At 62.4% G+C, this 101,031-nt stretch carries 98 protein-coding genes and 1 pseudogene; 31 read left to right on the forward strand and 68 right to left on the reverse strand.

Translation table 11 applies throughout. The features are described 5' to 3' along the window. Positions 1 to 294: 294 nt before the first annotated feature. The 7 genes from C5L14_RS29115 to C5L14_RS29145 all read right to left on the reverse strand — a co-directional run bounded on the left by C5L14_RS29115 (position 295) and on the right by C5L14_RS29145 (position 8,685). A complete protein-coding gene (locus C5L14_RS29115; protein WP_105865568.1) occupies positions 295 to 1,926 on the reverse strand; it encodes a molecular chaperone GroEL in 1,632 nt (543 codons plus the stop codon). Positions 1,927 to 1,985: 59 nt separating this feature from the next. Continuing rightward, entirely contained in the window at positions 1,986 to 2,795 is an 810-nt protein-coding gene (locus C5L14_RS29120) for an iron-sulfur cluster assembly protein (RefSeq protein ID WP_210203306.1), read from the reverse strand. Between the two features lie 5 nt (positions 2,796 to 2,800). Then, complete coding sequence (locus C5L14_RS29125; protein ID WP_105865657.1) at positions 2,801 to 3,823, reverse strand: amidohydrolase family protein; 1,023 nt, start codon at positions 3,821 to 3,823, stop codon at positions 2,801 to 2,803. A 401-nt stretch (positions 3,824 to 4,224) separates the two neighbouring features. Then, the gene (locus tag C5L14_RS29130) at positions 4,225 to 4,593 is read right to left on the reverse strand and encodes an MmoB/DmpM family protein (protein WP_068297706.1); all 369 of its coding nucleotides are present in this window, start codon (positions 4,591 to 4,593) and stop codon (positions 4,225 to 4,227) included. Positions 4,594 to 4,626: 33 nt separating this feature from the next. After that, entirely contained in the window at positions 4,627 to 5,685 is a 1,059-nt protein-coding gene (locus C5L14_RS29135; protein ID WP_105865569.1) for an aromatic/alkene monooxygenase hydroxylase subunit beta, read from the reverse strand. Positions 5,686 to 5,844: 159 nt separating this feature from the next. Next, on the reverse strand, positions 5,845 to 6,909 hold the full coding sequence (locus tag C5L14_RS29140) for an NADH:ubiquinone reductase (Na(+)-transporting) subunit F (RefSeq protein WP_105865570.1): 1,065 nt from the start codon (positions 6,907 to 6,909) through the stop codon (positions 5,845 to 5,847). Positions 6,910 to 7,011: 102 nt separating this feature from the next. Continuing rightward, entirely contained in the window at positions 7,012 to 8,685 is a 1,674-nt protein-coding gene (locus C5L14_RS29145; RefSeq protein WP_209433898.1) for an aromatic/alkene/methane monooxygenase hydroxylase/oxygenase subunit alpha, read from the reverse strand. 610 nt (positions 8,686 to 9,295) lie between these two features. Here C5L14_RS29145 and C5L14_RS29150 point away from each other — a divergent pair. From C5L14_RS29150 to C5L14_RS30520, 4 genes are read left to right on the forward strand one after another with little or no spacing between them, the layout of a single operon-like run. Continuing rightward, positions 9,296 to 9,688 (forward strand): hypothetical protein, encoded by a 393-nt coding sequence (locus tag C5L14_RS29150; protein WP_146127049.1) that lies wholly within the window; start codon positions 9,296 to 9,298, stop codon positions 9,686 to 9,688. Continuing rightward, the gene (locus tag C5L14_RS29155) at positions 9,685 to 10,023 is read left to right on the forward strand and encodes a hypothetical protein (protein WP_105865573.1); all 339 of its coding nucleotides are present in this window, start codon (positions 9,685 to 9,687) and stop codon (positions 10,021 to 10,023) included. The genes C5L14_RS29150 and C5L14_RS29155 overlap by 4 nt, the downstream gene beginning before the upstream one ends. Beyond that, complete coding sequence (locus C5L14_RS29160; RefSeq protein WP_105865574.1) at positions 10,020 to 11,132, forward strand: WD40 repeat domain-containing protein; 1,113 nt, start codon at positions 10,020 to 10,022, stop codon at positions 11,130 to 11,132. Before C5L14_RS29155 ends, C5L14_RS29160 begins: the two co-directional genes overlap by 4 nt. 30 nt (positions 11,133 to 11,162) lie before the next feature. After that, the gene (locus C5L14_RS30520; RefSeq protein ID WP_181161379.1) at positions 11,163 to 11,339 is read left to right on the forward strand and encodes a hypothetical protein; all 177 of its coding nucleotides are present in this window, start codon (positions 11,163 to 11,165) and stop codon (positions 11,337 to 11,339) included. 43 nt (positions 11,340 to 11,382) lie between these two features. Here C5L14_RS30520 and C5L14_RS29165 read toward each other — a convergent pair whose 3' ends face one another. Together C5L14_RS29165 and C5L14_RS29170 are read right to left on the reverse strand one after the other, a co-directional pair. Further along, complete coding sequence (locus tag C5L14_RS29165) at positions 11,383 to 11,598, reverse strand: ribbon-helix-helix domain-containing protein (protein WP_342588443.1); 216 nt, start codon at positions 11,596 to 11,598, stop codon at positions 11,383 to 11,385. Between the two features lie 163 nt (positions 11,599 to 11,761). Further along, positions 11,762 to 12,814, reverse strand: coding sequence for an NAD(P)-dependent alcohol dehydrogenase (locus C5L14_RS29170; RefSeq protein WP_105865576.1), 1,053 nt, complete (start codon positions 12,812 to 12,814; stop codon positions 11,762 to 11,764). Positions 12,815 to 13,036: 222 nt separating this feature from the next. On the opposite strand from C5L14_RS29170, the gene C5L14_RS29175 reads away from it, so the two are divergent. Then, positions 13,037 to 14,905, forward strand: a complete 1,869-nt coding sequence (locus tag C5L14_RS29175) for a sigma-54-dependent Fis family transcriptional regulator (RefSeq protein WP_105865577.1) — start codon at positions 13,037 to 13,039, stop codon at positions 14,903 to 14,905. A gap of 90 nt (positions 14,906 to 14,995) precedes the next feature. Here the strand turns inward: C5L14_RS29175 and C5L14_RS29180 are convergent, their stop codons facing one another. The 9 genes from C5L14_RS29180 to C5L14_RS29220 form a co-directional block, all read right to left on the reverse strand. Beyond that, the gene (locus C5L14_RS29180) at positions 14,996 to 15,763 is read right to left on the reverse strand and encodes a Pnap_2097 family protein (RefSeq protein WP_181161380.1); all 768 of its coding nucleotides are present in this window, start codon (positions 15,761 to 15,763) and stop codon (positions 14,996 to 14,998) included. A 96-nt stretch (positions 15,764 to 15,859) separates the two neighbouring features. Beyond that, positions 15,860 to 17,134, reverse strand: a complete 1,275-nt coding sequence (locus tag C5L14_RS29185) for an MSMEG_0569 family flavin-dependent oxidoreductase (protein WP_105865579.1) — start codon at positions 17,132 to 17,134, stop codon at positions 15,860 to 15,862. 11 nt (positions 17,135 to 17,145) lie between these two features. Beyond that, positions 17,146 to 17,433, reverse strand: a complete 288-nt coding sequence (locus C5L14_RS29190) for an MSMEG_0570 family nitrogen starvation response protein (protein WP_105865580.1) — start codon at positions 17,431 to 17,433, stop codon at positions 17,146 to 17,148. Further along, the gene (locus C5L14_RS29195; RefSeq protein ID WP_105865581.1) at positions 17,426 to 18,589 is read right to left on the reverse strand and encodes an MSMEG_0565 family glycosyltransferase; all 1,164 of its coding nucleotides are present in this window, start codon (positions 18,587 to 18,589) and stop codon (positions 17,426 to 17,428) included. The genes C5L14_RS29190 and C5L14_RS29195 overlap by 8 nt, the downstream gene beginning before the upstream one ends. Beyond that, positions 18,586 to 19,560, reverse strand: a complete 975-nt coding sequence (locus C5L14_RS29200) for a sll0787 family AIR synthase-like protein (protein ID WP_105865582.1) — start codon at positions 19,558 to 19,560, stop codon at positions 18,586 to 18,588. The genes C5L14_RS29195 and C5L14_RS29200 overlap by 4 nt, the downstream gene beginning before the upstream one ends. Before the next feature lie 10 nt (positions 19,561 to 19,570). Next, entirely contained in the window at positions 19,571 to 20,113 is a 543-nt protein-coding gene (locus tag C5L14_RS29205; protein WP_105865583.1) for an MSMEG_0567/Sll0786 family nitrogen starvation N-acetyltransferase, read from the reverse strand. Next, entirely contained in the window at positions 20,110 to 21,228 is a 1,119-nt protein-coding gene (locus C5L14_RS29210) for an MSMEG_0568 family radical SAM protein (RefSeq protein WP_105865584.1), read from the reverse strand. The genes C5L14_RS29205 and C5L14_RS29210 overlap by 4 nt, the downstream gene beginning before the upstream one ends. After that, the gene (locus tag C5L14_RS29215) at positions 21,155 to 22,198 is read right to left on the reverse strand and encodes a Nit6803 family nitrilase (RefSeq protein ID WP_105865585.1); all 1,044 of its coding nucleotides are present in this window, start codon (positions 22,196 to 22,198) and stop codon (positions 21,155 to 21,157) included. The genes C5L14_RS29210 and C5L14_RS29215 overlap by 74 nt, the downstream gene beginning before the upstream one ends. 57 nt (positions 22,199 to 22,255) lie before the next feature. Further along, positions 22,256 to 22,738 (reverse strand): MSMEG_0572/Sll0783 family nitrogen starvation response protein, encoded by a 483-nt coding sequence (locus C5L14_RS29220; protein WP_105865586.1) that lies wholly within the window; start codon positions 22,736 to 22,738, stop codon positions 22,256 to 22,258. A gap of 305 nt (positions 22,739 to 23,043) precedes the next feature. On the opposite strand from C5L14_RS29220, the gene C5L14_RS29225 reads away from it, so the two are divergent. Next, entirely contained in the window at positions 23,044 to 24,426 is a 1,383-nt protein-coding gene (locus C5L14_RS29225) for a PLP-dependent aminotransferase family protein (RefSeq protein WP_105865587.1), read from the forward strand. A gap of 90 nt (positions 24,427 to 24,516) precedes the next feature. On the opposite strand, the gene C5L14_RS29230 is transcribed toward C5L14_RS29225, so the two are convergent. From C5L14_RS29230 to C5L14_RS29280, 11 genes are all read right to left on the reverse strand, one after another. Further along, entirely contained in the window at positions 24,517 to 25,740 is a 1,224-nt protein-coding gene (locus C5L14_RS29230; protein WP_105865588.1) for an ABC transporter substrate-binding protein, read from the reverse strand. 49 nt (positions 25,741 to 25,789) lie between these two features. Next, the gene (locus C5L14_RS29235) at positions 25,790 to 26,875 is read right to left on the reverse strand and encodes a CobW family GTP-binding protein (protein WP_105865589.1); all 1,086 of its coding nucleotides are present in this window, start codon (positions 26,873 to 26,875) and stop codon (positions 25,790 to 25,792) included. Then, positions 26,865 to 27,197 (reverse strand): hypothetical protein, encoded by a 333-nt coding sequence (locus C5L14_RS29240; RefSeq protein ID WP_105865658.1) that lies wholly within the window; start codon positions 27,195 to 27,197, stop codon positions 26,865 to 26,867. The genes C5L14_RS29235 and C5L14_RS29240 overlap by 11 nt, the downstream gene beginning before the upstream one ends. Before the next feature lie 99 nt (positions 27,198 to 27,296). Next, entirely contained in the window at positions 27,297 to 28,178 is an 882-nt protein-coding gene (locus C5L14_RS29245) for a polysaccharide deacetylase family protein (protein ID WP_105865590.1), read from the reverse strand. A 56-nt stretch (positions 28,179 to 28,234) separates the two neighbouring features. Next, positions 28,235 to 29,329, reverse strand: coding sequence for an ABC transporter ATP-binding protein (locus C5L14_RS29250; protein ID WP_105865591.1), 1,095 nt, complete (start codon positions 29,327 to 29,329; stop codon positions 28,235 to 28,237). Positions 29,330 to 29,498: 169 nt separating this feature from the next. Next, the gene (locus C5L14_RS29255; RefSeq protein WP_105865592.1) at positions 29,499 to 30,734 is read right to left on the reverse strand and encodes an ABC transporter substrate-binding protein; all 1,236 of its coding nucleotides are present in this window, start codon (positions 30,732 to 30,734) and stop codon (positions 29,499 to 29,501) included. 36 nt (positions 30,735 to 30,770) lie between these two features. Further along, the gene (locus C5L14_RS29260) at positions 30,771 to 31,532 is read right to left on the reverse strand and encodes an SDR family NAD(P)-dependent oxidoreductase (RefSeq protein WP_105865593.1); all 762 of its coding nucleotides are present in this window, start codon (positions 31,530 to 31,532) and stop codon (positions 30,771 to 30,773) included. A 25-nt stretch (positions 31,533 to 31,557) separates the two neighbouring features. Then, positions 31,558 to 32,298, reverse strand: coding sequence for an SDR family NAD(P)-dependent oxidoreductase (locus tag C5L14_RS29265; protein WP_105865659.1), 741 nt, complete (start codon positions 32,296 to 32,298; stop codon positions 31,558 to 31,560). Continuing rightward, complete coding sequence (locus C5L14_RS29270; RefSeq protein WP_105865594.1) at positions 32,298 to 33,143, reverse strand: ABC transporter permease; 846 nt, start codon at positions 33,141 to 33,143, stop codon at positions 32,298 to 32,300. Before C5L14_RS29270 ends, C5L14_RS29265 begins: the two co-directional genes overlap by 1 nt. A 3-nt stretch (positions 33,144 to 33,146) precedes the next feature. Next, complete coding sequence (locus tag C5L14_RS29275) at positions 33,147 to 34,046, reverse strand: ABC transporter permease (RefSeq protein WP_105865595.1); 900 nt, start codon at positions 34,044 to 34,046, stop codon at positions 33,147 to 33,149. Positions 34,047 to 34,097: 51 nt separating this feature from the next. After that, positions 34,098 to 35,174 carry an ABC transporter ATP-binding protein gene (locus tag C5L14_RS29280; RefSeq protein WP_105865596.1) on the reverse strand — a complete coding sequence of 359 codons (1,077 nt, stop codon included), beginning with the start codon at positions 35,172 to 35,174 and terminating at the stop codon, positions 34,098 to 34,100. Positions 35,175 to 35,772: 598 nt separating this feature from the next. Here C5L14_RS29280 and C5L14_RS29285 point away from each other — a divergent pair. Then, positions 35,773 to 36,783: a GntR family transcriptional regulator gene (locus tag C5L14_RS29285; protein WP_105865597.1), complete on the forward strand. Its 1,011-nt coding sequence runs from the start codon at positions 35,773 to 35,775 to the stop codon at positions 36,781 to 36,783. Positions 36,784 to 36,949: 166 nt separating this feature from the next. On the opposite strand, the gene C5L14_RS29290 is transcribed toward C5L14_RS29285, so the two are convergent. After that, on the reverse strand, positions 36,950 to 38,050 hold the full coding sequence (locus tag C5L14_RS29290) for a DJ-1/PfpI family protein (RefSeq protein WP_105865598.1): 1,101 nt from the start codon (positions 38,048 to 38,050) through the stop codon (positions 36,950 to 36,952). A gap of 123 nt (positions 38,051 to 38,173) precedes the next feature. Between C5L14_RS29290 and C5L14_RS29295 the strand changes: the two genes are divergently transcribed. Next, positions 38,174 to 39,133 carry a GlxA family transcriptional regulator gene (locus tag C5L14_RS29295; RefSeq protein ID WP_245443648.1) on the forward strand — a complete coding sequence of 320 codons (960 nt, stop codon included), beginning with the start codon at positions 38,174 to 38,176 and terminating at the stop codon, positions 39,131 to 39,133. A 96-nt stretch (positions 39,134 to 39,229) separates the two neighbouring features. Here the strand turns inward: C5L14_RS29295 and C5L14_RS29300 are convergent, their stop codons facing one another. The 10 genes from C5L14_RS29300 to C5L14_RS29345 all read right to left on the reverse strand — a co-directional run bounded on the left by C5L14_RS29300 (position 39,230) and on the right by C5L14_RS29345 (position 50,223). Next, positions 39,230 to 40,324 (reverse strand): ABC transporter ATP-binding protein, encoded by a 1,095-nt coding sequence (locus C5L14_RS29300; protein ID WP_105865600.1) that lies wholly within the window; start codon positions 40,322 to 40,324, stop codon positions 39,230 to 39,232. A 3-nt stretch (positions 40,325 to 40,327) separates the two neighbouring features. Then, complete coding sequence (locus tag C5L14_RS29305; RefSeq protein WP_105865601.1) at positions 40,328 to 41,170, reverse strand: carbohydrate ABC transporter permease; 843 nt, start codon at positions 41,168 to 41,170, stop codon at positions 40,328 to 40,330. Between the two features lie 4 nt (positions 41,171 to 41,174). Next, positions 41,175 to 42,113, reverse strand: coding sequence for a carbohydrate ABC transporter permease (locus C5L14_RS29310; RefSeq protein ID WP_245443650.1), 939 nt, complete (start codon positions 42,111 to 42,113; stop codon positions 41,175 to 41,177). Positions 42,114 to 42,210: 97 nt separating this feature from the next. Next, positions 42,211 to 43,455 (reverse strand): ABC transporter substrate-binding protein, encoded by a 1,245-nt coding sequence (locus C5L14_RS29315; protein WP_105865602.1) that lies wholly within the window; start codon positions 43,453 to 43,455, stop codon positions 42,211 to 42,213. Between the two features lie 23 nt (positions 43,456 to 43,478). Continuing rightward, positions 43,479 to 44,606 carry an enolase C-terminal domain-like protein gene (locus tag C5L14_RS29320; RefSeq protein ID WP_105865603.1) on the reverse strand — a complete coding sequence of 376 codons (1,128 nt, stop codon included), beginning with the start codon at positions 44,604 to 44,606 and terminating at the stop codon, positions 43,479 to 43,481. Between the two features lie 153 nt (positions 44,607 to 44,759). Beyond that, a complete protein-coding gene (locus C5L14_RS29325; protein WP_105865604.1) occupies positions 44,760 to 45,821 on the reverse strand; it encodes an ABC transporter ATP-binding protein in 1,062 nt (353 codons plus the stop codon). Positions 45,822 to 45,838: 17 nt separating this feature from the next. Further along, entirely contained in the window at positions 45,839 to 46,672 is an 834-nt protein-coding gene (locus C5L14_RS29330) for a carbohydrate ABC transporter permease (protein ID WP_105865605.1), read from the reverse strand. A gap of 7 nt (positions 46,673 to 46,679) precedes the next feature. Continuing rightward, complete coding sequence (locus C5L14_RS29335) at positions 46,680 to 47,588, reverse strand: carbohydrate ABC transporter permease (RefSeq protein WP_105865661.1); 909 nt, start codon at positions 47,586 to 47,588, stop codon at positions 46,680 to 46,682. 162 nt (positions 47,589 to 47,750) lie between these two features. Then, complete coding sequence (locus C5L14_RS29340; protein WP_105865606.1) at positions 47,751 to 49,016, reverse strand: ABC transporter substrate-binding protein; 1,266 nt, start codon at positions 49,014 to 49,016, stop codon at positions 47,751 to 47,753. Positions 49,017 to 49,047: 31 nt separating this feature from the next. After that, positions 49,048 to 50,223, reverse strand: coding sequence for a mandelate racemase/muconate lactonizing enzyme family protein (locus C5L14_RS29345; RefSeq protein WP_105865607.1), 1,176 nt, complete (start codon positions 50,221 to 50,223; stop codon positions 49,048 to 49,050). A 75-nt stretch (positions 50,224 to 50,298) separates the two neighbouring features. On the opposite strand from C5L14_RS29345, the gene C5L14_RS29350 reads away from it, so the two are divergent. After that, on the forward strand, positions 50,299 to 50,991 hold the full coding sequence (locus C5L14_RS29350) for a GntR family transcriptional regulator (RefSeq protein ID WP_245443651.1): 693 nt from the start codon (positions 50,299 to 50,301) through the stop codon (positions 50,989 to 50,991). 78 nt (positions 50,992 to 51,069) lie between these two features. Here C5L14_RS29350 and C5L14_RS29355 read toward each other — a convergent pair whose 3' ends face one another. The 3 genes from C5L14_RS29355 to C5L14_RS29365 all read right to left on the reverse strand — a co-directional run bounded on the left by C5L14_RS29355 (position 51,070) and on the right by C5L14_RS29365 (position 54,398). After that, positions 51,070 to 52,203, reverse strand: a complete 1,134-nt coding sequence (locus C5L14_RS29355) for an extracellular solute-binding protein (RefSeq protein ID WP_181161381.1) — start codon at positions 52,201 to 52,203, stop codon at positions 51,070 to 51,072. After that, positions 52,200 to 53,390: a CaiB/BaiF CoA transferase family protein gene (locus C5L14_RS29360; RefSeq protein ID WP_105865610.1), complete on the reverse strand. Its 1,191-nt coding sequence runs from the start codon at positions 53,388 to 53,390 to the stop codon at positions 52,200 to 52,202. Before C5L14_RS29360 ends, C5L14_RS29355 begins: the two co-directional genes overlap by 4 nt. A 237-nt stretch (positions 53,391 to 53,627) precedes the next feature. Continuing rightward, positions 53,628 to 54,398: an IclR family transcriptional regulator gene (locus C5L14_RS29365; RefSeq protein ID WP_245443652.1), complete on the reverse strand. Its 771-nt coding sequence runs from the start codon at positions 54,396 to 54,398 to the stop codon at positions 53,628 to 53,630. 229 nt (positions 54,399 to 54,627) lie between these two features. On the opposite strand from C5L14_RS29365, the gene C5L14_RS29370 reads away from it, so the two are divergent. The 3 genes from C5L14_RS29370 (at position 54,628) to C5L14_RS29380 (ending at position 57,187) form a co-directional block, all read left to right on the forward strand. Then, entirely contained in the window at positions 54,628 to 55,101 is a 474-nt protein-coding gene (locus C5L14_RS29370; protein ID WP_105865612.1) for a MaoC/PaaZ C-terminal domain-containing protein, read from the forward strand. Between the two features lie 14 nt (positions 55,102 to 55,115). Continuing rightward, positions 55,116 to 56,438, forward strand: a complete 1,323-nt coding sequence (locus C5L14_RS29375; RefSeq protein ID WP_245443653.1) for an MFS transporter — start codon at positions 55,116 to 55,118, stop codon at positions 56,436 to 56,438. A gap of 86 nt (positions 56,439 to 56,524) precedes the next feature. Continuing rightward, positions 56,525 to 57,187 (forward strand): hypothetical protein, encoded by a 663-nt coding sequence (locus C5L14_RS29380; RefSeq protein WP_105865614.1) that lies wholly within the window; start codon positions 56,525 to 56,527, stop codon positions 57,185 to 57,187. Between the two features lie 119 nt (positions 57,188 to 57,306). Here the strand turns inward: C5L14_RS29380 and C5L14_RS29385 are convergent, their stop codons facing one another. From C5L14_RS29385 to C5L14_RS29415, 7 genes are all read right to left on the reverse strand, one after another. Beyond that, complete coding sequence (locus C5L14_RS29385; RefSeq protein ID WP_105865615.1) at positions 57,307 to 58,260, reverse strand: SIS domain-containing protein; 954 nt, start codon at positions 58,258 to 58,260, stop codon at positions 57,307 to 57,309. Positions 58,261 to 58,297: 37 nt separating this feature from the next. Beyond that, entirely contained in the window at positions 58,298 to 59,155 is an 858-nt protein-coding gene (locus tag C5L14_RS29390; RefSeq protein WP_105865616.1) for a carbohydrate ABC transporter permease, read from the reverse strand. A 3-nt stretch (positions 59,156 to 59,158) separates the two neighbouring features. Beyond that, positions 59,159 to 60,070, reverse strand: a complete 912-nt coding sequence (locus C5L14_RS29395) for an ABC transporter permease subunit (RefSeq protein ID WP_181161385.1) — start codon at positions 60,068 to 60,070, stop codon at positions 59,159 to 59,161. A gap of 2 nt (positions 60,071 to 60,072) precedes the next feature. Next, positions 60,073 to 61,332 (reverse strand): ABC transporter substrate-binding protein, encoded by a 1,260-nt coding sequence (locus C5L14_RS29400; RefSeq protein ID WP_105865618.1) that lies wholly within the window; start codon positions 61,330 to 61,332, stop codon positions 60,073 to 60,075. A gap of 23 nt (positions 61,333 to 61,355) precedes the next feature. Beyond that, on the reverse strand, positions 61,356 to 62,327 hold the full coding sequence (locus tag C5L14_RS29405; protein ID WP_105865619.1) for an N-acetylglucosamine kinase: 972 nt from the start codon (positions 62,325 to 62,327) through the stop codon (positions 61,356 to 61,358). Further along, complete coding sequence (locus tag C5L14_RS29410; RefSeq protein WP_105865620.1) at positions 62,327 to 63,124, reverse strand: DeoR/GlpR family DNA-binding transcription regulator; 798 nt, start codon at positions 63,122 to 63,124, stop codon at positions 62,327 to 62,329. Before C5L14_RS29410 ends, C5L14_RS29405 begins: the two co-directional genes overlap by 1 nt. A 263-nt stretch (positions 63,125 to 63,387) precedes the next feature. Continuing rightward, entirely contained in the window at positions 63,388 to 64,269 is an 882-nt protein-coding gene (locus tag C5L14_RS29415; protein WP_105865621.1) for a helix-turn-helix domain-containing protein, read from the reverse strand. A gap of 160 nt (positions 64,270 to 64,429) precedes the next feature. Here C5L14_RS29415 and C5L14_RS29420 point away from each other — a divergent pair, with 160 nt between their 5' ends. After that, entirely contained in the window at positions 64,430 to 65,746 is a 1,317-nt protein-coding gene (locus tag C5L14_RS29420; protein WP_105865622.1) for an alpha-glucosidase/alpha-galactosidase, read from the forward strand. A gap of 113 nt (positions 65,747 to 65,859) precedes the next feature. On the opposite strand, the gene C5L14_RS29425 is transcribed toward C5L14_RS29420, so the two are convergent. The 5 genes from C5L14_RS29425 to C5L14_RS29450 all read right to left on the reverse strand — a co-directional run bounded on the left by C5L14_RS29425 (position 65,860) and on the right by C5L14_RS29450 (position 70,451). Continuing rightward, positions 65,860 to 66,642, reverse strand: coding sequence for an alpha/beta hydrolase family protein (locus tag C5L14_RS29425; RefSeq protein ID WP_245443654.1), 783 nt, complete (start codon positions 66,640 to 66,642; stop codon positions 65,860 to 65,862). Continuing rightward, the gene (locus C5L14_RS29430) at positions 66,584 to 67,711 is read right to left on the reverse strand and encodes a DUF3182 family protein (RefSeq protein ID WP_210203307.1); all 1,128 of its coding nucleotides are present in this window, start codon (positions 67,709 to 67,711) and stop codon (positions 66,584 to 66,586) included. Before C5L14_RS29430 ends, C5L14_RS29425 begins: the two co-directional genes overlap by 59 nt. A 97-nt stretch (positions 67,712 to 67,808) precedes the next feature. Continuing rightward, positions 67,809 to 68,135 carry a hypothetical protein gene (locus C5L14_RS29435; protein ID WP_105865625.1) on the reverse strand — a complete coding sequence of 109 codons (327 nt, stop codon included), beginning with the start codon at positions 68,133 to 68,135 and terminating at the stop codon, positions 67,809 to 67,811. Positions 68,136 to 68,425: 290 nt separating this feature from the next. After that, the gene (locus C5L14_RS29440) at positions 68,426 to 68,923 is read right to left on the reverse strand and encodes a DUF305 domain-containing protein (protein ID WP_105865626.1); all 498 of its coding nucleotides are present in this window, start codon (positions 68,921 to 68,923) and stop codon (positions 68,426 to 68,428) included. A 526-nt stretch (positions 68,924 to 69,449) separates the two neighbouring features. Then, a complete protein-coding gene (locus tag C5L14_RS29450; RefSeq protein WP_245443655.1) occupies positions 69,450 to 70,451 on the reverse strand; it encodes a complex I NDUFA9 subunit family protein in 1,002 nt (333 codons plus the stop codon). Between the two features lie 298 nt (positions 70,452 to 70,749). Between C5L14_RS29450 and C5L14_RS29455 the strand changes: the two genes are divergently transcribed. From C5L14_RS29455 to C5L14_RS29480, 5 genes are all read left to right on the forward strand, one after another. Beyond that, the gene (locus C5L14_RS29455; RefSeq protein ID WP_181161382.1) at positions 70,750 to 71,892 is read left to right on the forward strand and encodes a DUF1236 domain-containing protein; all 1,143 of its coding nucleotides are present in this window, start codon (positions 70,750 to 70,752) and stop codon (positions 71,890 to 71,892) included. A 584-nt stretch (positions 71,893 to 72,476) separates the two neighbouring features. Then, positions 72,477 to 73,487: a cation diffusion facilitator family transporter gene (locus tag C5L14_RS29460; protein WP_342588444.1), complete on the forward strand. Its 1,011-nt coding sequence runs from the start codon at positions 72,477 to 72,479 to the stop codon at positions 73,485 to 73,487. 78 nt (positions 73,488 to 73,565) lie between these two features. Then, a complete protein-coding gene (locus tag C5L14_RS29465) occupies positions 73,566 to 74,129 on the forward strand; it encodes an NADPH-dependent FMN reductase (protein ID WP_105865663.1) in 564 nt (187 codons plus the stop codon). 235 nt (positions 74,130 to 74,364) lie between these two features. Next, positions 74,365 to 74,829 carry a DUF3775 domain-containing protein gene (locus tag C5L14_RS29475; RefSeq protein ID WP_105865631.1) on the forward strand — a complete coding sequence of 155 codons (465 nt, stop codon included), beginning with the start codon at positions 74,365 to 74,367 and terminating at the stop codon, positions 74,827 to 74,829. Positions 74,830 to 74,959: 130 nt separating this feature from the next. Beyond that, the gene (locus C5L14_RS29480) at positions 74,960 to 75,502 is read left to right on the forward strand and encodes a diguanylate cyclase (protein WP_245443656.1); all 543 of its coding nucleotides are present in this window, start codon (positions 74,960 to 74,962) and stop codon (positions 75,500 to 75,502) included. Positions 75,503 to 75,541: 39 nt separating this feature from the next. Here C5L14_RS29480 and C5L14_RS29485 read toward each other — a convergent pair whose 3' ends face one another. Together C5L14_RS29485 and C5L14_RS29490 are read right to left on the reverse strand one after the other, a co-directional pair. Further along, a complete protein-coding gene (locus C5L14_RS29485) occupies positions 75,542 to 76,510 on the reverse strand; it encodes an NAD(P)H-dependent oxidoreductase (protein ID WP_245443657.1) in 969 nt (322 codons plus the stop codon). Then, positions 76,511 to 76,786 carry a DUF2934 domain-containing protein gene (locus C5L14_RS29490; protein ID WP_105865633.1) on the reverse strand — a complete coding sequence of 92 codons (276 nt, stop codon included), beginning with the start codon at positions 76,784 to 76,786 and terminating at the stop codon, positions 76,511 to 76,513. It abuts the gene before it with no gap. Between the two features lie 373 nt (positions 76,787 to 77,159). On the opposite strand from C5L14_RS29490, the gene C5L14_RS29495 reads away from it, so the two are divergent. Together C5L14_RS29495 and C5L14_RS29500 are read left to right on the forward strand one after the other, a co-directional pair. Beyond that, positions 77,160 to 77,474 (forward strand): general stress protein, encoded by a 315-nt coding sequence (locus C5L14_RS29495; RefSeq protein WP_105865634.1) that lies wholly within the window; start codon positions 77,160 to 77,162, stop codon positions 77,472 to 77,474. 46 nt (positions 77,475 to 77,520) lie between these two features. Next, the gene (locus C5L14_RS29500; protein ID WP_105865635.1) at positions 77,521 to 77,706 is read left to right on the forward strand and encodes a hypothetical protein; all 186 of its coding nucleotides are present in this window, start codon (positions 77,521 to 77,523) and stop codon (positions 77,704 to 77,706) included. Between the two features lie 114 nt (positions 77,707 to 77,820). On the opposite strand, the gene C5L14_RS29505 is transcribed toward C5L14_RS29500, so the two are convergent. From C5L14_RS29505 to C5L14_RS29525, 5 genes are all read right to left on the reverse strand, one after another. Next, entirely contained in the window at positions 77,821 to 79,170 is a 1,350-nt protein-coding gene (locus tag C5L14_RS29505) for a PQQ-dependent sugar dehydrogenase (protein ID WP_105865636.1), read from the reverse strand. Further along, positions 79,167 to 79,601, reverse strand: a complete 435-nt coding sequence (locus C5L14_RS29510; RefSeq protein WP_105865637.1) for a DUF2231 domain-containing protein — start codon at positions 79,599 to 79,601, stop codon at positions 79,167 to 79,169. Before C5L14_RS29510 ends, C5L14_RS29505 begins: the two co-directional genes overlap by 4 nt. Positions 79,602 to 79,722: 121 nt before the next feature. Next, positions 79,723 to 80,166 (reverse strand): PPC domain-containing DNA-binding protein, encoded by a 444-nt coding sequence (locus tag C5L14_RS29515; RefSeq protein WP_105865638.1) that lies wholly within the window; start codon positions 80,164 to 80,166, stop codon positions 79,723 to 79,725. A gap of 248 nt (positions 80,167 to 80,414) precedes the next feature. Continuing rightward, complete coding sequence (locus tag C5L14_RS29520) at positions 80,415 to 80,810, reverse strand: PRC-barrel domain-containing protein (RefSeq protein ID WP_105865639.1); 396 nt, start codon at positions 80,808 to 80,810, stop codon at positions 80,415 to 80,417. 140 nt (positions 80,811 to 80,950) lie between these two features. Beyond that, positions 80,951 to 82,219 carry a cation:proton antiporter gene (locus tag C5L14_RS29525; protein ID WP_105865665.1) on the reverse strand — a complete coding sequence of 423 codons (1,269 nt, stop codon included), beginning with the start codon at positions 82,217 to 82,219 and terminating at the stop codon, positions 80,951 to 80,953. An 850-nt stretch (positions 82,220 to 83,069) separates the two neighbouring features. Here C5L14_RS29525 and C5L14_RS29530 point away from each other — a divergent pair. The 9 genes from C5L14_RS29530 (at position 83,070) to C5L14_RS29565 (ending at position 92,226) form a co-directional block, all read left to right on the forward strand. Beyond that, a complete protein-coding gene (locus C5L14_RS29530; protein WP_105865640.1) occupies positions 83,070 to 83,468 on the forward strand; it encodes a PRC-barrel domain-containing protein in 399 nt (132 codons plus the stop codon). Positions 83,469 to 83,641: 173 nt separating this feature from the next. Continuing rightward, complete coding sequence (locus C5L14_RS29535; protein ID WP_105865641.1) at positions 83,642 to 85,744, forward strand: catalase; 2,103 nt, start codon at positions 83,642 to 83,644, stop codon at positions 85,742 to 85,744. Between the two features lie 13 nt (positions 85,745 to 85,757). Next, complete coding sequence (locus C5L14_RS29540) at positions 85,758 to 86,366, forward strand: cysteine hydrolase family protein (protein WP_105865642.1); 609 nt, start codon at positions 85,758 to 85,760, stop codon at positions 86,364 to 86,366. A gap of 334 nt (positions 86,367 to 86,700) precedes the next feature. Next, on the forward strand, positions 86,701 to 86,865 hold the full coding sequence (locus C5L14_RS30525) for a hypothetical protein (protein WP_181161383.1): 165 nt from the start codon (positions 86,701 to 86,703) through the stop codon (positions 86,863 to 86,865). A gap of 43 nt (positions 86,866 to 86,908) precedes the next feature. Then, the gene (locus C5L14_RS30530; protein WP_181161384.1) at positions 86,909 to 87,148 is read left to right on the forward strand and encodes a DUF4167 domain-containing protein; all 240 of its coding nucleotides are present in this window, start codon (positions 86,909 to 86,911) and stop codon (positions 87,146 to 87,148) included. Positions 87,149 to 87,390: 242 nt separating this feature from the next. Further along, positions 87,391 to 88,053, forward strand: coding sequence for an aldehyde dehydrogenase iron-sulfur subunit PaoA (gene paoA, locus C5L14_RS29550; protein ID WP_428832671.1), 663 nt, complete (start codon positions 87,391 to 87,393; stop codon positions 88,051 to 88,053). Beyond that, positions 88,050 to 89,000: an FAD binding domain-containing protein gene (locus tag C5L14_RS29555; RefSeq protein ID WP_105865645.1), complete on the forward strand. Its 951-nt coding sequence runs from the start codon at positions 88,050 to 88,052 to the stop codon at positions 88,998 to 89,000. The genes paoA and C5L14_RS29555 overlap by 4 nt, the downstream gene beginning before the upstream one ends. 3 nt (positions 89,001 to 89,003) lie before the next feature. Continuing rightward, positions 89,004 to 91,211, forward strand: coding sequence for an aldehyde oxidoreductase molybdenum-binding subunit PaoC (paoC, locus tag C5L14_RS29560; protein ID WP_105865646.1), 2,208 nt, complete (start codon positions 89,004 to 89,006; stop codon positions 91,209 to 91,211). Positions 91,212 to 91,497: 286 nt separating this feature from the next. Further along, positions 91,498 to 92,226, forward strand: a complete 729-nt coding sequence (locus C5L14_RS29565) for a class I SAM-dependent methyltransferase (RefSeq protein ID WP_105865647.1) — start codon at positions 91,498 to 91,500, stop codon at positions 92,224 to 92,226. A gap of 96 nt (positions 92,227 to 92,322) precedes the next feature. On the opposite strand, the gene C5L14_RS29570 is transcribed toward C5L14_RS29565, so the two are convergent. The 6 genes from C5L14_RS29570 to C5L14_RS29600 form a co-directional block, all read right to left on the reverse strand. Next, positions 92,323 to 93,393 carry a transporter substrate-binding domain-containing protein gene (locus tag C5L14_RS29570; RefSeq protein ID WP_210203308.1) on the reverse strand — a complete coding sequence of 357 codons (1,071 nt, stop codon included), beginning with the start codon at positions 93,391 to 93,393 and terminating at the stop codon, positions 92,323 to 92,325. Positions 93,394 to 93,621: 228 nt separating this feature from the next. Then, positions 93,622 to 94,074 (reverse strand): hypothetical protein, encoded by a 453-nt coding sequence (locus tag C5L14_RS29575; RefSeq protein WP_105865648.1) that lies wholly within the window; start codon positions 94,072 to 94,074, stop codon positions 93,622 to 93,624. Positions 94,075 to 94,195: 121 nt separating this feature from the next. Then, entirely contained in the window at positions 94,196 to 94,399 is a 204-nt protein-coding gene (locus tag C5L14_RS29580) for a CoA-transferase (protein WP_105865649.1), read from the reverse strand. A 45-nt stretch (positions 94,400 to 94,444) separates the two neighbouring features. After that, positions 94,445 to 95,227, reverse strand: a complete 783-nt coding sequence (locus C5L14_RS29585) for a 3-hydroxybutyrate dehydrogenase (RefSeq protein ID WP_105865650.1) — start codon at positions 95,225 to 95,227, stop codon at positions 94,445 to 94,447. Between the two features lie 35 nt (positions 95,228 to 95,262). Continuing rightward, on the reverse strand, positions 95,263 to 96,654 hold the full coding sequence (locus C5L14_RS29590; RefSeq protein ID WP_105865651.1) for a GntP family permease: 1,392 nt from the start codon (positions 96,652 to 96,654) through the stop codon (positions 95,263 to 95,265). A 522-nt stretch (positions 96,655 to 97,176) separates the two neighbouring features. Next, positions 97,177 to 98,589 carry a sigma-54 interaction domain-containing protein gene (locus tag C5L14_RS29600; protein WP_105865653.1) on the reverse strand — a complete coding sequence of 471 codons (1,413 nt, stop codon included), beginning with the start codon at positions 98,587 to 98,589 and terminating at the stop codon, positions 97,177 to 97,179. Positions 98,590 to 99,275: 686 nt separating this feature from the next. Here C5L14_RS29600 and C5L14_RS30185 point away from each other — a divergent pair. Both C5L14_RS30185 and C5L14_RS30190 read left to right on the forward strand, forming a co-directional pair. Further along, complete coding sequence (locus C5L14_RS30185; RefSeq protein WP_146127050.1) at positions 99,276 to 100,064, forward strand: helix-turn-helix transcriptional regulator; 789 nt, start codon at positions 99,276 to 99,278, stop codon at positions 100,062 to 100,064. Between the two features lie 261 nt (positions 100,065 to 100,325). After that, a pseudogene (locus tag C5L14_RS30190) lies at positions 100,326 to 101,031 on the forward strand (hypothetical protein); the annotation flags it as partial.

The following is a 101,031-nucleotide window of genomic DNA, read 5'->3' on the forward strand; positions in this document are numbered from 1 at the left end:
GGCCCATCGGATTGGACAGGCTCGAATGCTGGTGCAGGATCTTCAGGTTCAGCTGGTTCGGCCACCAGTCACGGTTCGAGCGAACCTCAAAACCGGGACGCGCTCCATGCGCTACCGGGCACTTGCCGATATTGGGGGCTTCGTTTCCATCCATGATTGTCTCCGTACCTGTCATCGTTCGAATTGGAATGAGTCCGCGCAAGGCCGAACCCGACCTGTCCGGACGAGACGGCCGCCTCGTCCGGGTTCTCGATCCGAAAGGTCCTTGCGTATTCCGGCCGGATGGCCGCGCGCTCAGGCGCGGCCGAGTTTTTCGGCGCCGCCTCCGAGGGCCGGGCCGGCGGTTGGATCCTCGTCCTCGGCGAGATCGCCCACCAGGGTCTCCGTGGTGAGGATCAGCTTGGCGACCGAGGCGGCATTGGTCAGCGCGGTGCAGGTGACGCGAACGGGATCGATGATACCGGCCTCGTACATGTTCTGATATTCGCCGAGCGCGGCATTGTAGCCGAAGCCGCCATTGACGCTCGACACCTTCGCCACCACCGCCTCGGGATCGCCGCCGGCATTGGCGACGATGCGCCAGAGCGGGCGCGTCAGCACCGATTTCACCAGGCGTATGCCCGCCGCGACATCTCCTTCGAGACCGGCAAGCAGGGGGTCGAGCACCGGTCCGATCTGGGCCAGGGCGGAGCCGCCGCCGGCGACCACCCCTTCGTCGAGCGCGGCCCGCACGGCCGAAAGGGAATCCTCGATCAATTGGATGGTGCGCTTCTGCTCGACCGGTGTGACGCCGCCGGCATAGAGCACCGCCGTTCCGCCGGAAAGCTTGGCGAGGCGTTCGCGCAACTTGTCCTGCTCGATATTGGGCGGTGCGTTCTCGAACTGATGCTGGACCTGGGTGCGGCGCGCTGCAATCGCCGCCTTGTCGCCGCCGCCATGGATGATCGCCGTATGGGTGGCGCTCGTGCGCACCCGTTCCGCGCTGCCGAGATCGGCCGCCTCGATCTGTTCGAGCTGGCCGCCAAGGTCACGGGCGACGACGCGCCCGCCGGTGATGATGGCGAGATCCTCCAGCAGCGCCTTGCGCCAATGGCCGTATTCCGGCGGATGCACGATCAGATATTTGCCGGCGCCGCTGCGCCCGAGCAGCGTTACGACCACCTCGGGCGAAACTTCCTCGGCCACGATCAGCAGCGGCCTGCCGGCCTTGTCGGCGATCGCCCTGACCGCATCGAGCGAGGCCGGGTCTTTGATCTTGAGGTCGGTCAGCAGGATCAGAGGGCGCTCCAGCACCGCCTGCATCTTCTCCACATCGGTGACCATGTGATGGGAGATATAGCCGCGGTCGAAGGACATGCCCTCGACGACATCGAGCGTGGTTTCGGTGGTGATGCTGAAATCGGTGGTGATGATGCCGTCGGCACCCACCTTCTCGAAGGCTTCGGCCACGAGGCCGCCGAGGCGGGGATCGGTGGCCGCGATGTTGGCGACGGCCGCCAGGGCGCCGTTCTCGCGGGCTGGGCGCGCGCTCCTTTTCAAGGACGACACCACGGCATCGACGGCGAGGTCGATGCCCTTTACGAGGTCGACGGCCTTGGCGCCCTGCTCGTTGGCCTCGACGCCTTTCTGGACCAGGGCATTGGCGAGCACAATGGCGGTGGTGGTGCCGTCGCCGGCGATCTCGTTGGTCTGCATCGAGACTTCGCGCACCACCTGCGCGCCCATATTCTCGAAACGATCGTGCAGTTCGATCTCCGAGGCGATGGAAACGCCATCGCGCGTCACCATCGGCGTGCCGATCGGCCGGTCGATCATGGCATTCATGCCCTTGGGACCGAGTGTCGGCTCGACGGCTGCCGCGAGCTGGTGAACGCCGCGGGCAAGGGCGCGGCGGGCGTGCGAATTGTGAAGCATCAATTTGGGCATGGCTCCTCCTTCCGCCCTCGCGGGCGGTTGTTATTGGCCTCGCGCGGCGAGGCGTCGATTCAGCTGTTGACGGCGGGGACGTTCCCGGCGGCAGGCGGCACGCGGTCAAGAATGAAGTCGACCAGTGTCGGCTCGCCGTCCGCGAAGTCGGCCTGCTTGTATCGGGTCTGCTTGAGCCCACGGCACAAGGCGCCGTTGAACTCCATGTTGATCCGCAAGCTGCGCAGGTCTCGCAAATAGGAGGCCAGCGAGGCGGCGGTGAGGGGCTCGCCTTCCCAGGTCAGGAAAACGCCATCTCCTCGGCCGATATGAGGATGACGTTCGAGCAGGGCCTGGCGGTAGCGAGGCTTCTGAGCCACCGCGTCCGGTCCCACCAGCTGCGCGGCATCGAAGGCCGCAAGGTCCATGGCGAGGACAGCGTCGTCACCAAGGCCGGCCTTCCGCAATCCCAGCAGCACGGCTTCCTGACGCCGTTTATAGGCCTTGGCACGAAAGGTCTCGCGCAAGGCCGTGAGATCGAGATCCCCCGTCATCTCTCCGAAGATCTGGCCGAAGCTCTTGCCCGCCGCGATGCCGCGATTGACCTCGTCGGCGAACATGTGGTCCTGCAGCTGGATGCGGTAGGCGGGTTTCCAGGACAGTGCTTCGAGCGCCTCGCGCACGCCATCGAGCATCAGGAAGGCGAAGTTGGGCGAGCACCAATAGGTGGGCAGCCTGAATTCGATTTCCACGCCGGCATCGTCCAGGATCTCGGCGCGCTCGACGAAGCCCATATTGGTGACAGGCTCGTCGAGTTCGGGATCGTTGACCTCGGACAGCCGCCGCCGGAGTTCGGCCTGACGGTGGCCGCGGAGCGAAGCGCTCATCATGCCGCTCACTCCGCCGCGATCGACAGCGGCGCCTTGGCCAGGGCCGCTTTCTTGGCCGCGATGTCGATGTCGTAGAGCCGTGCCGCATTGAGGCCCAGGATCCTCTCCTTGATCTCGGGGGTGAGATCGACCCCGCGTTCGCGCTTGATGTCCTCGGGCAGCTCGAAGGCCCAGAATTTCTCCACCAGCCAGCGCGGGGTCCAGATCGCATAGTCGGAGCCGAACAGGATCTTGTCCGGGCCGAGCCAGAACAGCAGTTCGGCGATAACCTCGGCGAAATAGCGCGGGCGCGAATGGATGAAGGGCAGGGCGACGGCAAGGCCGCCATAGACATTGGTCTCCTGCACGGCGATCCAGCAGAAATCGTCCAGGCGGGGCAGGCCGCAATGCTCGACGATCCAGTTCAGGTTCTGGAAGTCGGTGGCCGCGTCGTCGACGTCGCCCACATTGAAGGCGTCCTTGCTGAGCGGGATGATCGTCGGACCCTTATGGACATGGATGTTGCGGATGCCGAGCTTCTCGCACAGCTCGAAGCAGCGATAGGCGTTGGGGTCGGTCAGCTTCCAGCCCCTGGAATCCCCGTGCCACTCGGCCGTGTACATCTTCACGCCCGTGATGTCGTAGGTCTCCTTCATGAAATGGATGTATTCGAGCGCCGCCTCGCCGTCGCGCGGGTCGAAGGAGCCGTTGACGATGAAGCGCTCGGGATAGCGCTTGGCCATCTCGGCATTGCGTTCGAGGGTGTTGAAGCCCTGCTTGTAGAAATCCTTCAGATAGGTCGACTGCACGATGGCGACATCATCCGGCCCGTCGACGAACAGGTCGCGATAGAGATCGTCGGCACTGTATTTCTCGAACTTGTCCTTCGGCCACAGCTGCTCCTTGGGGCTGAGCGCGGTGTGATAGGCATAGAAGCATTCCACGAACTGCTTGCCGTGGATGTTGCGCTGGTTCTCCGGGCTGCCGTCCCAGAAATGGGTGTGACCGTCCACGACGAAAATTTCCTTGCCTTCAGGCGTGATATACATGGCTTCCTCCATCGATCAGCTTTGCTAGGCTTTTGATTGAATGGGTATTCTTGCGAACGGGCTCACGGTTTGGTCATGTCGCGGCTGCCGGATCGGGCGGCGCGAAGCGGGCAGTCGGCGCACCCGCAGCAGGCCCGATGGTCAGCGCCGGTCTGCGGGCTCGAACCGTTCCGTGTTCCGGTCTTCGCCCCGGCATGGCCCGGGCTCGGTTCAAGCGCCCGCCAGTCGTTTGGCGCGCGCAGGATTCCCGTGGCAGGAGATGGGCATGATGCGTCCAGCACTGTTTGTCCTTCCTTCCTCGGTATGACGGCTGTTCGTTTCCGGCCGGTCCGCCTGGGGGAGGCTTGGTCGTAGGGGCAGGCGATACGCCGCTGCGCATCGCCCAAGACTTGCCGTCGTGCTCAGATGTATTCGAAGACCTCGTCCATATTGCCGAACAGGATCACCGTGTTGTCGTCGATCCTGACCATGCGGCCATAATGGGTGGAGGTGTTGACTTCGAAGATCTCGGCCGTCATCTCGCGGCCGAGATACTCACTGATCTCGTCCATCTTGAAGATGAGCTTGCCGTCGCCGTCGATGCGGATCAGCGCGGGCTGGTAGGTGACGATCACTCCCTCCTTCTTGCCCATGAATTCCGCGATGGCGCGTGCCTCCACCGAGTCGTTCATGGTGACCCCGCACTGGTGCGAGATGGTTTGCTCGAAGGTGATGTCCTTCATCGACTTGAAGATATTGGCGTGCGAGGAATCGCGTGCTGCCGTGGACATGGTCGTTTCTCCCTTTGGATGGTTGCCGGCCGGTCAGTCGTCGAGGCCGAGTTCGCGCAGGATCTGGCCGATCCGCTCCTGCGAGACGGCACGGACATCCTCGAACGAGACAGGCTTGGAATGCGGCATCGACCAGATCGGCTGCAGCCCCAGTGCCGCTTTGTCGGCGAGGGCGCGGTGCTTCTTCAGCCAAGCCTTGAACAGCTGGCGGTTGCCTGCAGCGTGTTTCTCGTCATGGGCGAGCAGGTAGATCAGGTCGATGGTATTGGCGAGATTGCGCTCATAGTCGGCTTCGGCAGCCGAGATCACCGGCGGGGTGATGAAGTCGTGATTGGCGGCCGCCACCTGCATCAGGAAGCCCGAGCGGAAGAGTTCGCCGACCAGGGGCTCGAAGACGATGTTGATGGCAAAATACTGCTCCAGATAGTCGGTCGCGCCCATGATGGTCTCGACGGCTTCGCGGGTGCCCTGCCAGATGCCGTCTTCCAGCCAGGTCTTCTTGCCGAGCTCGTCGTTCCAGCCGGGAATATCCATGCCGATCTCGGCCAGATAGAGCGTGATGTCTTGAGCCAGGCGGAGCTTGTAGGAAGAGTTGGTCAGCGTGGCGTTGTTGATCATCTGGGTGTAGCCGTAGCGCTGGGCCTGCATCAGCGATGTGCCGAGCCCGAATTCGGCGTGTTTCCAGGCCCCCAGATGGTGCTGCAGGATGCTGATCCAGACCTTGTCGAAGCTCCTGGGCGCGCCGGACTTGCGGCCATTGGCGATCACGCTCTGCACCATGGTCTCGATCTTGGACTGGCGCTGGTAGTGGGTGCGCTCCCATTCCTGGTCAGGGGCGCGGAAGGCATGCCAGTTCGAGCTCTGGGCCAGCGTGTTGCCCTTGACATAGGCGCCGTTGCCGTCGGCGAAATTGATGATCCAGTTCTGGATCAGGTAGCGCTCGGGATCGGGCTGCACATCGACGGTGACGTCCTCGTAATGCGTGGCGCGCTGTCCCCTCGGATCGAAATAGCGGTATTTGCGGCTGTCGGAATCGGCGAAGATCGCCGCGCCGGCTGCGCCGGATCCAACCGAACTCGAAATGGCAGGCATGGTATTCACTCCCTGGTTGTGGTGCGTTTCGACGATCCGCCTCTGGTGAGGGCGGGCCTTGGAGCGTTTTCCAGAAAAGTTGATAGACTTTTCGGTTAAGAAAACGCGTTAAAACAAAGGCTTAGAGAGGAGGTGCGATTTAGAGAAATCGCACCTCCTCTAGTGGCCGGGCGAGGTCGCGCCCGACGAAGTGGTGAATCTGTCGAAGAAGACGTGCTCGCTTTCGAAGCCGTTCATGAAGAGAACGGGCTGCAGGGCGTCGATCATCGGGGGCGGACCGCAGGCATAGACGTCGCCCTGTCCGTCGATGGCGAGTTCCTTCAGCGTGGCGCCCACGCTTTCATGCACGAAGCCGCGTTCGCCCTGCCAGTCGCCGTCTTCCCCGGCATGCGAGAGAACGGGGATGAAGCGCACCTCCGGATGGCGCTCCACCAGGGCCGAGATCCGGTCGAGGTGGAACAGGTCCTCGCGCGTGCGGGCGCCATAGAAGAAATAGACCGGCCGCTGTTCGCCGCTGGCCAGATGGTCGTTGAGGATCGACCAGACCGGCGACATGCCCGATCCGGCGCCGACCAGGATCAGGGGTCCTTCGCGTTCTTCCCGCCGGAAGCAGGTTCCGAAGGGTCCGACGATGGAGACCTCGGCTCCGACCTGGATTCCGCCGGCGTCGAGCTCGCCGGAGAATTTCCCTTCGGGGTATTTCTTGATGATGAAGGACAGGGTCTGGGTTTGGTCCGGCGTATTTGCCATGGAGAACGAGCGCGTAAGCGTCTCCCCCTTTTGCGTGGTGACCGTGATGTCGACATATTGGCCGGCCCAGAATTTCATCGGCGAATTGAGGCTGATCTCGATGCCACGGATGTCGTGGGTCAGCCGCTCGATGCGTGTGATGCGGCCCTGATAGGTTTTCACCGCGATCGATTTCGCCAGCACCTCCTCGTCATAGTTGAGGAGCTCCACCTCCATGTCGGAATAGGCGATCGTCCGGCACAACAGGACGTGGCCGCTGTCCTTCTCCATGTCGTTGAGCGCGAAGGTCGAATATTTGAGCATGTCGACTTCGCCATCCAGCAGGACGCATTTACAGGCCGAGCATTGTCCCTCCTTGCAGCCATGCGGCAGCGCTATGCCTTGACGGAATGCCGCATTCAGCACCGTCTCGCCGTGTTCCACTTCGAATTCGACGCCGACCGGCTCCAGACGCACAGTGTGGGCACCGCTCATCGGTCTTCTCCTCCCAATACTCTCCCGTTCCCCTTCCCGAGCCGGGAAGGGGTCGCCGGGACCGGACGGAAGCCGGGTCGCGGCTTCCGCGGTTTTCGTCCCTCAGTTGAACGGGGTGATGGTGAAGCCGGCGCGATATTCGGCCAGGTGCTTCTCGCGATCGGCCGGGCTCATCTCGCGCAGCAGGGTGAGCGGCGACTGCAGGGTGTGGCCGCGCACGTCGTCGAGCGTCCACATGTCCTTGCTGTCGAAGCGTAGATGCGGCTGTGGCACCAGGGTCTTACCGTCGGAGCGCACGAAGTTGAGGTCCTTGATGGCATCGGCCAGATCCCAGCCGTGATAGAGCGTTTCCCATTCGCGCTTGCCGCTGAAGCGGCCCATCGCCGGGGTCGGGCGGCCCTGATACTCGTCGGAGAAAGCCTCGACGGCGGTCCAGCGGTCGAGTTCATGGGCGAAGGTGTGCAATTGCCCGTCGATCTCGTCCACCACCATGTCCTCGCGGATCAGGCAGGGTACCAGGCAGCTCCAGCAGCGGTGGGGGTAGACGTAGCCGACCTCCTCGTTGAACACGAGAACCTTCTCGCCGCGGTGGCTGAGCTTGTCGTACCACTTCCAGAAATCGCCGAACTGGGCGTACCAGCCGGGATATTTGTGCTCGAACCACTCGAAGTCCTGCTCGCGCTGGGCCTCGATACGCCAGAAGTTCACCGGCCAGCCCACGGCGAAGAATTGCGCCACCTTGTGGACATAGAACTTCTCGGTAATGCGCTTCCAGGCCGTCTGCACGTCGTCGTGGTGGATCTTGATGCCGTATTTTTCCAGCGGCAGCATATAGGTGCGGTAATAGTCCTCGAAGATCCAGCGATGCCACATCTCCGCATAGGATTCCTTGTTCTTGTCGCGGTTGGTGGTGCCGTATTCGATGAAGGTGCCGATGGCGGCATCGACGATGGCGTGGTTCTGCCAGAAGGCGTAGCGCAGGTCGCGCTCGAGCAGCAGGTGATTTTCCGGTTCCTTGAGAGCGGCCATCAGCAGCGAGTGGCCATTGCCGATATGGCGGCTCTCGTCTGACTGCACCGAAAGGAACACCGTCGGCAGGGCATAGTCGCCATTGCGCGCGGCCTCCGAGGGCATGGCGACGAACAGCGTGTTGGTGAAGGCGGTCTCGGCGACCACGGTCAGATACATACAGGCCGCAGTCATGGTATCGCCGGTGATGAAACCTTCACCGAACTGGCGGCCGATCGTGGTGGCGTAGCACTTGCCGAAGGCCTCTTCGGTGATGTCGAAGCCGGCCGGATCGATATAGTTTTCCATGTACCACTTCTTCAGATTCATCTGAATGGTGGAATGGCGGAACTCGTCGACCATCTGCATGGTGAAGCCGGTACGCAGATCCTCGCCGGGCGCCAGCCTGGCCACCATCGCCATCGAGCGGGCGGCCGAGATTTCCGGGAAGGGGATGATGGCGAGGAAGAGCTTCATCCACTCCACCCAGCGCGGCTCGACATTGCGGAACATGTCGCCGCGCAAGGCGGCGTCCAGCGCGCCATAGACGCGATTGTCCTTTTCCTCCTGCATCGGGAAATAGGAACGCAGTACCTGCTTCATCGGGTCGCGCGGCGCCTTGCTGATCTTGTAGTCCGTCGGGAAGGTCATCGCTTCCTGGACATAGGTCGGGTTCCAGCCGAGATCGGATATCTTCTTGGTCGCCTCGCCGACGGAAATGCCGCGCTGCGAGGTTATCTTGTTGAGCGTCAAAGACGTCATAGCCATGAGCCTCCACCAGATTGCGCCACGAACCCCCATGGTCCGGGCGGGGAGCGGCAGGTATCGCCGCCGATGAGTGCGGGCGGCCGGTCCAGGGCATGCATGCCTCCATCCGGTCGCTCGAGTGGATCACGGCAAAGGTATCTGGAGTGGTGCTGAAAGCCTGGCTCGCCTGATGCGTGAGCACGCGGCGCCATGGCATTCCGACCTTGGGTTCCCCATTCCTTCGTTCTTTTGGCATCGCGCCGGAACGCGATGGGCTTCTTATGGAGAACGATACAGCAAGGACCGTGCCAACTCGCGATAAGCTCTAAATTGTGCAGCTTCAGGCGCCCTGAAGGAATCGGATGTCCGCATGCTCGCCGGAGGTGTAACAGAATGTTACAGATGTAATTTACAAATGTAACGCTATTTATCTATTTAAATGACAGGCGTATTTATTAATGAAATGGCTTGTAGATCTTGTAGACAACTTATTTTCACGGAGTATCCTGTCGGCGTTAAGACAATCCAGCCATTCGGGATCGTGCCGATGTCTTCTTCCGACAATCCTCGATCGCCCTCGGCTTTCCAGGGGCCCGGCGAGAGCGAGGTCATCACGGATCTGCTTCGGCTGATGCCGCGCGACCTGATCTTCTCCATGCGCTTTCTGGGGGAAAGCCAGTTGCGCCTGCAGCGCCATTTTCACGAATTCATGATTGCCGAGCTGACAGAAGCGGGGGTGACGGAGGAGACCCACCCCCTGCTCCATGCCTTCGTGGAGCGGCATGCCATCACGCTGCGCGACTTCGTCTTCTCGGGGGTTTCCCTTTCGCGGCAGTTTCGGGTGGACGATATCGAACGTCTCACCGGCGATACCACCGGCCTGCTGCGCGTCGACATCTGGGACCAGCTCAGAAGCCATTTAGAGGCGGCGCAACGCCAGTTCAAAGCGCAGCTGCCGGAGCTGCCGAACCTGTTGTCGGGCTGGGAAAGGCCGGAGGCAGCGGAGGAGAAGAAGCGGCAATGACACAGCCAATATCCAGTCAGGACCTGCTGACACGCCGCCTCAGGCTGGTTGCCGGCCTGTCCGCTCTCAACGAGCAAGCGCTGAAGCTCACCCAGGTCATTGCAGGTGTCGACATGGAGGTGCTGCGCCTCGAGCTGGCCCTGAAGCAGGCGCCGGCGGAGGGAGAGTTGGCGCGGGAATTGCGGTGCGATCTCCAGGCGATGCGCGAGAGCGCCGACGTGACCGCCGGCCGGCAGCGTGAATGCGCCGGGCGCATCGAAACAGCCGAGCAGGAAATCGAGGAACTCGACCGCCTGCTCCGGCAGGCCGTGGAGCGTGAGGGGAGGGCACCATGAACCAGCAAAGCAGACAGAACCCGACGCTCTTCGACCTGCTGGGCCGTTGTTGGCAGCGGCCCGCGCCCATTGCGGGCGTGAGCTTCGATCGGCAGGGAAGTTCCGTCGCCTTCACGGCCCTCGACGGGACGCTCGCTCTTGCTCCCGTGGCGGAAGCCGAGGGACCGGAAAGCCGTATCCGGGTCAGCGGCGACCTCGGACAGATGAGAATCTTGCCGCGCGCCAGGCCGCCGGCGCCCCTGACCGCAGTTTCCGTGCAGGAGGGCCGCGCCCCCCTTGTCGTTGCCTTCCGAGAAAGCGGTTTCCTGGTCGGGACCGATGATGGGACCGTCCGGCGGATTTCGGCACAGGGAGAACGGGGCGAGGATTTCTTTCGTCTTGGCCGCTCCGTCCGGGCGCTCGACCACGCGGCGCAATCGGGAATGACAGCCCTGTCGGATGGCGATGATCTCTGCGTCCTGGACCAGAAGGCAAACCTCGTCGGGCGCTTGCCGACGGCGCTTCCCGACACCACAGCCCTCAAATTCTCTCCCGATGGCCGATATCTGGCGGGGGTGAGCGGAGAAAGCCTGGTCATACTGGCGTTGCACGAAGAACTCTCGGTCCAACGGGTGGTAACGCTGCCCTCGCCGGCGGCGGGCCTGCATTGGAATGGGCAAAGCGACCGCATCGCGTGCGGCCTTGAAATTGGCGGCTTGAGCATTGTCGATGTCCCGCGTGGCCGGACCGACACGATCCTCGATTTTCCCGCGCCGGTAAGGGGAGTGGCCTGGGGCGCGGCAGGGCAACTGGTGGCTTCCGGGGCCTATCGCATCGCAGCCTGGGGGACGAGCGGCGATGCCGGCAGCCAGGCCCTGCTGACCGGTCATACCGGCCTGATCCTGGTCGAGGCGGTTGCCTCCCATCCCACGCGCAACCTGGTGGCGGCCGGTTATGCCGATGGCCGCATCGTGGTGGCACGGATCGGCGGACGCGACGAATTGTTCGTGCGGCCGTTTGGCGGCACGGTCACCGCGCTGGCCTGGTCGGCGGACGGGCGTCATCTGGCCATGGGCGATGCCGATGGCCATGCCGCGCTCGTCACCTTCCCGCCTCAGCTCTTCAAATAGGCCGCAAGGCGTCAATCACAGGAGGACGACATGCCCACTGAGCAGACCCGCGAGGAAGAGAGCAAGGACCGGTTCTTCCAGAAGCTGGAGGATCTCGCCCGTGAGATGATTGACACCCATGACAAGGACTTCGCCATGGGTGCGCTGATCCTGACGGCGCGCTGGATCGCCGAGGAACGGATCGCCAAGATCGCCCAGGCGAGTTGACGGCAGGAGGAGAGGCCGGTGCGGTCCGGCCTCACCCGGCTTGTCAGCCCTCGGGCGGGATCATCCCGCGATAGAGCAGGCACACGGTGCGCAGGAGCGAAGCGAAGTTTGGCGCGGCGCCATGGCGTTCGAGTGCTTCCTCATACAGCACCGAAATCAGCCGGGAGGTCGAGAGCCCTTCCCGCAGCGCCATTTCGTCGAGGACCTGCCAGAACGCCTCCTCCAGCCTCACCGTCGTCGAGTGCCCGGCGATACGCATCGATCGGCTCGCCTTGCGAAAGTGGAGCGGGCTCTGACTTGTGAGGACCTTGCACATGGCTCGCCCTTTCAGCCTTGCCGCGCCCCTGCCGTCCCGGTCGCCCGGGTGCGGCAATGGGAGTGCCCGGCCCCCGCCGATCGGGGGGAGGCCTGGGCTTTTCTCGTCACGGAATGAGGACAGCGCGACCATGGATCCTGCCGGCGTTGAGATCCTGGAGAGCCTTGTTGGCATCGGCCAACCGGTATTCCACCGTGGTCAACTCGACCAGGCCGCGATCGGCCAGGGCCATGAGTTCGACGAGCTCGGCCCAGGTTCCGACCAGGTTGCCGATGATGTTCTTTTCCGTGATGACCATGTCGACCGTGGGGACCCGGATATCCTCACCATAGCCGACGACGTAATAGCTGCCGGCCGATCGGGTCATGGCAAGGCCCTTGGCCGTGGTGCCCTTCTCGCCGACGAAGTCGATCACGGCTTCGGCGCCGGCCCCGCCGGTGAGCGCCAGCACGGCCTCTACTTCGTTGCCGTCGGCCTTCACCAGCTTGTCCGCCCCGATTTTGCCGGCCAGGGCCAGGGAGGCGTCGGACTTGTCGACGACGATGACGTCGGCGGCGCACATGGCCTTGAGGCATTGGATGCCGATATGGCCGAGGCCGCCGGCGCCGATCACCACGCAGCTCTCCCCCGGCAGCAGATGGCGCGTCGCCTTCTTGGCGGCGCGATAGGCGGTCAGGCCCGCATCGGCATAGGGTGCCACTTCCTTGGGTGCGAGCGTCTTGGGGAGCGGGACGATGTTGCGCTCGGAGGTGCACAGGAATTCCGCATAGCCGCCGTTGCAGTCGAGCCCCGGAAAACGCCCCGGGCCGTGCATGTCCATGCCGCGGCGGCAGGCCAGGCAGGTCCCGCCCGAGATCTTGGGGTGCACGATCACGGGATCGCCGACCTTGATGCCCTCGACTTCCTTGCCGACCGCTTCGACCCAGCCGGCATTCTCATGCCCCATGATCAGCGGCAGCAACCGGTCGCCAGTGGGATCCATATGCGGGCGCCAGACGCCCTCGATGATGTGGAGATCGGTGCGGCAAACCCCGGCTCCGCCGATCCGCACGATGACGTCGTTCGACTTCTCGATCCTGGGATCGGGAACCTCCTGGAGGTCGACCCACTGGCCGGCCATCAGGTCGTCGTCGTAGCGGGTGAGTACTTGCGCCTTCATTGTGATTTCCTCCGCGAGCCCGGTCTTGTCCGCGCTTCGCCGGAATGGCAGCAATCTCCGTGCCACAATGAATACATTATATATTTCAAACATTTGAGGCTGTTTCATCAAGCTGGCATTGCTGGCGGGCTGAACAGTTGCGCGGGCGGTGTGTCCAATCCGCGTACAGCGCTCGCAGGCCTTGGTGTTGCTGGCCAGGTTGCCGAGAGCGGGGAGTAGGTCATGCAGATCCTGTCGGGAATGGACCGGGCGCGAAACGCCCTCGAGCGCGGCGAACGCCTGCCTGGCGGTACCTTGCCGCTGCCGATCGCCGAGAGTTGGCAGCGCTGCCGGGAGCTCGGCCTGGACCCACATCGCCGGCCCCGCGGCGAAGTGGTGCCGTTCGCCACGGTGACACGCCGGCGCCAGAAGATGGAGGGCCTGCGCCGGCTGGCTCTCGCCGAGATGCAGGTGCTCTACGCGCAGATCGCCGGTTCCAATCTGATGATCGCGCTGGCGGATGCGGGTGGCATGGTGCTCGACACCATCAGCGATCAGGCCTTCACGGAAAGCACGGCCGGGCGTGCCATCATTCCCGGCAGCCTGTGGGATGAGGCCCGGCGGGGCACCAATGCCCTCGGGCTGGCCAGTGACGCCAGCCAACCCGTCGGTGTCTTTGGCCGAGAACACTATTTCACGTGCCACGCCCATCTCAGCTGCATGGCGGCGCCCATCCTTGACGCGCACGGCCAGGTTTTGGGATTGCTCGACGCATCCTGCGCCAATGAGGCACGGCAGCAGCACACGCATGCGCTGGTGCGCATGGCCGCCGCGCAGATCGAGAACGGGCTGATCTTCCAGGAATGCGCCGACAATTTCATCCTGGCCTTCCACCCGCGCGCCGAATATCTCGATACGCTGTCGGCGGGGTTGCTGGCGCTCTCACGGGATGGGGTCGTCACGGCGCTGAACCGTCCCGGCTCCGCCTTGCTGTCCGGCCTGCCGGCCGGGGCGGACGCCCGTTTCGACACCCTGTTCGAGATGCCTTTCGCCAGGGCGCTGGATGGTCTTCTCCGGGGAGGCGTCTTCCCGATACGCGATGCCGCGGGCAGCCAGGTCCTGATGGTTTGCCGCCAGATCGCGCCCGGGCTTGCCGTGCGCAACCTGCACCAGGAGCCGCAGGCAAGGCCGCATGACAAGGGGGGATCCGCGCCGAGGTTCGTCTGCGCGGACGCGGCGGTGAAGGCCGCGATGGCCGATATCGGGCAGGCCGTCGCCATGGGCATGCCCATCCATCTCACCGGGGAGACGGGCACCGGCAAGGAACTGATGGCGCGCCATATTCATGAAGTGAGCGGCCGGCGCGGGGAATTCGTCGCCGTCAATTGCGGCGCGCTGGCCGAACAGCTTTTCGTCGCCGAAATCTTCGGCCATGAGCAGGGCGCCTTCACCAATGCCCGCACGGAAGGATCCATCGGCCTGGCGCGACAGGCAGATGGGGGCACCCTGTTCCTCGATGAGATCGCCGATATTCCGCTCTCTGCCCAGACGGCCTTGCTGCGTTTTCTCGACGCCCGGGAAGTGCGGCCGGTAGGCGGGCTGAAGATCCACAAGGTCGACGTCCAGATCGTATCCGCCACCAACCGAAACCTGGAGGCGATGGTGGCGGAGCGGGCTTTCCGGGCCGATCTGCTCTACCGGCTCAACGGTCTCGTCCTGCATCTGCCGCCTTTGTCGGCCCGCAGCGACTTTGCGCTCGTGGTCAAACACCTGTTGCAGGAGCTGGCCCCGGGCGTGGCGATCACGGATGCCGCCATTGCCAGCCTGGCTCAGCGCGAATGGCCAGGTAATATCCGCGAACTTCGCAGCCTGCTCCAGCGCCTTCTCCTGCGTCGACAGGGAGCGTTCATCGACGAAACCTGCCTCGTCGAGGGCGCGGGGGATTCTGGCGATACCTGCCCGGCATGCCGGGACCGTGGCCTGGCCAGCCGGATCTGCCGCGAGATCCGGGCAACATATCGTGTCCATCGTAGCGTCACGCATACGGCACGCGCGCTCGGATTGTCTCGGACCACGGTATACAAGCATTTGTGCGGCGAGCCGCTCAATTAGAGCTGCGCTGCTTGAGTTTGCGTGCCGGTTCGGCAGTTCGGTTTTGGAGCTTCGTGCTGCCGCCGGAACCCTTGCTAACCAGGACTAGATTCAACAAACAACATTGGTGTTGGAAAAGCGTCTGGATGTTCTGATCAAGGCCAGCAATACAGCATCGTTGCTTCTTTCGATTCGGCAGCTGCAGCAGACGGTGCCGTCCTGGATCTTCGGCTGGCTGAGCGTCACGTCAATGCTTTCTCCCGGGTCGATATTGCCGCAATAGTCTATCCTGCGATCCTGCAGCAGGCTGCTCCTCGCGAGGTCGGGAGTCAGGGCCCATTCTGTCCTGTCGGCGAAGGTTTGGAAGCTGGTAAAATAAAGGAAACCGGCCCCGTTGAAATCCTGGCTTGGGCAGGGCGTGAACTTCAAACGACCGTAACTTGCACCCGTATCACTGCAAGAGACAGGCGAGGCGCGGACCGGCCGTATCGCCGGATCGAACGGCGGAAGATCGGCAACCTCGATGCGGGCAATCGAATGGTTGGAGGATCCGGATCTGCGGTGCACGAAGACGGAGGTCAGCGTCACCGAGCCGATGATCTCGCCCCCGATCGCGAGTTCGTGGCGGCTGAGTGTCTGCGTGCGCGAGATCCGCGACAGCGCGCTGCGGATATGCAGGACGTCGTTCTCCCGAGCCCTTTCGAAGGCCGCCTCGCAGACTTCCACCGAACGGAAGGCGGCGTAGACCGGCGCGCCGGCCGCGTCCCTGAAGTCGGGTACCGACCGGCCGGCCATCTGCGCCAGCATCAGCCAGTGCCTGTGCCCCAGTTCCTTGAGCAGCCAGGTCTCCGACAGGCCATTCAGGGCCAGGTGCGGCATGCCGAGGAGCACCGGGCCAAGGCCGGCCTGTGCCTTTTGTGGTTCGCGTGCGAGCGACCGGTCGATCAGAAATGGAACGTTCATCGTGAGGCGCCTTCAGACGGCCATTCTGACGGGTGGGCGGCGTCTGCCGGTGATCTGCCGGTCCGCAAGGTGATCGACGACAAAGCCGGCGTCGCGGCCGACGCTCAGGAAACGCCCCGATCCCCAGGTCCAGAGCCAGGGCATGCCGACCACATAGAGGCCATCCTCATTCGTCACGCCGCGCCGGTGGGCGGGATAGCCGGTCTCGTCGAGGAAGGGTAAGTCGACCCAGGACCAGTCGGAACGAAAGCCGGTGCTCCACACGATGCTGGCGATGCCGGCAGCAGCGAGGTCGAGGCTGTGGACCGCAGCGCCCGGTTGCCAGACGGGGCTGTAATGCACCCCTTCGGGCGCGGAAATGCCCTTGTCGGCGATGTGCCGGTCGATCAGGCCGCAGATGCCGTTGTACACCGCGTCGGCGGCGTCGAGATTGCGGGCGAGATCGTCGCCGAATTCGAGACGACCGTTCTCGATGCCGGTCAGCCGGCCATGCAGCACCATCCCCTCGCTTGCAAAGCGGCGCAGGTCGATATCGCGGCCGCCGCCCCGCCCGGTGAGATAGTGGTTGGCGTTTCGGCGGACCTTCTCTCCAAGCGGATGCTCCTCCACCGTGATTTCGTACTGGCCGAGATCGTCGAGCCATTCTACCGCATCGCGCCCGCGATAGAAACGCGGGCAGCGGGGAGCGCTGCCGACGACGAGGTGCACGGGGCGGTCCGCCAGGTGCAAGTCCTCCGCGATCTGACAGCCGGACTGACCCGAGCCGACGACCAGCACTTTGCCGGGCGGCAGCTGCGCGGGATTCTTGTAGGCGGAGGAATGAATCTGGACGATGCCCTCGGGAACGTTCGCGGTCATCGCGGGGATATTCGGGACATGATAGGCGCTGACCGCGAGGATGACGGCGTCGGCGGTCACGCCGCCTTCACTCGTCTCGACAAGAAAGCCTTCCTCCCCTCGGGCGATGCGCGTGACCGCGACGCCTTCCCGGATCGGCGCGTCGATGCTGCGGGCGAAGGCCTCGACATAGGCGACGATCTCGTCGCGAGGCATGAAGCCTCGCGGTTCGGGGCCGGTATACGGAAAATCCGGAAGCAGGCATTGCCAGTTGGGGGTAACCAGGCAGAAGGCATCCCATCGCTGGCTGCGCCAGGTATGGGCGATGCGGTTCTTCTCGAAGACGACATGGTCGATGCCGTGCCGCCTGAGATGGTAGCTCGCGGACAGGCCGGCCTGTCCGCCGCCGACTACGACGACGTTGTGGTGAGTGGGAAGAGGGGCACGCATGGGCAGCTCCTTCATTCGATAAAGGCGATACAGGTGACGGTGGAGGCGGGGCTGTCGGCGAAACGGCGGGCGCTGACCTCGATGGCGTGCAGCTGCCCGAGCGCCCGCGAGCAGGGCACGCCGTATCTGGCTTCCACGCGGTCGCTGGCGATGTTGAGGGCAATGCGGCTGCGTTCGAGAAAGTCGGCGAGCGAATAGCAGCCGCCCGGTGCGAAATAGTCCTTGATGACGAGGGAGGGGGAGTAGCAACTCTCTTCCCCGCCATCGGGCCAGCGTATGACAAAGCGCATCTCAGGCATGCTGGCGGGCTCCGAGGGTTCGATAGACCGGCAGATGGGCGCGTGCGGTATCGGCCCAATTGTGCCGCGCGGCGACCACCGGGCCGCGCTTGGCCAGCCTTTCGCGCTGAGGAGAACGGATGGCCGCGATCATCGCGTCCGCGATCGAGCCCGTCGACATCGGATCGCACCAGACCACGTCGCCATCCGTCAGGTAATCGGTGAATGGCGGGATGTGCGAGGCGATCACCGGGATCCCGCACGCCATGGCCTCGATGACGGCAAGGCCGAAGCCCTCCTTGAGCGAGGGAAAAGCCAGTGCGGAGGAGATCCTGTAGAGAGCGGCCATCTCCGCCTGGGGTATTGGTCCCGTCAGGACCACGGATCCGGGCAGCATGCGGGACTGGTCGAGAGCCAGCCTGAATTCGGCCTGGTAGGCGGCGTGGTCGAGAACCGAAGCGCCGCCCGCCAGCACGAGTTGGGAATCCGACAAAATGGTCTGCACCTGGCTGAACGCCTGCAGGATGCGGAGCGTGTTCTTGCGTTCCTCCACCCCGCCGACGCTCAGGAAGACGGGCTCTCGTCCCAGGCCGAGACGCCGCGCCAGCCCCGATTCCGTGCCATCCTTCTCGGGCTGGAAGAAGGTGGTGTCGACACCATTCCCCACCATGGTCGCGGCGATTCCCATGTCGCGGTCGAGCTTCCGGCGCCAGTGCTCGCTGACGGCAAAATGGCGGTCCGCACCATGGATGGAGCGGGCCTGCAGCGCCGCGACGCGGGGATCCTCGAAACTGTCGACGTGGTGCACGGTGCGGGCGAAGGAGGCGATCAGGCGTTCCCTGCGCAGTGTCGCCAGGGCGTTGCCCGAAATGCCGTCATGGGCGTGGAACACATCGAAGCGCCGGCGGGCATGGTCGCCGAAATAGCGCAGGTAATCGGCAATGCGCGTTTCCACCATTCCGAAAATATCTCCCTCGAAGGGAGAGGCGGGGACACAGGCGGTCTCACAGCGCGCCTTCCGGAAGAAGCCCGCCGCTTTCGCGTCCGGCGCATGCACGACCGCATCATGACCGAGTGCCGTCAGGGCTTCTCCCAGGGCCAGGGCGTGCACGACTCCTCCACGCGGATTGGTCGAGTGGGTCAGGATCGCTATGCGGAGCGGGCCGGTGATGTTCATGCCGCCGCCTCCTGCCGTGACAGGCCGAGCAGCGGCTGGGCCGCGTGGTTGCGGATGACTTCGCGGCGCCCCTTCAGCGAGATAGCGACTTCGCGGGAGGCGTTGAAGGAACCGACCGCAGCCGCGGCGATGTCGCGCTCGGCGAAGCGGTCGACGACGGCCTGCGCGTCCGCCGGCGTGGCGGCGATCAGATAGCCGAAGCTCGGAAAGGTTGTGAGCCAGCGCTCCATCGGCACATGGGGCGGCAAGGGAACGGCGCCGAGATCGATGTCGATGCCCACGCCCGAACATTCGGCCAGCATGATCGTCGTGCCCACGATGCCACCCTGGCTGATGTCCTTCGCAGCATGAGCAAGACCGGCTTCGGCGAGGGCCGGCAGGATTTCAAGGTCGGCCCGCAACCGGGCGGGCGGCGCGTCCGTCGCCGCCTCCCAGTTGGAGAAGGGCTCACGATAGCGTCCCCTCAGATCGATGGCGGCAATGAGAATGTCGCCCGGCCGGGCGTCGAAGCTCGTCAGGAGCTTGTCGGCGCAGCCGAGTATGGCGACGGAGAGCTGGCCGCGATCCGTCCTCACATTGGTATGCCCGCCGACGATCGGCACGCCATAGGCCCGGGCCGCCGCCCTCAGACCAGCAAGGACCGGAGCCGCGCCCTCCTCGCCATCGGCCCACACGGCATCGACCACGGCGACGGGGCGCCCCCCCATGGCAGCCACGTCGGAGACGTTGACCATCACCCCGCACCAGCCGGCGAACCAGGGATCGCGCGCGACGAACTCGTTCATGAAGCCCTCGATGGCGAAGAGGAGATGGCCGTCATCTGCCGCGATGACGGCACAATCGTCGCCGACGGGGACGGGCATGTCGGGAGAGAGGCCGAGGCTGGCCGCCACTGCGGCGATGTCCTGCTTGCCATTGATCCCCCGGTTGTTGCGGAGGGATGCGGCAAGGCTGGTGAGATCGATCGTCATCGCAATTTCCTCAGGCAGCCTTGCGCGCGAGGGCGCGGAAACCCTGTTCGGCATTTTCGAAAGGGTGATAATGGTCGAGATCGGCCGTCATCAGGTGGTGCCGCCGGCCGAGAAGTTCGATCTCCTCGATGCTGCGCCAGTGCAGCCGGCGGAAAAGCAGCACGTTCTGCTCCTGTACCCGGGCGAGGAAACGCCGGCACCCTCTCGCATGGGCCGAGCAGACCGCGAGGCGGATGAGGGAAGCACCGAGCGCGCCGACCTTGCGATAGTCGGCGGCAACGGCAAGGCGCGAACCCCACCAGACGCCATCCGTTTCCTCGTGGATGCGGACCGTGCCGACGACCCGGTCGGCTGCGACGGCCAGCATGGAGAGCGCCACGATGGGGATGGCATATGCGTCGACGGCGTCGGCGTCATCCTCCTGGAACAGGCCCTGTTCCTCGCAGAACACGGCCCGCCGCAGCGCCCTGGCCCCCGCCCGTTCCCACGGCTGCGTGGCGAACTTGACCTGGAATTCACAGGCGAGGAAGGGCTTGAATGGTTCGAGGATCATGTCGCCATTCCCCTCTCATAGGCCGAAAGCGCCGAGCAGGCCCCGCAGCGACCGCATCCGGCCTTGATGTCGGCGGCCTTCAGGCCCGCCTTCACGAGCATCGCCGAGAGGGGGGCGAGGATGGCGTGCATGAAGCCGGGCGTCGGGGTGGGGTGGCTTTCGAGCGGTGTGCCGGAAATCGGCACGAAGGGCACCACGAATGGGTAGACGCCGATCGCCACCAGCTTCTCGCAGGTCGAGAGGATAGCCTCCGGCGTGTCGCCGAGCCCCGCCAGGATGTAGGTCGAAACCTGACCACGGCCGAAGACCGGAACGGCGGCGGCGAAGGACGACATGTATTTCTCGACCGGCACCTGCGCCTTGCCCGGCATGATGCGCCCGCGGATTTCTGGGGTGACCGCTTCCAGGTGCATGCCGAGCGCGTCGACGCCCGCCTCGCGCAGGCGGCCAAACCAGGCGTCGTCCTCCGGCGGTTCGCATTGGGCCTGTATCGCCAGGTCGACGGCCGCCTTGATGGCTCTGGCGCTGTCGGCGAGGACGGCGGCGCCGCGATCCTCGCCGCGCGGAGTGCCCGTCGTCATCACCATGTGTCTGACGCCGTCGAGCTCGACGGCGGCCTTCGCCACTTCCGCCAGCTGGGCCGGCGTCTTGTGCGCGATGGTGCGGCCGGCCGCGAGGGACTGGCCGATGGCGCAGAACTGGCAGGTCTTGCTGCGGCTCTGGTAGCGGATGCAGGTCTGCAGCACGGTCGTAGCCAGCACGTCGCGGCCGTGGAGCACCGCGATCTTGGAGTAGGGGATGCCGTCGGCCGTGGTCAGGTCGTAAAAGCGCGGCCGCAGCGGGAAGGTGACTTCGCCGACCGGCCGCCCCTCCCGGCTGATACGGCTTCGGCCGAGGGAATCGGGCTTCTCGACCAGATAAGGGCTTTCGAAGGCCGGCGCGGTATGGACGGGCACCATCACCGTCATGCCGTCGATGGTCATCGCCTTGTGGTCGGATGGTCCGGCGCCACCCCTGCGGCTCTCATGCCCGGCCTTCGGGTCAACCAGCCGCGCTCCGAAGGATTGCAACTCGTTGATCAGCTGCGTCGCCGGCAGGGTTGCTGTGTTGTCCATCGGACAGGCTCCTTGGATCGGGTTGTTCGGCAAGGGGATGGGTGAATTCGAGGGGACTTGCGGCACGGCCGTCGAGCGCCAGATGCAGCAGTTCGGGGCGGGCATAGTGACCGACCGAGTCCATCATGCGCTTGCGCTTGAGGATCAGGCTCATGTCGAGATCGGCCAGGAGAATGCCCTCGCCCTCGGTGAGGGGCGGTACGACATGCCGGCCTTCGGGCGAGATGATCGCCGTCATGCAGCCGCCGCGCAGGCCGCGCTGCAGTCCCTCGTCCGGCGTGATCGAGGCGATCTGAGCCTCCGTCAGCCAGCCCGTGGCATTGACGACGAAGCAGCCGCTTTCGAGCGCGTGGTGGCGGATGGTGACTTCGATCTGCTCGGCGAAGATCGGTCCCACCAGCGAACCGGGGAACTGCGCGATATGGATTTCCTCGTGCTGGGCCATCAGCGTGTAGCGGGCGAGAGGATTGTAGTGTTCCCAGCAGGCGAGGGCGCCGATGCGCCCGGCGGCAGTGTCGACCACCGCCAGGCCCGATCCATCGCCCTGACCCCAGATCATGCGCTCGTGGAATGTCGGCGTGATCTTGCGTCGCTTGAGGCGCAGCGTGCCGTCGGCATCGAAGACCAGTTGAGCATTGTAGAGCGAGCCGTGATCGCGCTCGTTGATGCCGAGAACCACCACGAGGCCGTGCTGCCGGGCAGAGGCCGCCACGGCCTCGGTAGCCGGGCTGGGAACGGAGACGGCATGTTCGTAGAGGCGCAGATGCTCCTTGCCGCTCAGCACTGGGGGCAGCACGAAGGAGAAATAGGGATACCAGGGCACGAAAGTCTCGGGAAACACCACGAGCTCCGCGCCCTTGCCGGCCGCCTCCGCGATGGCATCGAGTACCTTTGCGAGAGTGCCTTCTCGCGAGGTGAGGTCAGGCGCGATCTGCACGGCGGCAGCCCGGACCGATGCCTTTGCGCTCATTGCGAATCCTCCGCTCCATGGGTCGGGCGGCGGGGCCGGACCCCGCCGATGCGGGCCTCAGACGGTCCAGGTGTCGAGAATGAAGGCGTTGTCCTTGCGGTGAAGCAGGATGAGGTCGAGCACATCGAGCGGGCTGATCGGCTGGATGCCGGGGATGAGGGAGGGCTCGCCATGGCCGTAGAGCGCCTGCAGGGCAAAGCGGCAGGCATAGACCTTGCCGCCCTCCGCCAGGAACTTCTCGATCTGGTTGTTGAAATTGAGATGGCCAGGAAAAGCCTCGTCCCCCAGCTTGGGAAAGCCGCGTTGGACACCCAGCGTCACGCCGGGACCGTAGAGGAGGACCGAGGTCTCGAAGCCCTTGCGCTTGAGGCGCGTGGCCTGCAGCAGGTTGACGAAGCCGATGGACCCTTCGAAGGCGACGGTATGGAAGGTCACGAGGGCCTTCTCTCCCGGCTCGGCTTTGACGTCGTCGAAAAGCTTCTGCTCGTAGTCGACGAAATAGTCGCCCTTCTGATGCGCGGGCTTGGTGACGGCTGGCATGCTGAACCTCCTCTATGGGCAGGACACGCCGCTCGGCGTGTCGCATCCATTAAAGCAATCATCATGCCAACGTTGCGGCAGTCAATTTATCGTCAAAAAAGCCATTTATACATTCAATATGGCAGTCAATTTATGACTGAGGCGAGCAAAAGTATCAAAATCCATGCGTATTCTGCGTTCGAATTGCCTCGAAATCCAACATCGCCCTGTCCTGCTAAGATGCAGTCAATTTTCTTTAAAATGATGGATGACAGGTGTCATAGCTATCAATATACAGTCAATTTGTGAGGCGGCTGGAGACCATCATGAAAGACTGGCGACCTGATCTGGCCCGAAACGATGGCCCTCTTTATCTCGCCATCGCCGACGCCATCGCGCAGGACATTGCACAGGGCGTCCTCGCAGTGGGCGCACGCCTCCCGCCGCAGCGCAAGCTCGCCGCTATGCTGGGTGTCGACTTCACGACGGTGGCGCGGGGCTATGTCGAGGCCGGCAAACGCGGCCTGATCGAGTCGGTCGTGGGGCGTGGGAGCTTCGTGCGCAGCAACGCCACTCTGCGGGAAGACGGCGACCCGCGGCGCCAGCAGCTTGCGGACTTCTCGATGAACATGCCGCCCGAACCTGACGATCCCGAACTGGTCGCCCGCATGCAGGACGGCTTCGTCAGCGTAGCCCGGGATCTGTTGCCGTTGCTGCGGTATCAGGGCTTCGGAGGGGCGCCGATGGACAAGGATGCCGCGTCCGCCTGGCTCGGCCGTCGTGCGCTGGTGCCTGCCCAAGAGCGGATCTTCGTCACGCCCGGCGCACATCCCGCCCTTGTCGGGATCTTCAGCCTGCTCGCGAGAACGGGCGAGACGGTGCTGTCCGAGGCGATCACCTATCCTGGCGTGCGCTCCATCACCGCACAGCTTGGCCTCAACCTCGTCGGCCTCGAAACCGATGGAGACGGCATCCTGCCCGAGGCCCTCGAGGAGGCCGTGCAGCGTCATCGCCCGAAGGCGCTCTATCTCAATCCGACACTGCAGAATCCCACCACGGTCACCATTCCCGAAAGGCGGCGTTCCGAGATCTGCGCGGTGGCGCGCCGGCATCGGCTGTCGATCGTCGAAGATGACGCCTATGGTTTCATTCCGACGCATGGGCCGCCGCCCTTGGCGGCGATAGCACCCGATATCTGCTGGCACATAGCGGGCCTGGCCAAATGCATCGGTGCAGGTCTGCGCCTTGCTTACGTGGTGGCGCCCGATGCGCGCGCAGGCTGGTCGTTCAGTGCGGCGCTGCGAGCCCTCTCGGTCATGGCTTCGCCGGTGACGGTCGCCGTGGCCACGCGCTGGATCGAGGACGGCACCGCCGACACCATCCTGCGCTTCATCCGCGCGGAAGCCGCCGCCCGCGAGAAGCTGGCATCACAATTCTTCGAACCGGGCACCTATCTGTCCGATCCCCTGAGCTTCAATATTTGGCTGCCGCTCGGCAATGGCTGGACGCGATCGGCCTTTGCCAGCTATGTCCGCCGCACGGGTATCGGCGTGGTGGTAAGCGATGTCTTCACTGTCGCAGGCGAGCCGAGCGAGATCGTGCGCGTTGGTCTGGGCGGACCGATAAGCCGCGAGCGGCTGCGTGCTGGATTGGAGTTCATGGCTCATGCGCTCGAGGGATCGCCGCAAACTGCCGCCGCGTTCTTCTAACATGGCCTTGCCGCAGGCTCTATGCGCTGTCGGGGCCAGCTGGCACTTTCGGCTTTCCGAAGCCGGTCTGTCTCCGACGGCAGGGTTGGATCAGCTGGCGTTCACCAGTCGCGACCACCGCCGAACCAGATAATTGTGCTCGTCCATCGTCGTGTTCCAGACGGCGATCGAGTTGGCGCGCTGGCGGTAGGACCCGCCATCGCGCACGGATCCGGCCTTGATGGTGATGGTGCCGTCCGGTCCAGGCAAATCGGCCTGCGTCGGCAGGCCTTCGTACCAGTAGGCCCATTCGTCCGGCGTCAGGAAAGCCCGAACCCGGGCCGGGATGGACATGTAGTAGCCCTGGCGGGCCATCACCGCGCCCGGCCAGCCGGACAGCCACCAGTTCAGATACTCATAGGCGATGTCGAGCATGCGCCCCGACAGGTTGCTCGAAAGGCACAAGCCGCCATGCCAGGCGCGATAGCCTTCGCGGGGTACCGCCTCCATCACGGGCACGTTGCAATGGCGCAGGGCGGTGATGCCGGGCGACCACATGCTCTGGATCACGACCCCGCCGTCGCGCATCAGGCCGGCCGCCTCCGCCGCGGTCTTCCAGAAACCGGCGAAGAAACCGGCCTTGCGCCGCTCGATCAGAATGCCGAGCAGGGTGTCGATCTCCTCGGTCGACATGTTGCCGATGTCCTCGAAGCTCATCAATCCCAGCGACTGGGCGGCGAGGGCCGCGTCGAAGACACCGATCGCCGGCTCATCGACCAGGGCCGCCCTGCCATGCCAGTGCTCGTCGAGCAGGGCCCCCCAGGAGACGATCTGCTCGGCATCGCCATTGGCGAGATCCGGCCGGAAGGCGAAGGAATCGAAATTATGGGTGGTCGGCAGCATCGAAAGCCAGCGCGAAGGCGTCGGGCCCAAGGCGCGGTTCGGCTGGACGAAGAGTTTGGTCACGGGAGCGTCCCCGAACCCGATGCGGGCGCCCGGATCGAGCCGTCCCGTCTTGGTCAGATCGGTGATTTCGTTCCAGAGCGGGATGCGCGTGAGATCGATGGGCTGGATGGCGCGCCAATACCAGACGATATCGAGGTTGTGGAAACACTGGTCGTAGACGTCATAGCTGCCGGGCTCGGCCGCCGCCTTGTGCTGGGCGGTGATGAAGTCCTGGGTGTCGAAGACGACATTGATGCCGAGGTCGGCTTCGGCCTTGAGGCGCAGTTCCTCGAGGTGTGAAATCTCGGTTCCCAACACCCGCAGGGTCGGTCGTTCCGTACTGCGAACGGCAGGTGCGGGGAGCTTTTCTTCCAATGCATCTCCCTTCATGGGGAACTCGAACGGCGGGGCAGAGACAATGGCATTCGAAATCACTTGATCATGATCGCTGCGGCAGGGGGACCGCCAATCTGTTGAAGGCCGCGAGGGAGCGCCTGATCAAGCTGGAATCGAGGTCATCCACGATGAAAACGATGCGCGAGCGTCGGTCGTCATCGGGCCAGGCCTGCATATGCACGGGCGGGTGCACCAGATGCTGCACGCCGTGGATTGCCACCGGGGCAATCTCTCCGGCAAGGTTGAGCATGCCCTTCACCCGCAGGATACGGTCGCCATGACGGTTGAGGAGCATGGTCAGCCAGATGCCGAAGGCCGTCCAGTCGATCGGTTCATCGACCGTGACCACGAAGGAGCGGATGCGTTCGCCATGCCGCGTACGGTCGCCCGACCCATGCTCATGGCCGGGCTGGCTGGCTGTCTCGGGGGCGACCGGATCGTCGCTTTGAAAGGTCTGGCGGAACCATGCGCGGGTCGAGCGCTCGGGCTGGCCTGCAGAAGCGAGGTCATCCTGATGAAACAGTGCCGGGGCATCGAGGTCACCGTCGGCGGCCCGCAGGATCGGCGCATCCGGATTGAAGCGCCGCAGCCGATCGAGGAGCCGGGCGACCGTCACCTCGTCGGCGATGTCGGTCTTGGTGAGCACGAGCCGATCGGCGATCGCGGCCTGGCGTGTCGACTCGACATGGGTCTCGAGCTGGAACCGGCCGTTCACCGCATCCACGGTTGCAATCACCGTGCCCGGCCGGAAATGATGCCGCAGGACGGGATCGGCCTTGATGGTCGACAGGATCGGGAAAGGATCGGCCAGGCCGGTGCTTTCGATCACCAGCCGATCGAAGGAGGGGATGTCGCCGCGCTCCCGCCTGGCATGGATATCGCGGATCGCCTGGGCCAGTTCGCCGCGGATCGTGCAGCACAGGCACCCGGACGGCAGCAGCACCATGGTCTCGTCAATGGGCTCGAGCAGGTGGTGGTCGAGCCCGATTTCGCCGAATTCATTGATCAGCACGGCGGTGCGCGCCATGGCCGGATCCGACAGGAGCCGCCGCAGCAAGGTCGTCTTGCCCGAACCGAGGAAGCCGGTAAGGAGGTGGACCGGGGTGAAGGCCGGGACGTTATCGGCCATGGCGCTTCTCCATCGCTTCGATCACCGGCAGGGAGAGCGGATCGCAGTCGCGCCTGGCCAGCCTTTCGGCTGCCGGCCACAGATGGCCGAGATCGTCGATGATCTCGGTCTTGCCGGTTTTGGTCGACAGGAGGAAGGAAGCGCCCTGCCAGTCGGAGAGGCTCATGCCGAAGGGTTCCAGAACCTGGCAGGCAATGCGTACGCGGTTCATCCGCTCGCGGCGGCGATCGATCCTGTCGCCATTGCGCGTGAAGACGCCCGGTCGGGCCACGGCGTCGGCCCAGTGCTCATTGCCACCCAGAATGCCGCAGAGCGAACACATGCAGATCTTCCTCGGCGCATCGTCGTGCTCGAAAGGCTCGTCGGCCTCTCCCGAATGCATTCAAGGCCGGGCCCAGGATAGGGGGCCCGGCCTCCGCCGTCACTTCTTGCGCGGGAAGCGCCGGGCAAAATCGTCGGCCATTTCGTTCATGGTGACGAACTTGACGCCGGGATGCTTGGCCATGTGCGCATAGAGGCGCTCCAGCATCATCAGGACCTGCGGGCGGCCCGAGACGTCGGGATGGATCGTGATCGGGAAGACGGCATAGTCCATCTCGCGATAGACCCAGTCGAACTGGTCGCGCCAGAGTTGCTCGATGTCGTGCGGATTGACGAAGCCGTGGCTGTTGGGCGCCTTCTTGATGAACATCATCGGCGGCAGGTCGTCGAGATACCAGGAGGCCGGGATTTCGATGAGGTCGGTCTCATGCCCCCGCTTCAGCGGCACCATCCAGTCCTTCGGTTTGCCGGAATAATCGATCTTGGTCCAGGAATCGCCGACGCGCACATAATAGGGCGTGAAGTCGTTATGCATCAGCGAATGGTCGTATTTGATGCCGCGTTCGAGCAGCAGCTCATTGGTGACGTTGGAAAACTCCCACCAGGGCGCGACATAGCCGGTAGGGCGCTTGCCGGAAAGCTTGGTGACGAGATCGATGCATTTGTCGAGGATCTCGATCTCCTGCTCGCGCGTCATCGCGATCGGGTTTTCATGGGTGTAGCCATGGATGCCGATCTCGTGGCCGGCGTCCGCCACGGCTTGCATCTGCTCGGGAAAGGTTTCGATCGAATGGCCGGGGATGAACCAGGTCGTCTTGATGCCGAAGCGCTCGAACAGCTTCACCAGGCGGGGCGAGCCGACCTCGCCGGCGAAAAGGCCGCGCGAGATGTCGTCCGGCGAGTCCTCGCCGCCATAGGAACCGAGCCAGCCGGCGACCGCATCGACGTCGACGCCGAAGCCGCAGAGAATTTCCTTTGCCATGGGTGAGGTCTCCTCATTTCATGTTGAAATCGATGTCTTCTTGAATAGGTGGTCGGTCAGGCGGCCGGAATGACGGTTGCCTCGGCGGCATTCCACGCCAATACGACCTCTCCTCCCGGGGCGAAGAGGCCCGGAGGGTATTTCTCGACATGCGCTTCCAGGGACACCGCCCGGCCTCCCGGCAGCTCGACGGACAGATGCGAGATGTGCCCGACGACGTCGAGACGCCGGACGGTGGCGGCGATGGCATTGCCCATCCCGGTAGCGCGCGCCTCAGAGGCCGAGCGGACTTCTATGGCTTCGGCCGGGACGACGATCTTGGCGGCACTGCCCTCGGCCAGGGCGCCGTTTGCCGTGCCGCGCAGGATACCGAGCGGGGTGTCGACCACCGCACGCCCATCCTCGACACCGCCGACGGAGCCGTCGAGAATGGTGTTGCGGCCGATGAACTGCGCCACGAAGGGCGTGTTCGGCCGGGTGTAGAGCTGGTGCGGCGGGCTGATCTGCTCGACGCGTCCCTGGTTCATCACCACGATGCGGTCGGATAGGGCGAGGGCCTCGGACTGGGCATGCGTCACGAATACGAAGGTGACGCCCAGTCTCTTCTGCAACAGCTTCAATTCGTTCTGGATCGCCTTGCGCAGATTGGCATCGAGCGCGCCCAACGGCTCGTCCAGCAGGAGGATATCGGGCTCCACGATGAGGCCGCGCGCCAGGGCGATGCGTTGGCGCTGGCCGCCGGAGAGCTTGTCGGGACGCTTGTCGGCGACATCTTCGAGGCCGAGCGTGGCCAGGATACGGTCGACCTTCGCCTCCCGCTCGGCTTTGGCCAGTCCCTTGACCTCGAGGCCATAGCCGACATTGCGGCGGACGGTCATATGGGGAAAGAGCGCATAGTTCTGGAAGATCATCGAGGTCGGGCGCCGTTCGGGCGGCACGTCGTTGATGCGCGTTCCCTTGATCAGCATGTCGCCGGAGGAGATGGCTTCGAAGCCGGCGATCATACGCAACGTCGTCGTCTTGCCGCAGCCGGAAGGCCCCAGAAAGGCGATGAATTCCCCCTTGGCCACGGCAAGGTCGAAGCCGGCGACGGCAGGTGTGCCGTTGTCATAGACCTTGCCGACCTTGATGAGTTCGAGATCGTGGACCATCGCGTCAGGCTCCGCGGCAGTGGCTAAAGCGTTTTCCAGAAAAGCCGATAAACTTTTCGATTGAGAAAAACGTGTTAAAACAAATGGTTAGAGAAAAGTGCGATTCAACGAAATCGTACTTTGCTCTGAAGAGGCGGGCGGGAAGGCGTGCTTTCCGCCCGGACCGTGATCAGGCGTTCAGGAACTCGTCCCATTTCTGGATGAGATGGTCGTAGGCGTCCGGCCATTGGTGCCAATAGGCGACGTTGGCGGCCCGTTCCGCCAGGCTGCCTCCGTCGCGCAGGTCACCTTCCTTGATGCCGCGCTCGGCGGCGCCGACCCAGGGCTTGCCTTCGTACCAGAATGCATATTTCTCCGGCGCCATCTCGTTCTTGATATTGGTCGTGGGCGAGTAATAGCCCTGTTCCGAAACCGTGATGCCGGGCTTTCCGGAAAGCCAATAATCGGCGTAGGCGGCCACGGCTTCCTTGTTGGCGGAGCCGGCGATGAGCGAAGGACCGATCGCCCAGGCGCGGTAGCCTTCCTTGGGGCGGGCATATCTGCAGGCCTTGCCCTGGGCCTTGACCGCCATCACGGCGGGCTGCCAGGCGTCGCACACCACCATCTCGCCGGAGGCGAGAAGATTGACCAGTTCGCCGAAATCGCCCCAGAGTGCACGGAACTGGCCTTCCTTCTTCTTCGAAACCAGGAATTTAGCGGCCTCGTCGATTTCGGCTTCAGACGGATTGCCCGGGTTCTTGACCGCCGACAGGCCCAGCGAGTTCATCGCCATCACGGCCTGCCCAAAGGCGATAAGCGGGTCAGTGTTGAGGCCGGACTTGCCTTTCCATTTGGGATCGAAGATCGCCGCCCAGCTGTTGGCCTCCTCGTCGGACAGAACGTCCGGATTGTAGCCGATGGAGTCGTAGTTATAGACGGCCGGCACCATCCACAGCTGGCTATGGGCATCGTCCTGCCAGATCTGGCCGGTGATCTGGGCCTTGGGATCCCATTTGTCACTCGGCTTGGTGAAGGTGTCGCGGATATTGGCCCAGTTCTTCAGCGACGAGACGGCGATCGGCGCGACATTGTTGGTCATCACCACCGAGGGCAGGCGTTCAGCGATCACTTCCCAGCAATCATAGTCCTTCGAGCCCGACAGGATCTTGGTCTGAGCATCGGGGAAGGTTGCAGCGGTGCCCGACGTCGTGCCCACGCCGGAGGCGGCCTTGAATTCGGCCAGGATGCGCTCCTGCACCGTAACGGACAAGCCGATCGTGCGCAGGCTTTCGCCTGCCAGGCTGCTGCCCTGCGCCCAGGCAGCGCGGGAAGACATGAACGGCGTGCCGCCGCCCAAGGCCAGGGCCATCATTCCCGCGGATCGCTTCAGCAAAGAGCGGCGCGTCATCTCGCTTCGGTCAGACATCGTTCCTTCTCCGGTTCTGGTTCATTTGCTTTTGTTTCAGTAGCGGCCCACCAGCAGGCCGCCATCGACCACCAGCGTCTGGCCCGTGAGGTAGCGAGCGCTGGAAGAGGCGAGGAAAACGATCACGTCGGCGATCTCTTCGGGCTCGCCGATACGGCCCATGGGAATGAAGGCGCCAGCTGCCTCGGCCCCTTCCGGTCCGAGCGAATGTTCCTTGGAGAGGAGCTGGGCGGTGCGGATATAGCCCGGGGCCACTCCATTGACCCGGACACCGTCGCGGGCAACCTCGACGGCGAGGCCCCGCACCAGGCCGACGACACCGGCCTTGGCCGATGAATAATGCACATGCTCGTCCCAGCCATAGGCGACGCCCATGATCGAGGACAGCGCGACCACGGCGCCGGATTTGCGGGCGCGCATGCCGGGCAGGGCAGCCCGCGCCACGCGGAAGATGCCCTTGAGGTCGATATCGAAGGTGAGGTCCCACTTGTCGTCGTCTAGACTGGCGAGGGGAACACGATGAGCGATGCCGGCATTGGCGACGACGACGTCGATGCCGCCATGGCGGGCCTCGATATCGGCGACGAGAGCATCGGCGTCGCTGGTGGAGCGAACGTCGAGCGCCATGAACTCGGCCGAGCCGCCTTCCGCCTTGATCTCCTCGACGACGGCCTTGCCTTCCGCCTCCAGGATGTCGGTAACCACGACATGGTCGCCAAGGGCGGCGAAGGCCTTCGCGCTGGCGCGGCCGATGCCGATGCCGCTGCCGGTGATCAGGACGATGCGTGCCTTCGTCATGGTGCTGTCTTCTCCCTGTGCGCGTTCACAACATCACGTCGCCGGAATTGGGCCCGAGCGTCTGGCCGACGAAGAGGCTGGCGGCCGGGGAAGCGAGGAAGGCGACGGTCGCCGCCACTTCTTCCGGCTCGCCGAAGCGGCCGAGCGGCAGTTCCCTGGCCTTGCGGTCCTTCCAGCCATCCGAGAGAGCCTTCACCAGCGGCGTGTTGATCGGTCCCGGCGCGACGGCGTTGACCCTAACGCCGCGGCTCGACACCTCGCGGGCAAGCGATTTGGTCATGCCGATCACCGCGGCCTTGGCTCCGGAGTAATGGGCGAGTTCGATCCCGCCGATCTGGCCGAGCTGGGATGCGACATTGATGATGATGCCTGATCCCGCTTCCAGCATCGCCGGCAACACGGCCCGTATCATCAGGTAGGTGCCGCGCACATGCACGGCGAACATGCGATCGAAATCGCCGGGTTCGAGATGTTCGAACAGGCATTGATGGACATGGCCGGCATTGTTGACGAGTAGGTCCACCGGGCCGAGATGCGTTCTGGCCGCGGCGGCGATGGCTGCGACATCTGCTTCGCGGGAGACATCGCCGGCTGCTGCGACCGCCTTGCCGCCTCCCGCCTGGATGGCGTCCGCGAGGGCTTGCGCCCGCTCCAGTGCCAGATCATTGACGAGCACGCCATAGCCGTCCGCCGCAAGCCGTTCGGCGATGGCCTTGCCGATACCCGAGCCGGCTCCGGTGACGATGGCTGTTTTCGGGCCGGGCATCATGCCTCCTCCTGGATGGCGACGCGCCTGCCGCGACGGACCGACAGGCCCATCAGGATTGCGTAGACCGCGAGCAGGGCGAACGAGAACAGGGTGGTCAGAACGCCGAACGCGAAGACATTCGGATGGATCTCGACAGAGAACGTGCCGTAGATCGCCAGCGGCAGAGTGAGGTCGCGCCCCGAGGCGAAGAGCGTGCGTGAGAACTCGTCATAGGAAAGGGTGAAGGCGAACAGCATCGCCGACAGGACGCCCGGAAAGATCAGCGGGAATGTCACTTTCCGGAATGTGCGGATCGGCGAGACGCCCAGGGACCAGGAGGCCTCCTCGACGCTTTGGTCGAAGCGGTTGAAGATCGCCAGCATGACGAGGAAGGCGAAGGGATAGGTATAGACGACGTGGAGAACGAAGGCCGTGCTCCACCAGTGCCGGTCGATGCCGAGGACATTGGCCGCCAGTGCCATGCCGAGGCCCACCAAGACGCCCGGCACCATCATGCCGAGGACGATCAGATAGAAAGCGATGCCCGAGCCCCGGAATTTCTTGCGGAAGGCCTGCGCGGACGTCACGCCCAGGACGGTCGAGACCACCATCGTCATGATAGCGAGGATGATCGAGCGCCCCAGGCTCTCTTCGATCGGCAGCGGGGCGATGCGCGAGGGAGGCGTCAGGCCGAAGAGATGCTGGTACCAGTAGGTCGACCATTCGATGATCGGGAATTGCGGCCCGCCCTCCGGCCCGGTCTGGAAGGACAGGATCGCCAGCACGACGAAGGGGCCGTAGAGAAACAGGAGGAACAGGGCCGTGTAGACGGCCAGGACCGGTTTGACGCCGCGTGCCTGCATGGCTCAGAGCTCCTTCCTGAGATCGACGACGCGCAGCAGGGCGGCGACCACCGCCCCCATGACGATCGTCAGGACGACGCCGACCACCGCGGCGAAGGCCCATTTGAGCGAGCCGACCTGGGTGACGATGATGTTGCCGAGCAGGTTGACCTTGCGTCCGGACAAGGCGGCGGAGGTGGCGAATTCGCCCAGCACCATCACCGAAACGAAGATCGAGCCGACGACCACGCCGGGCATCGACAGGGGCAGGATGATGGTGCGGAAGATACGCCAGAAGCCGGCGCCGAGATCCCGCGCCGCCTCGATGACGTTCGGGTCGATCCGGCCGAGCATGAAGGCGATCGGGCCGACCATGAAGACGCAGTAGATCTGCGTCATGCCGATCACAACCGAGAGGTCGGAGAAGAGCAGGGCCTCGATCGGCTGGGTGATGATGCCGGCCTTGAGCAGGATCAGGTTGATGGCGCCTTCCTTGCCCAGCATCGGGCGCCAGGCAAGGACGCGGATCAGGAACGAGGTCCAGAACGGGATGACGCACAGCACCAGGAGCGTGGTCTGCAGCGCCTTGTTGCGCACGAAGAGGCCCACGAAAAGGGCCGTGGGATAGCCGACCACGAGGGTCGCGGCCAGCACCGTCAGCCAGATGCGGATCGTGGTCCAGAGGGCCTGGAGATAGGTATCGCTCGTGAAGAAGCTGACCCAGCTCCTAGTGGTGAGGATGGGCTCGATCTTGAACGTGGTCTGCGTCCAGAACGAGACATAGACCATCATCAGGATGGGGACGAGCAGGAAGAGCACCATCCATGCCACGCCCGGGGCCAGCAGCCATAGTATCTTGTTGCGGGACCTGGGCGGCGATGCAGCCTGCGGCGCCGCCGCTTCGCTGCCGGGAGGCGTCGTCATCCAGTCGGTCTCCGTTCCGGGGCGGGGGTCAGCAAGAGACATGGCCGGTGCTCACGCAAAGAGGAGCGCAAGGTCGCGCTTCCAGACGAGGCCGTAGCGTTCCTGCGGCGCGTACGCGGCGGGAGGGCGATGGCTGAGATGTGTCTCCACCTCCACCACCTGGCCGCTATCGAGTGCGAAGAAGGAATTCACCGCCGCGCCGCTATATTCGCTGGCGATGAAGGCGCCTTCGACGCCCACTTCGTCCGTCGCCAGGGCCGAAGAGATCGGGCGCACCTGAATGCGGTCATAGCGGACGGCGTAGGCGGTTTTCCCGCCGGTGAGGCGTGGGCTTCCGGCAGTCGGGAACCTGCCCGCCGGCCCGACAAAGTCCGCGCCCGAGAGCGTTCCCTCGAACAGATTGTAGCAGTTGAGGAAGCGCGCGACGGAAGGCGCGGCAGGGCGGTTATAGATGGTGTCGGCATCCGCCGACTGGGCGATGCGGCCCCGGTCGAGCACCAGCACGATATCGCCCATGGCCAGTGCTTCGGATTCACTGCCGGTGACATGAAGGAAGGTGACGCCGAGGCGTTCGCGAATGCTCCTGAGCTCCGCCCGCATCCGGGCCCGCAGATTGGCATCGAGCGCTCCGAGCGGTTCGTCGAGCAGCACGAGGCGCGGTTCGGTTACGAGTGTGCGAGCCAGCGCTACGCGTTGACGCTGGCCACCCGAGATCTGGGCGACGCCGCGGTCCTCCAGGCCGGCCAGACCGACCAGCTCGATCATTTCGCCGACCCTCCGGCGAATGGCGGCGCGATCCGTCAGCGCGCCGACTTCACGGTTTTCAAGGCCATAGGCGATGTTCCTGGCAACGGAGAGATGGGGGAACAGGGCAAAGTTCTGGAAGACGAAGCCGATGCCGCGCCGATGCGCCTGGACATTGTCGATGGGACGGCCGCCGAGCGCGACGCTACCTTGGTCGGGATCTTCAAATCCCGCGATCACGCGCAGAAGCGTGGTCTTGCCCGAACCGCTGGGCCCGAGAAGCGAGACATAGGCATTGTCGGGGATCGTGAGATCGATAACGTCCAGGGCATGCAGGTCGCCATAGGACTTCCTGATGCCGGATAAACGAAGCACATCTGCCAAACGAGCCTCCCGGGTCGTATTAGGCCACGCAGGTGCCGAGCTATTCCTAGGAATAGCGTGATTCACCAGTGACTTAATTTGATGTGATAAATATCGAGCGGCCGCAATACGGTCGCGTCCGATCAAATATCGATCAACTTGCTTGATTCAGTTCGCCTCTGCATTGCTTCTGCGGCAATGAGTGCTTGGATCTTAGTTCAATCGATTTTTGTATGCAACAATCTTTTTTGTGCATCGCCCGCCCAAAATCTGAGCGGTCGCGCATTTTGGGTCCCCGACGGGGAGGTGGCGAGGTCTGCGCCAATTTTGTTGGAAACTGGCCATATTCAACGAGGTTTCTTACGCTTTTCGATGATGCGTGATCGTTCGGCGGGAGTGGCGGAGGCTAAGGGCAGGACCGGGAGGCGGAAGAAATTGCGGCTTGGTGGTGTAGATTTGGCGGGAAATTTCGCTGGAAATGAATTCTCCGCAGCAAAAATTGAATTATGGTATGCAGAAATCATTTATCCGAGTGCGAGGACACACGGTGCCAAACGCGATAGACACGCAGTTCAGGCGGCGGTCAGCGATGACGCCCGCAAGGAGGTCCGTTTACGGCATGCCATTGTCCAAGCCTCGCCAGACCGCCCAGCGGCGCTACGAAATTGTCGAAGACGTCTTGCGTGCCAATATCGCTGACGGGCTGCTGCCGCGGGGGCTGGTCTTGCTCGAGGGGCCTATCGCCGAGATCTTTCAGACATCGCGTGCCCCGGTGCAAAAGGCCCTGCTCCGCCTAGAGGCCGAACAACTCATCCACCGTTTCGATGGGCGCGGTTATCTCGTCGGGGCACCGGGACGGCGCGTCGCGCCCTTGCGCACCGATATCAAGACACTGGGTCTGATGGTGCCCGAGGCAATCGACGAAGCGCTGCAGAGCAGGTCGACCTGGGAACGCATTTACGATTCCATCGAGGCCGATGTCGCTGCCTGCGTCGTATTCGGACAATACCGCATCATCGAGACCGAGCTGGCGGATCACTTCCATGTCAGCCGCACCGTGGTGCGGGACGTGCTCGGACGCCTGCAGGAAAGGGGACTGGTGCATAAGAACCAGAGTTCCCACTGGATCGCCGGACCACTCACCGCAAAATCTATCAAGGATCGCTTTGCCCTGCGGCGCATCCTCGAACCTCCTGCCTTGGTGTCGGCCGCTCCTCGCATCGATCGGGCACGATTGACGGCCCTGCTTGAGAGCCTGTCCGAGGCCGAAAGAACCGTATCGGATGCCGATCTGGTCGAGGGGGAGGGGCTGGAGACAAAACTCGTCGAAACCTGCGTGATGGCCACCCCGAACGAAAGGCTGCGCGACCTGATACGGGACAATCTGCTGCCGGTCGTGGCTTCGGAGCGGCTGCTGCGCCAATTCGGCCTGCCGCGCGACCGTATCGCCATTTCCGAATATCGCCTGATCGTCGAATTGCTGATGCGCGGGGCGATCGATGCCGCGGCTGCGATGTTCGACGCTCATCTGGAAGAAGCGAAAAACCGGAACATCGCGCAGATGAAGATCGTGGCGGTGATCCCGGCACCGCAGTCGATCGCGTCGTATTTGACCAGGATCGCAGAGTGAGTGTCTCCTCGGCTGCCCGCCGACTTCTCCAAACGCGCAGAAATCGGGGCTAAGCAACCAAGCTTTATCGGCGAGGGGGGAGCGGTGCCCTCCGGGAAAGGACGGTCCTTGCCCGTTGGCTCATCATAGCGATGCCGCCGGTTGGGGCGATAACGGATTTAGGCGATTAATTCGCCATTTGCGGATCATTGCGACCATATTCCAACTGAAGCGCGACAAGATCTGCCGTGGCATTGCCATAGCGGCTCGCGATTGCGGTCAAAGCCTCATCGAGAGCTTGCGTCGGCCTTGTGCGAGGAAGAGACAATTGGGGATGCTTGTTCGCGGGAGCCGCGTCTGGCAACAAGATGAGGCCATGACGTGATCGGATGAGGCCCTTGGATGGACCGATTATCGCCTGAGAGCGATAAGTCCTCGACCAGGCATCTGCGGTGAGAGCCAGCGCAATTTCATCAAAGCCGTTCGTTGCCGGAATGGACAGCATTTCATGCCGCCAGGGCGAAAGTGCGTTTTTGGTGACCGTCCACACGTGTCCTGCCGTGAGGCGGAATCGGCTTGTGTCGTGTGTTGGTTTCCAGGCGTGGCCTCCGATCGTGGCCGCTGCACTTTCGGCCCTGGCACGTCCGGCCAGCGCCTCGATCAGTGCAAGGCTTGCCGGAATGGAGGCGCTCACACCAGTGGTGGTCATGACATTGCGGTCGACGACATAGCGCCTGTCTCGAACCCATACTATCCGGGGAAATGTCCGCGCGATCTTGGCCAATGCGTACCAGTGGGTCGTTGCAGCCCGGCCGTCGAGAACGCCGGCCCGAGCGGCAACCCATGCGCCTTCGCAGATGGAGGCGATGAAGGCGTGCCTGTGTGCTTGCTCGCGCACCCAGTTGATGACGCTTTCGTTCTTGTCGTCATGCAGCGCCGGCACGATCACAATATCCGCGCCGTCGGGGTGAAGCGCATCGAATGCACGCATGGTCATGTCCGGTTGGATTGTGAGTGCGGGCATCAGGGTGACTGGACCGGGATGCGTCGAAACGATGACGACATCAGCGACATCGGCTTCCTTCAGCACGCCATAGGGAACCATGAGATCGGTCGTTTCGGTGCCGGCATTGTCGGCCACGATCGCGATGAGCGGGCGAGGGCGCCCGGGCTTGGCAGGCGGCAATCGAAAAGCGCCCATTTCGGCAGCCGGTGTTTTGTCGGCATGAAATGAGATCGGCACAACCATGAAGAGGAAGAAAAGGGCTTTAAGAAGAAGGCGGTGCATCAGGCTATCTCGGGTTGAAGCAGGCACCGCCAAAGTAGGTGCTGAAACACCCTGGCGAAAACGTCAAAAATATCGCATTTTACGCCAATGCAGGATCGATCTCGAAAACCAAGGCTCATCGCCGTGATTGGCTATGACGGTGTACAGGCCCTGGATGTGGTCGGGCCGATGGAGGTTTTCGCGATGGCGAACCTCTATAAGGCCGGGCATGTGGCGCCTTACGAACTCGTTCTCTCGTCGCCGGCAGGCGGATCGATGACTTGCAGTTCGGCCGGAGGGATTTGCCTCGGCAATGCCGTCGCACTCGACGATCTGCCGGATGACATCGATACGATCATCGTTGCCGGAGGCAGCGAAGACGGATTGCGAAAAGTCATCTTCCAGACCGGGCTGATCGAGTGGTTGAGGGCGCGCGCCGGCCGAACCCGCAGGCTTGCCAGCGTGTGCACGGGCGCTTTCGTTCTCGCTGCAGGGGGCTTCCTCGATGGCAGGCGCGCGACGACGCACTGGAACTCGGTGGCTCTCCTCAAGCAATTACGCCCGCAGGTCGATGTCGAGTCAGACGCGATCTTTGTGGCCGAACCGCCTATATATACCTCGGCCGGCATCACGGCCGGAATCGACTTGTGCCTCGCATTGGTGGAGGCCGATTGCGGTGCGCAGACGGCCCTGTCCGTATCCCGGCAAATGGTACTTTTCATGCGCAGGCCGGGAGGCCAGTCCCAGTTCAGCTCGGGGTTGGCAACCCAGGCCATGGCAACGCCGCGCCTGCGCAACCTGGTCAACGAAATCATAGAAGACCCCATCGGCGATCTGTCGGGACCTGCTCTTGCGATACGTGCGGGTATGAGTGAGCGAACCTTTTCGCGATCGTTCCATAAGGAGACAGGCACGACACCTGCGCAATTTGTCGAGGTTGCCCGGATCGAACGCGCAAAGACGCTGCTGGAGACGTCGGACTGGCCCTTGGCTCGTGTTGCCGAACGCGCGGGTTTTGGAAGCCTCCACGCGTTGCATAGGGCATTCCAGAAGCGGCTCGGCATTACGCCGGGTTTCTATCGTGATCGCTTCAGAACGGGGTAAGGCAGTATTATTCGGACCTCGGTGTTCCTCCATCGCCGTGGAAGTTCGCTCGCAGGCTCGCCGATGTGCGCTCGCCTGAAAATTTGCAGCGCGATCTTATTTCGGGAATTGCCAGCGCTGACCGGTCGCCGGATCGAACAGGCCGATCCCCGCGAGATCGACGGAGAGCGAAATCTGTTCGCCGAGGGTTGGGCTTTCCCGCGCTCCGAGCCGGGCTGTCAGCTTCTTGCCTCCGACGTCCACGATCACCATCGTGTCCGGTCCGGTCGGTTCGACGACGTCGACCCTGCCCTTCAGTGTGGCGCCGGGGACGGAACCCGATGTCAGCGCCTCCGGCCGGATGCCGACAATGACCGATTGGCCGTCGAAACCGGTCTTCTCGGCATCTGCGACGAGGATATCCAGAACCTGGCCGTCGCACAGCCTGATCGTGGCCCTGCCGTTCTCGAGTGCGATCGTGGCCTCGATGAAGTTCATCGAGGGCGAACCGATGAAACCAGCGACGAACATGTTCGCGGGCCGGTCATAGATCGTCCGCGGATCGGCGAGCTGCTGGATGACGCCGTCCTTCATGACTGCGACCAGCGTGCCCAGAGTCATCGCCTCGACCTGGTCGTGCGTAACATAGACGATTGTGGTGCCGAGCGTATTGTGGAGCCGCTTGATCTCGGTGCGCATCTCGACCCGCAATTGAGCGTCCAGGTTGGACAGCGGCTCGTCGAACAGGAATAATTCCGGGTTTCGCACGATGGCGCGCCCCATTGCCACCCGCTGGCGCTGGCCGCCGGAAAGCTGGCCGGGCTTGCGGTCGAGCAGGTGCTTGACCTGCAGCAGGCTGGCCGCCTTGTCGATCGCCGCATTCCGCTCGGCTTGGCCGACGCCGCGCATTTCCAGGCCGAAGCCGATGTTGCGGCCGACCGACATGGTCGGGTAGAGCGCATAGGACTGGAACACCATGGCGATGTTACGGTCCTTGGGGTAGACGTCGTTCATCCGTCTGCCGCCGATGACGATATCGCCGCCGGAGGCCGGCTCCAGCCCGGCGATGATCGAAAGCAGCGTGGACTTGCCGCAGCCGGAAGGCCCGAGCAACACCAGAAAGCCGCCATCGTCCAGCTCGATGTCGATGTTGTGCAGGACATCGACGCTGCCGAAACTCTTGCGGATGCCTTGAAGCGACAGGTTTGCCATTGATCAGCCTTTCACCGCGCCGGCGGTAATGCCTGCCACCATCGCGCGTTGGACGATCGCGAACATGACGACGACCGGCACGATCGAGATCATGCCGCCGGCGGCGAGCATGCCCCAGGGAAGCTGGAACTCGCCGACCATGAGTTGCAGGCCGACCGGCCATGTACGGGCGCCCTGGCTCGTGGTCAGCATCAGCGCAAACAGGAATTCGTTCCATGCTGCGATGGCGACGAAGACGCTGGTCGCCACCAGGCCGTTACGGGTGATCGGCACAACGATCTGCCACATGGCGCTGAAGCGGGTGCCCCCGTCGATGCGCGCCGCGCTTTCCAGCTCCTTCGGGGCGGCATCGAAGAAGCCCTTCATCATCCACACGAAAAGCGGCAGCAGGAAGCTTGTATAGGCAATGGCCAGGCCGAACTTGGAATCGAGCAGACCGACCGAACGCATGACGACGAACAGCGGAATAATCATCAGGACCGCTGGAAACATGCGCACGACCAGGTAGCCCAGCATCAAGGATCCGCGTCCGGGAAAGTTGAAGCGCGCGAATGCATAGCTGGCGAGGGTGCCGGTCAGCAGGCAGATGACCACCGTGATGGACGTAACCACCAGGCTGTTGAAGACGAGCACGGGATAGTCCGATTGGGTCCAGATCTTCACATAGTGATCGAAGGTGAAACGCGTCGGCAGGTAGACCATGGTCTGGGTGACGATGTCGGCGTCGACCTTGATCGAAGTCAGGAATGTCCAGACGATCGGGAACAGGCAGAAGATCGCCAGCAGGACGAGAACCGCGTAGGTCGCGATGTCCCAGTTGCGCGAGGATTTCGAGATCGTCGCCATCGGATCAATCCTTGTTGACTTTGGAGACGCGGATATAGGCCCAGGCAAACAGCATCAGCAGAACGAACATCACCACTGAAAGCGCGGCCGCATAGCCGAAGTTGAAGTCCTTGTAGGCAGCCTGGAAGGCGTAGAGCGACAGCACCTGGGTGGCGCGCCCAGGACCGCCGCCGGTGAGGATCAGCAGCAGGTCCGGCGAGTTGACGAGGCCGATGACGCGCAGGATGACAGCCGCCGCGATCACCGTGCGCAGCATGGGCAGGGTGATGAGCCTGAGTTGCGCCAGCGGCCCCGCGCCGTCGATGTTGGCTGCTTTGTAGAGATCCGCCGGAATGCCCTTGAGGCCGGCCAGAAGCAGCAATGCAAAAAACGGGAAGCCATGCCAGGCCTCGACCAGGATCGCCGCCGCCATTGCCGTCGAAGGATCGGCGAACCATGCCTTGTAGCTGCCGAGAATGCCGGCCTTGACCAATAGGTCGTTGATGACGCCGAGGCGCGGGTCGAGCAGCAGCGACCACATGTGACCGGCCACGACATTGGGCAGAAAGTAGGGCAGCAGGATTAGCACGCCCAGCAGCTTTGTGCCGGGCAGGTTGCGGTTGAGCGCCAGTGCCGCCACCAGGCCGAGCAGGAATTCGAGAGCGACCGAGGCCGTGGTCCACACCACCGTGTTCCACAGGGCGGTCCAGAAGACCGGGTCCGAATAGAGCCTGATATAGTGCTTGAATCCGATCAGGCCGGTTCCCAGCGCCGGCCGGTTCATCCGCATCTCGCGGAAGGAGAGCTGCGCGCCATAGAGCGTCGGGTAGAGCACCACCGCCAGGATAAGGACGAAGCTCGGGATCAGCAGGATATACATCCAATAGCGGGTCTCGGAGAGCTCTCCGACCCACGCCATCGGACCTCTCGCCGGCCGGGCCGGCGTTGCGATTGCATTCGTCATTTGAAATCCCGACTGTTGCATCGGAGACAGGAGCGCTACCTGCCGGCCCCGGGGAACGGGGAAGACCGCTCCAAAAAACGGAGGGCGGCCCGGAAGGTTACTTGGCCTCTTCGAGACCGGCGATCATCTCGTCGACCGCTTCCTCTGCCGTCGCCTGGCCGATCAGCACGCGCTGGAAGGCCGGCAGAGCCACGCCTTCGGACCAGCCGGCAAGGCCGGGGAAGCTGGGCGGCAGCTGGCCGTAGCCGAGCACCTCGGCCGCGGGCGCATAGATCGGATTGCCAGTGATCGCGGCGTGCTGGGCCAGCTTGGCGGATGCGGGGAAATAGCCGGTGGCCTGGAGAAACGCCAATGCCGCATCGGCCTCCGCCCAGAACGACACCCAGCTCCACGCGGCGTCGGCATTGGTTTCCTTCATCAGGCCATTATAGGCGTAGGCAAGCCGCGCGATCCGGGCCGAAGGGCCGGCCGGCATCGTCGCGGTTGCGAACTGCTCGCCCGGCTTGAGAGCCTTCTCGATGTCCTTGATCGAACCGGTATGATGCCACAACATCGCCGTCTGACCGGTGCTGAAGGCTTCGACAATTTGACGGTAGCCGTCGTTCGGCGCGCTCGGTGGCGCGACCTTATGTTCGGTGAACAGGCCGGCATAGAACTTGATCGCCTCCACCGCCGGCGCCTTGTCCAGGCCGATATGGCCGTCCTTGACCAGAGGCGCGCCAAACGCTTCCATGACGTCGATGATATATTTCTGGCCTCCGGCTCCGCCGCGCAGGCCGAAACCGTAGCGGTTCTTCGAAGCGTCGGTGAGCTTCTTGGCGGCTTCCAGGAATTCGGCGAAGGTCTTCGGGGCCGAGATGCCGGCTTCTTCAAACCAATCCCTACGGTAATACATCCAGTCGACGAAGGCGAAAGAGGGAATACCGTAGATCTTGCCGTCCCTGGTTACGCCTTTCCAGCGGTCGTCAGGATAGTCGGTCTTGCCGCTCCAGCCATTGACGCGATCCGTAAGGTCGACCAGCGCGCCCATCGCCGTCAGGTCGGCGACGCGCTCGGCCGTAACCTGCGACGTGTCCGGCTTGCTGTCGGCCGCAACGGCTGCCGTAACCTTTGCCATGAATTCAGGATTCGGGATGTTTTCCTGCGTGACCTTGACGGCAGGGTGTTTGGCCGCGAACGCCTTCATGACCGCATCGAGGCCGGCGAACTCGACCTGGCTGGAGAAGTGATGCCAGTAGTTGATGTTGGCGGTCTGCGCGAGCGCCGCGCGTGGCAAGGCGCCGGCGGCGACCAGTGCGGCGACGGACTTGAGGAACGCGCGTCTATCCGCGGCGAAGGTCATGGCTTCCTCCCTGAAGGAAAATTCTAGTTGTTGTGGCGCCGTGTCACTTCGACCTTGGCGCAGGCGCTGCGATCGAGGCCGGCCCAGTCATAGTTGTAGCCGACGCCCGGCTCGGAACTGACGTTGAGATACCCATCCTCGATGGCCAGGGGGCCGAGGCTGGTCAGGTTCCGGATTTGCCGCTCGTCGACGACGAGTTGCTCGTAATAGTCGTTATTCGATATCGCAGCGCAGAGTTGCGCATTCTCCAGGCTCATGCCGTGAACCTGGGCGCGCATGCCGAAGGATTCCGACATATGCGCGATCTTCATCGCACCGGTGAAGCCACCCTTGTAGAAGGCGCTGACGCGGGTCATGTCCAGCGCGCCGGCCTCGATCCAGCTCGCCATGTTCCAGTGCACGCCGTCGGAGGTCTCGGCGGCCAGCACGGGAATCGTCAGCTTCTCGCAGAGCTTGGCGTAGGAGCCGAGATGGAATTCGCGCATCGGCTCTTCGTACCAGGAGAAGCCGAGGTCCTGCAGCGCGACGCCCACCTTGAGCGCGTCGACATAGTCCCACCCGGCGGAGCCGTCGAACATGAGGTCCGCATCGGGTCCGGTCCATTTGCGCAGGGCAGCCGACAGTTCGATGTCGCGCTTCACATCGCCCCAGGCATGCAGCTTGAACGCGGTGAAGCCCACATCCATGCACAGCTTGATGTGGCGCTCGTAGTCATCGAGCGTCGGCCAGGTGACGGTGGAGGCATAGGCCGGCACTTTCGGGTCGTTGCCGCCCAGAAGCTGATAGACCGGCAGGTTTGCCGCCTTCGACTTCACGTCCCAGCACAGCACGTCGAGGATGCCGAGCGACCGCATGTGGATTTCCTCGACCCGGTCGATCTCCCAGATCAGTTTCCACAGCCGCTCGGTCATCAGCGGGTTCTCACCGATCAGCGCATGATAGCGGCGCGCAATCAGGTCAATGGCCGAGGCGCCGCGCACCAGCTCCATCGCGCCATGGATACCGGCATCGGTGTCCATGCGGATAACGGCCTTGCGCGGCCTGGTGCCGGGCGCCACGTCGCCATGCGAGCCGGCCAGGCCCCTGCGCCAGAAGAATTGTGGCCCTGGTTCGGTCTCGACGAGCCAGCAGGTGAAGCCGGTTATCTTCACGGTTCCTCCCTCAAGCCTTCTGATCTATCAGAAAGGCTTTATGATATATTATAGAGATTTGCAAGGGCGGTCCGTCCTTCGAGCGAGTCCCCCACCCAGCCCCTCTCAGCGAGGGAAGGGCAATCTCGAAGAAAGCCTTACGATTGGCCGCCGCTACCGGATGCGGACACCGCTCCCGTCGAACAGCCGTATCTTCTCCGCCTCGAAGCGCACCGTCAGAACCTGCCGGAATTCGGCCTGCCGGTCGCGCTGCTCGGCGACGATCTGCTCGCCTGTCGGCAAGCTGCCATGCACATAGTTGGTCGGGCCGAGTCGTTCGGTCACATCGGCGGTCAGCGTCAGTGCGGCGCCCGTTGCTGCGGCAAGGTGCTCGGGGCGAATGCCGAGCTGGAGTTCGCGGCCTTCCTCCAGTCTGGAGGCGAGATGGCCGATATTGACCGTGGTGCCGCCGACCGAGACGGCGCCCCCGCCATCGACTACCACGGCCTTGAGGAAATTCATGCGCGGCGAGCCGATGAAGCCGGCGACGAAGGCATTGTCGGGATCCTCATAGAGATCGAGCGGAGAGCCGACCTGCTCGATCTTGCCGGCACGCAGCACCACGATCTTATCGGCCAGGGTGAGCGCCTCGGTCTGGTCATGCGTGACATAGATCATGGTGTTGCCCAGCGTGCGGTGAAGCTTGGCGATCTCGACTCGCATCTGCACACGCAGCTCGGCATCGAGATTGGACAGCGGTTCATCGAACAGGAAGACGTCGGGGTTGCGCACGATGGCACGGCCGATTGCAACACGCTGGCGCTGGCCGCCGGAAAGATTTGCCGGCTTGCGGTCGAGCAAATGGTCGAGCTGCAGGATGCGCGCGGCTCTGCCCACCTTCTCGTCGATCTCTGCGCGCGGTCGGCCCGCCATGCGCAGGCCGAAGCTCATATTGTCGGCCACGCTCATATGGGGATAGAGCGCGTAGGACTGGAAGACCATGGCGACGCCGCGATCGGACGGCTCCTCGTCGTTCATCAGCCGGCCGCCGATGATGACGTCTCCTTCGCTGACCTCCTCCAGCCCGGCGATCATCCTGAGCAAGGTGGATTTGCCGCAGCCGGAGGGGCCGACGAAAACGCAGAACTCACCCTGCTCGATGGCCAGCGACACGCCATGAATCACGGCGGACGCACCATAAGCCTTGCGGACATGCTTGAGCTCGACCTGGGGCATGACTATCCCTTCAGCGACTATCCCTTCACCGCGCCGACGGCGATGCCGGACACGATCTGGCGTTGGAAGATGATGTAGAGGACGACGATGGGGGCCGCGGCCAGAACGATGCCAGCCGACAGCAGCGGCACGTTGGTCGTGTATTCGCCCCGCAACGCGGCGATGCCGACCATCAGCGTGCGCTGGTCCTGCAGCACCAGCAGGGAGATCAGCACGTCGTTCCAGCAATAGAGCGTGTTGAGGATGCCGAGCGTGATCAACGCCGGCTTGCCCATCGGCAGCATGACATGCCACCAGACCTGCCACGGCTTGGCGCCATCGATCCGCGCTGCCTCGACCAGCTCGCGCGGCAGGCCGCTGTAGAAAGCGGTCATCAGGTAGACACTGAACGGCAGGAAAAAGGCGGTGTAGGAAATGATCAGGCCGATGCGCGTGTTGATCAGGCCAAGCCCGATGACGGTCTGGTAGAAGGGCACCAGCACCACCTGCACCGGGATCATCAGCGAGGCGAGTATGACGATGAAGATCGCCTTGCGGTAGGGAAAGCGCAGCACGGCCAGCGCGAAGCCGGCCAGCGACGAGACGATGAGCAACAGCAGCACGGCACCTGCCGTCACGATCAGCGAATTGAAGAAATACTCGCCCAGCCGGGCGCGCGACCAGGCCTGTACGAAATTGTCGAAGGTCGGCTCGCTGACGATGCCGAAGCGGTTGAGGATGTAGCCCTTGCTGGTCTTCAGCGCATTGTTGACGGCGAAGAAGACCGGGTAGACACATGACAGCGCAAGCAGCGCCATGGGCACCGAGAGGATCCAGAGCGTACGCTTCTCGCGTTTTCCCGCTGCGGCCATGATCGCCTCACAAATTCGAGTTGCGGTTCATGATGCGGATCTGCAGCCAGGCGAGACCGCCCATCAGCACGAACAGCACCATCGAGATCGCCGCCGCATAGCCCGGGCGGTTCATCTTGCCCTGCTCCAGCCAGATCAGGAATTCCGGCAGCGTCGTCGCCGTGCCGGGCCCGCCTGCCGTCAGCACGTAGATCAGCCCGAACATGGAAGTGAGCACGCCGATGGTGGTGACGACGGCCACGAATTCGATGATCGGCCTCAGCGAGGGGATGATGACGTAGATCCAGGTCTGCCACAGCTTGGCGCCGTCCAGCCGCGCCGCCTCCAGCATGTCCTTGGGCACCGTCGACAGGCCGGCAAGGAAGATCAGCAGGCTCATGCCGAAGGTGGACCAGAGCTGCACCGCGATCAGGCTGGCCATGGCGGTGCCGCCCTGTCCCAGCCAGTCCACCGGCGAGATGCCGACCAGTTTCAACAGCGCGTTCAGGCTGCCGTCGCGCCGCAGCACGACGTTGAAGATCGAGCCGACGATGACCGATGACAGCACTGCCGGAAAGAAATAGACGGCCCGGAAGACCTTGCCGCCCGGCACGCCCTGATGGATCAGGATCGCCAGAAGCATCGGCAGCATGATCCAGATGGGCAAGGTGACCAGCAGCGTGATGGTATTTGCCAGGCTGTCGTGAAAGACCGGGTCACGGGCGATCGCGGCATAATTGTCGGTGCCGACGAAATCCATGCGGTCGATGCCGTTGGCGTTGGTAAAGGACAGCACGAAGCCCCACACCAGCGGAATGATGCGGAACATCAGGACTAGGAGCAGCGCCGGCAGCACGAAAAGATAGGCGAAACGGCGTTCCGAGCGGCTGCCGAAGCCGGATTTCTTCCGGGTGGTGGGGCGAGGTGCAATGGTCATGGGATGTGCCGGCTTTTGGAAAATGTCGTTGACAATGGACGCCGGCCCTTCCTGCCCGCCGGACATTTCTCCCCGTAGAGGCGGGCAGAAGGCAGTAGCGGACGTGGGGTGGCCGATCCTGCAAACTCTGGAGAGCGCCCGCCGCCATCCCGCCAAGCCTGGCTATCGTCCCGCCCGTGCCTGCGCCTGCACTTCATCCATGCGGGCCGCGGCGGCGTCCACCGTCACGGCGCCATTGAGCAACAACTGGCTCTGGCGGTGCCATTCCTCGATTTCCGCCGTCGTCATGTTGGTGTGCGCGGTGGGGGCGCCCGACGTCGCCATCCAGCCGATGATCGCCTTGGCCGAGGGGCTCGCCAGCGTGCTGGTGTCCACCTTGGTGTTGGCGGCGATGGTGCCGGCATCGTGGAAGAACACCTGCATGGCCGCCGGGGCGGCGAACGCCTTGGCGAGGTCGATGGCGAGATCGGCGTTGGGCGACTTGTTGTTCACGGCATAGCCGATGCCGCCGGACAGCGGAAACTTCAGGTCGTCGGCCTTCTTGTCGCTGGCCAACGTGGGTGAGAGGGGCTTGAAGACGCCGACATTCTCGGCGCCCAGGAACTCATCGAACTGCTTCCAGTGGGCGACGTCGGAGATGAGGCCAATGGTGTTGGCGCCTTCGCCGCGCATGAAGGCTTCATACTCGTCCATGAATTTGGCGGTGGAATTGGCGCCCTCGGCGTACCAGCCCCAGGCCTGCGTATCGACCCAGGCCTGCAGGATCGCCTTCACCTGGGGGCTCGACCATTTCAGCTTGCCGGCCGCCCACTCGGCCTGCTCGGCGTCGGAGAAGGAATTGGCGGCCATGGAGGAAAAGAAGAACTCGGCGCCGAAACCTTCCTTGTTGCCCAGCGTGAAGCAGGGCACGTCGCCCTTGGCCTTGATCGCATCGCAGGCCTTCTTGAGTTCGTTCCAGGTCCTGGGCGGGCTTTCCGGATCGAGCCCGGCATTCTTGTAGAGCGTCTTGTTGTAGTAGACGACAAAGCCCTGGATCGAAAGCGGTACCGCGTAGACGGCGCCGTCCTTGCCGGTAAATTCCTCCCAGCCTTTGATGTCGCCCCTGATGTCGGCGACCTTGTCGTCCAGCTTCACCATGGCGCCGACCCGCTCCCTGGCCTGCGCACCGCCATGCAGGAGGATGAGGTCGGGACCGCCGGCCGAAGACAGGGCCGTGCCGAGCAGGGTGTAATATTGGTCGTGCGGCTGCATGACGTATTTGACGGTGACGCCCGGATGTGCCGCCTCGAAATCCGCCTTCACCTTCGCGAAATAGCCTGACGTGACCGGGTCGCCCGACTTCCAGTCCCAGACGGTGAGTTCCTGCGCCATAGCGGGGGTGGCCGTCAGCGCAGCAAAGAGGGCGGCAAAGCCGAGGGCATGTCTCATGGCAATTTCCTCCGGATGCAATGTTCTTTTGTCAGCAGTCGTTTGCGGTTTGCCGCTGGCGCGGCGCCGCGCCGACACGGGGATTGTGCGGCGCCTCGCCCAGCGCGTCGCGGCCGAGCAGCTCGGGCCGATGCCATTGCTTGCGGGCCGTCTCGCTGAGCACCAGGCCGTGGCCGGGGCGTTCGGGCGCATAGGCGAAGCCGTCCTCGATCAGCACCGGCTCCTCGACGAGGTGGTCGAAATTCTGGAACGAATATTCCAGCCACTCCACCTCCGGCAGGGCGCACGCGGTGTGGACGCCCAGCTCGAGGAAGGTGTTGCCGAGCGACACCGGTATGCCTTTGTCGGCGGCCAGCCAGCCGATACGCATGACGTCGGTGACCTGGCCATGCACGTTGAGGATGTCGGTCGCGCCTTCTTCCATCAGGATGCGCTTGCCGGTCGCGTCGAGATATTCGCCGGAGTTGATCAGCGTCCACGGGCAGGCCCTGCGCAGCAACCGCAGCCCCTCATAATCGTTGCGCAGGATCGGGTCCTCGACCCAGAGCAGGTCATGGCCCGCGCGGTGGATCTTCTCCAGCTTGGCGGCGGCCTCCTTGGCGCCCCATGCTTCGTTGGCATCGATCATCACCAGGGCGTTCTTGCGCACGCTCTTCTTCAACAACTCGATGCGGTGCAGGTCCCAGTCGAAATCGGGGCTGCCGACCTTGATCTTGAAGGCGCTGTAGCCGATTGCGTCGGCATGCCCGAAAAGCTCGGCGAAGGCATCGTCGGAAAGATGAAAGTCGAGGCCGCTGGCATAGGCCCTGACGCGGCCGCGGGTGCCGCCGAGCAGCTTGAACAGCGGCAGCCCGGCTTCCTTGGCGGCGAGGTCCCACAGGGCCACCTGGATCGCCTCTCCAAAGGGCAGCATCGGCGTCCGCTGGTTGCCGCCGCGCGGCCGGCCGACGCGGTGGACCAGGGCCGAAGGATAGCCCCCCTCCAGCGCCGGCCACAGCTCGGTCCGGAAGATGCGGCCGATTTCGGCTTCCGCCGGCATTGGCACGAACAGCGTCTGCGCGAAGCCGAGACCGACCGCGCCATTGTCGGCGATCAGCTCCAGCGCCACCACATTGGCGTCGTCGGCGCGCACCTGGCTGTCGCCGATGACGCGGTCTCGGGCAAACTGGAAACGCGTGATGCGGTAGTCTACAAGGCGAAGGGGCATGTTTCTGATCGACTTATGTAGCGCTCTGAAATATCAGTTGAATAAGTTAATATGTTAAAACATGGAGGGGGACAAGTGGGCCGAACCACATCGCGCATCGAGAAAAAGGCGGCGGCACCGGCGGGAAAACTGCTGAGCGACGTTGCCTATGAGCGCATCCTGGAGGGGATGTTCGACAAGACGGTGCCGGCCGGTGCCTTCGTGTCGCAGAACGACCTCGTGAAGCTCCTGGACATTCCAGTCGCGCCCCTGCGCGACGCCCTTCGCACGCTGGAGGCGGAAGGCATCGTCACCATTCATCCCCGGTCCGGCATCCAGTTCATAAAACCCGACCTCGAACTGACGCGAGCGACCTATCAGTTCCGCTCAATTCTGGAGAAAGCCGCCGTACGAGCCTATGCGGAGACGGGCGATGAGGCTGAAATGGACGCGATCCGCAAGCGCCACGAGGATCTGATCGAGAGGATCTCGCGCGATGGCCTCGCCCCGGACAGCCGCAAGGAGATGGAGGAGATGGAGGTGGTTCTGCACGGAACGGTGATCGGCATCCTGCAGAATCCGTTGATCACCTCGAATCTGCGGCGTGTGCACAACTATTTGCGGCTGTTGCGTCTCGACCGAAAGATCACGGCCCCGCTGGCACTTCGCACCTTGCGCGAACATGTCGACATCCTGAAGGCTTGCCAGTCGCGCGACGCCGATGCGGCGGAGGCCGCATTGAACACCCATTTTCAGTCAGCCTTGCAGCGCAATCTCGGGTTCTTCTGAAGCTGCGTTGGCACCGGCGCCGCCTGCGATCAAGGCGTCGGCGAGGCCGGAGCAAATGGTCCGGCGAACTCTCCGGGCTTATGAACCCGATCCGATCCGCCACAGATCATCGAGATCGCGCAGCAGCGGCCTTGCGCCTTCACCGGCTGCGAGCCCCGCGTTGATCCGCTCCGAAGCAGCTGCCTGAAAGGGCATATACCCATCGTGGCGCGGCCGCAGATAGGAACCTTCGAGCGTCGCGCGGGTCTTCTCGTAGAATCCGGCACTGGCAGCGTTGACGTCACTATCCTCCCAGGCTGCGGCGTGGCCGGGCTGGCCGCCTGCCGCGGCGTAGGCGCCGCGCTGAACGTCTGCGCTGGCGACCCAATAGGCGAAGTCGCTCGCTTCGATCGGATGCCGGCTCATGGCCGAAACCGCAATGCCCGTCCCGCCGAGCGCGGCTCCGGCGGGCTTTCGTCCATCGATGGTGGGGATGTCGGCGAAGTGGATCCGCACTGGCCGGAAACCGTCCCAGGCATAGGACACGTAGCCGTAGATGTAGGGGACGCAGGCGATCGTCGAATCCAGCCCGGCCATGCGTTCGAAGACGGCGATCGGATCTCGTTCGCGATCATTGGGATCGACGAGACGCACGAGCTCGGACAGACGTTCCCAGACCTCTACCCCCGCGTCGGGCGCGATGAACCGCTCCCGATCGGCCGCGCAGGCATATCCGAGATGCGCCGCCAGCGTGTAGAAGGTCATCAGGGAATGGGGCGGCCGCAACGGCAGCGCGACGCGTCCGGTGCGGGCAAGGTCCATCATCTCGGCAAAGGACGACACCGGCCCGGCGATCCGACCCGGCACGAAGGCCTGGACTTGAGTCGCGGCGTCGATCGGGAAGGCCCATTGCCGGCCCTTCCATGCATAGGACGGATAGGACGGGCCGACCGACCCATGCGCAAGAGCCTCCCGCTCGACCTCGCGCCCCGAAACATCGAGCGGAAGGAGGCAACCCTCCTTCGTGATCTGCCCGACATGCGGATGATCAATGACGATGAGATCGTATCGGCGCGCCAGCTCCTCGACCGGGAAGCACTCGAAATCCTGCAGCGAGCGCTTCTGCCAAATAATCTCGATCCCGGTCTTCTGCGCCCAGAGCCGCGAGCAGGCGACCATCGGATCGTAGCCGCGCGGATGGTCCCAGGTCATGCCCTTCAGCCTAACCGTCACAGCCCGAACTCCCGTCGGATCGCACCCGTGTGCTCGCCGATCCGTGGCGCCGCCCGCATCACCTGTGGCCGCACGCCGTCGAAGCGGAGGGGTGAGCGGGTGGTGCGGATCGCGACATCGTCTTCGCGCTGCACCGTCTGAAGCATGTCGAGGACCTTGAAGCCCTCGCTGTGGAGGAGCTCGGGCCAGGCCAACACCTTGGCGCACCAGATGTCGGCGGGCTCGAGGATCGCCAGCCAGTGATCGCAGGTCTCGGTCGCCACCCGTGCGGCGATGATCGCCTTGATCTCGTCGCGCGCGCCGAACCAGCTCTTCGGATCGTCGCGGTAGGGCGCCAGCTCGGCGATATCAAGGAGGTCGGCGAGCTTTGCAATCGGCGTCATGGCAATGGCCAGGAAACCATCCCGGGTCGGATAAACGCCGTAAGGGGCAGCCAGATAGGCATGGGCGCTTCGGAGCGAGGACCGGCGCGGCATGCGCTCGCCGTCGTTGAGGAAGGTCGTCAGCACCTCGAACTGGAAGTCGACCAGCGCTTCGAGCAGGCTCGTCTCGACATGCGAGCCTAGACCGGTGATGCCCCGCCGGACGAGCGCTGCCAGGATGCCCTGCGCGGCCGCAGCTCCCGCCAGCATGTCTGCGATGGCGAGACCGAAGGGCACCGGCTCTTGGGTCTCGTCGCCGTTCAGCCACATCACGCCCGAGCGTGACTGCGCCAGCAGATCCTGGCCGGGCCGTCCGGCCCAGGGACCCTCGTTGCCGTAACCGGTGATCGAGGCGTAGACGACGCGCGGGTTGATTGCCCGAACCGAGGCGTAATCGAGGCCGAGGCGCTCGATGACGCCCGGCCTGAAGTTTTGAATCACGACGTCGGCCTTCGTCAGAAGGGTGCGCAGGGCGGCCAGGTCCGCGGGGTTCTTCAAGTCGATCGCGAGGCTCTCCTTACCGCGGTTGATCGCGTGGAAAATCGTGGAATCGCCGCCGATCTCGGTATCGCTGAGATAAAGGCTGCGAGAGAGGTCGCCGCCCTGCGGCCGTTCGATCTTGATGACGCGGGCGCCGAAATCAAGCAGCCGCAGCGAGCAATAAGGACCCGACAGGAACTGGCTCATGTCGAGAACCACCAGGCCGTCGAGCGGCAGGACCGCGTGATGCGAGCCACGCGCCCCGGCTGGGAATTCTTGTTGCATCGGCGTGACCTCCGTATTTGTCGGGAACGGCTACCATGTCCAGGCAGGTCACCAGACTTGTGTCGTTGTCTTTCGTATATGAATTATAATTTCATATATAATTCAGGAAGGCAAGCTTGCGGGATCGCGGGCCGGCAGGCCGGGCCTGCAGCCGATCTTATGGGGAGTGGTTGGCAAAACGCGATTTCTCCGAATCGCATTTTCTCTCCAACCCTTTGTTTCAGCGGGTTTTCTGCTTCAGTTGATGCGGGCCGCCGCCGAGATTTGGCTGGCGGACGCCTGCAACAGTTCGAGGATCTGCTGCTCGCTGCGCGGCCTGCCGAGAAGGCGGCGGATACGCGGGCAGGTCAGGGCCGCGAGAAGGCGGCCGCCGACACCGAAAACCGGGACCGAGATGTTCGTGACCCCCTCGGCCTGCTGGCTCGGCCGCATCTCCCAGCCGCGCTCGCGCACGCTTGCCAGAACCTCGTCGAGCCGCTCCGGCCAGGTCTCGTTCGGCACGTGCTCGCGCTCGCCCAGCATCAGCTCCCGCTCTTCGTCCGACGCATAAGCGAGGAGTATGTGGCCTGATCCGGTATTGAGGAGATTGATGAGGGTACCGACCCGCACCGATATTCCCCAGTAGTCTGGCGCATCGATCTGCGCCACCACGACACCGCTGCCGCGGGCATAAACGGTGAGATGGCAGGCCTGCTCGGCCTCCCGCGCAAAAAGCCGCATCGGGCGGAGGGCGAGGCTCACGAGGCGCCGCATGGGCGGGTGGCGGTGGGCGAGGTCGAACAGCTTCAGGGAGAGCTCGAAGCGATCGGATGGGGTACGGATCACGTAGTTGCGGCGCACGAGCCGGTCGAGCATCCGGTAGATCTCGTTCTGGGAGCGATCGAGCGCCTTCGCGATTTCGGCGAGCGACAACCCTTCATCGATTCCGGACAGGAGTTCCAGGATATCGAGTCCCTTGTCCAGCGCGGGCGCCTTGTACCGATCCTCGCCGTCGTCCTTGGCTGTCACTCGATTGTCCCCTTCGTGCAAGCCGCCGACCATAACACGGCGCGCCGGGCGGCCAATCCGCGATCCACATCTATCTTGTCGATTGACGCTCCATCTGGATTTCTATATATGAATAAAATATTCGCATATAAAAATCTGCGAAACCACTTGAGGAAACGTACCGGTTCAGACCGCGCCAGTGGGCGGCCGACCGGGCCGATCGAAGCGGCAGGCCACGGGAGGCGCTGGCATGGTTGTCATCGAGCAGCATTTCGAGAATTACGAGATCGGCACCTGTCGGCTCACCTTCGGCCGGACCATTACCGAGGCCGACTTCGTCATCCATGCCGGCCAGACCGGTGACAATTTCCCCCACCACATGGATGCGCATTGGTGCGCGACGCAGGACTTCAAGCAGAGGATCGCCCACGGCACGCTGATCTTCAGCGTCGGCATCGGCATGACCGCCTCGACGATCAATCCGCATGCGATGTCGTACGGATACGACCGGCTGCGCTTCATCCGGCCTGTCTTCATCGGCGACACGATCCGGGTCCGCGCCACCATCACGGAGAAGCGTGACCACAAGCGGGCCGACATGGGCGTCGTGGTCGAGGCGATCGAGATGTTCAACCAGAAGGACGAGACCGTGCTCGTCTGCGAGCATCTTTATCTCGTCGCCCGCAAGCATCCCCTCGCACCGCCGACCCGGCACGAACCATGACCAGGGAGGAAGCAATGACGATGGAAGCGACCGGCGATGATCCCGTGCTCACCCGTGCCATCAAGAAATCGGCTTGGCGGCTGATCCCCTTCCTGGTCCTGATGCTGCTCCTGGCTTTCCTGGACAGGGTCAATATCGGCTTCGTGAAGCTCGCCTTCCAGCGCGACACCGGCCTCAGCGAAGCGGCCTATGCCTTCGGAGCCGGCGTCTTCTTCATCGGCTACGCGTTGTTCGAGGTTCCGAGCAATCTCGTCCTCAGGCGGTTCGGCGCCCGGGTCTGGCTCGCCCGGATCATGGTGACCTGGGGACTGATTTCTGCGGCTGTGATGTATAGCTACAATGAGTGGGTGTTCTACATCCTGCGCTTCCTGCTCGGTGTCGCCGAGGCCGGGTTGTATCCGGGAATCCTCTATTTTTTGACCTGTTGGTTCCCCGCGAAACAGCGGGCGCGGGCGACCGGCCTTTTCTATCTGGGTGTCCCGCTCTCGCTCGTCGTCGGCAGTCCGCTCAGCGGATGGCTTCTCCAGTTCGACGGCGTGCTCGGTCTCAAGGACTGGCAGTTCGTGCTCGTCGTCGAGGGGCTTGCCGCAGCGGTCGTCGGCGTAATCGCCTACTTCTACCTCTGCGACCGTCCGGCCGACGCCTCCTGGCTCTCGCCCGACGAGCGCCGCGCGCTCGCCGCCGAGATCGAGCGCGAGGAGCAACTGAAGGCGAGGGAGGTGCAGCACTCCGCCCTTGGTGTCCTGAAGGATCCGCGCGTGATCGCTTTCATCCTGATCTATTTCTGCTTTCAGGTCGGCACCTCGCCCTTCTCCTTCTTCTTCCCATCCAAGCTTGCCTCGGCGATGGGTGGCAAGGTGGACCTCACGGTCGGCCTTCTGCTCGCATTGCCCTGGCTCTGCTCTGCGATCATGACGCGCCTGGCGACCGTCTATGCCGATCGGCACAACAACCATCGACTCGTGGCGTTCTGGCTGGTGGTCTTTGGCGTTCTCGCCTCGGCGGCGGTGTCGTTCACCAACAATCCTTGGCTCCTGATAATCGCCTTCTGCATCGCGGTCCCGGGCCTGACTGCATCACAACCTGTCTTCTGGAGTCTGCCGACCAATTATCTGAGCGGTGTCGGCGCCGCGAGCGGGATTGCCTTCATCGTCTCGCTCGGCAATCTGGGCGCCTTCTTCTCGCCCCAGATCAAGACCTGGGCGGACCAGATCGTCGGCAATTCGAGTATCGGGTATCTTGTGCTGTCGATCATCGCAGCCGGGGCTGCCGCGATCCTGATCGGGCTCAAGGAGAGCAAGGCAAGCCGCGCGCTCGCTCAAACCCGTGCGGCTTGAGTTGCAGGAAGCAAAGCGGCAAGCGCCCGGGTGAGACTATGGGAGCGGCACGATGCCGAGCACACGAATGTCACAGGGCGCTTGATATGGGTACGAGGCTTCGCCCGAAAATCACTGGCGTGCGGCAATTCCTCGATCTCGAGCAACAGCGCGAGTGGATCGAGGGCAGGATCGATTTGCAGGACGCTGCCGATCGCTCCGAGTCGCTGGAGCATCGCTTCAAATATGCCGCTCGATTTGCAAGACTGCTGTCTCGCCCGCAGGCAGGGCAGGTGCTGGAGATTCTCGGCCTATACGGCCCAGGCTGCATTCCGATCCGGCGCAAGACCGAGCGATACTACTGGTCGGTTTCCTGCCTGCCGTCGACCTCGGACAAACCGCTTATCCGCGTCAATGCAAGCTGGATGGAGCTTTTCACGCTCTATGCCCAGGGCGAGGATGTCCGCGCCAGATTCATCGTGCATCTTTCGGATTTCACGACGGATCGTTCAGCCACGCCGAGCCGAGTGGACGAACCCTTTCTCGAGCAGAGCGTCGCCATGCCGGAGGACGTCGGCTACTTCTTCCCGCGTGGTGCCGACATTTTCGGCATCAATGTGCGCGGCTCCGTCTCGATACGCAAATTCCTCGCGAGCGGCCGCGTGTTGCGCGCCATTCGGACCTTCAATCTGACGCATATGAACCGGGGTCGGAATGCCTATCAGGCGAGCCATAGCTACAGCGTGGCGGATTACATGCTGGCGGATTGAGAGGCTTGGAACATGCGCCGTCCCGGCGAATGCGGCGGCGCCGTTCCGTGCCACCTCGAGAATCGGCCCCTGCGGAGGGGCCGCATGCTGCTCACGAAGCCTGGCGAAAGCACGTCCCCTTATGCGAGCTTGACCACCTTGGTCAGATGCCGCGGCGTCACCGTATCGACATTGCGGCGTTGGGCGACACGCTCGCCCAGGAGCTGAAGCGCGGGCAGGCAGACCAGGCCGCGCAGCTCGTCGGCGACATCGAGATCGAGAGAGATGTCGCCCGGTCCGCCCAGGCCCACCACGAGGGCGCCCTTCTCGCGCAGTTCCGCTACGAGCTGGGCCTCTTCCTGCAAGGTGTTCGGATCGTAGAGCATGACGACGAGTGTGCGCTCGTCGAGCAGGCTGACGGGACCATGCCTGTATTCGAGCGGATGGAAAGCCTGGGTATAGCTCTGGCTCATCTCCTGAAGCTTCAGCGAAGCCTCCAGGCAGATCCCATAATGAGCGCCGCCGCCGAGATAGACGAAATGGCTGCGGCCGGCGAGCCGCCCGGCCAATCGCTCGTCCAGGGTTTTCGCCAGTTTTTCAGCTTGTTGGACCACCGCAGGGGGGACCGCCACGCCTGCCATCCTCAGGCCGAGCAGCAGCATCAGCGAGGCGGAACTCGTCATGACGATGCCCTCTTCGCCGTGGGTCGGCGTGAAGGCGAGATGATCGGCTTCGCGGGCGAGGGCACCCTCGCTTTCGCAGGTCAATGCCGTCACCATCAGGCCGGCCGCACGGCTGGCGGCAGTGGCCGCCACGGTTTCGGTGGTTTCGCCGCTGCGCGAGAGCGCGATGACATGCGCGCCGGCAGGATCGGGCAGATAGGTTTGCGGGCGCCTCAGCCATTCCCCGCCCGGCACGGCGATCGCCCTGCGGCCATGGGCATTGAAGACGGCGGCAAGCGAGACGGCGAGGTTATACGAGGTGCCGCAACCGATGATGACGATGATCGGTGCGTCGATGGCCGGGAGCGCTGCCCCAAGGCCCCGCTCCCAGAACGGGAATTGTTCGAAAATGACGCGCTCGGTGACGTTCATGACTGTACTCACTGGGTTGGATGGGTTCGATGGTCGGTCACTTGACCGCGCCGGCGACGAGGCCGCTGACCAGGTATCGGTTGAGGAAGATGACGATCAGCGTCGGCACGATGATCGCGATCGAGCCGGCCGCGTTGATCAGGCCGTAGTCGACGAAGTTCTTCGTCGCGAATTCGGGGACGAGGATGGTCAGGGGCTTGGTCGCCATGGTGGGTGAGAAGATCAGGGGCACCATGAACTGACCCCACGCCCCCAGAAAGGTGATGATGGCGGCGGCAACCAAGCCGGGAGCCGCCATCGGCAGCACGATCCTGACCAGGATGTAGAGCCGGCTCGCCCCGTCGATCTGGGCGGCCTCCTCGATGGAAAGGGGCAGGGACTGATAGACGCTGCGCATCAGCCATAGCGACAGCGGCAGGAAGGCCGAGACATAGATCAGCGTGACGCCGAGATAAGTATCGACCAGGCGCAGTGTCGTCATGATCCGATAAAGCGGTATCAGGACCGTGTATCCCGGTATGGCGAAGGTGGCGACCACGAGGATGAAGATCACCGAGCGCCCCGGGAAGTTCAGGCGCACGAAGGCATAGCCGCCCGCCGCCGCCAGGGCGACGCACAGGATCGTCGCGCCCAGGGCGGTGACGATGCTGTTGATCAGCGCGGCGCGGAATTGCTGCCAGACCATGGTGTCATTGGCCATGGTGGTGCCAAACCCGAACAGCTTGGCATAGTGATCCAGGGTGAGCGTCTGCGGAAAGAAGCGCACCGTGCTGGCGGTGAGGTCGGGCGTGGGCGTCAGGCTGGCGGCGAAAGCCCAGTAGACGGGCACCAGCGACCACAGCACCAGCACGGCGCAGGCCAGCATGAGGCCGAAACGGGACAGGAGGGCGCGCATGGGTCAATCGAGCCTGGTTTCGCGATAGACGCGTGAGACGAAGACGAGCGAAACGGCCAGCGAAATGAACATGACCAGCACCGACAGCGCCATGCCCCGGGAAAAGCGCAGGTTCTGGAAAGCCTCCAGATAGACCTGGACCAGGATGGAGCGGGTGTCGAGGCTCGAGCCGGCGAGGATCCACACCTCGTCGAAAAGGTTGAAGGCCGTGACCGTCGATTGCGCCAGGGCGATAGCCAGGCCGCTGCGGATGAGAGGCAGCGTCATCATGCGGAAGAGCTGGAAACGATTGGCGCCGTCGATCCGCGCAGCCTCGTAGATATCCTTTGGGATCGATTGCAGGGCCGCCAGCATGATCACCACGGTCAGCGGCATGGTGCGCCAGACATGCACGACGGTGACGAGGATCAGGGCGGAGCTGCGATCATTGAACCAGACATGCCTGTCGAAATCAAAGCCAATGGCCGTGAGGAGGCCGTTGAGCAGGCCATGGCTGGGATTGTAGATCCATTGCCAGACGATGGCGTTGACCACGCCGGGCAGGGCCCAGGGCAGGATCACGATCGCCAGAAGCCAGCGTCGGCCGATCGTCAGCCTGTTGAGCAGTACGGCCGCGGCCACGCCGCCGACGGTCTCCAGGGCGACCGCGAGAACGACGTAGAAAAGCGTATTGGCCCAGGCCGTCAAAGCATTCTTGTCGAAGAACAGGGCCGTGTAGTTGGAGAGGCCGACGAAGGGCGTGCCCGCCTGCATCGGATCGACCCGATGCAGGCTTTGCCACATGGTGGCGATGACCGGCCAGATCACCAACCCGATCATGGTCAGCACGATGGGAGCGGCGAGCACCAGTCCGAGCCAGGCGTCGCTTCTGGCGCCGCTGTTCCGCTCCGTGCCGGTCCGGGTCAGAGCCGTCACGCTCATTGCTGCATGGCCCGCTGGGTTTCATCCGCGATCTGTTTGAGCGCATCGTCGACGCTCAACTGGCCCTTGGCAGCCTGGTTTATGGCCGTATACACGGCGGAGCTGAACTGCGGATACCAGATCGGCGTCCCCTGCGGAAACAGGCCGCCGGCCGTGGAGGCCTGCTCGATCAGGACTTTGCCGCTCTCGAGCTTGCCGGCCTTGTCCAAGTCCTGGAGTGCTGACGTGCGTGTCGCCAGCGTGCCGGCTTCGGTATAGTTTTTAAGCTGTTGTTCCTTGGCGCTCATCCATTTGATGAAGGCCAGCGCCGCTTCTTTCTTCTGGGAGGGGACGGGAATGCCCATGGCCTCGGGCAGGCCAAGGCTGCGCGTCACCCCGCTTGCGGTCGGGAAGAGGGCGGCCACGGCCTTGCCGGCGACCTTGGATTTGCTGGCGTCGTTGAAGAGGGCGAGCCGGCCGACCTCGCCGCAGATCTCGATGCTGACCTGACCGTTCATGAAAAGCTGATGGACGTCCATGTCGATCAGTCCGGGCGCGGCCGGGTCGATCAGGCCCTGCTTGAGGGCATCGATCTCGAAGGCCAGGGCCTTGTGGCCCGCCGATGACGGGTCGGTGAACAAGGGTTTGAAGTCCTTGTCGAAAAGCTCGCCGCCAAAGGCCTTGGTGAGAAGATACCAGGCGGTCGAGGTGCCTTCCGCGGGCGAAAGGGGAATGCCGATCGGGTATTTGGAAATACCCTTTTCCTTGAGGGTCCGGGCGGCAGCCAGCAATTCGTCGAGCGTCTTGGGCATGGCCGCGATACCGGCCTTTTCGAAATGCTCCTTGTTGACGATGAGGACCCGGAAATCATTGTTGTAGGGCAGGGCGATCAGCTTGCCGTCGTAACGGAAGATCGAACTGGTCGCGATGTCCTTGACGGTTGCTTCGTCCAGGAGGCCATCGAGCGGGGTATACCAGCCCGCTGCGCCGAACTGGCCGGTCCACGACCAGTCCACCTCCGTGACATCGGCCGGCGCGCTGCCTGCGAGCAGGGACGTGACGAGCTTGGCACGGATGTCGTTCCAGGACAGCGACTGGAGGTCGACGTGAATGCCGGTTTCCTTCTCGAAATCCTCGGCCAATCCCGGGCGCTGACCGGAAGGCAGCAACACCGAGATGCTCTGCCCCGCCAGGGGTTTGGCCGCGTCAGCCCAGACGGGTTGGGCCAGCATCAGGGCAGAAAGTGCGACGAACGCACGCAATCCGTGCCGTAACATGTCAATGATCCCTCTTTGTATGGTCAGGTGCGGCCATTCCTCGCGTGGCTTGCATGTTCTGTGATCGAGGCGCCCAGGCGTTCGATCCATGCTTGATCCACGGGCCAATCGAGGTCTTGCGCGGCGCGCAGCAGCGCGCCGCCAATCGGGGGAAGTCGCGGCGGCGTGGGAGGGGCCCCCAGGCGCGCCGTAAGCCTCGTCAGCACGCCTCTGCTGGCGAACACGCCGCCGGCATAGCTCCATGATCGGTATGGCCTTGCATCCATGCGACGCCAGGCCGCCTCCACATGGCGGGCGAGATGGTCGGCCGCTTCGTCGAGGATGGCCGCGGCCGCCTGGTCGCCAGCCTTGGCCAGGCGGTCGATGAGAACCGACAAGGCGGCGATCTCAGAGCGGGGATGGGACAGTTCGACATGCCATTGCAGCAAGGCGCGCGGGGGATCGGCCCGATCGAGCCCCAGGAAAGCGAAGACGGCCTCGGCCAGCGCTGGCGCCGTAAGGCGTCCGTCGAGGGCTTGGCTGACGCGGGCGATCGTCTCTCGTCCGATCCAGAAGGCGCTGCCCTCGTCGCCGAAGGCGTCGCCCCAGCCCCCGACACGCAGGCTTTTGCCACGCTCGTCGATGGCCCAGGCCATCGACCCCGTTCCGGCCAGGATCAGGACGCCGGGCCCGCCGGCGAAGGCTGCAATATGCGCTGCCTCGACATCGTTGAGGATCGCATGGGATCGTCCGAACACCGACGCCGCCGCCTGGTGCTGGGATTGCGTCACAGCCGCAATCTCGCCATAGGCCGGAAGGGCCAGCACGGCATGGTCGCAGGCCCCGGCAGCCTCACCGGCCGTCCGGACCAGCGCCTCGAAACTGGCCAGCCAATCGGGATTGTCGACCGGGTTGATTCCGGCGCCTTCCAGCCAGCTGCCGATCGCACCGTCCCGGCTCGCTGTCGCCAGGATTGTCTTGGTGCCACCGCCGTCGATTGCGAGGATTCCGGCCATCAGGAAGCACCCGCGGGTACGTTCACCAGGGTGAGCGGCATGCCGATGTCGTGCAGCTGCCTTTGCCAGTCCGAAGACAGGTTGGCATCGGTCATGATGCTGATCGAGGGGGCGAGCGCGGCCACGGCATAAGTGGACATCACCCCGAACTTGCTCGAATCGGTGACGATGAAGCGCTTCTCGGCCCGCTTGAGCATGCGCGCGTTCAGGCTCGCCTCGGCGCTGTCGACACTGTAGATCGTGGCATCCGGGCCGATGGCACTGACGCCGAGGAAGAGCTGGTCGAACCACAGCCGCTCCAGCATCGCCTCGGCCTCCGGTCCGACCAGGGAGGCATTCTCGTTGCGCAGCTGGCCGCCAATGACGACCACGCGCAGCTTGGGCACGTCCAGAAGTTCCTGGGCCACCAGGAGGCCGTTGGTGAACACGGTCATCGGCATCGGATTGATGCGCAGGAGCCTTGCGAGCTGGCGTACCGTGGTGCCGGCATCCAGGAAGATGGTCGCGTGCGGGGTGAGCTTTTCATAGGCGGCCGCGGCAAGCGCCCGCTTGGCCGCGAGGTTGCGGCCCTCGCGCGCGCTGAAGGCAACCTCGACGCTCGACCCCTCTGCGATGCGGGCTCCGCCATGAGCCCGGTCGATGATGCCCTGCTCCTCGAGGATCTGCAGGTCGCGGCGGATGGTGGCGAGCGAGGCGCCTGCCGCGTCGGCCAGGGCCTGAATCGTGGAGGGGCCGTGCGTGTAGAGATGGCCGCGGATCGCATCCAGGCGCTCCAGTTTGCTCGACCCCTGAGACATGCATTCCCCGCTGCATTTAGCGGGCTAGGACCCGCTCCGATAAAATCAATCAACGTCATCAAAACGTCAGAGTCAATCATCTTTCTGATTTTTTATGATTTTATCAAGGCCGGGCACGACCGGAGGCGTCCGGACGGCGCCCTTCTCGCAAGGCACGCTGGGGCTGGTCGTCCGACATGTCGAAGAGGAGAAAAGGGCTGGAAGGCCGCAGGCGATGTCTGCCTGCTGGCGGCAAGGCTTGGATGGGCTCTTCAGCCTTGCCGTCAGCGTGGGGAGAGCTGACTGCGGAACTGGCGCGGCGTAACGCCGGTGCGGTTCTTGAAGACCTCGTAGAACCGGCTGGCCGAGCCGAAGCCGCAGGCATAGGCCACGTCCAGGATCGGCTGGTTGGTGTCGGCCAGCAGATGCAGGGCCCGGCTCAGGCGAAAGCGAATGATGTATTCGTTGATCGACATGCCAAGAATCCGCCGGAACGCCGATGTGGCGGTGGTCTGATGGATCCCGAGCTCGGCGGCGATCGCGGCGATGGAGAGCTCTTCGCCAAAGCGCAGATTGATGATCTCGATCATCCGCTCGGCATGATCGAGCGACGGAGATCGGCCTTCGCGGCGCTCGCCGGTACCGTCGCGCCGGGCGGAATCGCTGGTCTCGAGCGGATCGAGCGCCAGGCGGCGCACACGCAGGCAGGCCTCGTCCAGGATCAGGCGCTGGCGGGCGGAGCCGGCGCCGGGCCATTCGTCGACCCAGCGCTGGAAGGTGGCCGTGTCCGCCGGATCGATCCGAGCCGCTCTCAGGAAGGCGCCATGCATGACGGCTTTCCGGAGCGAGCCTGCGATAGGCAGCGCCATGAAATCCTGGAAGGGGATGTAGAGGCAGATCAGCCTGGAGCCCGACACGACCTCGATGGCCCGGTGCGGGATCGCGGCCCAGAAGAGTGCAAGCCGCCGCGCTTCCACAGTTTCCCGCCGTCCCTGGAAGAGATAGCTCATGCGCCCCTCCAGCAGCAGGTTGACTTCGACATGGTCGTGCCAGTGCGCCGCCGCCATGGCACCGGCGACATGGCTTTCGACATGGAAGGAGCCGCTATCGAACGGATCGGCCCAATCGGCATGCTCGTCTCGGCCGGCCAGTGATTGCTTCGCCATGGAACGGAAAATTCGACGCTTCGATTCAGGAATAAATTATCACAATTTGGGAAGACATCCCGTTTTCATGAATGGAATAAACGCAGCCTTCCAGTCAACCGGCAAGCAGGGTCTGCCCGGCGCATCCCGGTGATGTCTCAACCAGCAAGGATGACCTCCCTTGACCAAGATCTGTCTCATCGGAGCCGGGAGCACGGTTTTCGCCCAAGCGATCCTGAGCGACGTGCTCAGCAACGGCGTATTCGCCGATTGCGTGATCAGCCTGCATGATATCGACGGCGAGCGCCTGAAAACCTCCGAGATCGTTGCACGGCGCATCTGCGACGGGCTGGACCTGCCGCGCGTGCGCATCGAGGCCACGACCGAGCGGCGTGTGGCGCTGGCCGGCGCGAATTTCGTCATCCTGATGATGCAGGTCGGGGGGTATCGGCCCGCGACGGTGGTCGATTTCGACATTCCCAAACGCTATGGCCTGCGCCAGACCATTGCCGACACGCTCGGCATCGGCGGGATCTTCCGTGGCCTTCGTACCATTCCGGTCCTGCAGGAGATCTGCCGGGACATCGAGGATTTGTGCCCCGATGCGCTCCTGATGAACTACGTCAACCCGATGGCGATCAATTGCTGGGCCATCGGCGAGATCGCGCCGCAGCTGCGTACGGTCGGGCTATGCCACAGCGTGCAGCACACTTCGGCCCACCTTGCTCGGTGCCTGGGCGAGGACATCGCCGACATCGACTATGTCTCCGCGGGCATCAACCATGTTGCCTTCTTCCTGAAATTCAACAAGCGCCACCGGGATGGGAGCACTGAAGATCTCTATCCCCGCCTCAAGGCACTGGCGGTGGATGGCCAGGTGCCGCCGGACGATCGCATCCGCTTCGACGTGCTGCAGCGGCTTGGCTATTTCGTCACCGAATCCTCCGAGCATTTTTCCGAGTATACGGCCTGGTACATCAAGCGGGGTCGCGATGACCTGATCGAGCGCTACGGCATTCCTCTCGACGAATACATCACCCGCTGTGAGGACCAGATCGCCGGCTGGAACAAGCTGCGCAGTGAACTCGAGGGTGGCGCGCCCGTCGAGATCTGCCGCAGCAACGAATACGCCGCCGGCATCATTCATGCGCTCGTGACGGGCCAGTCCGGACTGATCTACGGCAATGTCCGCAATGGGGGGCTGATCGACAACCTGCCTGCCGACTGCGTGGTCGAGGTGCCCTGCCATGTCGACCGCAACGGCGTTCAGCCGATCAAGGTCGGCTCTCTGCCGCGCCAGCTCGCGGCCGTGATCCGGTTGAGCACCAATGTGCAGGAATTGACGGTGCATGCGGCCCTGGAACGGCGGCGGGAAACCATTTACCAGGCTGCCTTGCTGGATCCCCACACCTCGGCGGAATTGTCGCCCGACCAGATCTGGCACCTGGTCGACGACCTCATCGCCGCGCATGGCAATCTGCTGCCGGCCTATCGCTAAATGTCTGATCTTGGACTGCTGCCGTCCATGTCAAATGTCGAGAACGCGGAGCAAACCCGATATGGCGTTCGCTATCCTTGCTCTGCGCGCCGATTGCAGAGCGCTCCTCGCCTTCACCGCCCTCTTCGCTCGCCTGCGATCATTTCGGTTGCCCAGTTGATCAGGACGGACGAATAGGCCTTTTGGCAGGTTTTGCTGGTCAGGCCATGGTCGGCGCCATCGATGATGCGGTAGGTCATCGAATGGACATGTGCGAAGGCGTGTCGATAATTGCGGATCGTGGCGGGAGGAACGAAGTCGTCGTTTTCCGACTCCACCAGCAATACGTCTCCCTCGAAGCGGGTGCAGGCATGCAGAGCGAGATTTTCGCCCGGAGCCAAAGAGCGTCGGCGATATTGCGCCAGTGCCACCCGTTCGAGCTTGGCCTTCGGCGTGTCCCAATTGCTGTCCTCATAGAGGGCGGGCACGCGCAGGGACAGCCATTTGACAGGTCTGAGCATGGTCAGGATCGTCGCGAGATAGGCGCCATAGCTGCTGCCGACGACCGCGATCATCTGCGGGTCCACATGCTGATGGGCGGCCAGGAGATCATAGGCGGTCAGAAGATCACGCAGGTTGTCCTCACGCGTGACCACTTGCTGCTGAGCGCTGTCGCGGGCGTGGCCGCGCAGATCGAAGGTGAGACAGATGCATCCCAGCCCCGCGAGCTCGCGCGCTTGATCAAGGTCGGGTTGCTGGCTGGCACCCCATCCATGCACGAACAACACACCAGGAAGCCTGGCCGGCGGCGATAGCAATGTACCGGAGACGGACTGATTGCCGACGGCGATGTCGATCTCAAACGTCTGCGTGACCATTTTTCTCAACGATGGAATATTTGGTGATCGGGCCGGCATCGGCGTCGTGGCCGTGGAAATAAACAACGGCCCCCGGCGGCGGCGTGCAGTTTCCGTAAACTTCCACGCTGGAGGCTCGCACGGAGCCGATCTTCGGACGAGCCTGAAAAATCTGAAGGGCAGCGACTTCGGCACTGCTGGCCCCGCCGACGCGCCAGGACTGTTCCAACACGCCGGATTGCCACTGTCCTTGCCCGTTCAAGCCTTGCACGACGTCGTAGTTCCGTCTGGATGCGATCAAGCCCGGGAAGCAGGAAAACGCAGTCTGATCGTAATGCCGGGCCTGGTCGATGGCGGCGCGGATCGAGACGGTTATGTCGAGTCCGAGCAAATCGTCGAAGCCGCCACGGGCAAAGACCAGCGAGGAGCCGCCATAGGCATTCCTTCCTCGATTGTCGCGCGTCATGCGCTGCAAGCCATAATAGGACGCCCGGATGTCGCCGACCTCCACGACGCCCACGCTCCAGGTTTGCACCTGCGACAGATTTTCCTCGAGGACGACGCCATGCGTTGCGATTTCGTCTTCGCCCATCGCGCCAAGGTATTTCACGAGTTGTGCCATGGTCCGGACGACGGCTTGGCCTCGGCCGCCGGTCGCATTGGCTGGCTTGCATCGCACCGGATGGCGCTTGAGCAGCGCAAGACCGGCTGCCATGCCATCTTCGGCGGAAAACGCCGAAATGCCGGGGAGCACCACCTCCTGAACAGACGTGGAGAAGGCATGCGACCAGCCCGCCGGCGCGGTGGCGCAAGGGGTGATCAAGCCGTGGGTGATTGCCTTGGTTGCCACGAAGTCGTGTGGCACGACGCCTCCATAGAGGTCTGCTACGGAGGAAACGCCCAGCTCTATGGCTTCATGAGGTCTAAGGGCCTTGCTCGGCAGGAAATAAGGCTTCGCCTGCCGGAAATGACTCTGATCCCACAGCCCACCGAATTCGAAGCCCTTCAACGCGCCGAGCTGGCGAGCGAGCTCCACTCGTCCCGCGCGCTCATGCTGCGTGGTGAATTCGCTTTCTTCCGGTGCGTAGATCAGGACTTGCCGACATTGATCCGGCGTCAGGGCGCTCACGTTTCCACCTCCTGGGCAAATGCCACCAGCAGTCCGCAGTCGCCGATCTTCGCTTGCCAACGCGCAGGCCATGGCTTTCGATAACCAAGCTTCCCTTTCACGACAGCCGCCACCAGGTGAAGATCAGAATGCAAAAAGCAGCAATGAGGAATCCCACCACCAGCGGGACCATTGCACGGGCCTGTTCCCAATAGCGGTATCGTCCATCGAGGGGCCGCGATCTCTCGTCAGTGGCACCGGGACCTATCGCCTCTGCTGCATGGTGCTCGTGGCGCGATGCCATCTGCAAGCGCTCGGGCGTCGGTGGGGTATCGGCCGCTTCGTCGTCGGTGCCGAGCGGGGCAGCGGCAGGATCCGGGAATGGAATCTTGTCGCCATTTCGGCCTTGATCGATCCTGGCGCGCAGCTGATCGATATTGGGCATGGCATTCCCTTTCGCTGTGTCCTCCCGAACAGATCGCCTCAGGACCGTCGTTTCCATCCAAAAGGAGCCCGTGCGGCCAAAGACGCTCTTGGGCGCAGCCACAGGCACGGCGGCGCGGCTTCCCGGTATCGGACCCATGCCGATAGCGGCTCGACCGGGAGCGGGCAGCAAGGCCGAGCCGCTTGGCGAAGCTGTGGGCAAGGACGACAAACCTCCGGCTTCGCGCCTTCCCAACTGAGATGGCTCCTGCTCGTTCCCCGAAGCCGCAGATATGTTTTGGACTTCTCGCCTCAGCCCGAGCTGTTCAGCCTTGCTTGGATCGCCTTCATCTGTTCGATCTCCCTGCGCTGGCCCTGGGCAATCCGGCCGCAGAGGTCGACCAGTTCCCGGTCCCGCAGCTTCGCCTCGCGGCACATCAGAATGGCTCCGGAGTGATGCGGGATCATCGAGGCGATGAACTGGTGATCGTCGATGAGCGCCTGCCTGCGCGTCCCTGCAAACGAGGCGATCAGGAGAACGGCCAGCCCGAGATACAGGGCCACGTTCAGCCGCCCGTTCCTGTACATGCCGCCCATGGTTGCCAGCATGATAATTCCCATGGGAGCCACCATTGTCAGCGCCATATAGGCCGTGTTGAGATTGTTATAAAAATCGCTCCAGCCATCGATCATCGAGAACATCGCGAAATACATGATGATCAGGCTGAGCACCATGTTGACGGCAAACATGAAGTAATGACGCGTTTGCATGTCCTGATGTGGTTCTGAGTGTCGGTCATGCTCCTTCATGGCGCACCTTCACTTGTCGTTCCTCATCGCCAACCCAAGCAATCGATGAGTAGGGAATTATTCCCGAACAGGCTTCTCGCTCATTCGTTCCGTAAAAGGAGCGGCAGAATCTGTCCGCCGCAGCGGACTTATTCGATATTTGCGTATTCAGGTCTGATCCGACCTCTCCATTGATGGCGCGAGCAGGACGACGTCGCAGGTCCGGCGGTGCGACGAAGGCACTTCGCCGGGGCGATGGAAGGCCAGCCAAGGATACGCTCAGGGAGCGCGATCGGTCAGTGCTCTTGCGCCCTCCTGTCCGGCACAGTGCGCGCAGCAGTAGATGACATCGCCCTGCTCGACGCCATGCCCGATTATACGGACCTGGCAATGAGGACAGATAGGAGCGAGCTTCTGGATTGCGCATTCGAAACTGTCGAATGTGTAGGTTCGCTCCCCAAAATATAGCTGAAAAGTCTTGTCGTAGTCGTTACCGCATTGATCGCATTTCGCCATGATCGCACTCCCTTTTGCTATCAAGTCCGCGTCAGGATTTTTCGAGGATTGCCCGTATGACCTGATCGAGGCTGTGGGATTCAATACCCAGATCGTCGAATCCGGGGCGCCCGGCGTCTGCAACATTGTCGATCTGCATCAGTTCAACTTGGCTGCGCGTCAGCGGCGCTCCGGGGACGAATTCGCATAACGCTGCGAGCGCGTACCAGGCGGGAAACGGAATGGGGACCAGCCGGATCTGGACACCGAGCAGACGGGCCACTTCCAGCACCAGATTTCGGTAGGTGTAGACACCTGGCCCGGCAAACTCGAACGGGCCTGCCTTGATCCGGGCTTCGCCAATGGTGAGACGCGCAACGGCCTCCGCAACGTCCTCGACGAAAGCGGGCTGGAGACGGGTCTCGCCATGTCCGAACAGCGGATAGGCCGGAAGCGTGCGCGCCAGCCTCGCGATCGTGCTCAGCAGCGCATCATCTTTACCAATCATCACTGCGGGCCGGACGAATGTCGCGCCGGTAAATGCAGCGCCGACGGCCTCTTCGCCTTGCCCTCTCGCCCTGATGTATTTCGACCGGGAGCGCGAATCCGAGCCGATACCCGATATATGGATGTATCGTTCGGCGCCCGCCTGCCTGGCCGCTTTTGCCAATTGGGAAGCTGCCACGACATGCACGCGCTCGAATGTCGTGTCGCCATGTTCCGAATAAAGACTGACGGCGTTGATGACCGCACGGGCTCCCGCAACGGCCCTAGCGACCTGAGCCTCGTCGCGCATATCGGCCTCGACGTGGGTAAAGGAACTGGCATGAGCCTGTCCTTTTTCCGCGTCTCCCGCGCGCTGCGAATGCCGAGAGGCCGAGCGAACGGCAACGCCGCTGCTCAAAAGATGCTCGACGATCCTGCGTCCCAGAAAGCCGGAGCCTCCGAACACGGCGACGATGCCCTGAGGCGGCCGACTGTCCGACGATGATATCGATGCGCCCATCATCGCCCCGAACCGTGTTGCAGCCAAAATGTTCGTTCGAGCGATCATTGGGGCGATCAGCTCTTTTGCTGTTCGAACAGCACGCGTTCCTCGGCGCCGGCATTCCGGCTGCTCTGCCGGATGTTTCCGGCCACGACCCCAGCGCCCGAAGAAGACGGGCCAGGCTCTGACCGCCGGCGGGCGAAACCAGGCCGAAAGGCACGACCGGTCGAGGAAGGACGCTTCCGCTCGGCGGCACTCACACGTCAAATGTGTTGGCCCGATAGGGAACAACCATGGGTCGCGATGCTTCGGAACGGCGCAAACCTCACTGTTGAAGCAATAGAGGTATCCGATGAGAACCAGATTGTTCGTAACGGTCGCCGCAGCGGCGTTCTCCGTCGCATTGGCTGCCGGCCCTGGCTTCGCGCAGGATGAAATCCTGCCTAAGCGCCAGCAACCTCAGCAGGGCGAGGCTCCGGCCATGCAGCAGGAGCCCGCCAACAAGATGGAGACACCCCGCAAAGGATCGAGCCAACCTCAGCAGGAGTTGAACGCCGATCAACCACGCAAGAAACCGGCCGCGCAACCCGAAGGTGCTGCAGACAATCCCGCCGGCAATACGGATCAGACCAGGCCGGCCGAGCCCAAGCAAACCGACAGGGCAAAATGCCCGGCGGGGGAGGAAGGTAATTGCCCGCCTTCCAAATCTCGAAGGACCGGCGCCGAGCAGCCCCAGAATAAGCTGAAGTCCAAGAAGACTCTCGATCAGGCACAGCCCGAGGGACAGCCTGCGCAGCAGAAAACGCTCCCGGCCGACGAGAGCGCACCTCAGCCCGCCGAACAATCCCAGCCTGAGAAAAAGCAACCGGCGCCGAGCAATGCCGGGCCGATAACGCCCACGACGAAACCAAGCCAGCAGACGGGGGAGGCTCGCCCGGATAGCACAGATGTCGACGTGGTCGGCAATCTGAATGTTCCGAAGGAAAAAGCCAGCCGGGTGCGCGACATGCTCTTCCGTTCCGGCGAACGCACCAATGTCGACATCGACGTCAACATCAATGTCGGCCGGGCGCTGCCCGCGCGCGTGCGGCCGAGGCCGTTGCCGCCTGACATCGTTGAAATCGTCCCGGAATATCGGAGCTATGAGTATGTCGTCGTTCGGGATGAAATCGTCATCGTCGAGCCACGCACGCGCAAGGTGGTCGAAGTCATCCGCAAGGGTCGCGGACCTGCCCACGCCCGCGCAGCCAGCAACCTCAGATTGACCGCCGCGCAGCGCCGGCTCATTCTCGATTATGCCCGGGAGCGTCGCGTGGTCAAAGTCGAGCGCAGCTTCGACGTGCAAGCCGGTGTCAGCGTGCCGAGTGACGTTGAATTGGTGCCGATACCGGACACGATTGTCACCGAGGTGCCCAGTATCAAGAGCTATGAGTTTATCGTCGACCAGAATGACGATGTGGTGCTCGTCGATCCCGACAGTCGTGCCGTGATCGAGGTGATCCAGTAATTCTTCTTCCTGTCATGCCGCTCACGAGTGAGCGCAGCAGGCGAGGATAGGCGCCGAGAGCAAGGCGCGTTTAGGCTGAAAGGCTGTTTCGCTCTCGCTCTTTGACTCGACACGTCTTTGCGATTCTTGGCGATTTCACCAAATCGCAAAACGCTTTGGCGGCAGTCAGACGGCATGCCACGGTCTCTTCCCGGGCCGCAGCATGCCGTCATCTGCCCGAGTTGGAACGCCACCGCCAACGATCAGGTCATGTCTTCAGGTCTTGCCTGTGTCCCTGCCGGTTTGGAGGAGGGGGCATCAAGGTCACATATTGCCGTGCCCGTCGGATCAGTCACCGCACCCAATCCGGGTTCCTGCCGACGGACGATCGGGAACAACCGATCCGAGGTGAAGTTCGACCAGCGCTATGTCTTGGGCAATGACGGAGACGGCGCGGCAGGGGTCCTCGCCTTCGCCTCCGTCATTCCCGGCGAGCACGTCGCAAACTCTGCCTGTGACTTCGAGGGAAGGGGCAGGATTCTCCTCTAGCTGCCTCCAGCGGCGCCGGGAACAGGTGGAGCTTCAGCGCCGTTGGTATTGCATGCGTGGGAACGCTCGGCCTGAATGGAACAGGGTTCATGGCGAGGAATGGAAAGTCTCGTCACGTCGTCTACGCGGCCTTGATCGGCAACATGCTTGTTGCCGCGACGAAATTCGTGGCTGCGGCAATGACCGGAAGTTCCTCGATGCTGAGCGAGGCCATTCACTCCGTCGTCGACTCGGGCAATGAAGGCCTTCTTCTCTATGGATATCGCCGTTCGGCCCGCAGCCCCGATGAGAAGCATCCCCTGGGTTACGGGCGCGAACTCTATTTCTGGTCCCTTGTCGTCGCGTTGCTGCTCTTCGTTATGGGAGGCGGTTTTGCGATCTATGAGGGTCTCTCGCGTATCGTACACCCTTTTCCGATAACCCACCTTTTTGTCAATTATTGCGTTCTCGGTGCTTCCGCTCTTTTTGAAGGAGGCACCTGGATCATCGCGCTGAAAGCCTTCCAACAGACCAAGCAAGGGGAGGGCTACCTTGAAGCCATCGAAGTCAGCAAGGATCCGCCAGCCTTCATGGTCCTCCTGGAAGATACCGCTGCGCTCGCAGGGTTGGCCCTGTCGGCAGCGGGGCTCTCCTTATCCGAATGGCTCCAGGCGCCGCAGTTCGACGGGGCGGCGTCGCTTGTCATAGGCCTGATGCTGACACTCGTGGCTTTGATCGTTGCGAGGGAGAGCAAGGATCTTCTGATTGGAGAGCGTGCACACCAGAAGATCGATGCCTCCATCAAGGAACTTGCCCAGCGAGAGCCCGAGGTCGAACGCGTCAATGGCGTGCTCACGCTCCATCTGTCGCCGGATCAAATCGTTGCAGCGCTCAGTCTCGAATTCGTCGACGACATCCGGACCACCGAAATCGAAACGGCTATCGTATCGATGGAGCGCCGCATACGAAAACTCCATCCGGAAATCGTTTCAATATTTGTGAAACCTCAAGCGCATCAGACATTCAGGCAAAGAAGAAAGGCAGTTGAGCAGCCTCGTTCTCTCAAGGAACAGGGGCACGAATTTTGAAAAATTCGGTCACAGCAGAGAGGCGCATGTGCAGGAAACTGCAGCAGCGATGAACCATTCAGCACGATGGAGCAATTCATGGACCAGGCATTCAGCGTCGCCGTTCTCGTCGGAAGCCTTCGCAAAGGTTCCTTCAATCTCAAATTGGCAAAGGCCCTGGTTGCCTTGGCGCCGGACAATTTGGCGTGCGAGTTCGTGCAGATAGGCGATCTTCCCCTCTATGACCCGGATCTCGAAGGCGATGCCGTGCCGTCGTCGTGGACCCGTTTTCGCGAGAGCATCGCCAAAACGTCGGCTGTCTTGTTCGTGACCCCGGAATATAACCGGTCAATTCCCGGTGGCTTGAAGAATGCGCTGGACGTCGGCTCCCGGCCCATGGGCAAAAGCGTGTGGGACGGCAAGCCGGCGGCCGTCGCGACAGGGTCGCCTGGCGGTATCGGTGGATTCGGGGCCAACCACATTCTCCGGCAGTCGCTCGTTTTTCTGAATGTCCCAGCCATGCAGCAACCGGAAGCCTATATCGGTGGCATCGCTGATCTCTTCGATGCGGACGGCAATATCGCCAAACCCGACACGAAGACGTTTTTGTCCAAATTCATGACCGCCTTCGGCGCCTGGGTCGCTCTCCACGCCAAACAATAGGAGCGCCCATCAAGCGATCGCGCCATCACGGGTGTCGGCCATTGAGCGTTCGTAACCAACGCCCTGGGCCGGCTTTCCGCCGGCAGCTCCGGACCGGCCGTCGGGAACCAAGCATGGCTTGCGTTGTTCGAAGGCCGTCCTTGCTCCGGCGGAGCGAGGACGCGTCATGCCGGACCGGGCGGCGGGCACCCGCATGGTCTCGCCGGCAACCCCCTGAAATTGCAAGGAGCCTTCCATGGATATTGCCATCGATAAGGTTCGGGCCCTCATCGTCGAAGCCCGCCGGCTTGACGTCAAGGACGGCGACAACGATCCGCAGTCGGGTTCCGACGCAATGGATGACCGCAATGTCGATACGCTTTCGGCCGGTGATCCCGACGAGGCGAGCGAGCATGAATTTCGGGGCATGATCGCCGGCCTGAATATCGATGAGCGCGCCGATCTCCTTGCGCTCCTCTATATCGGGCGCGGCGATTTTGCTGCCGGCGAATGGGAAGCCGCACGCACCCTGGCGCTCGAGCGGGATGCGGCGTCTCTTCATCTCGGCAACTATCTGGTTGCCACCCCCAACCTGCCTGACCTGCTGGGCGAAGGATTGGCGGCCATCGGATTGGGGCTCGACGATGAGAGCCAGGGATCGGCAGAGGCCGCCGCCGAGAACGGGGTCGAGATTCGTCGCCTCAGACGCTCGGACGGCTGATCGACGGGCCATGTCCGAACAGGTTTAGCCTGTGAAATCTGAGTATAATTCCTTGGCCGTGAACAGGATTCGGGGATCGCAGATCATTTAGGGGTAGTTCCGCATGGCCGATCCAACAATTCTCCTGCTGATGTATTTCATCCTGCCGCTGTGGTTGCTGGCAGGGTTTGCCGATTGGATCTGCCATCGGGCCTCGCATATTGAAACGGCGACGGGTGCCAAGGAATCCCTCATTCATCTTCTCATGTTCGCGGAGGTCGGCATTCCCCTGCTGGCCGGCATCTTCCTCGAGATCAATGCCCTCATCATATCGGTCATGATCGCCGCCTTTTTCGTTCACGAAGCAACGGCGCTGTGGGATGTGAGCTACGCGACCACTGCGCGTGAGGTCACACCCATCGAACAACATGTCCATAGCTTCCTGGAGATGATCCCGCTCATGGCGATCGTGTGCGTCGTCTCGCTGCATTGGCAGCAGTTCCTCGCCCTGTTCGGACTGGGTAGCCAAGCGCCTCGTTTCGATTTGACGTGGAAGGCGCAGCCCTTGCCGATCGGCTATGTGGCGGCCCTGATGACAATGATCGTCATCTTCGAATTCCTGCCTTATCTCGAAGAACTCGTTCGTGGACTGGTCGCCAACCGAGGAAAGTTGGTGCCGCCGAAAGCGAAATAGCAGGCGGCACGGCCAGCCTCCGACCTGCCGGACCGGCCCCTATTGAGTGGTCGATCTCGCGCGGCGTTCCGCATCGAGAACATCGCCTATCAGGCCCTTTTGCTCGACATGGGCGCAGAAGCGATCGACCCATGCATCGAAGGTCGCCAAGGCGCTTCCTTCTTGGATGAGGCTATCGGCCTGATCATCCGAATAGAGCCTGTCCACGCCGATCGTGGCGCACTGCCAGAGGCAGTCGGGCACTTCGATGCCTGAATACCGGCACTGCCAGACCAGGGCTTGATAGGCCTCTCTTTCGTTTCGATAGGGCTCGTCGCCGGGCTCAAACCATTCCTTGTGCTTGAGAAGCTTGGGTCGGCCGTCGGGCCCGAGGTCCTTGGCTCCAAGGTCGCTGTAGCAGAAGAAGGCCGCGGTCCGGCCTTCGAGATGGTTGCGGCTCAGGTCGCGCCATTGCGGCGATCGCTCCAGTGCCTGCGCCATCAGGGTGTTCTTCTTTTCGATCAGATCCGGTCTTGGGTTTCCGCCATTCATGCAAACCAGACGATCGAACAGAAGTTTGAACGAAGTTGTGGGGCCATACCAATTGATTGGCCCGATGAAGGCCCAGGCATCCGATCGAGCAAGACGCTCGTAGAGATGCAGGTTCCACAAGAGATCTGGCTGGTGATCGCTGTCCGGGCCATAGCAATTGCAGGGCCAGACGCAGAGCGCCATCGAGGAACTGACGCAGCCATTGCACGCCTGGATCTTGGGTCTGCCATGTTCGTTGCCCAAATCCTCCAGATCGACCTGCCATCCAAGCGGCATGCGCGCGGCCATGCGATGCATCAGCGCCCTGGCCTTGGAGTCCAGGCCTGGGCAGCTATTCAAGCGGCGCTGTGATCCTGCCACCAGCAGAACGCGGAACGGCCGATGGTCGTGGGGGTGAGGCTTCAGCCGTTCCTCGTCGTCAGGAATATTCATTTCCTGGCTTGCCGACGGCATCACGACGATCTTCTGCCGAACCATTCAACGCCCCCTTGGCGGGCTCGACTGGGGAAGTGCCTTCTTGTCGATCTGGGCGCGCTGAATACTCGGCTCGCCGGGCTCTTCCCTAGGTGTAGTGTCCTGGTCGACGTTGAAGCCGGCCTTGCCTGCGACCATGGCGTCGGTTGCCGATGTCTGCCCCTCGACTTCGTGCTCTGCCTGAGCCCAATGCTCGATGGCTTTTCCATCCGGGCGACCCGCTGCCTCCCAAATCTGATAGGCGCGCTCCCGAATGCGTTCATCGCGTCGTTGCCGCATCGCTCAACATGCTCCCTATGAAGTGGGTTCGCACCTAACGCCGCTGCGAAGTCTAGGTTTCGCCATAAGCCCCGGAAAATGCGTGCAACAAATCGCCAGCTCACGCTGCGTCTTCTCCCATCGTGTGCCGCAGTTGAAACGCAACCTCCTCCCCTATGAAGAGCGCGTTCTCCCTCGAACATCGGCAGAGTTATTTTTGAGTATTTGCTCAATTTGTTAAAATATAATTTTAAGTTGAACTGTGATATTCTGTCGCACGTCTAGCGAGACTTGGGCTTGACTATAAAGCATGAAGTTTTGTGGGAACATGTTCTGGCATCCTTTGTTGGAAAGGCGAGCAAGTTGCTCAAGCACATCGAAAGGAGGCCGTCATATGGCTAACACCGATCATCGTGGCTTTGCATCGATGGATGAAGAAAAGCAGCGCGACATTGCACGCAAGGGCGGCCAAAGCGTCCCTGCCGAAAAGCGCAGCTTCTCGCAGGATTCCGAACTTGCATCCGAAGCCGGCCGAAAGGGCGGCGAGAACGCGCCGGACGAAACTCGAAGCTTCTCGAAAAACCGTGAGCTGGCGTCGCAAGCCGGCCGGAAGGGCGGCGAAACATCGGGCGGAAACTTTGCCAAGGATCCGCAGCGGGCCTCCGAAGCTGGCCGCAAAGGCGGCGAGGCCTCGCACGGTGGGCGCTGAGCCACGTCCATATCGCGTGTAGTTTCCGATCAACAGGAGAAATCAGATGACGACCCATTCTGGAACGCGCGGCGGCACGCATGAACAACATGTGAAGGCCGGCCAGCAGAGCCACAAGAACGCGAGTTCGCAGGATCAGCATCGCACGGATCGCGATGAGGATCACAAGACCCGCGGCGGCACGCATGACCAGCACGTGAAAGCTGGCCAACAGAGCCATAAGAACAGCTAGCCCGATGGCCTAGTTTGGCGTCCCCGCCGTCGTGCGGGGACGCTTCTATTTTATATCCGTGATCGCAAGAAGGGTGGCTGAGCGGTCATGCATCAATACCTCGCCGGGATCGGGCTATTGGCTGGCCTGCTGGGATGAGGCGCTGAGCCGCCATACGGTGTTGCCGACATCATCAGCGATCAGCAGCGCACCGCTCCTGTCGACCGCGAGTCCCACGGGACGGCCACGGGCCTCGTCGTCCGGGCCGAGGAAGCCGGTCACGACGTCCTGCGCCGCGCCATCAGGGCGCCCGTCCTTGAACGGCACGAAAACAACCTTGTAGCCGTTGAGTTTCGAGCGGTTCCAACTGCCATGCTCGCCGATAAATGCTCCGCCCCGGTATTGAAGGGGGAGGTTCGTCCCGGTGTAGAAGGCCAGGCCGAGCGGGGCGACGTGCGAGCTCAGCGCGTAGTCGGGAACGATGGCCTTTTCCACCAGGTCCGGCCGTTGGGGCATGACCCTGGGGTCGACATGTTGGCCATAGTAACTGTAGGGCCATCCGTAGAAGCCCCCATCCTTCACCGAGGTCAGGTAGTCCGGGACGAGATCCGGCCCGAGTTCGTCGCGTTCATTCACGACGGCCCAGAGCACATTCGTCTGAGGTTCGAACGTCAATCCGTTCGGGTTGCGCAATCCACCGGCAAAGATGCGGGAACGACCCGTTGCCCGATCGACTTCCCAGATCGCGGCGCGGTTTTTCTCCGCCTCGAGTCCGTTTTCCATGACGTTGCTGTTGGACCCGACACCGACATACAGCAAGGATCCATCCTTGCTCGCAACCAGGCTCTTCGTCCAGTGATGGTCGATCGGGCCGCCGGGCAGCAGCGTCAGTACCTGCCCGGGAGCGGTGATCCTGGTATCGCCTTCGTGATAGGGATATCGGACGATGGCATCGGTATTGGCGACATAGAGATCGTTGTTCACCAGCGCCACGCCGAAGGGCGAATGCAGGTTTTCCAGAAATGTCGTACGAAGATCGGGCGTTCCGTCGCCATTCGTGTCCCGGAGCAGCGTGATCTTGTTGGAAGGTTTGTCGTCGCCACCGCTTCCTGCCGACGTGGCCATCGCCTCCACCAGGGCCATGACGATGTCCTTCGGTCTCCTGGGAGCAGGAGCCGGTGGCGCTTTGGACTGGATGACCAGCACATCACCGTTCGGCAGCACATAAACAGACCGCGGGTGTTCCAGTCCGGTGGCGAGGGCCTGGATTTGCAAACCCTGGGGCACGGATGGCTTTTCGCCCTGTTTCCAGCCGGTCACCGAGGCCAGATGCATCGGCGGGAAAAGATATTCGGATTGCTGCGGCAATTTGGGGTTGGGGCCGATCTGATCGGACGGGTTGCCGCCGCCGTCACTGCAGGCGGACAGGACGAGGACCAGGACAAGACAGCCAGGGGCTATGCGAAGGAATGGGTGATTGATCATGATCCAGCCCTCGGTCGGGCGCGATCCACCGCGGCGGTGACGAGCAAGAGCAAGACGGCGCTGGCCGACAGGATCAGTCCTGTCGGTACGACCGATGTCCAGCCATCCCTGCTGTGGATCAGGGCATTGAAGACAGACACGATGAAGACGAGCATGTAGCCGATGACGCCCGGCCACGCGGGCCGTCTCGCGGCCCTCCAGCCGCCCGAAGCCCAATCAATGAGCCCTGCGAGAAAGACAAGCAGGCCCATGATCACACCAGCGGTTACCAGCCAGGCCGAAAAGTCGGCCCACATCATGTCCGCTGTCCGCCAATAAACGATATCGGTCACGAGCAAGCCGGCGAAACACATGGCAGGAACGGGAAGGAACCATTCAAATATCGTAGGCCGAGTGGCCGGAGCGTTTGACTTCAGGGTATCTGTCGCCATGGCAGCAATCTTTCGAAAATGAGCATCGGCGGTCTCTTCCAAGCCAAATGGGGATCTGTCGGCGCCTCCTCAAACGGGACGTGATCCATCTGCCGGCAAGATGCCGCCGGCGGACGTCCGCTCAATCCGAAAGGTCGATGAGGGCAATACCGAGATCCGCACGCTTGCGGCGGCGCAGATCGACCGGGGTCTCGACCAAGATCACCTCGAGGGTGGGATGGACGATACCGTCGAGAAAATGTCCGCCTCGCGTCGTGCCGTCCGACAGGCCGAGGACGGCATGGATATGCACGCTCGGCTTGTCGTCATCGCCCTCGGCGACGTCGCCCAGGATGCTGAGGACCTCGCACTGCTGGTCGATCGCAATCTTCCGGTAGGAGTGGCTGGCAAAATCGAACCAGCCGACGGTCGCCCGGCTGAAGGCCCCGATCGCCGTGAGCGACGCACTGGCGACATTCTCGCGCCTGACGAACTCGGTAATCGCGGCAAAGGCTTCCTCGCCATCATCGAGAACCAGGACAAAGGTCGTTTCAGAGGCGCTTTTCGAGAGTTTCTTCGATTTCATCAATGCCTCCCTGGAGCAAAGCGCGTTCGAGCGTGACGCTCATTGCTCCAACTCCTTGTTTCCGAGCCAATCCGAAGGATCGGCTCGGGCGTCTTTGCGATCCCGGGTGGCTCCGTTAATCGCAAAGCGCTATTGGGGGATCGGAGCCGCATCGGTCGAATTGTGGATGTTTGGGCTGGCACTTTCTTCAGAAGGGCTGAGAATATTCGGCTCCTCGAAGTGGCCGCTCCCACAAAAAACGCCGAGCACTATTTCTGCCATCGCCCTTCATATTTGAACGGCGGCGCAGCCTTGAGCTGGTCCTTGGAGGCCTCCATCTTGGCGGACCATTTCTTGTCGCTCTCGGAATAATTGATCTTCACGCTTGAAGGCGACACGACCACATAGTGGTCGCCGATGCCTAGAAAGCCGCCGACGGAGACCACAAAGCCTGTGAGCTGACCGTCGGAAATCACCAGATCCTTGATCTCGCCGACATCCTCTCCCGCCGCATTGTCAATGTTCAATCCGATCAGATTGCTGCTGAGCACGTCCGTCGGCTTTGCGGTGACGAAAGTCTGCGTCGTCGTCGTCGTCGCTGTCTGCGAGAGCGCGGGCGTCGCAAGCAACGGGACGATGCTGGCCGCCATCAACAATCTGCGCATGGCTATCTCCTCGCGATATGTTCAAGGAGCCTCCCGAACATCGGTCTGCACGAGAAGTTCCGTAGCGGCGTCTGCCGGTCAGTGGCCGTATGGCTCCAATCGCATTCGAACATGGAAGCTCTGAGCGTATGGATCTCGTTTCAGGCGGACGCGGGGCCGCCGTCTCTGCCGCGCCGAATGGCGGCCCGGCGCCGATCGACCCACATCATGACCGGCCCTGCCGACGCGCCATGCAGCATCACCGAGGCCAGGACGACGAACGATGTCAGCGCCAGTAGACGCTCCATCTCGGGTGAGCTGCCATGGCCGCTGGCATAGGCCATATAATAGAGCGTCCCCAGTCCTCTTATGCCGAAGAAACAAATCACGCCGCGCGCAAGGGCCGGCAGGCCCAGTCCAGCAAGGCTGAGCCAAGCCACCAGCGGACGAACGAGCAAGAGGATGGCAAGGCCGATGGCTCCGTCATGCCACGTCAATCCCTGGAGACCGCCCGCTGCGATCGTGCCGCCGAAGATGATCATCACGATGACCATGAGGATGCGCTCGATCTGCTCTGAAAACCCCTCCAGATCGGAATGGTAGTCGTGGCCCCGATCGGTCGCGCGCAAGGCGACCGCCGCCACGAAGACGGCGATGAAGCCGTTGCCATGCAGCAATTGGGTGATCGCATAAGCGATGAAGGTCATGCCGACTGCGGCCAAGCCATCGCCGGTCTTCGACAGCTCGAGCCGTGGCAACCTGAAGCTGAGCCAGCCGAAGAAGCGGCCGGTCGCAAGCCCGATGGCGGCACCGCAGACCAGTTTCCAGACGAACTCATAGGCGAACCAGTGGATCCAGTCGGTGTTTCCTGATGGCTCAGCCAGGGTCAGCGCCAGAAGGACAAAGGGAAAGGCCAGGCCGTCGTTGAGCCCTGCTTCGGTGGTCAGGCTGAACCGGGCCTCGCCGCCTTCCTCGCGACCTGGGGCTCCCACCTGAACATCGGCGGCAAGCACGGGATCAGTGGGTGCCAGGGCCGCCGCGAGCAGCAGGGCGGACGCCCAGGACAGGCCGCCAGTCATCCGGCCCAACAGCGCAATGGCTGCAATGGTCAGGGGCATGGCGAGTATCAGCATTCGTGCCGTCACACGCCAGCGATGCCAGTCAAAATTGCGCTCGATGCGCAATCCGCTGCCCATCAAGGCGATCAGGATGACGAATTCGGTGAGATGCTCGAAGCTCCCCCGGTTGAAGATGGCCTCGGGGGGCGGCACTGCCCAACTCCTGGGATAGGCGAAATATCCGATGCCCAAGGCAATGATCGGCAGGGAGAGAGGCAGACGCCTCAGCACGAGCGGGAGCCAGGCCGTCAGGAGAATGACGATGCCAAAAACGAGCGGCAGGACTGCCATCGGGTCAAGTGGCTGCCACATGAGCATCATGCTCCGTCATCTCTGAGGTTTCTTCTGCCGTCCCCTGTATCGGACAAGTGGGAGGCCTGGGCGCCTCATGCCTCGGCGGCACGAATATCCGCCAGCGAAACCTGCCCCCTCTCTCGAGCGCGTCGGTCATTCGCGGTCGCTGACCGCGGGAGCGGGCGGTTGGGCGCCTTGCTTTGCCGGATTGGTGGTGTTTACCCACCAGACAATGCCGCAGAAAATGGCAAAGACTATGATTGCAGCACTCCAGATCAATCGTGCAAACATTGCAACAGCGCCGTTCGAAACAGTCGGGCTTTCATTCGCCTTGCAAAGAAAGCTGGCCCGGAAATTCTGGTCCAACCTCAAAAAAGCTCGGCGAGCGGTTCGAGGAAATCGACGACGCGAAACAGGACACAGGACCCGAAACGTTGCGACCCGACCGATTGGCTCAGGGGAGGGAGCATCGGCCGGGTCGCTCGGTCAGCGGTTTCCGCGTCGCTGGCCCACGAAGGCGTCGGACCCTTCGTGCGCTCCTAACCAGCCTTGCATCGCAGGGTTCCGCTCAAATCGCACATGGTGTGCATGTCCGTTCGGGCAGCGCATTTTCAAAAGAATAGCCCGGCGGTGAGAACGCCGGGCATGTGTTCCGTCGCTCACGCTGCCCATCGCGCCATCGCGGGCTCGTGCCTCTGCCGCCCGCCTTGGGCGGTCTTCGCACTCACGCAGAGGAACCAATGGCACTTGGGGGAGTTCGGTGTGTCTCCGATGGCGAGCGGGCTCGACCGATCCCCGCTCGCGCCGGATCACGGCGGCGGATGGAGAGGCCGCCCTCACCCAAGAGCCGTTCAAAGAGGAGTTTTCCATGACGATCGAGAGCAGGGAATATGGCAATCTCATCGGCAGCGACAAGGTCGAGGGCACTGCCGTATATGGCGCCGACGGAGAGAAGATCGGCTCGATCGAACGCGTCATGATCGACAAGAAGACAGGGCAAGTCTCGTACGCCGTACTTGGATTTGGCGGATTTCTCGGGATCGGAGCCGACCATTATCCCCTTTCCTGGAATACATTGACCTACAACACCGATCTCGGCGGCTATCAGACGAACTTGACCGAGGACCAGCTTAGAGGCGGTCCCAAATACAGCTCCGAAAATGACTGGGACTGGGACAATCCGGATCGCCCCAGAGCCGTCGATGCCTATTACGGCGCCTTGTGGAGCGGAAATCCCCTCGATCCGAGGCTGGATCAGCGTCCCTAGGATCTTGGTCAGAGCCCTGTAATTGGCGCGAAGCGGCATGCGATCCCGGTTTCTATCAGGGGTCACGAGGCGTCGCGGGCTCTGTCGTGGCAGGCGCTGATCGCGCTTGAAAACACGTCCACGCGGGCGGCAGGCGCTGGCGCGCGCACAAGCGAACTCATGGAGATACCCGCATGGTCAAGAAAGCCCGAGACGAAATCGCGAAGATCCATGATCAATCGCTGACGCGCGGCAATGGCGGCGAACTGCATCAAGTGGCAGAAGGCGGCACGGCGCGGCTTACCACGGCCCAGGGCGCTCCCGTCGCGGACGATCAGAACAGCCTCAAGCTCGGTCAGCGTGGGCCAACGCTCCTGGAGGACTTTCACTTCAGGGAGAAGATCTTCCATTTCGACCATGAGCGGATTCCCGAGCGTGTCGTCCATGCCCGCGGATATGGAGCCCATGGCTATTTCGAGACCTACAGATCGTTGTCGCAATACACCCGTGCCGACGTGTTCCAGCGCGCCGGGGAAAAGACGCCGGCCTTCGTGCGTTTCTCGACTGTCGCCGGTTCCAAGGGCTCGTTCGATCTGCCTCGCGATGTCCGCGGCTTCGCGGTGAAGATCTATACGAAAGAAGGAAATTGGGACCTCGTCGGCAACAATATCCCGGTCTTCTTCATTCAGGATGCCATCAAGTTTCCGGATGTGATCCACGCGGTGAAGCCGGAGCCGGACCGCGCCTTCCCGCAAGCCCAATCAGCGCATGACAATTTCTGGGATTTCATCTCCCTGACGCCCGAATCCATGCACATGGTCATGTGGGTGATGTCCGATCGGGCAATTCCGCGCTCGTTCCGCTTCATGCAAGGCTTCGGCGTCCACACCTTCCGCTTCCTCGATAGCGAGGACAAATCGACCTTCGTTAAATTCATCTGGAAGCCGAAGCTCAGTATGCAATCGGTTGTTTGGAACGAGGCGGTCAAGATCAATGGGGCCGATCCCGACTTTCATCGCCGCGATCTGTGGGAAGCGATCCAAACCGGAAATTTCCCGGAATGGGAGCTGTGCGTGCAGCTGTTCGATCAGGCGTTCGCCGACCAGTTCGACTTCGACGTGTTGGACCCAACCAAGCTCATACCGGAGGAGGTGCTCGAGCCCATTCCCGTCGGGCGATTGGTGTTGGACCGGATGCCCGACAATTTCTTCGCGGAGACCGAGCAGGTCGCGTTCATGACGCAGAACGTGCCGCCCGGGATCGATTTTTCCAACGATCCGCTGCTGCAGGGCCGCAACTTCTCCTATCTCGATACTCAGCTCAAGAGGCTCGGAAGCACTAACTTTACCCACCTCCCCATCAATGCGCCGAAATGCCCCTTCGCCCACTTCCAACAGGATGGGCACATGGCGATGCGCAACCCTGTCGGCCGCGCCAACTATCAGCCGAATTCATGGGGAGAAGGACCGAGGGAGGACCCCGCTCGCGGTTTCCGCTCTTATCGCGAGGACGTCGAAGCGCCGAAGGTTCGCCTGCGGGCCGAAAGCTTCGCCGACCACTACAGCCAGGCACGGCAGTTCTACATCAGCCAAACCGGCCCTGAGCAAAGGCACATCGCGATGGCACTGACGTTCGAACTGAGTAAATGCGAGAATCCGAGCATACGCGAGCGTATGGTCTCGCATCTGTTGAACATCGACGAGGGGCTGGGCGCAGCGGTCGCCGGCAGGCTGGGGATCGGCAGATTGCCCAAGCCCGCGGATGCCGCCGTTGCGCCCCGGAAGGATCTCCCGCCGTCGCCGGCCCTCAGCATCGTCCGCAATGGTCCACCCAGCTTTGCGGGCCGCAAGGTGGGCGTCCTGGTCGGTGAGGGAACGGATGCCGCGATGCTCGCGGCGCTGCAGACCGCCGTCGAAAAGGAAGGCGCGACGCTGGAAGTGATCGCCCCCCATGTCGGCGGGGCGCAGGCTAAGGACGGAACGCTCATTCCGGCAAAGCACATGATCGATGGCGGCCCGTCCGTGCTTTTCGATGCCGTGGCCCTTCTGCTGTCGGATGCAGGAGCCGAAGCCCTGACAAGCGAGGCGGCCGCGCGAGATTTCGTGGCGGATGCATTCGCACACTGCAAGTTCATCGGTTTCAGCAACGGAGCCGAGGCCCTTCTGCTCAAATCCGGTATTGCTCTCGATGCCGACGAAGGCCTGGTTTATCTCAGCGATGCCGGATCGATGACCCGCTTCGTGGAAACCTGCCGCCAATTGCGCCTTTGGGCACGCGAAGCAAACGTCAAGCTCTGAAGAGTGCGTCCAGATGGCTGCGCAGGGCCTCGTTCATGGACCGCTCGGTCCCAACTGCCTTCACCTTTGCATCGACATGCAACGCTTGTTCGGGCCTGGCTATCCATGGGCAGTGCCCTGGCTCGAGAAGGTAGCGCCGGTGATAGAGACGCTGTGCGCGCATCACGCTGCTCAAACGATCTTCACCAGATTCATACCGGCTGCCCGGGCCGGAGAGGGGAGGGGAAGTTGGGAGCGCTATTATCGCAAATGGGCTTGTGTGACCCTGGACGAAATCGGTCCCGATGCCGTCCGGCTGGTCGCCCGGCTGGAGCGCTTCGTGCCGCCGGGTCTGGTTTTGGACAAGACGGTCTATTCACCTTGGACGGAGGGACATCTCGACCGGCTTTTGACGGACACCGACGTAAATACCATCGTCATCTCAGGCGGGGAGACGGATGTTTGCGTGTTGGCAACGGTCCTCGGGGCAATCGATAGAGGCTATCGCGTGGTGCTGGCGATCGATGCTCTTTGCAGCTCTTCGGACGAGACGCATGATGCTCTCATGCAGCTCTATCTCACCCGGTTTACCGAACAAATCGAGGTTGCGAGCAGCGAGGAGATTCTGGAAAACTGGCGGTGACGGGCCATAAACACACAGAACTCTCATGCGATCGTCGCCCTGGGTGAAGCTGGGCCTGATGGTCTGCTCGGGGTTGAAATTCAAAGGGTTCGTGCTTATCTGCCGGTACGAGAGAGGCGTGACCGAGCCAGCGTGATTTGATCCGCGAATAGCCTTCGCCCTTTCGCAAATCCACATTTGGCGGGCAGAGATCTCCCAGCCGTACTGGGTGCGCGCAGAAGGCTTGGCGCCGAACCGTTCCCAGGACTGGATTGCAGACGCCCTGCCCGTACGGATCTCAGCAATTTTCACCAGAAAGCGGCGACTTCGCGTTGAAGCCGGCCGACGAGAAATCATGAAGACCATCATCAATCGGAATGCAACGGCGGCGGAACAGCCCTGCCGCACCAAAACCACAACCGTCCCAACCCTGCCAAAAGCCAAAAGGGATTGGCAGCCCGAACCCTGCGGCCTCAGTCGCGAGGAATTGCGCAAGATCGTTGCCGACCAGCTCGGCTGATCAACGCCACAACGAAGCCATTTTGGAATGGCTCAGGATCTCAATGAACACGAATTATAATCACACAAAATCAACATCTGGAATTCGATTTCAGCGCCCGGCGCCTTCGAGTGGCGCCGGGCATAAGAACGCCCGCAATGCGCGCGAGAATTATGAAAGCTATCTGAGGCGCGCCCATGCCGAAGCTGCGGCGGGCGACCTGATTGCCGCAGAAAACTACTATCAGCATGCGGAGCATTACCTTCGAACAATGCAGGCTGCCACCCAGGGTCGGGCGAACTGAACTGCCTCATAAACGAGCGACGGCAGGGGATCGCTAGTTTGGCCCGCAGCCCTATGAGCGTTCTGCCTGTCTGCGGAAAAGACGCCGGAATTTCGGAACAGCGAGGAGTAGGCGCGCCTGGCTGCCCGATCGAGCTATGGCGGCTTGCGAGCGAGATCGCCTGAATCGGCCGGGAACCACCAATCCATATCTTTGTTCGTCGGTGAGTGGGGCTCAGCCCCTGTCGCACCCGCGTGAACAGATTGGAACCTTGCATGCAAAGTCCCGACCACGAGATAAGGCGGCGTGACCTGTTGATCGCCGGAGCCGCATCCGCAGTGCTGGGGTTGCCGTCCCAGGCTCAGGCCCAGATGGCTGCAACCGCCGGGAAATCAACGATGCCAGACCAGCTCAACCTGTCGGACGTGTCGATCGTTGTGAATGGCGAGAAGCGGACGTTGAGGCTGGATGTGCGTACCACCTTGCTCGACGCGCTTCGTGAGCACCTCCATCTCACCGGTACGAAAAAGGGCTGCGACCACGGCCAATGTGGTGCCTGCACGGTGATCGTCGAAGGCCGCCGGATCAATTCCTGCCTGACGCTGGCTGTGATGCACGAGGGCGATCGCGTCACGACGATCGAGGGGCTGGGCACGCCCGACAAGCTCCATCCGATGCAGGCCGCCTTCGTGAAGCATGATGGCTATCAATGCGGCTATTGCACGCCCGGGCAGATCTGCTCGGCGGTCGCGGCGCTCGATGAGATCAAGGCCGGCATCCCGAGCCATGTCAGTGCGGATCTGATGTCTCGGCCGGCGGTGACCGGCGCCGAACTCAGAGAGCGCATGAGCGGGAACATCTGCCGCTGCGCTGCCTATTCCAACATCATCGACGCCATCAGCGAGGTGGCGGGGAGGAAGGCATGAGGTCCTTCACCTATGAACGCGCCGCTTCGCCGGCCGAAGCAATCGCCGCCGCCGCGCGGGTCCAGGGCGCCAAGTTCATCGCCGGCGGCACCAATCTGCTCGATCTCATGAAGCTCGAGATCGAAACGCCTACCCATCTCATCGATGTGAACGGCCTCGCCTTCGACACGATCGAGGCCACGCCGGACGGCGGCTTGCGGATCGGCGCCCTGGTGCGAAACACAGATCTTGCAGCGGATGAGCGCGTGCGCCGCGACTACCCCCTGCTGACGCGCGCATTGGTCGCCGGCGCCTCGGCTCAGCTTCGCAACAAGGCGACGACCGCGGGCAATCTCCTGCAGAGAACGCGTTGTCCCTATTTCTATGACACGGGCCAGCCCTGCAACAAGCGTCGGCCCGGTAGCGGCTGTTCTGCAATCGGCGGGTTCACGCGCAACCACGCGATCCTGGGTGCCAGCGAGGCCTGCATCGCCACCCATCCGAGCGACATGGCGGTGGCCATGCGCGCCCTCGACGCGACGGTGGAGACGCTGCGCCCGAATGGGACGGCACGCAGCATTCCAATTGCCGAGTTCTATCGATTGCCGGACGACGCGCCGGACAAGGAAACAGTTCTCGCACCCGGCGAACTGATCAGCGCGGTCACATTGCCGAAGCCGATCGGCGGCAGGCAGATCTATCGGAAAGTTCGCGACCGCGCCTCCTATGCCTTCGCCTTGGTCTCGATCGGGGCAATCGTCCAGAAGGACGGGAGCGGGCGCATCGCCGTTGGTGGCGTGGCACACAAGCCCTGGCGCGTCGAGGCGGCTGAAGCGGCGCTGCCACGTGGTGCCATGGCGGTCACCCCTCAACTTCTCGCCGGCGCCAACCCGACCCCGCAGAATGCATTCAAGCTGCGGCTGGTCGAACGCACGCTCGGTGCCATCCTTTCAGAGGCAAGGGGATGAGCCATGAGATTCGACACCCCCGCCACCACCAATCCGATCGACCAGCTCAAGGTCATTGGCCAACCCGTCAACCGGGTCGACGGCCCTCTCAAAACCGCGGGCATGGCGCCCTATGCCTATGAACGCCATGATGTCGCGCCGAACCAGGCCTATGGCTATGTGGTCGGGGCGGCGATTGCCAAGGGGCGGATCGCCTCGATCGACCTTGCGAAAGCCAAGGCCTCTCCTGGCGTGCTCGCCATCGTCACGGCGGAGAATGCCGGCAAGCTCGGCAAGGGCAGCCGAAACACCGCGACCCTGCTCGGTGGCCCTGCCATCGAACATTACCACCAGGCGATTGCACTGGTGGTCGCCGAGACATTCGAGCAGGCGCGCGCTGCCGCCAATCTGGTCGAGGTGAACTACACGCGGGCCGACGGTGCCTTCGATCTTGCGTCGGCGAGGAATTCGGCCGGCACGCCCAAGCCTGGCTTTGGGGGACCTGCGGATACTGCCGTCGGCGATTTTGCCGGTGCCTTTGCCGCGGCTCCAGTCCAGCTCGACGCGACCTACACGACGCCCGATCAATCGCATGCGATGATGGAGCCCCATGCTTCGATTGCCGCCTGGGAGGGAGACAAGCTTACCGTCTGGACGTCCAACCAGATGATCGCCTGGGCGGCCGGCGACCTCGCCGAGACGCTTGGCATCGCCAAGGACAAGGTTCGCGTCATCTCGCCGTTCATCGGTGGCGGTTTCGGCGGCAAGCTGTTCTTGCGCTCCGACGTACTGCTCGCCGCTCTCGGTGCACGCGCGGCCGGGCGGCCGGTCAAGGTCGCCTTGACGCGGCCGCTGATGGCCAACAATACGACGCATCGGCCGGCGACGATCCAACGCATTCGCATCGGCGCGACGCGCGAGGGCAAGATCACCGCGATCGGTCATGAAAGCTGGTCCGGCGACCTGCCGGGTGGCGGCCCGGAGACAGCCGTGAGCCAGACGCGCCTGCTTTATGCCGGCGCCAACCGCATGACCTCGATGCGGCTCGCGGTGCTCGATCTTGCCGAAGGCAACGCGATGCGTGCGCCGGGCGAGGCCTCGGGCATGATGGCGCTGGAGATTGCGGTCGACGAGATGGCGGAGAAGCTCGGACTGGACCCGGTGGAGTTTCGTATCCTCAACGATACGCAGGTCGACCCCGAGCATCCGGAACGTTCGTTCTCACGGCGACGTTTGGTCGAATGCCTGCGTACCGGCGCAGAGCGGTTCGGCTGGAGCAGGCGCCAGGCGCAGCCTGGCCGAACGCGCGATGGACGCTTTTTTGTTGGAATGGGCGTTGCCGCCGCCTTTCGCAACAACCTGTTGACCAAGTCGGCGGCGCGCGTTCGACTCGACGACAGCGGCACGGTCACGGTTGAGACCGATATGACGGATATAGGCACCGGTAGCTACACCATCATTGCCCAGACCGCGGCGGAAATGATGGGCATCCCGGTCGAGAAGGTGACGGTCCGCCTCGGTGACTCGACGTTTCCGGTTTCCTGCGGATCGGGCGGGCAATGGGGCGGCAACAATTCGACGGCCGGCGTCTATGCCGCATGCGTCAAGCTGCGCGAAGCCGTGGCCCAAAGGCTCGGCTTCAATTCTGCCGAAGCCGTCTTCGCCGATGGCCAGGTCCGCTCGGGCAATCGCAGCGCCTCGCTTGCCCAGGCGGCCGGCGCGGAGGGGCTCGCTGCCGAGGACGGCATTGAATACGGCGATCTTGCCAAGACGTATCAGCAGTCGACTTTCGGCGCGCATTTCGTCGAGGTCGGCGTCGATGCCGCCACCGGCGAGACCCGGGTCAGGCGCATGCTTGCTGCCTGTGCCTGCGGTCGCATCCTGAACCCGAAGACGGCGCGCAGTCAGCTGATCGGCGCGATGACCATGGGCGTCGGCGCCGCCCTTACGGAGGAACTGGTCGTCGACAAGCGCTCCGGCTTCTTCGTCAACCACGACTTGGCAAGCTATGAGGTTCCCGTTCATGCCGATATCCCGCACCAGGAGGTGATCTTCCTCGACGAAACAGATCCGATCTCGTCGCCGATGAAGGCCAAGGGCGTCGCCGAGCTGGGGATCTGCGGCGTCGCCGCCGCCGTCGCCAATGCGATCTACAATGCCACGGGTATCCGCATACGGGACTATCCGATGACGCTGGATAAGCTCATCGACCGCCTGCCCGAGATGCAGTGAGCAATGTTTCTCTGCTCATAAGGAGCATCGCTGTCGGCGTACGCCTGCTGGGCTCATAGGTCGGTCGAGCGACGGTTGACAAGGCGAGCGGTGATCGACCATGGTTGCGCATGGTCGAAGAGGATACGCACATTGTCTCCCGCTTCGCCCGCATCCCCATCGGCGGGATGCGGGGAGCTCGATCGCGCTAGCAAGACAGCGGGAACGGCCCCTTGGCCTCGCCACTCGTGGACGAGGCCCTCCGTGCGACCTGTGCCTCGTCTCCTTCTCTTGAATGGAGCCTATCATGGCACAGAACATCTATGACAATCCTGTCTTCTTTTCCGGCTACAGCCAGCTTCCGCGCCAGATTCACGGCCTTGCCGGCGCGCCCGAATGGCCGGTGCTGCGCGGGATGTTTCCTGACGTGGCCGGCAAGCGCGCCGTCGATCTTGGGTGCGGATTCGGCTGGGTTTCACGCTGGTTGCGTGAAAGTGGCGCCGAGACCGTGTTGGGGATCGACCTGTCCGAGACGATGATCGCCCGGGCTCGTGCGCTGAGCGCCGATCCTGCAGTCGAGTACCGAATTGCAGACATCGAGACAATCGACCTTCAGGAACGCGCCTTCGATTTTGCGTTCAGCTCATTGACGTTCCACTATGTCCGGGACTTCGACCGGCTCGCGCGCATGATCCACCGTTCGCTCACGCCGGGCAGTCATCTCGTCTTCTCCATCGAACACCCGATCTTCATGGCCGCGGCCCATCCTCATTGGATCGAAGACGAGGATGGGAGGAAGACGTGGCCGGTCAATCGTTATGCCATCGAAGGGGAACGCCGCACCGACTGGTTCGCCAAGGGTGTTTTGAAGTACCACCGAACCATCGCAACGACACTCAGGGCGCTGATCAGGGCCGGATTTGCTTTGGAAGCCATCGATGAGTTCGCGCCGTCTCGGGAGCAAGTCGAGGAAACACCGGCGCTGGAGGAGGAATTGGAGCGGCCGATGATGCTCCTCGTCTCGGTCAGACGATAGCAGGTGCCATTGCGCGAATGCTCCCCACCGAGCCCTGGTCGGCCTGACCCCCGTCATCCCGTCCGGCCAGGGCTGAAGAGTCACGCAGCGCGGGCGCTATCGTTCGTTGCCGAAATATTTGCGACGCAGCGCTTCGAGTTCGCCTGACTCCTGCAATTCCAGGATCTGAAGCGTGATGGTGTGACTGAGATTGTCGCCATGATGAAAGCCAAACCCGTATTTGTCGGGATGGAAGATCGGGCCCACCACCGACAGAGGCGATTTGACGTGGGTATGGGCGTAATATTCCAGAACCGGAGCATCATCGATGATCGCCGCTATCTCGCCGCTGCCGAGCCCCGCCACGGCCTCGTCGATGCTCCGGTAGGCCTGGGTGGCAAGCCTGAGGTCATTGGAATAGTTTTCCGCGACACTGCCGCCGCGCACGCCAATGGTCCGGCCCGGAAGATCAGCCAGGGAGTTGATCTGATGCGTCAGGGTCAGGGCCGTCATCACACTGGTGACCGATGAGGTGACGTAGGCGATCACGGCCACGCCGCAGACCATCCATATGCCTCCCGAAATGCGGCCGATCCAACCCAGGGCATTAGGGCGCGTGACCTTGCCCGAGGTCGCGACCGACATGACCTCATAGAAACTCTCGGCCAGTCCCTCATGCCAACGATCCGGAAAGGTCGTGTCGAAACGTCGGTAGAACAATGCCAGCACGAGCGTGGCAACCAGGATGAGGGTCGCGAGCCATGCCATCGCCCGCAGGTGGCCGGCTCGTTCCAGCCCACCCAGAACCTGCCAGAAGCCCGCGCCGCCGCGCTCAGCCACCATGATGCGCAGGCCGGCATCATACCAGGGCTGGGAGAAGGTGATACGCTCCACCCGATCTTTCGTGATCGTCAAATTGGAAACGGCTACGCTGGCCTCGCCCCTGCGCACCGCTTCGATCAGCGCCTCGAAAGTGGGATACTCACGGTAGGAATAGGACAGCCCCAGCGGCCTCGCCGTGGCCTCCCATAAATCGATCGCCATACCTGAATAATGGGCGCCGTTCTTCATGACGAAGGGCGGGCTGACATAGACGCCGACATTCAGCGGTTTGCCGGCCGCGGGTGCGGTCTGGGTTTCTTGCGCCGAGGCCGCCGAAAGGACCAGGCTCCATGCCAGCAACAGCATGGCAATCGCGTACACCAGGCTTGCGCGCAATTCCGATCTCATGCGTCGGAAGCGGCAGGCATGGGACAGGGTGCTGCACTCGCAATCAAAATAGAAACCTGCAAATGCCATTTCTTTCGGGGGGCGAGGCTATCGGCCCGATCCGGATACCGCAACCCTTTCAACGGTCTGACCCAAACCGCAAGGTTGCCGGTCGCCAGCGGACCGGCGCCCGTCCGGGCATTGAGTTTAGCAAGCTGGGTGGCCGGGGAAACCATTCAGTCTCGTGGCGTGGAGTGCTTCGTTTCTGGTCTCGAAAATATGAGGGGCAAGCCCGCGTTCGTTGAGGGCTTCTCCCAGCTTCATCCGCAGAAACGCACTGGTCGTATACCGTGAAACATGCGTGTAGTATCTCTCAGTCAAGTATTGAACCATAGCCGCATATTGATCGAGGATATCTTCTTCAATCTCGAATGAATCATAGTTCACGATTACGGGTACTTTTTTCCCGGCCGACCTGCACGCTGCCTCCACGCAGCTGCGGACAGAGTCCATATCCTGCAGGTTTCGCAGCTTAAGTCCTTCAAAATTGAGGAACAGTGTCTGCTGCTGCCTGTCGAAGGTGACGCGATCGACAAGCTTGATCGACAAAAGCATGTCCTTGAGGCCCATTGGTTCTGTCAGGAAGATCCTTCGATCCATCTCAACCCGGGCTCCTGATAATCGGCCGGAAAGCCATCTGGGCCAGAACGTCCCGTTCGATGTCGACGCCAGGCGTGGCCACCAATGGCGCGCTTGATCAGGTTTTCATGGGCCAGCAGGTTCATCCCCCGGGTCGCTCCATCCCCCGGGCCTCCCCCAAGAGCAGGGTCAGGTTCCGGGGAGCCGCCGTCTGCAGGAACCGCTGTGCCAGGCCGACCGCAAGCTGCTCCGGCACGCCATTGGTGCCGAAGCCCGAAAAACACAATGTGTCGTCGTCGCGCACAAGGCTGACGGCTTCCTCGATCGAAACAATCTTGTTCTTCAACTCTCGGTCTCCGTGGAACCTTGCCGCAAGCGGCCGAACTCTCGGCTATTGCGCGGTCCAGCCGCCATCGACACTGATGGAGGAGCCCCGGATTTGTGACGCAGCCTCCGAACACAAGAACACCGCGACCTGGCCGAGCTGTTCGGGTGTCACGAACTCGCCCGACGGCTGTTTTTCCGCGAGCATGAGCTGCCTGGCCTTGTCGACGGGAATAGAGGCGTTCTTGGCCCGATCGTCGATCTGCTTTTGAACCAGCGGTGTCAGTACCCAACCGGGACAAATGGCATTGCAGGTGATCCCGGTCTGCGCCGTTTCGAGGGCGACGGCCTTTGTCAGACCCACGACGCCATGTTTTGCGGCGACATAGGCGCTCTTGGCCGGGGAGGCGACAAGGCCATGGGCGGAGGCGACATTGATGATACGGCCCCAATTGCGTTCACGCATCCGAGGCAAGGCCGCGGCAATCGCATGAAAGTTGGAGGATAGATTGATTGCGATGATCGCATCCCACCGATCGGCGGGAAACTGCTCCACCGGTGCCGTATATTGGATCCCCGCATTGTTGACGAGAATATCGATGCTGCCCAGCGCATTGGCACCATACTCGATCATCGCGGTGATTTCGGCTGGCCGCGACATATCGGCGCCGTGATAGAGGACCCGGACGCCGAATTCTTCGGCCAGCTCACTTCGAAGCTTCTCGATCGCGTCGGCTTCGCCCAGACCGTTGATGATGAGATCGGCTTTGCTGGCCGCCAAGGCACGCGCGATGCCAAGCCCGATTCCGCTGGTGGAGCCGGTGACGAGCGCGGTTTTTCCTTTTAGCATGACTTCATTCCTTTGCTGCAAGAAGATATTCGGTATTAAACCAGTCCAGTAGCGTAGTAGAACGCGATGACAACGAATACGGCGGCCGTCTTGATGCAGGTCACCGCAAATATATCACCATATGATGTCTTGTGAGTCAGGCCTGTCACGGCGAGGACTGTTATCACGGCCCCATTGTGGGGAAGCGTATCCATGCCGCCGCTGGCCATGGCCGCCACCCGATGGAGAACCTCCATGGGGATGCCGCTTGCTTTTGCGGCGGCTATGAACTGGTCCGCCATGGTCGCAAGTGCGATGCTCATGCCACCGGACGCCGAACCGGTAATGCCGGCCAGGGAGGTCACGGTGATCGCTTCGTTCACGAGCGGATTGGGAATTTGCCGCAGGGCGTCTGCAATCACGACGAAGCCGGGAAGGGCGGCGATCACCCCGCCGAAACCATATTCGGCCGCCGTGTTCATGGAGGCAAGCAGCGAGCCTGCGACAGCGGCCTTGGTGCCCTCGGCGAATTTCTGGCTCACCGGCTTGAAGGCGAAGACGAGCACCGTGAAGATGCCGAGTATCAGCGCGCCCTCCACCGCCCAGATGGCCGTAATGGGGCCTACATCCGTGACCAGTGGTTTGGCCGCCGCGGTGAGTTTGACCTCATAGGACTTGCCGTAAAACATGGGGATCGCCATCGTCAGGAGCTTGTTCACGACGCCGACGACGATGAGGGGAAGGATGGCGATCCACGGGTTTGGCAGCATCTCGGCCTTGAAGGCTTCGGGCTCGTTGATATGGTTTTCGCCATACCCTTCTCCCCGGGCAGCCGCGACGCGGCGGCGCCATTCGAGATAGGTCAGGCCGACAGCCATGATGAAGACGGTCCCCACAAGGCCCAGCACCGGGGCGGCCCAGGTATTGGTGCCGAAGAACGTCGTCGGGATGATGTTCTGGATCTGCGGGGTGCCGGGTAACGAATCCATGCTCACGGTGAACGCGCCGAGCGCGATGGTGCCGGGAATGAGGCGTTTGGGAATTCCGCCTTGCCGAAACATTTCGGCAGCAAAAGGATAGACGGCGAACACGACGACGAAGAGGGATACGCCACCATAAGTCAGGATGACGCATACCAGCACAATCGACAATATCGCTCTTTCCCGGCCGATGACCGAAATGACCGACGATACGATGGATTTCGAAAATCCTGAGAGTTCGATTACTTTTCCGAAGACGGCTCCGAGCAGAAAGACCGGGAAGTAAAGCTTTACGAAACCAACCATCTTGTCCATGAAAACGCCAGTGAACATTGGCGGGACGGCTGCTGGATCGGTGAGCAGAACCGCGAGAAGAGCTGCGATCGGCGCGAACAAAATCACGCTGAAGCCGCGATAGGCGACGAACATGAGAAGCGCCAAAGCGCCGATACAGATGAGAAAGTTCATAATCTCCCCTAATTTTCTTTTTGATGTGGGCCGCCGAAATGGCGTCGCGCCGGCGCCAGGCTCCATTGTCTTGCGCGGCGAAAAGCATCCTTGATGGCGTCGACGCCTTCATCATCGGCTCACTGAGCGTTCCGGGCACTTTCAGCTTCGAATGCGCGGGAAACCTCATGGCCGTCGACCACAGGCACATGTCCGCCTGGGCGTGTTTGTCGGGTCCGGACCTAACTTGGAATATCCGGCGCGATGAGGATTGCAGCCTTTGACATCTCTCTCCCTTCCGTCTTCTTATGGCGTTTGCATTGGCAATGCCGGTCGAGGCTTGCATCCGGAACGGGAGCAAGGAGCGTGCCAGTTTCACGCAGTTTCTAACCTGCTGAAATCAGGCGTATTTTCGATCGCTTGGTGTTGAGAGCGGGCGAAGGAGTCCTGGATCTCGGACAGACCTTGGCGGCGGCTGGCCCTAACCCTATGGGAATTCTACGAAAACGCCGTGTCCAGCTTCTCGGACAAGGAATCCTGATTTCAGGACAGTCCAAGGATTCGAAGCCGTTCATACAGCCGCGACCGCGAGATACGAAGAGCTCGCGCCGCGACGGGTTTGCTGCCGCCCGCGGCGGCGAGCGCCTCCTTGATGACCTCTCGCTCGCGGCAGGCGAGGGCATCGGCCAGGCTCTGGGAGCGATTGACCGGCAAGAAGGGTGTTTGCAGGCTCGGGAGAACGTTCAGGAATTTGTCCGCCGAAAGCTGCGTGCCCTCGCAGGCGACGCTCGCGCGTTCGAGCACATTCCTGAGTTCGCGTACATTGCCGGGCCATGAGTAGGACATCAAAAGCGCGAGGGCATCGTCGGTCAACTCGAGCGGCAGCATGCCTTGATTGCGGGCGTGGGTTTCCAGCAGCGCTTCGGCGAGCGGTGCGACGTCGTCCACCCGCTCTCGCAGGGGCGGCACTTTGACGGTCAGCACATTGAGACGATAGTAGAGGTCGCGGCGAAATCTGCCGGCCTCCATTTCCTGTTCGAGGTTGCGGCTGGTCGCCGCCACGAGGCGGACGTTCACCCTTACGCTCTTGTCGGAGCCGAGCGGCTCGAACACCTGCTCCTCGAGCACGCGCAGGAGCTTGACCTGTAGTTGAGGGGCCATGTCCCCGATTTCATCGAGAAACAAAGTACCGCGGTCGGCCAGCTTGAACTTTCCTTCCCGCGCCTTCGTACTTGCGCCGGTGAAGGCGCCGGGCACATAGCCAAAGAACTCCGCCTCAACCAGATTTTCGGGAATTGCCGATGCGTTGACGGCGACGAACGGGCCGGAATTCCGCGAGGATGTGGCATGGATGGCCTGAGCGAGCAGTTCCTTTCCGGTGCCGGTCTCGCCGAGAATGAGGACGGGGCTCTCCGATTGCGCGGCCCGTCGTGCCAGGCGTTTTACCTCCTGTATCGCGGCGCTGTTGCCGACGATATTCGAGAATCCGAAGCGCGCTCGCCGTTCGACCGCAAGCTCCTGGCGTACATGGTCGAGCTCCTTTTGGAGTTGCTCGAACTTGTTGACGAGCGGTTTGAGCTGATCCACGCGATCATAGAGAACAAAGCCGACCGCCCCGACCACCGAGCCGGACTTGTCCAGCAAGGGCAGCCGAGACACCACGAATTGACGATGTCCAAATTGCATGATGTCCAGAAGAATGGGCCGGCCCGTTTCTACCACCGTTCTTAGTTGACTTTCTGGGATGATATCCTCGACATCGAGGCCAACAATGTCGACAATTCGCTCTATGCCAAGTAATTCGCGGTACGGATCATTTATCCAAGCGATCCTGGAATGTTTATCGACACCGATTGCTCCTTCACAAAGGGCCTCGAATTGACCAAACAATTCGCTGATTGCGCGCCGGTAGGATTTGTTGTCGTCAACCCCATGCCTCTCATTCCGTGAGACCATCAACGTCGTCCCTGTTTCGCGCCTCTTAAACGCGGAAGCTATCCGATTGTCGGTCGCACTTCCAATTGTCCGGACCGGCCGCTGACCGCCCGCCGGTCGTCGTCGAGTGGTGTTTCGCGCGCGGCGACACGGGCTAAACCGCGCGTAAGCCTGCACATGACGGCGAGAAACTGCAGGATCCCGCGGGTACGTCCGAACGGCGTGAGACGACGGGAAACGATGGTGTTATGGCCATCTCCATCACGGTTGTTTCCATGGCGGATGTCTGGAAATTCGAGTTCCTCTCATGCGACGACCCTGCATGTGGGTTTCTTGGACGGAAACGTTATGTGGTCAGGCGCCGGCTCGAAAAAGCTGTCTTGATCCTTGTGGATAGCCCTTTGAATAGGGAGTTTTCGTACTTCTGCGACGTATGGGGCTCGGCATCATCGCCAGCGGGCTCCGGCTTTCGAGCATGTCCCGCTTACAAGCCGTAAATTTTTTACGCTTCCACCTGAATGTTTACGTTTTGGACAAATCAGTAAATATCCATTTGGATAATATGATTATCTGATGTCTAAATTCATAAAGACTTTATTCTTTGCTTATGAAATCGGGGGATTTGAGTCTTTTTTCCGTGATATGTAAGGGTTTACATGTTATGCGGGCCCTTCAGTCATACGGCTATTACGTAAGGGGGCGGTTTCTTGGGAAACGCAAGAGGGGGCAAGGGAAATGATCGCCCGTTTTCTGCCGACGATGACGGAGAAGGTGGAAACGTTTTGCCAGGCAATCTTAATGTTTCTTCGTCAGAGAACGTGAAGGTGATTGATGTGACGTTGAAAGTTGGAGGAACTATAGATGATATTTTTATAGTGTGTGAAAACAAATTAATTCTTGGATGTATAGTTCAATGCCTAAGAATATATAATGCTGCGGCCTCCATAGTTGGTTGTTCTTCGCTGTCTCAGCTCGATTTGCAGGGTGGAAGAGGAGCGCCGTTGGTGATGTTGTGTGGTTTAGGTGCTGAGGCGACACACCGAGTTATCGACCAAGATCTGCCTCTGGTCCTTGAGCGGTTTCCACTTGCGAAGGTTGTCATTATTTCAGACGTGGAGAGTCCGCTTCAGATAGGAAGATCGCTGGAGTTGGGAGCGAAGGGGTTCATCGGAATGAGCTCGACCTTCGAAATCGTGCTGGCGGCCATACGTCTTGTTTGGGCGGGCGGGATTTTTATCCCGGCATCCAGTATTGGCGGCACCAATATGGCCTCTGCTGCCCCCCAGGAAGCAAAATTGCAGTTGGTGGGGCTCACTCCGCGGCAGATCGAAATCGTCAAATGCCTTCGGCGAGGCGAAAGAAACATGGATATTGCAAAAAAATTCGGCCTCAAGGAGAGCACTGTGAGTGTTCATATTAGAAACATCATGGAAAAGCTAAAAGTTAAGAGCCGAATGGAAATCATATATCTTACAAAAGGTATGTTCGAAGATTAAGTATGTAAAAAATGTATATTATATTAATAATTTTGTATTTATATGGCTTAGTACTTATTTAGAATGTATATTTTGTCTATAGATTGATGATGCGGGCGGTCGAACTGGTGCACTATGTTGAAGCAAGTAAGCCACTGGCTTGGAATTAGGCGAAACGAAGAAGTCGGGCATCTTGTTAATGCTCGGAGCAAGGAGCGGGAGGAGAGGGGTGAGAATAGCAATCTGCCATCGCTCCCGGACGGCTTCGACTGGCGGGTATATGTGGGCGCCCATTACGACCTTCAGGGTCTTTCCCGTGCGGAAGCTGAAAAGCATTATCGCAAGCATGGTGCGGCCGAAGGAAGACTTCACAGCGAAGAGGGGGTTGCCCAATATATAGCGAGTCTGGAAGCGGAGTACGGCAAACTGCCGGAGTTCTTCGACTGGAAAGGCTATATCGGCAATTATCCGGATCTGGCTGGGATTGGTTCCGCTTATGCGGCGATCAAGCACTTCCTCCAACATGGCCGCAGGGAAGGGCGGCTTCCCTATCAATTTAATCCGGACCTCTACCGGTCCTTGTATTTCAAGGGCGCGCGTATGTCCGACGATGCCCTTCTGGAGCATTATCAAACGGTAGGCCATGCGGCCGGATATCTGGCGACATTCGATCAGCTTGCGCAGGCAGAGGGTCTGGCGGACGGGTACTGGCTGCGGTTTCTTGATCTGGAGGAGTTCAACCTGCTGAACTCGCGGTGGGTTGGGCAGGTGTCGAACAAGCAGGAGGCTTTGCGGGCGATGATGCGGGAGGGGTTCGAGCGCCTGGCGCCGATTTCCTTCGGGCATGCCTTCGATCCGGTCTATTTTGCCGACGCCAATCCGGCCCAGGCCGGCAAGGATCGGGTCGAACTCTACAAATACTGGCTGTTCACGGGCCTGAAGGCCAAGGTGCCCGGCAATGCGGCCGAGCATCTCAGGCTGCATGGGC

The sequence above is a fragment of the Labrys okinawensis genome (genome assembly GCF_002982075.1).
GTDB classification, from domain to species: Bacteria; Pseudomonadota; Alphaproteobacteria; order Rhizobiales; family Labraceae; genus Labrys; species Labrys okinawensis_A.

Coding starts and splice junctions, on each gene's coding strand:
- C5L14_RS29115 (WP_105865568.1), bottom strand. CDS start 1,926: ATGCCCAAATTGATGCTTCACAATTCGCACGCCCGCCGCGCCCTTGCC.
- C5L14_RS29120 (WP_210203306.1), bottom strand. CDS start 2,795: ATGATGAGCGCTTCGCTCCGCGGCCACCGTCAGGCCGAACTCCGGCGG.
- C5L14_RS29125 (WP_105865657.1), bottom strand. CDS start 3,823: ATGTATATCACGCCTGAAGGCAAGGAAATTTTCGTCGTGGACGGTCAC.
- C5L14_RS29130 (WP_068297706.1), bottom strand. CDS start 4,593: ATGTCCACGGCAGCACGCGATTCCTCGCACGCCAATATCTTCAAGTCG.
- C5L14_RS29135 (WP_105865569.1), bottom strand. CDS start 5,685: ATGCCTGCCATTTCGAGTTCGGTTGGATCCGGCGCAGCCGGCGCGGCG.
- C5L14_RS29140 (WP_105865570.1), bottom strand. CDS start 6,909: ATGAGCGGTGCCCACACTGTGCGTCTGGAGCCGGTCGGCGTCGAATTC.
- C5L14_RS29145 (WP_209433898.1), bottom strand. CDS start 8,685: ATGGCTATGACGTCTTTGACGCTCAACAAGATAACCTCGCAGCGCGGC.
- C5L14_RS29150 (WP_146127049.1), top strand. CDS start 9,296: ATGCCGCGCGACCTGATCTTCTCCATGCGCTTTCTGGGGGAAAGCCAG.
- C5L14_RS29155 (WP_105865573.1), top strand. CDS start 9,685: ATGACACAGCCAATATCCAGTCAGGACCTGCTGACACGCCGCCTCAGG.
- C5L14_RS29160 (WP_105865574.1), top strand. CDS start 10,020: ATGAACCAGCAAAGCAGACAGAACCCGACGCTCTTCGACCTGCTGGGC.
- C5L14_RS30520 (WP_181161379.1), top strand. CDS start 11,163: ATGCCCACTGAGCAGACCCGCGAGGAAGAGAGCAAGGACCGGTTCTTC.
- C5L14_RS29165 (WP_342588443.1), bottom strand. CDS start 11,598: ATGCGTATCGCCGGGCACTCGACGACGGTGAGGCTGGAGGAGGCGTTC.
- C5L14_RS29170 (WP_105865576.1), bottom strand. CDS start 12,814: ATGAAGGCGCAAGTACTCACCCGCTACGACGACGACCTGATGGCCGGC.
- C5L14_RS29175 (WP_105865577.1), top strand. CDS start 13,037: ATGCAGATCCTGTCGGGAATGGACCGGGCGCGAAACGCCCTCGAGCGC.
- C5L14_RS29180 (WP_181161380.1), bottom strand. CDS start 15,763: ATGCCGCACCTGGCCCTGAATGGCCTGTCGGAGACCTGGCTGCTCAAG.
- C5L14_RS29185 (WP_105865579.1), bottom strand. CDS start 17,134: ATGCGTGCCCCTCTTCCCACTCACCACAACGTCGTCGTAGTCGGCGGC.
- C5L14_RS29190 (WP_105865580.1), bottom strand. CDS start 17,433: ATGCCTGAGATGCGCTTTGTCATACGCTGGCCCGATGGCGGGGAAGAG.
- C5L14_RS29195 (WP_105865581.1), bottom strand. CDS start 18,589: ATGAACATCACCGGCCCGCTCCGCATAGCGATCCTGACCCACTCGACC.
- C5L14_RS29200 (WP_105865582.1), bottom strand. CDS start 19,560: ATGACGATCGATCTCACCAGCCTTGCCGCATCCCTCCGCAACAACCGG.
- C5L14_RS29205 (WP_105865583.1), bottom strand. CDS start 20,113: ATGATCCTCGAACCATTCAAGCCCTTCCTCGCCTGTGAATTCCAGGTC.
- C5L14_RS29210 (WP_105865584.1), bottom strand. CDS start 21,228: ATGGACAACACAGCAACCCTGCCGGCGACGCAGCTGATCAACGAGTTG.
- C5L14_RS29215 (WP_105865585.1), bottom strand. CDS start 22,198: ATGAGCGCAAAGGCATCGGTCCGGGCTGCCGCCGTGCAGATCGCGCCT.
- C5L14_RS29220 (WP_105865586.1), bottom strand. CDS start 22,738: ATGCCAGCCGTCACCAAGCCCGCGCATCAGAAGGGCGACTATTTCGTC.
- C5L14_RS29225 (WP_105865587.1), top strand. CDS start 23,044: ATGAAAGACTGGCGACCTGATCTGGCCCGAAACGATGGCCCTCTTTAT.
- C5L14_RS29230 (WP_105865588.1), bottom strand. CDS start 25,740: ATGAAGGGAGATGCATTGGAAGAAAAGCTCCCCGCACCTGCCGTTCGC.
- C5L14_RS29235 (WP_105865589.1), bottom strand. CDS start 26,875: ATGGCCGATAACGTCCCGGCCTTCACCCCGGTCCACCTCCTTACCGGC.
- C5L14_RS29240 (WP_105865658.1), bottom strand. CDS start 27,197: ATGTGTTCGCTCTGCGGCATTCTGGGTGGCAATGAGCACTGGGCCGAC.
- C5L14_RS29245 (WP_105865590.1), bottom strand. CDS start 28,178: ATGGCAAAGGAAATTCTCTGCGGCTTCGGCGTCGACGTCGATGCGGTC.
- C5L14_RS29250 (WP_105865591.1), bottom strand. CDS start 29,329: ATGGTCCACGATCTCGAACTCATCAAGGTCGGCAAGGTCTATGACAAC.
- C5L14_RS29255 (WP_105865592.1), bottom strand. CDS start 30,734: ATGTCTGACCGAAGCGAGATGACGCGCCGCTCTTTGCTGAAGCGATCC.
- C5L14_RS29260 (WP_105865593.1), bottom strand. CDS start 31,532: ATGACGAAGGCACGCATCGTCCTGATCACCGGCAGCGGCATCGGCATC.
- C5L14_RS29265 (WP_105865659.1), bottom strand. CDS start 32,298: ATGCCCGGCCCGAAAACAGCCATCGTCACCGGAGCCGGCTCGGGTATC.
- C5L14_RS29270 (WP_105865594.1), bottom strand. CDS start 33,143: ATGCAGGCACGCGGCGTCAAACCGGTCCTGGCCGTCTACACGGCCCTG.
- C5L14_RS29275 (WP_105865595.1), bottom strand. CDS start 34,046: ATGACGACGCCTCCCGGCAGCGAAGCGGCGGCGCCGCAGGCTGCATCG.
- C5L14_RS29285 (WP_105865597.1), top strand. CDS start 35,773: ATGCCATTGTCCAAGCCTCGCCAGACCGCCCAGCGGCGCTACGAAATT.
- C5L14_RS29290 (WP_105865598.1), bottom strand. CDS start 38,050: ATGCACCGCCTTCTTCTTAAAGCCCTTTTCTTCCTCTTCATGGTTGTG.
- C5L14_RS29300 (WP_105865600.1), bottom strand. CDS start 40,324: ATGGCAAACCTGTCGCTTCAAGGCATCCGCAAGAGTTTCGGCAGCGTC.
- C5L14_RS29305 (WP_105865601.1), bottom strand. CDS start 41,170: ATGGCGACGATCTCGAAATCCTCGCGCAACTGGGACATCGCGACCTAC.
- C5L14_RS29310 (WP_245443650.1), bottom strand. CDS start 42,113: ATGACGAATGCAATCGCAACGCCGGCCCGGCCGGCGAGAGGTCCGATG.
- C5L14_RS29315 (WP_105865602.1), bottom strand. CDS start 43,455: ATGACCTTCGCCGCGGATAGACGCGCGTTCCTCAAGTCCGTCGCCGCA.
- C5L14_RS29325 (WP_105865604.1), bottom strand. CDS start 45,821: ATGCCCCAGGTCGAGCTCAAGCATGTCCGCAAGGCTTATGGTGCGTCC.
- C5L14_RS29330 (WP_105865605.1), bottom strand. CDS start 46,672: ATGGCCGCAGCGGGAAAACGCGAGAAGCGTACGCTCTGGATCCTCTCG.
- C5L14_RS29335 (WP_105865661.1), bottom strand. CDS start 47,588: ATGACCATTGCACCTCGCCCCACCACCCGGAAGAAATCCGGCTTCGGC.
- C5L14_RS29340 (WP_105865606.1), bottom strand. CDS start 49,016: ATGAGACATGCCCTCGGCTTTGCCGCCCTCTTTGCTGCGCTGACGGCC.
- C5L14_RS29345 (WP_105865607.1), bottom strand. CDS start 50,223: ATGCCCCTTCGCCTTGTAGACTACCGCATCACGCGTTTCCAGTTTGCC.
- C5L14_RS29360 (WP_105865610.1), bottom strand. CDS start 53,390: ATGCAACAAGAATTCCCAGCCGGGGCGCGTGGCTCGCATCACGCGGTC.
- C5L14_RS29370 (WP_105865612.1), top strand. CDS start 54,628: ATGGTTGTCATCGAGCAGCATTTCGAGAATTACGAGATCGGCACCTGT.
- C5L14_RS29375 (WP_245443653.1), top strand. CDS start 55,116: ATGACGATGGAAGCGACCGGCGATGATCCCGTGCTCACCCGTGCCATC.
- C5L14_RS29380 (WP_105865614.1), top strand. CDS start 56,525: ATGGGTACGAGGCTTCGCCCGAAAATCACTGGCGTGCGGCAATTCCTC.
- C5L14_RS29385 (WP_105865615.1), bottom strand. CDS start 58,260: ATGAACGTCACCGAGCGCGTCATTTTCGAACAATTCCCGTTCTGGGAG.
- C5L14_RS29390 (WP_105865616.1), bottom strand. CDS start 59,155: ATGCGCGCCCTCCTGTCCCGTTTCGGCCTCATGCTGGCCTGCGCCGTG.
- C5L14_RS29400 (WP_105865618.1), bottom strand. CDS start 61,332: ATGTTACGGCACGGATTGCGTGCGTTCGTCGCACTTTCTGCCCTGATG.
- C5L14_RS29405 (WP_105865619.1), bottom strand. CDS start 62,327: ATGGCCGGAATCCTCGCAATCGACGGCGGTGGCACCAAGACAATCCTG.
- C5L14_RS29410 (WP_105865620.1), bottom strand. CDS start 63,124: ATGTCTCAGGGGTCGAGCAAACTGGAGCGCCTGGATGCGATCCGCGGC.
- C5L14_RS29415 (WP_105865621.1), bottom strand. CDS start 64,269: ATGGCGAAGCAATCACTGGCCGGCCGAGACGAGCATGCCGATTGGGCC.
- C5L14_RS29425 (WP_245443654.1), bottom strand. CDS start 66,642: ATGCCGGCCCGATCACCAAATATTCCATCGTTGAGAAAAATGGTCACG.
- C5L14_RS29435 (WP_105865625.1), bottom strand. CDS start 68,135: ATGCCCAATATCGATCAGCTGCGCGCCAGGATCGATCAAGGCCGAAAT.
- C5L14_RS29440 (WP_105865626.1), bottom strand. CDS start 68,923: ATGAAGGAGCATGACCGACACTCAGAACCACATCAGGACATGCAAACG.
- C5L14_RS29450 (WP_245443655.1), bottom strand. CDS start 70,451: ATGATCGCTCGAACGAACATTTTGGCTGCAACACGGTTCGGGGCGATG.
- C5L14_RS29465 (WP_105865663.1), top strand. CDS start 73,566: ATGGACCAGGCATTCAGCGTCGCCGTTCTCGTCGGAAGCCTTCGCAAA.
- C5L14_RS29475 (WP_105865631.1), top strand. CDS start 74,365: ATGGATATTGCCATCGATAAGGTTCGGGCCCTCATCGTCGAAGCCCGC.
- C5L14_RS29480 (WP_245443656.1), top strand. CDS start 74,960: ATGTATTTCATCCTGCCGCTGTGGTTGCTGGCAGGGTTTGCCGATTGG.
- C5L14_RS29485 (WP_245443657.1), bottom strand. CDS start 76,510: ATGGTTCGGCAGAAGATCGTCGTGATGCCGTCGGCAAGCCAGGAAATG.
- C5L14_RS29490 (WP_105865633.1), bottom strand. CDS start 76,786: ATGCGGCAACGACGCGATGAACGCATTCGGGAGCGCGCCTATCAGATT.
- C5L14_RS29495 (WP_105865634.1), top strand. CDS start 77,160: ATGGCTAACACCGATCATCGTGGCTTTGCATCGATGGATGAAGAAAAG.
- C5L14_RS29500 (WP_105865635.1), top strand. CDS start 77,521: ATGACGACCCATTCTGGAACGCGCGGCGGCACGCATGAACAACATGTG.
- C5L14_RS29505 (WP_105865636.1), bottom strand. CDS start 79,170: ATGATCAATCACCCATTCCTTCGCATAGCCCCTGGCTGTCTTGTCCTG.
- C5L14_RS29510 (WP_105865637.1), bottom strand. CDS start 79,601: ATGGCGACAGATACCCTGAAGTCAAACGCTCCGGCCACTCGGCCTACG.
- C5L14_RS29515 (WP_105865638.1), bottom strand. CDS start 80,166: ATGAAATCGAAGAAACTCTCGAAAAGCGCCTCTGAAACGACCTTTGTC.
- C5L14_RS29520 (WP_105865639.1), bottom strand. CDS start 80,810: ATGCGCAGATTGTTGATGGCGGCCAGCATCGTCCCGTTGCTTGCGACG.
- C5L14_RS29525 (WP_105865665.1), bottom strand. CDS start 82,219: ATGTGGCAGCCACTTGACCCGATGGCAGTCCTGCCGCTCGTTTTTGGC.
- C5L14_RS29530 (WP_105865640.1), top strand. CDS start 83,070: ATGACGATCGAGAGCAGGGAATATGGCAATCTCATCGGCAGCGACAAG.
- C5L14_RS29535 (WP_105865641.1), top strand. CDS start 83,642: ATGGTCAAGAAAGCCCGAGACGAAATCGCGAAGATCCATGATCAATCG.
- C5L14_RS29540 (WP_105865642.1), top strand. CDS start 85,758: ATGGCTGCGCAGGGCCTCGTTCATGGACCGCTCGGTCCCAACTGCCTT.
- C5L14_RS30525 (WP_181161383.1), top strand. CDS start 86,701: ATGAAGACCATCATCAATCGGAATGCAACGGCGGCGGAACAGCCCTGC.
- C5L14_RS30530 (WP_181161384.1), top strand. CDS start 86,909: ATGAACACGAATTATAATCACACAAAATCAACATCTGGAATTCGATTT.
- C5L14_RS29555 (WP_105865645.1), top strand. CDS start 88,050: ATGAGGTCCTTCACCTATGAACGCGCCGCTTCGCCGGCCGAAGCAATC.
- paoC (WP_105865646.1), top strand. CDS start 89,004: ATGAGATTCGACACCCCCGCCACCACCAATCCGATCGACCAGCTCAAG.
- C5L14_RS29565 (WP_105865647.1), top strand. CDS start 91,498: ATGGCACAGAACATCTATGACAATCCTGTCTTCTTTTCCGGCTACAGC.
- C5L14_RS29570 (WP_210203308.1), bottom strand. CDS start 93,393: ATGCTGTTGCTGGCATGGAGCCTGGTCCTTTCGGCGGCCTCGGCGCAA.
- C5L14_RS29575 (WP_105865648.1), bottom strand. CDS start 94,074: ATGGATCGAAGGATCTTCCTGACAGAACCAATGGGCCTCAAGGACATG.
- C5L14_RS29585 (WP_105865650.1), bottom strand. CDS start 95,227: ATGCTAAAAGGAAAAACCGCGCTCGTCACCGGCTCCACCAGCGGAATC.
- C5L14_RS29590 (WP_105865651.1), bottom strand. CDS start 96,654: ATGAACTTTCTCATCTGTATCGGCGCTTTGGCGCTTCTCATGTTCGTC.
- C5L14_RS29600 (WP_105865653.1), bottom strand. CDS start 98,589: ATGGTCTCACGGAATGAGAGGCATGGGGTTGACGACAACAAATCCTAC.